This is a genomic window from Pseudomonas sp. ADAK2 TE3594 (genome assembly GCF_053628675.1).
Map to the genome: position 1 here is coordinate 550086 of NZ_JBRJGV010000001.1, position 111918 is coordinate 662003.

Consider the following 111918-nt stretch of genomic DNA (forward strand, 5'->3'; position numbering starts at 1 on the left):
TGGATAACCGCAGGGGTGTTGTCCTTGGTGTTTTTGCGAGCGCCCGCCGGGTCGGCGAGGATCGAGGCACGCAGGACGTTTTCCGGCAGGTTGTAAGCCCGGCGCACGCCTTCGTTGATCATGTCGTCCAGGCCCATGGTGGCGCCATCCCAACGCACGTCCATGCCCACGCGTACGAACACGGTAACGATACCGGTGTCCTGGCAGATCGGGCGGTGGCCGGTGGCGCACATGCGCGAGTTGATCAGGATCTGCGCCATGGAATCGCGGGCTGCCGGCGATTCTTCACGCAGATAGGCCTCGTGCATCGCCTGGATGAAGTCAACGGGGTGGTAATAGGAAATGAATTGCAGGGCGTCGGCAACGCTCTGAATCAGGTCGTCTTGCTTGATCACGGTCATGAGTCGCGCTCCTCTAAAAGACGGGAACATTCAATAAGGTGCTTGCAGCTTGGGTGCATCGGTCGGTTGCAAGCACCTTTCAAGGCACGCCGGGCATGCTGGCGCGACGCTAAAAAGGCGCGGCAGTATACCGCGCCTCGATGGCGGGCACATCCGTTGACAGTCAAACGTTGGTCGCATACCGCCCACAGATGAATATGGGGGCAGGGCTTTTGTGGCGAGGGAGCTTGCCTGTGGCGAGGGGGCTTGCCCCCGTTGGAGTGCGAAGCGCTCCCCGGCATTCTTTCAGGTACACACTTACCGCATTGGCAGATTTTACGACTGCTGCGCAGCCGAACGGGGGCAAGCCCCCTCGCCACAGGATTTCCTTGAACTTGGGTCATGGCTTTGACGCCAGTTTTCTGCCCCGAAAATTGAATGGTCATTTATCAGACTCGCCACTAAAGTGGCATCCGGCCTGTAGAGTAGGACACTCAATCAGCCCCCTTTCCCACGGTGAATCAACGATTGACCCATAACGCCATCCAGCGGCTTTTGCTCAAACGCTTTGCCCTCGCAGCTGGCACCTACGCCCTGGCTTTGCTGCTGCTGTGGCTGGCGTTTTTCACCGGTCACTACCAAGAGTCCGTCACCGGCATGGCGATCGGCAGCGCGTTGGTGGTGCTCAGCCAGGCGGCGTTGTTCGCGGTGTTCTCGAGCGGTCGCAACCTGCGCTGTCCCGACCCGAGCCTGACCGAAGTGCAAATACTGCTGGGGCTGGGTTGGCAAACCTGGCTGATCGCTCATCTGGACGAGGCTCGCGGCGCGTTTCTGGTGTTTTACCCGCTGATTCTGTTGTTCGGGCTGTTTCATCTTTCGCGCACGGCTTTCGCGCGGTGCGCGTTGCTGGTGTTTTTCAGTTTCAGCGCCATCACGTTGTGGGAGGGCTACCACTTTCAGCTGCCCGACCCGACGCTGTCCCTGTTGCAGGTGTGCGTGCTGTTTGTGGTGCTCGTGTGGCTGGTGCTTTACGCCCGTTACGTCCAGATGTCGCGCCAGCGTATGCGTCAGCGGCGGTTCGCCCTGCAGGCGCATCAAGACACCCTGCGCGGAATGATGCGCCAGCTCGAAGGCCTGGTGGCGACCGACGAACTCACCGGGCTGTTCAACCGCCGACATTTCCTGCGCCTGGCCTCCCGCGAGTTGAACGCCATGGAAGCCGATGTGGTGCATGGCCTGGCGTTGATCGACCTCGACCACTTCAAACGCATCAACGATGTTCACGGCCATGCCGCCGGCGATCAGGTGTTGCAAGCGTTCGCCGGGGTGGCCACTGCCTGCCTGCGCGATGGCGATGTTCTGGCCCGCTATGGCGGCGAAGAGTTCGTGGTGTTGTTGCCCGATTGCGATGCCGAGCGCCTGACGGCATGTTGCGAGCGGTTGCGCATTGCCTTCATGGATGTCGAGTTGGTCGGCCTGAATGTGCGCCACCTCAGCCTGTCGGCGGGCATGACCTTGTTGGCGCTTGGCGACGATCTGGATGACGCCTTGCACCGCGCCGATCAGGCGCTGTATCGCGCCAAGCGTGACGGCCGTAACCGTTGCGCGGCGGCCTGGGAGAATGTTGATGCCTGAGTTACGGGTCGGCGAACACCAATGGGCGGTGGCGGCGGGAAGCAACCTGCTCGATGCCTTGAATCAGAATGGCGTATCGGTGCCCTATAGCTGCCGCGCCGGCAGTTGCCATGCGTGCCTGGTCAAGTGTGTCGAAGGCTTGCCCAGCGACAACCGTCCCGATGCCTTGAGCCATGAGCAGCGTCAGCAGGGGTGGCGGCTGGCCTGTCAGTGCCAGGTGATCGAGGATCTGCAAGTCGAAACCTTTGACCCGCTGCGTGATGGTCTTGCTGCGCAGGTGGCCGCCAGCGATTGGCTGAGCTCCAGCGTTTTGCGTTTACGCCTGACCTGCGAGCGACCATTGCGCTATCAGGCGGGGCAGCATCTGGTGTTGTGGGCGGGTCAGGTGGCGCGGCCGTATTCCCTGGCCAGTCTGCCGCAGGAAGACCGATTTCTGGAGTTCCACCTCGATTGCCGCCAACCGGGGGCATTCAGTGATGCGGCGCGTCGCTTGAAAATCGGCGATCCAATTCGCCTCGGTGAGTTGCGCGGCGGGGCGTTGCATTACGACCCGGACTGGCACACCCGACCGCTGTGGTTATTGGCGGCCGGGACCGGTCTGGGGCCGTTGTTCGGTATCTTGCGCGAAGCATTGCGTCAGGATCACCAGGGCCCCATCCGCGTCATTCACCTGGCCCATGATGCGGGTGAGCATTATCTGGCCAAACCCCTGCAAGCCATGGCCGCCAGCCGTCCGAACCTGAGCGTCGAGCTGTGGACGGCGGCCGAGTTGCCCGCGGCTTTGGCACAACTGCGCCTTGTTTCGCGGCAAACCCTGGCCTTAGTCTGCGGGGCTCCCGACAGTGTCGACGCCTTTGCCCGGCGCCTGTACCTGGCCGGTTTGCCGCGCAATCAACTGCTGGCGGATGTCTTTCTACCCCGTGGTTGAGCGCTGATTTCTGTGGCTCGCTCGCCACAGTTGATCCTCTCAGATCAGGACTCACCATGCCCGATACCATCCGATTTGAACGCGAGCGCGGCCTGCTGACCCTGCGCATCAATCGCCCCGAGAAGAAAAACGCCCTGACTCGCGCCATGTACAGCCACCTGGCCGAGGCCTTGAAGCAAGTCGATACCGACCCCGAAATCAATGCGGTGCTGATCACCGGTGGCGTTGAGTGTTTCACCGCCGGCAACGACATCCTTGATTTCCTTCAGCAACCCCCGAGCAACCTCGACAGCCCGGTGTTCCACTTCATGCTCAATTTGCTGGAGTGTCGTAAACCGGTGATCGCCGCCGTGGCCGGTGCGGCGGTGGGGATCGGCACGACGATGCTGCTGCATTGCGATCTGGTTTACGTCAGCTCCGACGCCCGGTTACGCATGCCGTTCGTCAACCTCGGGTTATGCCCGGAGTTCGGCTCCAGCCTGATCCTGCCGCGCTTGCTCGGCCATGCCAAAGCCGCACAGTTGTTGTTGCTCGGCGAAGCGTTCAGTGGTGAACAGGCTGCAGCGTGGGGGATAGCGACTGAAGCCTTGGACAGCGGCGAAGCGGTGTTGGCCAAGGCGCGGGAGATGGCGTTGCGGTTTGAATCGCTGCCATCAGAGGCGGTGCGCATCAGCAAGCAATTGATGAAAGCGCCGGATCGGGAACAGATACGCAAGGTGATAGAAGAAGAGGGGGCGTTGTTCACCCAGCGGCTGCGTTCGCCGGAAGCGATGGCGGCGTTGTCGGGGTTTATCAACAGGCATTGAATTTGCGGTGGCCGGGCGGGCCTCTTCGCGGGCAAGCCTCGCTCCTACAGGTTTTGTGTTGAACGCCGATTTTGTGGGCGCCCGCAATCCCTGTAGGAGCGAGGCTTGCCCGCGAAGGCGTCAACCCAGACAACACATTTTTCAGGATCAAAAACCAAAAAGCCCCGCCATTCACATGGCGGGGCTTTTGTTTTTCAGCGAGCGATCACTCAGACCTGCGGGTCGCCCACGTGCAGGATCTTCATGCCGTTGGTGCCGCCGGTGGTGTGGTAGCTGTCGCCCTTGGTCAGGATGACCCAGTCGCCTTTTTCCACGACGCCACGCTTGACCAGCTCGTCGATCGCCTTCTGGCTGACTTCATGCGGTTCCAGCGAAGCCGGATCGAACGGGATGGTGTACACGCCACGGAACATTGCCGCGCGCGCCTGGGTCTCGCGGTGTGGCGAGTAGGCATAGATCGGCACCGAGGAGCGGATGCGCGACATGATCAGCGGGGTGTAGCCACTTTCGGTCAGGGCGATGATCGCCTTGACGCCCGGGAAGTGGTTGGCGGTGTACATGGTCGCCAGCGCAATACTCTCGTCGCAACGGGTGAATTCCTTGCCGATGCGGTGGCTGGAGGTCTTGCCGGTCGGGTGCTTTTCAGCGCCGATGCAGATGCGCGCCATGGCCTGTACGGCTTCCAGCGGGTACAAACCTGCAGCACTTTCGGCCGAGAGCATCACGGCGTCGGTGTAGTCGAGCACGGCGTTGGCTACGTCGGACACTTCGGCGCGGGTTGGCATCGGGTTCTGGATCATCGACTCCATCATCTGGGTCGCGACGATCACCGCTTTGTTGTGGCGGCGTGCGTGCAGAATGATTTTCTTCTGAATGCCCACCAGCTCGGCGTCGCCGATTTCCACACCCAGGTCACCACGGGCAACCATCACCGCATCGGAGGCTTTGATCAGGCCGTCGAGGGTTTCGTCGTCGGCCACGGCTTCAGCGCGTTCGATCTTCGCCACCAGCCAGGCAGTACCGCCGGCTTCGTCGCGCAGTTGACGGGCGTATTCCATGTCGGCGGCGTCACGCGGGAAGGACACCGCGAGGTAGTCGACTTGCATTTCCGCCGCGAGCTTGATGTCGGCCTTGTCTTTCTCGGTCAGGGCCGGTGCCGTCAGGCCGCCGCCGCGACGGTTGATGCCTTTGTGGTCCGACAGCGGGCCGCCGATGGTCACGGTGCAGTGCAGCTCGGTGGCGGTGGCGGTATCGACGCGCATGACCACGCGGCCGTCGTCGAGCAGCAACTCGTCGCCCACGCCGCAGTCTTTCACCAGGTCCGGGTAGTCGATGCCGACCACTTGCTGGTTGCCTTCGGTCAACGGATGGCTGGTAGAGAAGGTGAATTGATCACCGATCTTCAGCTCGATCTTCTTGTTGGCGAATTTGGCGATACGAATTTTCGGGCCTTGCAGGTCACCCAGCAGGGCGACGAAGCGGCCGTGCTTGGCAGCGAGGTCACGCACCAGTTTCGCGCGAGCCTTGTGCTCGTCGGGGGTGCCGTGGGAGAAGTTCAGACGGGCGACGTCCAGGCCAGCCAGAATCAGCTGTTCGAGAACTTCCGGCGAGTTACTGGCCGGGCCAAGGGTAGCGACGATTTTGGTACGACGGACGGACATGCAAAGACTCCTGAGTTCAAGCGCAAGCAGAGGCTACTATGGTCTTTGGGTGTAGTCATTGTTCGTTTGCACTACTTTTTCATGAAGAATCTGGTTATTGCTTTCTTTATTGAAAGCGACAACTTTGCAGCAAGCCGTCCTGAAGATTTCCGCTGATGGGTCGATACAGAGCTCAAGACAGGAGATCCCCCATGCGATTCGTGCTCATTGCCGCCCTTGCCATCAGTGCCCTCAGCGTCACGGGCTGCACCCGTTGGTCGATGAACCATCATTTGAATAATGCCTACAGCGCCTATGAGCGCGGCAACTGCGAGCAAGTGATGCTCGAGCTGTCCAAGGTCGAGCGCGCCAGCCGTGCGCGGCCTTATGTGTGGCCGGAAGTGTCGATGATGCGCGGCCAGTGCCTGGAACGGCAGAAAATGTTTGTCGACGCGGTCCAGACTTACCAGTTCATTATCGCCTCGTACCCGCAAAGCGAATACGCCTACCGCGCCCGTGCCCGCCTGGAAACCTTGCAGAGCCTGGGGCATTACCCGACCCGTAGCGCGGCGGTCGTGAGCCCGACCCGGTTCTGATTGAAGGGTATTCAAAGGCTGGCTGACCGGCGGCGGTGAGCTATAGTCGAATAAATCGGTTTAGAACCTTGTTTCTAATCGAGGTAACACCTGTGATCGGCAGTAGTAAGTGACAGCGGATGGACGGACTGTCGCACCAGGATCGGGGAGAGCGCGGCTTATGCCTATAAAGCAATAGAGCAGGTCCGTTCCGAAGCATTAGTGCGGCCCTGCTTAAGGGCCTTGCGTAGCGAAATCAGCATGTTCACTGACCGCCGGATCGAGCGGCATCAACTGCCGTATTTTCTCAAAGTGTTCAACAGCGTCACCGACAAGCCCATTGGCTTTCTGGGCAATTTGTCCGAGGACGGGCTGATGTTGATCAGTCAGTTGCCGTTGATGGTGGGCGCCGACTTTAATCTGCGCCTGAAAATCCCCATGGATGGCCATTGTCAGCAGGTCATCGACCTCAACGCCTGCTGCCTGTGGTGTCACGAGGACGCAACCCCCCACCACTACGACGCCGGCTTCAGCCTGCAACGGGCACCGCCGGAATATGGGCAATTGGTCGGGGCGTTGAAGCAGTACTTCAGTTTTCAGCCGTTGCCTGCTTCGGCCTGAAGGCTGCGGCGCTTTCACTATTGCCATCGCGGGCAAGCCCGCTCCCACATTTTCGGCGGTGTTCACCTATTGTGTGTTCACCGAAGATCCCTGTGGGAGCGGGCTTGCCCGCGATGGCGTCAGACCATTCAGCCAATATTCAAAGGCTAGGCTGTAGCAATCGCCCGTTCGATATCCAGCGACCTCTCCGCCAGCATCAACCCCATCTCACTCATCTGATAAATCGCCATCGCCAGATGCCGCTGCTTGTCGTCCAGGCTTTCTGCCAGATCGAGCAACAGAATGCTGACCGAGGAAAAGGTTTCGTAGGTCTGGATGATGAGGGCTTCGGGGTTTGCATCGGGTACGACGGTGAACATTTTCATGGATCGTTCCTCGGTGGTGCGTTCTTCGGCAAAGCACGGTTTAGTGTTTTCCCGTTTGAGATAGTGATCGAGGGCCCTGTCGGCAGCTTCGTGGAGTTTTTTCGAGTCGAGGGTGCTGTAGGGCGAACTGGAGGTGGTTTTGAGTGGGTTGGGTCGGGGCGTTATCACGGTTAACTCCTTGTTGGGGCTGCCACCGATTCGGAAATAACGAAAGGGCGGCGATAGGAGAACCTTATGTCGGGACGGACACCACCCACAATCAGACTGGTCGCTGATATTTGTAGGCAGATGCGCTTCATTCTGTAGTCATTAGCGCAGTTACTCGCGAAGCCTGATGGGAGAGGACAACAAGCAGATTACCGGCCATTAACGTCAGTTTTTACATGGCAGAGCTTATTGCCCCTCGTTACTACACGATCAGGAACATCGGGTAATGCCTAGGAGAATCTACAAATATTGAAGGTTAGCTAGTCATTAAGATCAGGCTTTTTGGGGATCTGTGAATTTTTAAAATCGGTGGAGATAGAAATAAGTGCCAAAGAGATAAAATCTTGGTTTACATCTAGCGTTTGTAAGGCGCATCGGATGTTATCCGCTGTTTCGGCAGCCCCTTGCTGCGCCACCCAATTCGATAGCTCCTCTACAGCGGCACACAATGCCAGTTGGTTCTCATTGATCTGCGTTAGCACTGAAGCGAATAGTTTTGCATCGTCCATGATTGATTCCTTGTGATAGAGCTATCAGATTGGTGGGTGGGACTGCTTCTCGTAATTACTCTGGGGTGGGAGCTAGTCATACGTGCTCGCACATCATATTCATATCGTGACATGACTATTTTGTATGGGATTGGCCATTACATCGTTCCAGCTTTTTTCCATCCCATATACCGCGTCACCATCTCGGCGCCCAGTTCTGAGGGCCGAGCATCCAGCACCGGAACACCATGAGCACTCAACTGCTCATGGAGCTCTGCCCGTACATTCATATAATCCACTATCCCGCAATAGGCCAGCGCCTCGGGCAATGTTTGTACCGGCGCGTGCCGCAGACTGTCGAGCACCTCTTCGCGCAGGCTGCCCACCAACACCCGATGCTGACGGCTCAGCCGTTTGACGGCGGTAAGCAATTCTTCGTCGTCTTCATCCCTCAGGTTGGTCACCAGCACCACCAGTGCCCGGCGTTTTTGTCTGGCCAACAACTGGTTGGCGGCGACCAGATAGTCGGCGGGGCATTGTGTGCTGTCGAGATCGTAAACGCTGTTGAGTAACACGTTGAGTTGACCAGTGCCTTTGACCGGGGCTAGGTAGCGCGGCTGATGGCTGGCGAAGGTGCTCAGGCCCACCGCATCGCCCTGACGTAGCGCGACGTAGCTGAGCAACAGGCAGGCATTGAGCGCGTGATCGAAATGCGAAAGTTCGCCGTCCTGGCTGCGCATGCGCCGCCCACAATCAAGCATGAAAATGATCTGCTGATCACGCTCGTCCTCATACTCACGGGCAATCGGTGTGCGCTGGCGTGCCGTAGCTTTCCAGTCGATCTGACGCAGGCTGTCGCCCTCGCGGAATTCGCGCAGTTGATGAAACTCCAGACCCAGACCGCGTCTCTGGCGTTGGCGCACGCCGAGCTGGCTGAGCCAGTTATCCACCGCCAGCAGTTGGCCGCCGTAGAGGCGGGCGAAGTCGGGGTAGACGCGGGTGTTGTCGACTACGTTCAGTAAACGTTTGCCTGACCATAGGCCCATTGGGCTCGGCAGGCTGATTTCGCAGTGGTCGAAGGTGAAGTGGCCGCGCTTGAGTGGGCGCAGGCGATAGCCGATCTGGCTCTGTTGGCCGGGTTGCAGTTCGACGGACAATGGAAGGTGTTCGAAGTCCAGGCCGTGCGGCACATGGTCGAAGATGTGTACGTTCAGCGGTTGAGCAAAGTCGTGCTCGACCTCCAGTCGCACTTCGCCCCATCGACCGAGCGCCAGGCTGCCGGGCATTTGCCGTTGCACGCGGGGCGAGGGCAGGCGTTTTAGGCGGATGGCGTCGAGTGTCGCCAGGGCCAGCAGCGCTAACAGCAATCCCCAGTTGATCGACAACAGGCTAGATGGAACCTCGATGTCCAGTGCCCGCAATGCGCCCAGCACGATGCCGATGGCCAGCAGGACTGCTAGCCAGATCAGCAGAAGCCGGGACGGTTTCATGGTGTGACACCGTGTGGCCTGCTGAAAAGATCGCAGCCTTCGGCAGCTCCTACAGGGGATCGCATTCGGCGTAGGAGCTGCCGCAGGCTGCGATCTTTTCTTGGGGCGACGCGGATCTCGATCACGGTGTTCACAGCCGCGGCGCCGGCACTTGATCGAGCAGTTGCTTGAGCACCTGATCGACTTCCAGCCCTTCGATGTCCAGCTCCGGGGCAATTCGCACACGGTGACGCAGAACGGCCAGCGCGCAGCCTTTGATGTCATCGGGAATCACAAACTCGCCGCCGCGCAACAAGGCCCGCGCGCGGGCGCAACGTACCAGGGCGATTGATGCGCGTGGCCCGGCGCCCAGGGTCAACCCCGGCCAGGTCCGGGTGGTGCGGGCCAGGCGCACGGCGTAATCGAGTACCTGATCGTCCATGGGCAGATCACTGGCAATGCGCTGCAAGGCCAGCACGTCCTTGGCTTGCAACACGGTGCGCAGTGGTTGCACATCAAGCATGTCGGCACGGGTCGAGCGGCTGACCTGGCGCACCATGTCCAATTCCTGATCGGCATCGGGGTAGTCCATGCGCACCTTGAGCATGAAGCGGTCGAGTTCGGCTTCCGGCAACGGGTAAGTGCCTTCCTGTTCGATCGGGTTTTGCGTGGCGAGTACCATGAACGGTTGCGCGATGGGCAGGGCGCGGCCTTCGAGGGTGACTTGGCGTTCCTGCATGGCTTCAAGCAACGCCGCCTGGGTTTTCGCCGGAGCGCGGTTGATCTCATCGGCTAGCAGCAGGTTGGTGAACAACGGCCCTTTGCGCAGTTTGAATTGCTCGGTTTGCAAGTCGTACACCGCGTGCCCGGTGACATCGCTGGGCATCAGGTCCGGGGTGAACTGGATGCGTGCGTATTCACCGCCGAAGCAGCGAGCGAGGGCGCGCACCAACAACGTCTTGCCCAACCCCGGCACGCCTTCGAGCAGTACATGGCCGCCGGCGATCAGGGCGGTGAGCACATCGTCGATCACGATGTTCTGGCCGATCACGGCTTTTTGCAATTCTGTTCTTACCGCTTGGGCCAACTGGCTGGCGCGCTGGCGCTGCTGGGCGGCGTGGGTCTGTGTGCCGGGCTCGATCTCACTCATAAGGCGTTCCTCAAGGTTTGCAGGTGGGCGACCTGACGGCTGAATTCAGCACTGGGTAGCCGCTGCTTCGGTCGCGGGCTCATGGCCTGGCTGATGGCGCGTGTGGGTTGGCCAGTCAGTCGTGCGAGCACCAGCCATTGTTCGGCAACGCCGAGTTGTTCAAAACCGGGATGACGGTGACGGACACGACGCAGGATGTCTTGTTGCAACGCTTGCAACAGGCTGTGCTGACCGTTGTGACGGAGCATGAAATCGGCACTGGCACGCAGGTGTTCCTGAAGCTGGCGGCGGGCTCTGGTGGCCGGCTCCAGCAACGGGCCGTTACGTACGCCAACATGCCAGAACCCGAAAATGATCAAGGCGATCAGGGCCACCAAGGCTTGTGGAAAGTAGCGCCACAGCAAGGTCAGCAAGCTGTCGTGATCGGTATTGAACAGCAGCGTCACGTCAGTGTCGGCCGTCAGGTACCACAGCAGCCAGGCGTTGTCGTACTGGTCGATGGCCGGGGTTTTCCAGAGGTCGGCGTCGGTGACCACTGTTATCGAACCCAGCCCGTGACTCAGCTGCATCATGTGCGTGGCCTTGCCGCTGTTGGCCCAGGCCTGAGCGAGGTTTTTCGGGTCGTCGAGGTGGAACGCGGTATCGAAGCCGGCGTAGGCCGGCGCCTCTTCATTTTCCAGATAGAGCTTGGTCAGTTTGGGGTAGGGGTCGTCGAGGAGATCGGGTGGCGGGTCCTTGAGGTCTTTGCTCAGGAACTGGTGCACCTGCACCCGGTCGAGCAGCAGGTCATTGCTCTGACCGGTCTTCTCATCCCACAGGGCTTCGGCGATGAACAAAAGACGCCCACCGGCCCGGGTCCAGTTCAACACCTGATTCACCTGTCGCGGCGACATATTCGCCCGATCGCCGAGCAACAACAAACTGCGCTGATGAGGTTCGAGGGTCGGCAAGATGTCGAGGCTGTTGGCGTGGTTGACGGTCAGGCCCTGTTTGCGCAGAAAATGCTCGGCCGCCAGATAGGGGTTGGCCTGGGCTTCGGGCGATGGGCCGTGATCGATTTCTGCTGGATAGGGTATGGCCTTGAAGTACAGGTAAACACTCAGCGCGATCACCAGCAGGGCGATGAACGCACCGACCGAAAGCCACAAACGCCGGTTCAACGGACCGCTCCCGGGCCGAACAACGTGCGCCAGCCGTCACAGAGTTCCTGTTGCAAATGCGCGGGGGGCAATCGATGCCCATACGCCATGTTTTGCCAGTGCCCGGTGAGGTTTTTACTAAAGGCCAGCAAGGCAGGTTGTTGCAGTTGTTCGACGCGCTGAAGAACTTCGCCTTCGGTGTCGGCGGGTTTGAGCGCCATGTTGAAGTCGTGCAGCAAGTGGCTGAGCAGGGCGCGATAGAGCAACCCGAGGGCTTCGCGGGGATGGGTCTGCCAGAGGCTTTCGGCGCTGGCGGCGATGTCGGCGGGCAGGGTATCGCGGTTGAGGTCCAGGCCGAACGCCTGCTGGGGTAACGGCCGCGCGACTTTGCGATTTAATGTGGGGCGGCGGCTGACAAAGGCCCGCAGCCAGTCGCGGTAACGCCAGATCAACAGCCCAATGGCGCCGATCACTGTGCTCCACAGCAACACTTCGATCAGGTTGGCCAATACGCCGAAGCGTTGGCTGTCCAGCAAGCTGAACAGCGCCTTCAGCCAAGCGAGCGTTTGACCATCGCCCGCAGTATCGGGGGCGGGTTTGTCTTCGCCAAAACGATAACGCGTGACCGTTTCCTTATTCTTGAAGGGTGGTTGATCGAGGATGGCCTTGATGCTGTCCCGGGATGCCTGGCTGGTCAGTGGCTGGTCGAGCAGGCGCGCAGAGTCCGGTGAGATAACCGGTTCGGCGGCCCAGACGCTTTGCACCGTCGGCACCAGCAGGATCGCGGCCAGCAGTAGCGTGACGACCGAGCTGGTCAAGCGTTGGCGCAATCGGCGAAAGACCAGTTCGATATCCCAGGCTTCCAGCCGCGTGCGCCGGTTCAGATAAAGGCTGAAACCGCAGGCCACATAGATCGGTTCCCAGACAATCAGCACCAGAGCGTAAAAGGTATTGGTCAGGTGTTCCAGCCAGCGCCAGTCCTGGGTGGCGGCGGTGATCAAGGTCTGCCAGCCCCAGTCGAGTTCGACCTGTTGCGGCAAGAGCATGTAGAACAGCACCATCAAGCCGATCCACAGCGCGGTTTCCAGATGTACGCCGATGATCGTCAGCCACTGGGCGGCACCCGCGTTGCGTTGCAGCAGTACACGCAAACGTTGTTGGCGTGCTTCGTCCGCCAGACCTTCGAGTTGCACCACCGGCATCAGAAAACTGCGGCTCAGGCTCAGGCGGCGCCAGGTCAGGCTGGCCAGCAATTGTGGCCTGAGCAGGCGCGGCCATTGGCGCAGGGCCTGTTTCAGCGTGGGCGTTTCGCCAAACATGGCTTTGGACAGGATGTACAGCGGCAGCCGATCGAACGCCGGTTTGAGCCACCAGAACAGGAACACGGCAAGGGAGGGGGAATCCCACAGCAGCAAGGTGAGCAGGGCGAAGATCGGCAAGGTCATGATGGCCCAACTGGTCATCAACAGGCGTCGATGACGCTGGCTCAGCAGCACTCCCAGGTCCATGGCTTCCCAGGTCGTGCGCGGGCGGATCACCACACTGGCATCACTCAGGCGCATGGCGAGTCCGTCCGGCAAACAGCAGATAAGTCACCACCAACAACCAGAGCGCCGCGCCGACCAGGTATTTGGTCAACGGCGCGAGCCCGGTCCGCGACGACCAGTAGGCTTCGATAAACGCCGCAATCAGCAGAAACAGCATGACCCCACAAATCAGCAACACGCTCTTGCGCGCCGCCAGTCGCAAGGCCTCGGCGCGGGGCAAACGTCCCGGCGCGATCAAAGCCCAGCCCAGTTGCAGGCCTGCGGCGCCGGCCAGGGCGATGGCACTCAGTTCGAAGGCGCCATGGCCGATCACGAACGACCAGAAGGTTTGCCCATAGCCGATGTGCGTCAGGTGCCCGGCCACCGCACCGATCATCAAACCGTTGAAGAACAGGAAAAACGCGCTGCCCAGGCCAAACAGCAAACCGCTGGCGAAGGTCTGAAAAGCAATGCCGATGTTGTGCATGATGTAGTAACCGAACATCACCCAGTCTTCACTGGCTGCCCGTTCGGCCGAACGTCCCAGGTGGCCGGCGACCGGGTCGTACATGCTTTGCATCTCACTGACCTGCTCGGCCGGGATCAGGTTGTAGACCAGCTCCGGGAACAGATACACCAGCAACGCGATGCCGATCAGGCTGCCAAAAAACAACAGGCTGGCGGCAAGCACGAAACGCCACTGCTCACGCACCAGTCGCGGGAAATCGGCGAGGATGAAACTCAACACGTTGGCACCCAGTCGACTGCGATGCCGATAAAGTTGTTGATGCCCGCGCAGGACCTGTTGCTGCAATGAATCGATCAGGAAACTGCTGTAGCCGCGCTCCTGAGCCAAGGCCAGGTGTTGGCAGAGCCGTCGATAGTCACTGGGGAAACTGGCGACTCCTGAGGCGCTCCGGCCTCGTTCCAGCCGTTCAAGCATGAGTGCAAACTGCTCCCATTCGGTGCTGTGGCGACTTTCGAAAAGGCTTTGCTTCATGTGGGGCCCAACAGTCCACGGGCGATGCCATTGAGTTCGGCCCTCGCCTGTGGCGTCGGTACCTGCAACGGTTGCGCGAGTATCGAGGCTAGCTCGTTGGCCCGCGCCTCGGAGAGTTCACCCTGGCGTTCGGCAAACCCGAGGATGGCGCGTTGCTCGGTCAGCGTCAGCGCGAAGGCTGCGCGCCGCGGTGGAACGTCGGGCAGTTGCGGTCGGGTGAGCGGTTGTTCGCGGTAGATCACCAGCGTACCGGCGGCCAGGTCGCCGAGGCGTTTGAAGGAGGGATGTTGCAGGCAACTGATCGCCCCGAGAAAGTAGCCGAACGGCAACATATCGACAAACCGCAGCAGGTTGCGCAGCAAGGACGCGGACCAGCCGATCGGCGTGCCATCGTCATGAACGACGCGCAACCCCATCCATTGCTTGCCCGGTGAGCGGCCCTGATTGAGCACTTCGAACAGCACCATGTACCACCAGCTCACCACGAACAGCAGAATCGAACCCAGCCCGGCGCCCAGTTTTCCCAGAAATGCCAACACAATAAACAGCAGGCCCACAATCACCCCGCGCAGGCCCAGGTCGATGGCGAACGCCAGCGCACGTACCATCAACCCGGCCGGGCGCAGCGGCAAGTCGATGCCTTCGGGCGTTTCGACGTGATACCGCGTGTCCAGTGGCGGGGCCAGCGTCGCGTTCCTTTGCAGTGCTGTGGTCTCGAGCATGGGCAACCTTGATGTGGCCTGGTCCGGATTCGATCTCCGTTCGATGCTAGCAGCCTCTTGGGTGAAAACGACATAACTATGTATTGCACGGTGCGTGGTCAGAGATGATTGAATGACAAGATTCTGGTCGGGGCGGTATATGTGCGCCTAGACTTCGCCGGTCTTCAGTTCAGGAACAACCCGTGACCTCGATCTTCTGGTACGACTATGAAACCACTGGCATCAACCCCCGTTGCGACCGCCCGCTGCAAGTGGCGGGGATTCGCACCGACTTCGATCTCAATGAAATAGACGAACCGGTCAACCTTTATTGCCAGCCCAGTGACGACATCCTGCCTCATCCGGCGGCGTGCGCGATCACCGGTATTACACCCGGGCGTCTGGCCGAGCAAGGTTTGAGCGAAGCCGATTTCATGACGCGGGTTCATGCCCAGCTCGCGGCGCCCGGCACCTGTGGGGCCGGGTACAACACGCTGCGTTTTGACGACGAGATGACCCGCTACAGCCTGTATCGAAACTTCTTCGACCCCTACGCGCGGGAATGGCAGGGCGGCAACAGCCGCTGGGACCTGATCGATGTGGTGCGCGCAGCGTATGCCTTGCGTCCCGATGGCCTCGTCTGGCCCAAGGACGACGAAGGGCGAGTCACGCTCAAACTCGAACGTCTGACCGCTGCCAATGGCATCGATCACGGGCATGCACACGAGGCGCTGTCAGATGTTCGCGCCACCATCGCCCTGGCGCGCCTGATTCGGGAAAAACAGCCGAAGTTGTATGACTGGCTGTTTCAATTGCGCAGCAAACAAAAGGTGATGGATCAAATTCGGCTGTTACAGCCGATGGTGCATATTTCCGGGCGCTTTTCGGCGGCCCGCCACTATGTGGGTGTGGTGCTGCCGTTGGCTTGGCATCCCCGTAATCGCAACGCGCTGATTGTCTGTGACCTGCACCTGGACCCTCAGGGGTTGCTCGACCTGGATGCCGAAACCTTGCGTCAGCGGCTTTATACCCGCCGCGATGACTTGGCCGAAGGTGAGCTGCCGGTGCCGCTCAAGCTCATACACATCAACAAGTGCCCGGTAGTGGCGCCGTTATCGGTACTTCGTCCTCTGGATCAGCAACGTTTGGGGCTGGATATGGCGCTTTATCAGGAGCGGGCGCTGCGGCTAAGTGACGCACAACAAGTTTGGCGAGATAAAGTGTCGGACATTTACTCCAGCGACGATTTTTCTCCGAGCCAAGACCCCGAGCAACAGTTGTACGACGGTTTTATCGGTGATCGGGACCGGCGTCTATGTGAGCAAGTCAGAGCCGCCGACCCTGCGCAATTAGCACAAGAACAGTGGCCTTTCGATGATGAGCGTTTGCCTGAATTATTGTTTCGTTATCGCGCACGCAACTTTCCCGATACGTTGAGCCTAGAAGAGCAAGAACGCTGGCGAATATTCTGTCAGAAACGTTTGTGTGCGCCTGAATGGGGCGCGCCAAATACGCTGGATAGTTTTCTGGAGGTGGCTGCTCAATTGAAGACTAGTGCTACATCGTTTCAGCGAGAGGTTCTGGATGAATGGCAGAATCATGTCCAGGCATTACGCAAACGTTTGAGTCTTTGAAGACGAGAATAAGCTGTGCTTGAATTCCAGGCATAAAAAAACGCCAGCATTTGCTGGCGTTCTTTTGGTCGCGGATCAGTCTGCGACACGCTTGCGGCTTAGCCCAGCAGGGTAGCCCAGCTTTCAACCACGTCACCGCCCCACTTGGCTTTCCACTCTTTCAGAGTCTTGTGGTTGCCACCTTTGGTTTCGATGACTTCGCCGTTGTGCGGGTTTTTGTATTGTTTAACTTTGCGAGCACGCTTGGTGCCGGTAGTTTTTACTGCGCCGCCACGTGGAGCCTTGGTTTTGGACTCTGGATCCAACAGCGCGATGATGTCACGCAGGGATTTGGAGTATTCGCCCATCAGGGTGCGCAGTTTGCCTTCGAATTCCAGCTCGGTTTGCAGTTTGTCGTCTTGGGACAGATTCTTCAAACGGGCTTGCAGCTCTTTGATAGCTTCTTCGGTGGCGCGATATTCGTTGATCAAGGACATGAGGACTACCTTATGTTGGGCGCTGGATGACAGGGTGACAGTGCGACAATAATAGTCAGGGTGTTTCATCAAGTAAACATTTAACCGGAGTTTTATTTAAATTAGTTGCGGAACAGGACACACATTGGAGGGGCAGTTAAATAGCGTCACAAATATTCACAGTTGACCTCTTGAAGATTGCCCACAAGAACACCATCGCGTGGGGCAGCCTGGTGCTTGCAGAACCTGTACCGGCCCTGCGGGCAAAGCCATACGTCATCAATACTGCAGTTTTGCTGCACAATCGCTAGAATAGCGGCCTTTGCGAAGTTCTGGAGTTTCCCCCTCATGCGCACTTTTCGGCTGGTGATTGCTTGCCCGGACCGCGTCGGCATCGTTGCTAAAGTCAGTAACTTTCTGGCGTCACATAACGGCTGGATCACTGAAGCGAGCCATCACTCGGATAATCTCAGTGGCTGGTTCTTCATGCGTCACGAAATTCGTGCCGATTCGCTGCCTTTCGGTATCGAAGCCTTTCGCGAAGCGTTTGCACCGATTGCCGAAGAGTTTTCGATGGACTGGCGCATCACCGACACCGAGCAGAAGAAACGTGTGGTGTTGATGGCCAGCCGCGAATCCCACTGCCTGGCCGACTTGCTGCACCGCTGGCACAGCGATGAACTGGACTGTGAAATCGCCTGCGTAATTTCCAACCATGATGATTTGCGCAGCATGGTCGAGTGGCACGGTATTCCTTACTACCATGTCCCGGTCAATCCACAGAACAAGGAGCCGGCCTTCGCCGAAGTCTCGCGTCTGGTTAAACAGCACGAGGCCGAAGTGGTGGTACTTGCCCGTTATATGCAGATTCTGCCGCCTGAGTTGTGCAGCGAATATGCCCATAAAGTCATCAATATTCATCACAGCTTCTTGCCGTCGTTCGTCGGTGCCAAGCCGTATCACCAGGCTTCGATGCGCGGTGTGAAGTTGATCGGCGCTACTTGCCACTATGTCACCGAAGAGCTGGACGCCGGTCCGATAATCGAGCAGGACGTGGTGCGCGTGAGTCACAGCGACAGCATTGAAGACATGGTGCGCTTCGGCCGTGATGTCGAGAAAATGGTGCTGGCCCGTGGTCTGCGTTATCACCTGGAAGACCGGTTGCTGGTGCATGGCAACAAAACCGTCGTGTTCTGATAGCTGTACGGTTGAAATTCGAAGGGCCTGGGCGTTCAATCGCTTCAGGCCCTTCGCCGTTTTTGCACTGAGAACATGACCATGGCCGATCCACTGGACAAAGCCACTTCCAAAGCACCCGCCACATTGGGTGAGGGCTGTTTGAGTCGCTATGACCCGGATGACCTGAGCCCCGAAGACGGCACGGAGTTTCCCGGTGCCGCCGAATTGTGGGAGCAGTTGCAGGACGATTCTGAGGATGAATCCGGGGACTCCTGAAAAAGATCTTTTAAGCCTGCTTGAACTTCATCAACTTCTTGAGCAACGGCCGCCCAAGCATCAGCAAAAACACCGGGCCACCGACCACCAGATAGAAGTAATAAGTCACTGTCCGCCAGATCAGAATCGCCGCCGCCGCGGTGGATTTCCCGACCATGGGCGCCAGCAGCGCCGCCGATGTCAGTTCCGCCGCCCCGGCACCGCCCGGCAACAGGCTGAACTGCCCGGCACTCAGCGACAGCATCTGGATCAGAAAACACCAGGCCCACTGCAAGTCCACGCCCAGCCCGCGCAATGCCAGATACAACACGCTATAGCGCAAGAGCCAATGCAGGCAGGTCAGTGCAAACACCGTGATCAATGTCTGAAAGGGCAACTTCAGTGTGTCAGTGAACGCCGCCAGGAAGTGCAGGAGCTTTCGCGCCCAGCGCATCCGGGTACTGCCTTTGACATTGAGACGAGCGAGCAACCGACCACTCAGACGAATCAGCGAGCGGTGGTAGCGAGCCGCTAATACGCAACTGAACAACCCGCCGAACATTGAGACGGCGCTGACGGTCAGCAGCCATTCCATGCGCTGACTGAGGTGCTGGAACAGTGCATAAATCAGAATCCCACTCAGCGCGCAGAGAAAAAACAGCAGGTCGCTCAACTGGTCCATGGCGAACACGGCGCTGCCCCTGGCCGGCCGCACGCCGTGACGTGCCAGCAACGCCATGATGGTCAACGGTCCGCCACTGCCGCCGGGGGTGGCGCAGTAGGCGAACTCGGCGGACATCACCACCCCGAGACTTTTGAAGCGACTGATCTTGTCGCGCTGATCCCCCAGCAGCAGGCGCAAGCGCTGGGTGTTGAGCATCCAGCAGAGCAGGATCATGCCGAACATGATCAACAGCCACGTCAATGGAAAGCTTTGCAACCGTGACCATGTCTCTCCGCCACCCAGCAACGACGGGATGAGCACCGCAGCGAGCAGGGCGACGACCAGCAGAATCCCGCGGCTCATGCGGCGCGACCGATGGGGTCGCGTTGCTGTGCCAGCCAGTTGGCCTTGGTCATTGGCACGCGGCCCTCATCGAGCAAGCGCTTGAGGGTTTGCAGCCAGTAGTGGCGCGAGAACTCATGGCGCATGTCCACGGGGTGCAGGCCGAGACGAATCACCGGAGCCTGGCGCCAGCGTTGTTCACGCTGATCGCTGACGATTTTCGACAGGCCTCGACGCCAGGCGCTGCGCGCGCTCCAGACCAGGCACGGGGCATCGATCGCGGTGAAATCCGGCAATCGATACAGATGCTGCGAGTCGCTGGTGTAGCGCAGCGGTACCTGACGCAAGGCTTGGCGGGTGCCTTCGCTCATTAGCCAGGCCGGAGCGACGAAACCTTCCAATGGCCAGTTGTAACGGTGGAACACCTCGATTCCGGCACGCAGGCGGGTGAGGGCGGCTTCCTGTGACAGGTCGTAGAATTCGCCTTCATGGGTGTAGATTCGGCGCATGAACCAGTCTCGGGGAGTGAGGGGGATCGGTCCTTCATCGCAATGAAAGTAACCGTGCAGTGCCAGTTCGTCGCCGCGAGCGACCCGGCGGGTCAGTAAACGTCGAAACGCCGGATAGGCATTCAGGTCGTTATGCTTGTGGAAATCCGGCACCACCAGCCAGGTGATCGGCACCTCACCCAGCGCGTCGACGGCTTCGACGAAGGCTTGGTATTCGGGCCAGGTTTGCGGCGCAACGTCGTGCAGCACCAGTAACAGGCTGGGCGCGTTCATGGGCTCAACCATTGGCGGTCAGTGGCCATTGAGTACCGAGTACGGCGTGATAGTGCCCCAGCAGGCTGTCGACCACGGTGTCCCAGGCGTAATGTTGCTCGACATGGCGGCGGGCTTGTTTGCCCTGCGCGGCGCTGCCCTGACTGAATAGTTCGCGCACAGCGTTGGCCATCGCGGCTGGATTGTTCGGCGCGCAAAGCAGGCCGCATTGATCGGTGACAATTTCCTGAAAAGACCCGGCCGCCACGGCCACCACCGGAATGCCGCAGGCCATGGCTTCGAGGACCACCAGGCCGAAGGTTTCCTGATCACCGGCATGCACCAGCGCATCGGCACTGGCCATCAAACGCGCGACTTGCGCCGCCGGGTAGAACTCATCGAGGACGGTGACATTGCGCGGTACCAGGGTCGGCATTGAGGAGCCCACCAGTAACAGGTGATAGCGACGACCCAGGCGTTTCATGCATTTGAGCAGCACCGGCAGGTTTTTTTCCTTTGATCCACGGCCGGCGAAGATCAGCAGGTGAGTGTTTTCATCGATGCCCAATTCGGCCCGCAAACCTGGATCCCGTGCACTGGGGTTGAACGTTTGCAGGTCGACGCCCAGCGGTTGTACAAAAACGTTCTTCACGCCCAACCCGATCAGTTTATCGGCCATGATTTGACTCGGCGCCAGAACCCGGTCGAAGTTGCCATAGAGTTTGCTGACATAAGCTTCGATATTGGGGGTAACCCAGTTACCCATGCGATTGCTGACCAGCAGCGGCAGGTCCGAATGATAAAAGCCGATCACCGGAACATCGAGTTGCCGCTTGGCGTCTAAAGCAGCCCAGGCAGTCAGATAGGGGTCGCCGACTTCAATCAGATCGGGTTGCAAACCCTGCAGAACATTGCGCCACGGCGCGAGACGGAGGGGGAAGCGATAACCCTTGCCAAAGGGCAAGGCAGGGGCCGGAACCGTGTAAACGCCATCCTGTTCACTCAAATGCGCCCCGGGGATCAGCAAGCTGTGACGAATGCCTGGCTTATTGCCCAGACGACGGTGCTTGGCATCCAGATAAGTGCGCACGCCACCGCTGGCAGGGGCGTAGAACATGGTTATGTCAGCGATATGCACGATGAACATCCCTCCGGGACCGTTGTTCTCCCTTTGGTTGACCTATATGAAGGATAGATGTTCGATTGGGGTTTTGCGGGTGGTGGGGCCGCAGCAAGTCGTGCGGTGTTTGGGCGGACGCTTTCGCGAGCAAGCCCCATCCCACAGGGGGCTGCGCCGAACTCGGACATTGGCAATAAAAAAAGGCGCGAACCTCACGGAACGCGCCTTTTTCAGTAGCGGAGTATCAGCTACCCAGTGCCTTCGACGCCAGCCAGAACAGGCCGGCCGACAGGGCCACGGTGGCTGGCAGGGTCAGGACCCAGGCCAGCAGGATGGTTCTGACGGTGCCGCCTTGCAGGCCGCTTTTGTTCGCGACCATCGTACCGGCCACGCCTGAAGACAGGACGTGTGTGGTGGAAACCGGCAGGCTGAAGATGTTGGCCATGCCGATCATGCACGCGGTGGTGATCTGCGCCGACATGCCTTGGGCGTAAGTCATGCCTTGCTTGCCGATTTTCTCGCCAATGGTCAGTACCACGCGTTTCCAACCGACCATGGTACCCAGGCCGAGGGCCAGGGCGACCGCCAGAATCACCCAGAACGGGGCGTATTCGGTGGTGGTGGTCAAGTCCTTGCGCAGCTTGTCCAGGTCAGCTTTTTCACGGGCAGCGAGGCCAGGCAACTTGCTGACTTTTTTCGCCGTGTCGTCCAGGCAGAGCAGGTAACGACGCACTTCGATGCGGCTTTCCGACGGCAGCGAGTGGTAGTCGGCTACACCCTTGAGGGTGTCGAGCAGGGCGGCGATGGTCGGTTCAGTCTGTTGCGGGTTGCAACGGAATTTCTCCGGCAGATCACCTTGTACGCTTTTGCCCAGGGCCAGGTATTCACCCAGCGTATCGGCATTGCGCTTGTAGAACTGGCTCAGGTGCAGGGTCGCATCGCGAGTACGTTCGATCTGGTAGGTGGTGCTGTTCAGGTCGAGAACGAACTGCGCCGGCACGATACCGATCAGTACCAACATGATCAGGCCGATACCTTTTTGGCCATCGTTCGAGCCGTGCACGAAGCTGACTGCCATCGCCGAAATCACCAGCACCAGACGGTTCCAGAACGGCGGGTGTTTCTTGTCGTCGATCTTGCGGCGCTGTTCCGGTGTCTTGTGCATCTTGGACAGCGGACGCCACCATTTAAGGCCGATCAGCACCAGGGCTGCGATCAGGAAACCAGCCATCGGCGAGAACACCAGGGACGCACCGATATCGATCGCCTTCTGCCAGTTCACGCCATCGGCCAACGGAATGTCGTTGATCAGGGCGTTGGCGAGGCCGACACCGAGGATCGAACCGATCAGCGTATGAGAGCTGGAGGCAGGGATACCGAAGTACCAGGTGCCCAGGTTCCAGGTGATGGCGGCGGCGAGCAACGAGAACACCATGGCCAGTCCGTGACCGGTGTTCACATTGATCAGCAGTTCTACCGGCAGCAAATGGACGATGGCATACGCCACGCCCACACCGCCCAGCAGCACGCCAAGGAAGTTGAACACACCGGAAAAGAACACCGCCAGATGAGGCGGCATGGCTTTGGTGTAGATAACAGTGGCCACCGCGTTTGCGGTGTCATGAAAGCCGTTGATGAACTCGAAGGCGAGGACAAAGGCCAGGGCGAGCAAGAGGCTCACAAGCACCCAAGCATCCAGTCCGCTGAATAAATCGATCATGAAGGTTTTCTGACCCGGTCGTAAGGGGGCGCGATTATGCCAGAAAAGACTGCTAATCGATGCACTAGCTGCTCATCGGTAACATTCTTCAACGAATTAATTTGTGGCAATCCCTCAGGCACCCGGGTTTTTCAGGGGTTTACAAGTCATTGAATTTACTTGGAAAGGCCGCAGCCACAAGGGTTTCTCCCGACAAGGCGAGAGGCTTGAACGCTTGTGTGAAATATCTGAGAAGAGGGCCGGACAGGAGCCATTTGCCTCATTCAATGGATGAGGGGGACCGCTGCCCGCTTGTAGCGGGCGCGAAAAGCATCATCCATACAACCCGCTTTTAACGGGTGCAGACGCAGGCTCTTGAAAGGATTCAAGCCGAGGCGGTCATGGCTCTTCGGCTTTGAGTTCCTTTTCCATCTTCTGCAATTCCTGGGAGAAGGCCTGGTCCTGAACGGTGGCGCGTTTACGCCAGGGTTTGCGTTCGGGTTCGGGCTGAGCGGCGTAGGTGGTGACTTCCCCGCCGTAAACTTCCTTGTAACGTTGTTCCTGGCGCTCAAGTTCCGCGCGCAGTTCGTCTTTCGTCACAGTGCTACCTGATTGAGTTGAGATTAATTCTGGTGAAACGCGCTGCATCGATTTATTGACCGCGCTCGTTGAAGGGACAATGCCTGACACGGCATCGTTCCCTCGGAGCAATCAATTCGTCCTTGTTGCAGGCGGCCACGGCACCAGAGAAAAACAGCTGACGTAGCATCAGTCTCCTGTTTCAGCGAGCGCGTTGGCGAAGCATATGAAATGAGCGTCAGGCGCTTGCTGCGGACAGCGGCAATGGATATTGCGCTGCCGGTTGGCGAAATCGGCACGTAAAAAACCGGTCGCCACTGAGATGTATTATAGCGGTCGATCCGAAGAACACTATCTCTTGAGAGTTAAAAGTAGTTCCTCGTGTGTGATTGTTTTGTTACTCGCAAACTTTTACCGGTAACTACGGTGCCGTGATGCCAGTTAAAGCGATGACTTTCTGGCGCCATTTAGCCGAACGAATAAGTACACCCATGCTTCTTTAAATCGTGACCGAAAATAACAATTGTATTGCATGGGGAGTAAAAGCGGTATGGCTCACCCTAAGCAACCATTGATTGCGATTATCGGCCCATGGTTCGATAATCGCCCAATCTTAGTGGCCGGTGGCTTGTGTGCCAGACCGGGAGCCGCTTGTAATAGTCGTTGATTCGTGTGGGAAACAACCTGATATGAACGATCAAATGCGCAATTCCTTCGCCTCAGTGGCTCCGCCGATCGTTGCCTCGCCCGCCAAGCGAATCCAGGCCCTGACCGGTGACCCGGATTTCATGACCTCCCTGGCCCGTGGTCTGGCGGTGGTGCAGGCGTTCCAGGAACGCAAGCGGCACCTGACCATTGCGCAGATCAGCCATCGCACGGAAATTCCCCGCGCCGCTGTGCGACGTTGCCTGCATACGCTGATCAAGCTCGGCTACGCCACCACCGACGGGCGCACCTATTCGCTGTTGCCCAAAGTACTGACCCTGGGCCATGCCTATTTGTCGTCGACGCCATTGGCGGTTTCTGCCCAGCCGTATCTGGACCGCATGAGCGAGCAACTGCATGAGGCCTGCAACATGGCCACGCTGGAAGGCGATGACATTTTGTACATTGCGCGCTCGGCGACCACCCAGCGGCTGATTTCCGTCGACCTCTCGGTGGGTGGGCGACTGCCGGCCTATTGCACCTCCATGGGCAGGATTCTTCTCGCCGCGCTGGACGACACGTCACTACGCGAATATCTCGACCATGCAGAGCTGCAAGCCAAGACCAGTCGCACCTTGCATACGCCCGAGGCATTGCTCGAATGCCTGCAAGAGGTACGGCAACAAGGCTGGTGCATCGTCGATCAGGAACTGGAGCAAGGCCTGCGCTCGATTGCCGTCCCGGTGTACGACGCTTCCGGGCAAGTGGTGGCGGCGTTAAACGTCAGCACCCATGCCGGCCGGGTCAGCCGCAGCGAGCTGGAACAGCGTTTCCTGCCCGGTCTGCTAAGCGCCAGTCGTGATCTGAGCGCGCAACTCTTTGCCTAAGCTGTTCGATAAACGCACAGAGTCGCGTTTATCGAATTGACGCTCTTTCCCTTGGATCATTAATGTCGCGGCAGCGTCATCCGGCACTGTTGGCCTTCCGTCAGGCGCCGGATCACGCCCCAATAATAATGAGAAGAGGCATTGTCATGCGCACGTTTCCCGACTGTCGCCGTTCCCACCGGTTTAGCTGCCGAAACCGGATCGCCTGATCCCGACCTCCTTTTCTTGTGACAGCGTCAGCCCCGGCTGGCACCTGTTCGACTGCGTTCTTTGCGTGGAATAAAAATAATGAACCAGCCTCAGTCTGCTGTAGGAAACTGCCTCGACGTGCAGTCCTTCATCAACGCTCAACCCATTTCGCGCTACCAATGGCGGGTGGTGATTCTATGTTTCCTGATTGTCTTCCTCGATGGCCTCGACACCGCAGCCATGGGGTTTATTGCGCCGGCACTGTCCCAGGACTGGGGCATTGATCGCGCCAGTCTCGGCCCGGTGATGAGCGCGGCGTTGATCGGCATGGTCTTCGGCGCCTTGGGTTCCGGCCCATTGGCTGACCGCTTCGGGCGAAAAGTCGTACTGGTGGGCGCGGTGTTGTTGTTCGGCGCTTTCAGCCTGGCCTCGGCCTACAGCACTAACGTTGATCAACTGCTGGTACTGCGTTTCCTCACCGGCCTGGGCCTGGGCGCCGGTATGCCGAACGCTACCACGCTGCTGTCCGAATACACCCCGGAGCGCAAGAAGTCCCTGCTGGTGACCAGCATGTTCTGCGGCTTCAACCTCGGCATGGCCGGTGGCGGGTTCATCTCGGCCAAACTGATACCGGCCTTCGGCTGGCACAGTCTGTTGCTGATCGGCGGGGTTCTGCCGCTGATCCTCGCCGTCGTCTTGCTGTTCTGGTTGCCGGAATCGGCGCGCTATCTGGTGGTGCGCAATCGCGGCACGGACAAAGTGTGCAAGGCCTTGGCGCCGATCGACCCGACGGTGGTGGCCCAGGCTTCGAGCTTCAGCGTGCCGGAACAGAAAACCGTGAAGGCGCGCAATGTGTTTGCGGTGATCTTCTCCGGCACTTACAGCACCGGCACGTTGTTGCTGTGGCTGACGTACTTCATGGGCCTGGTGATCGTTTACCTGCTGACCAGCTGGCTGCCGACGCTGATGCGTGATAGCGGAGCGAGCATGGAGCAGGCGGCATTCATTGGTGCGCTGTTCCAGTTCGGTGGGGTATTGAGCGCGGTGGGCGTGGGCTGGGCGATGGACCGGTTCAATCCGCACAAGGTCATCGGCATTTTCTACTTGTTCGCTGGGGTGTTTGCCTACGCGGTAGGGCAGAGCCTGGGCAACATCACATTGCTGGCGACCCTGGTGCTGGTGGCCGGGATGTGCGTCAACGGCGCGCAATCGGCGATGCCGTCGCTGGCGGCGCGGTTTTACCCGACTCAAGGGCGGGCGACCGGTGTGTCGTGGATGCTCGGGATTGGCCGCTTCGGCGCGATCCTCGGTGCGTGGATGGGCGCAACCTTGCTGGGCCTGGGCTGGAATTTCGAACAGGTGCTGACGGCGCTGGTGATTCCGGCTGCGTTGGCGACCACGGCGGTGGTGATCAAGGGCATGGTCAGCCATGCGGATGCGACCTGAGGACAGGTTTCAGATTCTTCAGCGAGTCTGATGGCCTCTTCGCGGGCAAGCCTCGCTCCTACAAGGATTGCGCATCAACCCGTAGGAGCGAGGCTTGCCCGCGAAGCTTTTCAGGATAGATAGCCAGACAACAATCTGTTCGATAAACGAACGCTCAGTCGATTATCGGATTGTTTGGGTTTTTCCAGGGGCTTAATCTTCAGTCATTCCGGCGCTGAACCTCGCGCCTTTTTCTACCACTGTCGGTTCATAACAAAACGGGAGCCTGCCCCATGGCTGAAATCCTTTCGCTGCATGACGCGGTAAAGCAGTTCGTCAACGACGGCGATACCGTCGCGCTCGAAGGCTTTACTCACCTGATTCCTACGGCGGCGGGTCACGAGATCATCCGTCAGGGCAAGAAAGATCTGACCCTGGTGCGGATGACGCCCGACTTGATCTACGACCAGTTGATCGGTGCCGGTTGTGCTCGCAAGCTGATTTTCTCCTGGGGCGGTAACCCAGGCGTGGGTTCGCTGCACCGTCTGCGTGACGCGGTCGAAAGGCAGTGGCCACATGCCCTGGAAATCGAAGAACACAGCCACGCCGACCTGGCCAATGCCTACGTCGCGGGCGCTTCGGGCTTACCGTTCGCGGTGCTGCGTGCCTACGCCGGTTCCGACCTGCCAAAGGTCAACCCGCTGATCAAGACCGTCACGTGCCCGTTCACCGGCGAAGTGCTGGCGGCGGTGCCATCGGTGCGCCCGGACATCACCGTGATTCACGCGCAGAAAGCCGACCGCAAAGGCAACGTGCTGCTCTGGGGCATTCTCGGCGTGCAGAAAGAAGCGGCGCTGGCCGCCAAGCGCTGCATTGTCACCGTCGAAGAAATCGTCGACGACCTCAATGCTCCGATGAACGCTTGCGTGCTGCCGACCTGGGCCTTGAGCGCGGTCTGCCATGTACCGGGTGGTGCGCATCCGTCCTACGCCCACGGTTACACCGAGCGTGACAACCGCTTCTATCAAGCCTGGGACCCGATTGCCCGCGACCGTGAAACCTTCACCGCGTGGATCAACGAGTACATCCACGGTTGCGCTGACTTCAGTGAGTTCCAGGCCAAGCTGGCCGCTGCTTCGGAGGCCAAGTAATGACTTACACCACCAATGAAATGATGACCGTCGCCGCCGCCCGCCGTCTGAAAAACGGTTCGGTATGCTTCGTCGGCATCGGCCTGCCGTCGAAAGCCGCCAACCTGGCACGTCTGACTTCCTCGCCAGACGTAGTCCTGATCTACGAATCGGGTCCGATCGGTGCCAAGCCGAGCGTATTGCCGCTGTCGATCGGTGACGGTGAGCTGGCGGAAACCGCCGACACCGTCGTCCCGACCGGTGAGATTTTTCGCTATTGGTTGCAGGGCGGGCGCATTGACGTCGGTTTTCTCGGCGCCGCGCAAGTCGACCGCTTCGGCAACATCAACACCACGGTGGTGGGCGACTACCATCAGCCGAAAGTTCGCCTGCCGGGTGCCGGTGGCGCGCCGGAGATCGCCGGTTCCGCCAAGAGCGTACTGATCATCCTCAAGCAATCGGCGCGCTCCTTTGTCGATAAACTCGACTTCATCACCTCGGTCGGCCATGGCGAGGGCGGTGATTCACGCAAGCGTCTCGGCCTGCCGGGCGCCGGTCCTGTCGGCATCATTACCGACCTGTGCATCATGGAGCCCGAAGCGAACACCCATGAATTCGTGGTGACTGCGCTGCACCCAGGCGTGACTCGCGAGCAAGTGATTGCCGCCACCGGTTGGGCGATTCGTTTTGCCGATCAGGTGGAAAACACCGCCGAGCCAACCGATGTCGAGCTGACCGCACTGCGCGATCTGGAAGCCCGCACCGCTGCGGCCCACGGCCAAGCACCCGGAGAAGCCTGATGCGTGACGTTTATATCTGTGACGCCATTCGCACCCCCATCGGCCGTTTCGGCGGCGGCCTGTCGACGGTTCGCGCCGATGACCTGGCCGCCGTGCCGATCAAGGCGCTGATGGCGCGCAACCCGTCGGTGGACTGGAGCGCGGTGGACGAAGTATTCCTCGGTTGCGCCAACCAGGCCGGCGAAGACAACCGTAACGTGGCACGCATGGCGTTGCTGCTGGCGGGGCTGCCGGAAACCATTCCCGGCGTTACCCTCAATCGTTTGTGCGCTTCGGGCATGGATGCGATCGGCACCGCGTTCCGGGCCATCGCCAGCGGCGAGATGGAGCTGGCGATTGCCGGCGGCGTCGAGTCGATGTCTCGCGCACCGTTCGTGATGGGCAAGGCTGATGCGGCGTTCTCGCGCAACATGAAGCTGGAAGACACCACCATCGGCTGGCGTTTCATCAACCCGTTGATGAAAGCCCAGTACGGTGTGGATGCGATGCCGCAGACCGCTGATAACGTGGCCGACGATTACCAGGTTTCCCGCGCCGATCAGGATGCGTTCGCCCTGCGCAGTCAGCAGCGCACGGCCGCCGCGCAGGCAGCAGGATTTTTCGCCGAAGAAATCGTCGAAGTGCGCATTGCCCACAAGAAGGGTGAAAGCGTTGTCACGCAGGACGAGCATCCTCGTGCTGATACGACACTGGAAACCCTGGCCAAACTCAAACCGGTCAACGGTCCGGACAAAACCGTTACCGCCGGCAACGCTTCTGGCGTGAACGACGGTGCGGCGGCGCTGATCCTGGCTTCGGCCGAAGCAGTGAAAAAACACGGTCTGACTGCCCGCGCGAAAGTGTTGGGCATGTCCAGCGCCGGCGTTGCACCGCGGGTGATGGGCATCGGCCCGGTGCCGGCGGTGCGTAAATTGACCGAGCGCCTGGGCCTGGCAGTCAGCGATTTCGACGTGATCGAACTCAACGAAGCCTTCGCCAGCCAGGGCTTGGCCGTGCTGCGTGAACTGGGCTTGGCGGATGACGCGGCTCAGGTCAACCCGAACGGTGGCGCCATTGCCTTGGGCCATCCGCTGGGCATGAGCGGTGCACGCTTGGTATTGACCGCGCTGCATCAGCTGGAAAAAACCGGTGGCAAGAAAGGTCTGGCGACCATGTGCGTCGGTGTCGGCCAGGGGCTGGCCTTGGCGATCGAACGGGTCTGACACGCTTGGCTGCGAATAAAGCGTCGACTAATAAGAACAGAGGAAAGCGTAATGACTGACAAGCCTGGTTACCGTCGCCCGCAGGCGGGCACTCAGCCGGAATACCTGCACCCTCCTTATCAATCCACCAACCTTCGCTCGCCGTCCAAGCCGTTGGTGTTTTTGCCTCATTCGCTGTCGGAAATCACCGGGCCGACCATCGGCGCCGAGCGCATCGAGGAGCAGGACAACGACCTGACCGCGCAGCACGAGGGCGAACCGCTGGGTGAACGGATCATCATTCATGGCCGTGTGCTGGATGAAAACGGTCTGCCAGTGCCGGGGATTCTGGTGGAGATCTGGCAGGCTAACGCCGCCGGTCGCTACAACCATGCGCGCGACCTGCACGACGCGCCGCTGGACCCGAACTTCACCGGCACCGGCCGCACCGTGACCGACGCCGATGGCTGGTATCAGTTCCAGACCATCAAGCCTGGTGCCTATCCGTGGGGTAACCATCACAACGCCTGGCGCCCGGCGCACATCCATTTCTCACTGTTCGGGCCGAGCATCCTGACGCGTCTGGTGACCCAGATGTATTTCCCGGGCGACCCGTTGCTGGCCTACGACCCGATCTACAACTGCGTGCCGGATACCAGCGCCAAAGAGCGCCTGATCGCCAGTTTCGACCTGGAAAAAACCATCCCTTCCTACGCCCTCGGTTATCGCTGGGACATCGTCTTGCGCGGCCGCGATGCCACGCCGATGGAGAAATAAGATGACGCTGAACGCGACCACGTCCCACACCGTCGGGCCGTATTACCACATCGGCCTGACCTGGCTGAACCGTGAAGACCTGACCGTTGCACAGACCCTCGGCGAGCGCGTGGCGATCACCGGGCAAGTCGTCGATGGCAACGGCGACTTCGTCAACGACGCGATGCTCGAAGTCTGGCAGGCCAACGCTGCCGGCAAGTACGACCACCCCGAAGACGATCAGGACAAACCCCTGGACCCGAACTTCGAAGGGTTTGGCCGGGTGCCGGTGGATGCAGAAGGGCGCTTCCGGTTTACCACGATCAAACCGGGCACAGTGGAAGGCCTGAAGGGCACGACCCAGGCGCCGCATTTGGTGGTGCTGGTGTTTGCTCGCGGGTTGGTGAAGCACTTGCTGACGCGGATTTACTTCGATGGCGAACCGGCGAATGTGGCGGATCCGCTGCTGGAATGCGTGCCTGCTGAACGCCGTAGTACCTTGCTGGCGAAGCAGGACGCTGCGGGTGTTTATCAGTGGAATGTGATTTTGCAGGGGACGGATGCGGAGACGGTGTTTTTTGATTATTGATTGAGCGCCGCAAGACCTGTGGGAGCGGGCTTGCTCGCGATGACTGAGTCACATCCAGCATCAATGGTGACTGACCCAACGCTATCGCGGGCAAGCCCGCTCCCACAGGGATTCGTGTCGCTAATGCATTTGCGGAACGGGATTGTTGCAAAGTGTGTCTAGACTCTCACGGTCCCCAAAAGAGTGAAGAACGATGACAACCCTCACAGCTCTCTACACCAGTGAAGAACGCAACAAAAGGATCTTTGCGATTGTCGGCGCCTCGTCCGGCAACCTGGTTGAATGGTTCGACTTTTACGTCTACGCCTTCTGCGCAATCTATTTCGCCCCGGCGTTTTTCCCGTCCGACAACCCCACGGTGCAGCTGGTAAACACGGCGGGCGTATTCGCTGCCGGGTTTCTGATGCGGCCTATCGGTGGCTGGATCTTCGGTCGGGTGGCGGACAAACACGGGCGCAAGAATTCGATGTTGATCTCGATTCTGATGATGTGCTTCGGTTCGTTGCTCATCGCCTGCCTGCCGACCTACAACAGCATCGGGGTCTGGGCGCCGATCATGCTGTTGTTCGCGCGCTTGCTGCAGGGCTTGTCGGTGGGCGGTGAGTACGGCACCACCGCGACCTACATGAGTGAAGTCGCCCTCAAGGGCCAGCGCGGTTTCTTTGCCTCATTCCAGTATGTGACGTTGATTGGCGGGCAGTTGCTGGCGGTGTCGCTGGTAGTGATCCTGCAGCAGTTTCTCAGCGAGGATGAATTGCGTGCCTATGGCTGGCGAATTCCGTTCGTGGTCGGTGCGGCTGCGGCATTGATTTCGTTGTTCCTGCGTCGTGCGCTCAAGGAAACCACCAGCAAGGAAATGCGCGAAAACAAGGACGCCGGTAGCATCCGTGCGCTGTTCCGCGATCACAAGGCTGCGTTCATCACCGTGCTGGGTTACACCGCCGGCGGTTCGCTGATTTTCTACACCTTTACCACGTATATGCAGAAGTACCTGGTGAATACCGCCGGCATGCACGCCAAGACCGCGAGCTACATCATGACCGGCGCGCTGTTCCTTTATATGTGCATGCAACCGTTCTTCGGCATGCTCGCCGACAAGATCGGCCGGCGTAATTCGATGCTGTGGTTCGGCGCCCTCGGGACGTTGTGCACCGTACCGATCCTGTTGAGCCTGAAAAGTGTCAGCAGCCCGTTCCTGGCCTTTGTCCTGATTACCCTGGCGCTGGCGATCGTGAGTTTCTACACCTCGATCAGCGGTCTGGTGAAAGCCGAAATGTTCCCGCCAGAGGTACGCGCCTTGGGCGTCGGCCTGGCGTATGCGGTGGCCAATGCAATCTTCGGCGGTTCGGCGGAGTATGTGGCGCTGAGCCTTAAAGCCGGCGGCATGGAAAACTCGTTCTACTGGTACGTGACGGTGATGATGGCGGTCGCGTTCCTGTTCAGCCTGCGTCTGCCGAAACAGGCGAAGTATTTGCAAAACGACCTTTGATCTTTACGCGGGGGCCTGACCGGCCCTCGCCTGCAAGGACTGTTTATGAATCAGCGACCGGGCAATCAATTGTTCGATGCCTATTTCACGGCACGCGACATGCGTGAGGTGTTCTGCGATCAGGGCCGGGTTCAGGCCATGCTTGATTTCGAAGCGGCCCTGGCCCGGGCCGAGGCACGGGTTGGGCTGATTCCGCAGACGCCTGTCGCGTCTATCGAAGCGGCATGTCGGGCGGAGCATTACGACTTCGCCGCGCTTGGTGAGGCCATTGCCACGGCGGGGAATTCGGCGATTCCACTGGTCAAGGCGTTGGGCAAGCAGATCGCCAAGAACGATGCCGAAGCCGAGCGTTACGTGCATCTGGGCGCGACCAGCCAGGATGTAATGGACACTGGCCTGGTGCTGCAACTGCGCCGCGCGCTGGAATTGATCGAAGCCGATCTGATGCAGCTGGGGGAAACCCTCGCGACCCAGGCCTGGCGTTACGTCGCCACGCCAATGGCCGGGCGCACCTGGTTGCAACACGCGACGCCCGTAACCCTCGGCATGAAGATCGCCGGTTGGCTGGGGGCGGTGACGCGCAGCCGTCAGCGTCTGCTGGAACTCAAACCGCGTCTGTTGGTGCTGCAATTCGGCGGCGCCTCCGGCACCCTCGCGGCCCTCGGCGAGCAGGCGATGCCGATTGCCGAAGCCTTGGCCGCGGAACTGCAACTGACCTTGCCGGATCAACCCTGGCACACCCAGCGTGATCGTCTGGTGGAGTTCGGCGCGGTGCTTGGATTGATCGCCGGTAGCCTCGGCAAACTCGGCCGCGACATCAGCCTGTTGATGCAGACCGAAGCTGGCGAAGTGTTTGAACCGTCGGCGCCGGGCAAGGGCGGTTCTTCGACCATGCCGCACAAGCGCAATCCGGTGGGCGCAGCGGTGCTGATTGGCGCGGCGACGCGGGTGCCGGGGTTGCTCTCGACCTTGTTCAGCGCGATGCCGCAGGAACATGAACGCAGCCTGGGCCTGTGGCATGCCGAATGGGAAACCCTGCCGGAGATCTGCTGTTTGGTGTCAGGCAGCTTGCAGCAAGCGCTGTTGGTGGCCGACGGACTGGAAGTGGATGCCGACCGAATGACGCGCAACCTCGACCTGACCCAGGGTCTGGTGCTGGCCGAAGCCGTGAGCATCGTGCTGGCGCAACGGGTCGGTCGCGACACCGCGCACCATCTGCTGGAGCAATGCTGCAAGCGCGCAGTGGCCGAGCAACGTCATCTGCGCGCGGTACTCGGTGACGAGCCGCAGGTGACTGCCGAGCTGTCGGACGCTGAACTCGATCGTCTGCTGGACCCCGCCCATTACCTCGGTCAGGCCCATACCTGGGTCGAGCGAGCAGTGGCTGAACATTTTGCGTTGATTGCCTGAAGGAGACTGCTGTGGCATTTGTACAACTCGCCGAGGGCGAACTGCACTACCAAATTCAAGGGCCGCAACTCAATGGACCGACGGATGCGCCGGTGCTGGTGCTGTCCAACTCACTGGGCACCGACCTGCACATGTGGGACGCGCAGATCCCGGCGTTCACCGAGCATTTTCGCGTGCTGCGTTTCGATACCCGTGGTCACGGCCAATCGTTGGTGACGCCGGGGCCATACAGCATCGAGCAACTGGGCCGCGACGTGCTGGCGCTGCTGGATGCCTTGCACATCGAACGCGCGCATTTCTGTGGTTTGTCCATGGGCGGGTTGATCGGCCAGTGGCTGGGGATCAATGCCAGTCAGCGACTGAACAAACTGATTGTGTGCAACACCGCGGCGAAAATCGGCGATCCGTCGGTGTGGAATCCACGGATCGAAACTGTACTGCGTGACGGCACGGCGGCTATGGTTGCCCTGCGCGATGCGTCGATTGCGCGCTGGTTCACCACGGATTTTGCCGAGGCCAATCCGGCGGCGGCGAAGCAGATTACCGACATGCTCGCGGCCACGTCGCCTGAAGGTTACGCGGCCAATTGCGCGGCGGTGCGCGATGCCGATTTCCGTGATCAGCTGTCGTCGATTCAGGTGCCGTTGCTGGTGATTTCCGGCAGCGAAGATGCGGTGACGCCGCCGTCCGGCGGGCATTTCATTCAGGCGCACGTGCGTGGCGCCGAGTATGCGGAGTTCTACGCCGCGCACCTGTCCAACGTCCAGGCCGGCGCTGCGTTCAGCGACCGAGTACTGGCGTTTTTGTCAGCTCATTGAGGGGATTGTTGTGGACGAGAAACAACGTTACGACGAGGGCCTGAACGTCCGTCGCGCAGTACTTGGCGACGCCCATGTCGACCGCAGCCTGAACGCGCTGACCGAGTTCAACTCGGAGTTCCAGGAGATGATCACCCGCCACGCCTGGGGCGACATCTGGACCCGCCCGGGCCTGCCGCGCCACACCCGCAGCCTGATCACCATCGCCATGCTGATCGGTATGAACCGCAACGAAGAACTCAAACTGCACCTGCGCGCCGCCGCCAACAACGGCGTGACCCGTGGCGAGATCAAGGAAGTGATCATGCAGAGTGCGATCTACTGTGGCATCCCGGCGGCCAATGCGACCTTCCACCTGGCCGAGTCGGTGTGGGATGAGTTGGGGGTTGAATCGAGGGAGTGATTCGCGAAAGTTGTATTGCCTGAGCGGACGCCTTCGCGGGCAAGCCTCGCTCCCACAGGTGTGTGGTGTGACGCTAATTTTGTGTTCACCGAGGATTCCTGTGGGAGCCGGGCTTGCCCGCGATGGCGGCAGTACATTCAATATGGATGTGTCTGAAAGATTGCCATCGCGAGCAGGCTCGCTCCCACAGGTGTGTGGTGTGACGCTAATTTTGTGTTCACCGAGGATTCCTGTGGGAGCCGGGCTTGCCCGCGATGGCGGCAGTACATTCAATATGGATGTGACTGAAAGATTGCTATCGCGGGCAAGCCCTCTCCCACAGGTGTGCGGCGTGACCGCAAGCTTTGTGTTCGCCGAAGCTCTCTGTGGGAGCCGGGCTTGCCCGCGATGGCGGCAGTACATTCAATATGGATGTGACTGAAAAATTGCTATCGCGGGCAAGCCCTCTCCCACAGGTGTGCGGCGTGACCGCAAGTTTTGTGTTCACCGAAGCTCTCTGTGGGAGCCGGGCTTGCCCGCGATGGCGGCAGTACATTCAATATGGATGTGTCTGAACGATTGCCATCGCGGGCAAGCCCGCTCCCACAGGTGTGTGGTGTGACGCTAATTTTGTGTTCACCGAGGATTCCTGTGGGAGCCGGGCTTGCCCGCGATGGCGGCAGTACATTCAATATGGATGTGACTGAAAGTTTGCCTTCGCGAGCAGGCTCGCTCCCACAGGTGTGCGGCGTGACCGCAAGTTTTGTGTTCACCGAGGATTCCTGTGGGAGCCGGGCTTGCCCGCGATGGCGGCAGTACATTCAATATGGATGTGACTGAAAGTTTGCTATCGCGGGCAAGCCCTCTCCCACAGGTGTGCGGCGTGACCGCAAGCTTTGTGTTCGCCGAAGCTCTCTGTGGGAGCCGGGCTTGCCCGCGATGGCGGCAGTACATTCATATGGATGTGACTGAAAAATTGCTATCGCGGGCAAGCCCTCTCCCACAGGTGTGCGGCGTGACCGCAAGTTTTGTGTTCGCCGAGGATTCCTGTGGGAGCGAGCCTGCTCGCGATGGCGGTAGTGGGTTTTACAACAAACTGATCGGATAGCTGACGATCAAGCGGTTCTCGTCGAACTCGTTGTTGCTGAAGTCGCGGCGGATGGTCGAGTTGCGCCATCTGACATTGAGATCCTTGAGCGTGCCGCTCTGCACGGTGTAACCCAGTTCGCTTTCGCGGCCCCATTCCTTGCCATCGCTGGTGGTGGCGGTGTGTACGTTGTCGCCGCTGATGTAGCGGTTCATCAACGTCAGGCCCGGCACGCCAAGGGCGGCGAAGTTGTAGTCGTGGCGCAATTGCCAGGATTTTTCCTTCGCGTTGTCATAGCTGGCGTTGTAGCTGTCGTTGGCCAAGGTGCCGCCGCTGGTGCCGTTGACCCGCATCCAGGCACTGTCACCGGTGAGTTTTTGCAGGCCGACGTAGAAGGTGTTGCCGCCGTATTTGGCCGAGAACAGGCCCGACCAAGTCTTGTTGTCCAGCTCGCCGGCCCGGGCACTGCCGTCATCCTTGCCGTAGAAGAACCCCAAATTGGCGCCGAATGTCCAGTCGCCCAGCGGTTGGGTGTGGATCAGGTTGACGTATTGCTGGCTGTAGATGTCCTTGAGTTCAGCGTTCCACAGGCCGATCTGAGTGCGTTTGCCGTTGAAGGCATATTCACCGCCCTGGAAGTTGAAGCGGTCTGAGGTGAACGCGGCTTTGCCGGTCATCGACATGTCATTCATGCTGCTGTCATCGCGCGGGCTGTTGGCGCGGAACTGGCCGCCGTAGAGTGTCAGGCCGTCGATTTCCTTCGAGGTGATCTGGCCGCCACGAAAGGTTTGCGGCAGCGAGCGACCATCGTCCGAACGCAGGATCGGCAGCACCGGCATCCATTCGCCGACCTTCACTTCGGTCTGGGACAGCTTGGCCTTGAACGCCACATTGGTCCGACCGAAGTTATCCGCCGGGCGACCATCGTGATCCAGCGGCAACAACTGCGTACCGCCGGTGCCTTTGCCGCCGTCGAGCTTGACCGAATACAAACCCAGCACGTCCATGCCGAACCCGACGGTGCCTTGGGTGAACCCGGACTTGGCGTCGAGGATGAAACTTTGCGTCCACTCTTCAGCCTTGCCCTGGGTTTTGGTCGGGTTGGTGAAGTTACGGTTGATGTAGAAGTTGCGCAGGTTCAGGTTGACTTTGGCGCCTTCGACAAAACCGGCTTCCTCGGCCATGGCGGGCAGGGCCGCGCCGGTCAGTGCGATGGCGATCAGGCCGGGAAAGAAATACTGCGCGGTGGAGGAGGTCATGGGCTCGGGTCTCTCTAATTATCAGGGATGAAGCAGTACGCAGCCGCAACCAGAGGTCGCAGACAAAAAATCGGAATCGGATAAACGAGCGGGGCTCAGCCAGAGCGGGTGGGGCGCGTAGTCATGGTGTCGGACCTGTTGTTATTGGTTTATGCAGGTGCGGGCAATGGTGCGAGGGATGGGCGGGGCGATTCAATTGGCTGAACGGGGTTTTGGGCGATTAACGAACACTTATCGATGCCTGTCGGGTCATGGAGGCACCAGGCATTCTTAATCAAATCCCATGGTTATCCGGGTCAATAATGGTTGTCTTGTTTTGTGTTCTATTAATGGCGTTTTGTTGATGTTAGGTGGAAGTGCTTATTGCTTTAGTTGTAAGAGGTTTCTTACAGTGTTTGCTGTGATTAATAGGTATATCGATAATCGCCAGTTAAACTTAAAAATTGGTATTGTTGCTTATCGTGAAAAGATTTAAAGAGAGGGGTGGTGTGGCTGGCAAAGAAAAGAGGCCTTGCTATATTCAAATCTCTCAGGGCGGGCAAGGGAAATTTTATGCATCGTCAGGAGTACATTTTTGTCATGCCGAAATAACAAGGAGAAACACCATGCCCTCAAGAGTTAATCAGGAGCGTCTCGCTACGGTCGTAGGTCGCGCCCTTATCGATAAAGACTTTGCCGCAAAACTGCATGCAGATGCCGAGGCTGCTGCAAAAGGAATTGGTGTGCACTTAAGTGCTACTGAACTTACTGCCGTCAAAAATATTGATACTGTAAAGCTGGGGACTGCCGGCGCGGGTATTCGCGACAAACTTGGAACTGCTGCGATATTTGACCAGCAGCAACAGATACAAGCACGAATGGATTAAAAGTCCTGATGCCGTTTGGCGTGCCACGCAAAGCCGGTCGATTTGCGCGGTACGCCAAATGGCTCGATTCAATACCAGGACGCAAAGTGGTCGAACAGGGAGTGAATGGCCCATGCCTGTCACCTTGGCTCCAATGGACAATGCGGACTACGTGACTTTCGCCGAAAGAGCCGTTACCGAATATGGCCAAGGCATGGTCGCCTCGGGTGAATGGGACCAGGAAGAGGCATCACAAAAGTCCAGGAACGTCTTCGAGCAGTTGTTGCCGCAAGGGCGACTGTCTGAAAACAATCAACTCTGGGTGATCAAGGACAAGGATCGGCGCGTCGGTGAATTATGGATCACCCAACGACACGCCGGTAACCGGCCGATCGCTTTTATTCTGGATATATACATTGAGCCCGGTGAGCGCCGTCAGGGATATGCCAGGCAATCAATGCTGGCCGTCGAGTCATGGGCGCGCCAGGCCGGGTGCGAGGAAGTGCGGTTGCATGTCTTTGGTCGCAACGATGCGGCTCGTCGTCTTTATGAACAACTCGGTTATGACATCGCCAGTCTGACGATGGCAAAGTCGTTGCCGCCTGCCTAAGGGAAGGTTGAAAAAATGGATATAGGGAACCGTGGGCAACGTGAGCTATCCGTCGAGGATTTATTCCAGGGCACGACATTTCTCCCGGATACGGAGCCTTCACGATTTGAAGTGTTGCAGCAGCGTGTCAGTCGAAATCGCTATACAACCTTTACGGTGCTGTATGCCGAACTTTTTAAACTGTTTCCCGATGCACCGCATCTGGCGGAATTTTTTGAGCAGGCGGTGAACCTTATATTGCTCCCGCCCCCGGAGCAGCATTCAATTATCAATGACCCGGTGTTTCAAGTGTGGAGTGCGTTGGTGTTTAAATATGCCAACCTGGTATTGACCAAAAAAGCTGAAGAGACGGCCGAGTTGGAAAAGTTTCTGGTCGAGTTTCCCGATGTGCTGGCGCGGGTGAAAGCAAAGGACAAATCTCGCTCGGCCTATGATTGCCCGCCAGTGTATCGATTCGATGCCGACCCGCTGATCATGCTGGCGACCCCGCCCAGTTACGAGTTTCCGGAAGATGAAGTGACCCGCAAAAAGTTGGAGCGCAGTGGCTACTCCGTGCATTTCTTTGGTGATGTCGTGAATATTGCCTTGTTGCGGATAGAACACACCTGGCCCGCCTGCCATGAGCAGTTTAAAAAACTGGTCAAGTCCATCTGTTATCTGCCGGATGCTTCATTCCGAAGTTGTTCGGCGTCCCGTTATACCGGGGTCATCCTGCTATCGAGCCGGGACGATTCGATACTCGACCTTGAAGAGTCCTTGGTGCATGAGGCCACTCATCAATTGCTCTACAACATTGTCGAGGTGTGCCCGGTCGTCAACGAAGAAGCCTCGCAGGAGGCGACGTTCACCTTGCCGTGGTCGGGGCAGAAACGTGATGTGTATGGCTATTTTCATGCGTTTTACGTATACGTCGCATTGGTCAAATACCTGGAGCGGGTCCGCTCGCGTTCGTCCCATGAACTGCAGCGGGCGCAAAAGCGGCTGGCGTTCATTCTGCAGGGCTTGGTCCGGGCCCTGCCGGATTTGGAAGCCAGTAGCGATTTCACCCCTCAGGGACGCCAGCTTCTGGAAAACCTGGCCCAGGAAGTCAGGGCGCTGGAGATCCATCATGCCGGGTTGTTGGCGAAAACGGCGACTGTGCCTGAACGCGCGCTGGGTGCGACTGCTTAAGCCCGGGAGGCGATCATGGCGATGTTCGATGCTTCGCAATTTCCCGAGGCAGGGGTAGGGCTGGAGTACCACTTGCCGCGACGCGGTTCTCAGGATGGCGGGTTAGAGGACGGGCTTGATCCGACCGTCGAACGGATTCTCGCTGAGGGCTTGCCGCATTTCGATTACGTCGAGTTTCAGCCGACGCACTGCATCCTGGAGCCACGCTTGCTCGACATCGGTGCTCAAACACCGAGCTTGCTGCATTCGTCCAGCTTGTCCCTGGGCAGCGTGGGGATCGCGATGGATCGCGAGTTCCTGCACATGACGCGGCGCCTGTGCGATAAAACCCGCTCGCCGTGGCTGGCCGAGCATATTTCCTGGTCGCGGTTCCACGGTGGCGACACTCAGCACTTCATTTTGCCGACCCTGGCCCAGGACGTGGCTGACACGGTAGTAGCCAATGCCATTGAATTGCAGGAGCTCACGGCAACGCTGCTGGTGCTTGAAAACGCGCCGCGGTTGTTTTCATTGCGCGACGCACAAGAGCAGCCCGAAGGTGAGTTCATCTCCCGTGTGGTGGAGCGCAGCGGCTCGGGCTTTCTGCTGGATCTCGACAGCGCGATCGCGACTGCCAGAACCCAGGGTTACGACCTGGACGACTATTTGCGCTCGTTGCCGCTGGACCGGCTTATAGAAATACACACCGGCCATCCGCGGCGTGATTGGGACATCTTGCGTCAGTTGTTTGCGTCATCCCCGGTGAAAGCGATCACTCTGGAGTGGGATATTTCCCGCAAAACCGATGACGCGGAACTGCTGATCTTGATCAAAGCCATCAAGGCCTTGAGACCCAAGGCTTTGTTCTGGCAAGGGCGCGACCAACAAGGCGCGCAAGAGACGCCGGCGGAGGGCGCGCAGACCCTGTTGAAACTGAGGGAAAGCACTTGGCTCAGCGTCGGCCCGGCGTCGTTTTTTATCCGGGATCGGCAACAGGACCTGAGTCTGGAGTTTGGTGTGGCGTTCTTGCCGTTACTGCGCCACTTCCTGAGCCCGCAGACGCTGGAGAGTGCCTTGTTGTTGCCGGGTGTTTTGCAGAGTCCCGCACAGGACGACAACCTGGCGTTCCTGAGGACGCTGGTCAGCCACGGTATTTTGCTGCCTGTCGCGAATCAATCGCAGACTGCCCCGTCCCTCAATCTTTGGACCCGCTGGGACGCGGCGCTGGAGTTTTACCTGAGCACCCGGACTGGCTCGCATACGCCCTACATCAGCGTTACCGAGCTGGAAACGGAGCTTGAGCAAAAGGCCTCGGCGCGACGCCAGCCCTCGGCATTCAAGGACTATTGGTCCCATCCGTTTATTGCCCTGGAAAACCCGCTACTGACTTCCTGCGCGATCGCTCAGCCGACGTTGCTGGACTCGCTGAGCAATCGCCGCACGTCACGAACCCTCAGTGACCAGCCGTTGAGTTCGGCGCAGCTGTCTCTGTTGCTCTACTACACCTGGGGCGCGACCGTCATGGAGCCGAACCACATGGGAGACTATTTTCTGAAGAAAACTTCGCCGGCCGGCGGTTCGCTGCAGAGTACTGAGGTGTATGCGGTGTTGATGAATGTGCAAGGTTTCGAGCGGGGCCTTTACCACTATTCGGTACGCCGTCACGGGCTTGAGTTGTTATCCCTGGAAGATCCGCGAGCCTGGATCAGCGAGGCCTGTGGCGGGCAACCGTGGATCAGGGACGCGGCGGCGGTGTTTGTTTCCACGGCGCGAGTCGAGCGGATGGCCTGGAAGTACGAATTCAGCCGCGCACTGCGGGTGGCGCTGATGGATGCCGGGCATCTGAGCCAGACCTTTTCACTGCTGGCCACCGCCCTGGAGCTGGGCTGTTTCACCACGGCGGCGTTACGCGACGAAATGTTCGAAAACCGCTTGGGACTCGATTATCTGGAGGAACCGGTGTTTCTGGTCAATGGTGTTGGCGGGTGAAATCTGTGGGAGCGTGGCTTGCTCGCGAAGAGCGATGACGCGTAACACCTGAAAAAACGCGGTGCATTCTTCGCGGGCAATGCATTGTCTTTTTCGTGCTCAACAAAAAGCCCACCAATCGGTGGGCTTCGTGTTTTTACCGCGCTATCAGAACAACTTCATCTTCGGCGCTTCTTCTTTCAACGGCTCGTTCTTCGCCGTCTGTTCATTCCAGCCACCACCCAACGCCTTGTACAGGTTGACCGCACTGGTCAGCTGCGCCAGGCGATCGGTGATCAGCGCTTGTTGGGCGCTGAACAACTGGCGCTGGGCGTCGAGGAAGGTCAGGTTGCTGTCGACACCAATGCGGTAGCGACGCTCGGCCAGACGGTAGTAGTCCTGGTTGGCGCTGACGAAATCACGCTGAGCCTGCAACTGCTCGGTGTAGGTCTGGCGTGCGGCCAGGCCATCGGCGACTTCCTGGAAGGCCGTTTGAATGGACTTCTCGTAGTTCGCCACGCCGATGTCTTTCTGGATCTTGGAGTAATCCAGACTGGCGCGCAGGCTGCCGGCGTTGAAGATCGGCAGGTTGATCTGCGGCTGGAACAACCAGGTGCCCGAACCGCCCTTGAACAGACCGGACAGGTCCGGGCTCAGGGAGCCGGCATTGGCGGTCAGGCTGATGCTCGGGAAGAACGCAGCCCGTGCCGCGCCGATGTTGGCGTTGGCAGCTTTGAGGTTGTACTCGGCCTGAAGGATGTCCGGACGGCGTTGCAGCAAGTCCGACGGCAGACCGGCCGGCACTTCGCTCAGCAGGTCGTCCGACAGTGGCTTGGCCGCTTGCAGATTGGCCGGGATACCGGTGCCGAGCAGTAACACCAGGCTGTTTTCATCCTGAGCGACCTGACGGGTGTATTTGGCCTGTTGTGCGCGGGCGTTTTCCACCGAGGTACGCGACTGGGCCAGATCCAGCGCCGAGGCTACGCCCACTTCGTTGCTGCGCGAGGTGAGCTTGTAGCTCTCCTCGAACGCACCGAGGGTTTCCTGGGTCAGTTTCAACAGCTCTTTGTCAGCCTGCCAGGTCAGGTAGGCATTGGCCACACTGGCCACCAGGCTGATCTGCGTGCTGCGGCGTGCTTCTTCTGTGGCGAAGTACTTCTGCAAGGCTTCTTCGCTCAGGCTGCGAACCCGACCGAACAGGTCGAGTTCATAGGCGCTGATGCCGACGGTGGCCGAGTAGGAACTGCTGATGGCCGCTTCACCGGTTTGCGAGGCCCGTGCCGGGACTCGCTGACGGCTGCCGCTGCCGGTGGCCGAAACGGCCGGGAACAGATCGGCACGCTGAATGCGGTACTGAGCCGCATAAGCATCGATGTTCAGCGCCGCGACGCGCAGGTCACGGTTGTTCTCCAGCGCGGTTTGAATCAGCTGTTGCAGCGCCGGGTCGTGGAAAAACTGCTTCCAGCCTTGTTCGGCGGCGGCCTGGTTAGGCGCCTGGGCCGGCGAATACGCCGGGCCTTGTGGGTATTGGCCCGCCACCGGTGCTTCAGGCTGCTGATAATCGGGTATCAGCGAGCAGCCGCTCAGCACGAAGGCGGCGACTGCGATGGAGAGTAGCGACTTGCTCATTAGCCAGCCTCTTTAGAAGGTTCAATAGCGTCATCATCTTGGTCTGCGATTTTGCGCTGACCCATGGACGACACGGTGACAAAGAACAATGGGACCCAGAAGATCGCCAGCACAGTGGCTGTGATCATACCGCCAATCACCCCGGTACCGATCGCATGTTGGCTACCCGAACCTGCGCCGGTGGAAATGGCCAGTGGAACCACACCGAGCACGAACGCGAGCGAGGTCATGATGATCGGTCGCAGACGCATCCGGCAGGCTTCGATCGCGGCATCGCGCAGGCTACGTCCTTGCTCATGCAGTTCCTTGGCGAACTCGACGATCAGAATGGCGTTTTTCGCCGCCAGACCAATCGTGGTCAACAGCCCCACCTGGAAGTACACGTCGTTGGACAGGCCACGCAGGCTGGTCGCCATCAGAGCACCAATGATCCCCAGCGGCACTACCAACATGACCGCGATCGGGATCGACCAGCTTTCATACAACGCCGCCAGACACAGGAACACCATCAGCAGCGACAAGGCGTACAACGCTGGCGCTTGCGAGCCGGACAGACGTTCTTCGTACGACAGGCCAGTCCAGGAAATACCGACACCGGCCGGCAGTTTCTTGGCCAGGGCTTCGACTTCGGCCATCGCTTCACCGGTGGAATACCCAGGAGCCGGGGCACCGAGAATTTCCATCGCTTCTACGCCGTTGTAACGCGACAGCTTCGGCGCACCGTAAATCCACTCACCCTTGGCGAACGCCGAGAACGGAACCATGGTGCCGGCGCTGTTGCGCACGTACCACTTCTTGACGTCTTCAGGGCTCATGCGTGCACCCGGCTGGCCTTGCACGTAAACCTTCTTCACCCGACCGCGGTCGATGAAGTCGTTCACATAGCTACTGCCCAAGGCAATCGACAGGGTGTTGTTGATGTCGGTGAGGGTCACGCCCAGGGCGCTGGCCTTCTCATCGTCGATTTCCAGTTGGTATTGCGGCTCGTCGTTCAAGCCGTTCGGACGGACTTGCGACAAGACCTTGCTTTGCGCCGCCATGCCGAGGAACTGGTTACGTGCCGCCATCAGCTTCTCGTGACCGATACCGGCGCGGTCCTGAAGGAACACGTCGAAACCGGTGGCGTTACCCAGTTCCAGTACCGCCGGTGGCGCGAAGGCAAACACCATGGCGTCGCGGAAGGTGAAGAAGTGCTGCTGGGCACGGGCCGCGAGGTTGAACACGCTGTTGTCAGCGTTACGTTCGTCCCACGGTCTGAGCATGATGAACGCCATACCCGAACTCTGGCCACGGCCGGCGAAGTTGAAGCCGGTCACGGTGAACACCGAGGCCACTGCGTCACCTTCACCACCTTCCTTGCTCGGACGCAGCAGGAATTCGCGCATTTCGTCCACGACCACTTGCGTGCGCTGGGAGCTGGAACCGGCCGGTGTCTGCACCTGAGCAAACAGTACACCCTGGTCTTCTTCCGGCAGGAACGCCGTTGGAATACGGGTGAACAGCCAGATCATGCCAACCACGATGATCAGGTACGCCAGCAGGTACGGAGCCTTGTGCGCGAGCATGTTGCCGACGCCGCGCTCGTAGCTTTTGACGCCACGGTCGAAGCTGCGGTTGAACCAGCCGAAGAAGCCGCGTTTCGGCGTGCCGTGCTCACCCTTTGGAATCGCTTTGAGCATGGTGGCGCAGAGCGCCGGAGTGAAGATCAACGCTACCAGCACCGACAGGGCCATGGCCGAAACGATGGTGATCGAGAACTGCTTGTAAATCACACCGGTGGAGCCACTGAAGAACGCCATCGGCAGCAGTACTGCCGACAGAACCAGGGCAATACCGACCAGCGCACCCTGGATCTGCCCCATGGATTTCTTGGTGGCCTCCTTGGGTGACAGGCCTTCTTCGCTCATGACCCGTTCGACGTTTTCCACCACGACGATGGCATCGTCCACCAGCAAGCCGATGGCCAACACCATACCGAACATGGTCAGGGTGTTAATGCTGAAACCGAACGCCGCGAGGATCCCGAACGTACCCAGCAATACCACCGGCACGGTCATCGTGGTGATGACGGTGGCGCGGAAGTTTTGCAGGAACAGGAACATCACCAGGAACACCAGCACGATCGCTTCGACCAGGGTTTCAACCACACCCTTGATCGACTCGGTCACCACCGGGGTGGTGTCGTACGGGAACACCACTTCCATCCCTTCCGGGAAGAACGGTTTCAGGTCGTCGATGGTTTTGCGCAAGGCTTTTGCAGTGTCGAGGGCGTTGGCACCGTTGGCCAGTTTTACCGCCAGACCGGAGGCCGGGCTGCCGTTGAACTGGGCGCTGACCGAGTAGTTTTCGCCGCCCAGACCGACGTCCGCAACGTCGCCGACACGCACTTGTGAGCCGTCCTTGTTGACCTTCAGCAAGATCGCCTTGAACTGCTCGGCCGTCTGCAGACGGGTCTTGCCGATGATCGTAGCGTTCAGTTGCTGGCCGGGCAGGGCCGGCAAACCGCCGAGTTGACCGGACGATACCTGGACGTTTTGCGCCGCGATGGCGGTTTTCACGTCCACCGGGGTCAGGTTGTAGTTGTTCAACTTGGCCGGGTCGAGCCAGATCCGCATCGCGTACTGGGCACCGAAGACCTGGAAGTCACCGACACCGGCGGTGCGCGAGATCGGGTCCTGCATGTTAGACACGATGTAGTTGGACAGGTCGTCCTTGGTCATGCTGCCGTCGCGCGACACCACGCCGATGACCATCAGGAAGTTCTTCACGGACTTGGTGACACGGATACCCTGTTGCTGCACTTCTTGCGGCAGCAGTGGGGTGGCCAGGTTCAGCTTGTTCTGGACCTGAACCTGCGCGGTATCGGAACTGGTGCCCTGCTCGAAGGTCGCGGTAATGGTCATGCTGCCGTCGGAGTTACTTTCCGACGAGACATAACGCAGGTTGTCGATACCATTGAGCTGTTGCTCGATCACTTGCACCACGGTGTCCTGCACGGTTTGTGCGGATGCGCCTGGGTAGGTCACCGAGATGGCAATGGCCGGAGGCGCAATGCTCGGGTATTGGTTGATCGGCAGTTTGAGGATCGATAGAGCCCCGACCAGCATAATCACCAGGGCAATCACCCAGGCGAAAATCGGACGGTCGATAAAAAATTTCGACATGGTTTACTCCCCTTTGCCGCCGACAGCTGTGTTAGCTGCCTGTGCGGGGGCCGGGCTCTTGGCGCCAACGTTAGTGGCTTCAGTGGCTTTGACTTCAACGCCAGGTCTGACGAATTGCAGCCCTTCGGTGATCACGCGATCGCCTGCCTTCAGACCATCTTCAATCAGCCATTGGCTGCCAACGGTACGGCTGGCCTTGAGCTGACGCAGTTCGACCTTGTTGTCCGGACCGACGACCAGTGCGGTCGGGGTGCCTTTGAGGTCGCGGGTCACGCCTTGTTGCGGAGCCAGAATCGCCGCGCTGTTCACGCCGGCCTGCAATTGGGCGTGAACGAACATGCCCGGCAGCAGGGTGTGATCGGGGTTGGGGAACACGGCGCGCAGGGTCACGGATCCGGTGGTCTGGTCAACCGAGACTTCCGAGAACTCAAGCTTGCCGTCCACCTTGTACCGGCTGCCATCTTCCAGGGTCAGCTTGACCGCGGCGGCGTTGTCGCCCGCTTTTTGCAGGCGACCGCTTTCCAGTTCACGGCGCAGCTCAAGCAGCTCCACCGAAGACTGGGTGACGTCGACGTAGATCGGGTCCAGTTGCTGAATGACGGCCATGGCGTCGGTCTGGCCGCTGCTGACCAGCGCGCCTTCGGTCACCGACGAACGGCCGATACGACCAGAGATCGGTGCGTAAACCTTGGTGTAGCGCACGTTGATCTGGGCGCTCTGCAGGGACGCTTCCGATTGCAGGCGGTTGGCCAGCGCAGTGTCGTATTCCTGACGGCTGACAGCCTGTTCGTCGACCAGTTGCTTGTAGCGGTCGGAGATCGACTTGGTCGAACGCAGGTTGGCTTCGGCGCTTTTCAGGGTCGCGTCATAAACCGATGGGTCGATCTGATAGAGCTGCTGACCGGCCTTGACGTCGCCGCCTTCCTTGAACAGTCGCTTGAGAATGATGCCGTTGACCTGTGGGCGAACTTCGGCGATGCGGAACGCACTGGTGCGCCCCGGAAGTTCGGACGTCAGGGTGAAGGCTTGAGGTTGCAGGGTTACGACGCCGACCTGAGGGGCTGGTGCGGCAGGTGCCGCCTCTTCCTTTTTACATCCGCTGAGCAGCGATGCCAGGGCGACGGCAGTAACCAGAGCGGTAACAGCTGGCTTGAATTGCATGAAGATCCTCGGGTCAGGCGCGCAAATTGCGCACAAGAAATGTGGAAGGTTAAAAAATTTCTGCCGGGTGGATAAGTAGCTTGCTAAGGAATATACTTACGTTCATGGTTGTTTGTAAAGGCCTTGGCGGTGTACCCATCCGGTTACAAAAGCCGTTCAAAGGTTTGAATTGTAGGCCTGATGAGACGCCCAAGAGCGCTCGCCCCACTTTTATTCAGCTGATATTCAGACATCGCTGAAGCACCCCTGATTGAGGTTTTACTGCCATGGTCCGTCGTACCAAAGAGGAAGCTCAAGAAACCCGAAGCCAGATACTCGAAGCGGCAGAAAAAGCCTTTTATGAGCGGGGCGTGGCCCGCACGACGCTGGCGGATATCGCTACCCTGGCCGGCGTGACCCGCGGTGCCATCTACTGGCATTTCAGTAACAAGGCGGACCTGGTGCAGGCGATGCTCGATACCTTGCATGAGCCGCTGGATGAAATGGCCAAGGCCAGTGAAAGCGAAGATGAACTCGATCCGCTGGGTTGCATGCGCAAACTGCTGATTCATTTGTTTCATCAAGTTGCCCTGGACCCGAAAACCCGACGCATCAACGAGATTCTGTTTCATAAGTGCGAATTCACCGATGAAATGTGCGATCTGCGCCAGCAGCGCCGAACAGCCAGTCTCGATTGCAATGTGCGAATCGCTCTGGCTCTGAGTAATGCGGTGAATCGCGGGCAGTTGCCGGAAAACCTCGACACTGCTCGCGCGGCCATCAGTCTGCATGCGTACGTCGATGGCATCCTGTATCAGTGGCTGTTGGCTCCCGACAGTTTTCAACTGCATACCGAAGCCGAGCGCTGTGTCGATACAGCGTTGGATATGCTGCGCTTGAGTCCCAGCCTGCGCAATTGAAACAAAATGCGTAATTGGATCCGTTTGTGTCAAGACTTGAAGCGGGGAATGTCCCTGCTTCGCTCGCCTTTCTGTAATGGGGTGCTTTTATATACGTACGTTTGCCAGGTTGATAGGTAGCGAGCTACGTATTTTGTAGGGATTTTGTGTCGAGTGTGTGAATGAATGTTAACCACCCGGGCTACAAAGGCGCCGAGCAGCCGATAAAGGGTATCGCGCTGATCTGCCTGGCGGTTTTGTTGTTCGCCAGTCACGACACTTTGTCCAAGTACTTGTCCGGGTTCTATCCGATCGTGATGGTGGTTTGGGCACGCTACGTGGTGCACACCTTGTTGATGCTGGTGATTTTCGTGCCACGCAGTGGTTTCTCGGTGGTAGTGCGCACCAAGCGTCCGGGTTTGCAGTTATTACGCGCCCTGTGCCTGATCGGCACCAGCCTGTTTTTCACCACCGGTCTGCGTTACATCCCCTTGGCTGAAGCCACAGCCGTCACTTTTCTTGCGCCTTTATTGGTGACCGCGTTGTCCGTACCGTTGCTGCATGAGCGGGTAACCCGTAATCAGTGGCTGGCGGTGCTGGGTGGATTTGTCGGCGTGTTGATCGTCGTGCGGCCCGGTGGTGCGCTGTTCACCCCGGCGATCTTGTTGCCACTGTGCTCGGCCTTGTGTTTTGGCTTCTATCAATTGCTCACCCGCCTGCTCAGCGGTATCGACAGCCCGACCACCAGCAACTTTCTCACCGGCATTCTCAACAGCCTGATCATGACTGCGCTGTTGCCGTTCTTCTGGAGCACGCCGACGCTGCTGCATGGCCTGTTCATGATCGGGCTGGGCACTTGCGGCATGCTCGGTCACATGTTGCTGACCCAGGCCTTCCGCCATGCGGCGCCGGCGATGCTGGCACCCTTCAGTTACGGGCAGATCCTGTTTGCCGGGATATACGGGTATTTGATCTTTGACCATACCCCGGACAGCTTTGGCGTGATCGGTATCACGGTAATTTGTCTCAGCGGTCTCGCGGTCGCCTGGGGGCAGCGCAAACGCTGACTGCGATCTTTTGATCGTCCATACGCAAAAGCCCCGGCTCTTTCGAGTCGGGGCCTTTGCATTTCAACGGCGGACGTTTACAACGCCGGGTAATCGATGTAACCGACCGGCCCCTTCGCATAGAACAGTTCCGGACGCGCCTCGTTCAACGGCGCATCGGTCTTCAAACGCGCCGGCAGGTCCGGGTTGGCGATAAACGGTACACCGAACGCCACCGCATCGGCCTTGCCACTGGCCAGCCATTCGTTGGCGCTGTCCTTGGTGAAGCGTTCGTTGGCGATGTACGGGCCGCCGAAGGCTTCTTTCAGTTGTGGGCCGAGGCTGTCGCCGGCTTCTTTTTCGCGCGAGCAGATGAAGGCGATGCCACGCTTGCCCAGTTCGCGAGCGACGTAGGTGAAGGTCTCGGACAGGTTGTCGTCGCCCATGTCATGGAGATCGGCACGGGGTGACAGGTGCACACCCACGCGGCCCGCGCCCCAGATTTCGATGGCGGCATCGGTCACTTCCAGCAGCAGACGCGCACGGTTTTCCAGGGAACCGCCATAGTTGTCGGTGCGCTGGTTGGTGCTGCTTTGCAGGAACTGGTCGAGCAGGTAACCGTTGGCGCCGTGGATTTCCACACCGTCAAAACCGGCAGCCTTGGCGTTCTCTGCACCCACGCGGTAAGCGTCGATGATGTCGGCGATTTCAGCGGTTTCCAGGGCGCGCGGAGTCGGGAAGTCGGCCAATGGACGCACCAGGCTGACATGACCCTTAGGCTGGATGGCACTCGGCGCGACCGGTGCTTCGCCGTTCAGATACAAGGGGTGGGAAATCCGACCCACGTGCCACAGTTGCAGGAAGATTTTGCCGCCAGCGCCGTGGATCGCTTTGGTCACGTTGCTCCAGCCGCGCACCTGGTCGTTGGACCAGATACCGGGAGTGTCCGGGTAGCCCACGCCGATTGGCGTGACCGACGTGGCTTCGCTGAGGATCAAGCCGGCAGAGGCACGTTGCACGTAGTACTCGGCCATCAACGCGTTTGGCACACGGCCTTCATCGGCGCGGCAGCGGGTCAGCGGCGCCATGATGATGCGGTTGGCCAACTCGAGGTCGCCCAGTTTGATCGGATCGAAAATAGTCGTCATTTAATACAACCCTCGTTAGAAATCAGTTAGTAACAGGGGCCAGTTCGGCATTGCCGCTCTGACGGAAAGTAATCAGGGTCACCAGCAGCGCGAGTACCGCCAGTGCGGCTGCCGCGAGCGGCACGCGGGTGAGACCGAAACCGTGGGCGATGACGCTGCCGCCGACCCAGGCACCGAGTGCGTTGCCGACGTTGAAAGCGCCGATGTTCAGGGTCGATACCAGGTTCGGTGCCGCCTTGCCGTAGGTCACAACGTTCACTTGCAGGGCGGGTACGGCGGCGAAGCACGCGGTGGCCCAGAGGAACAGGGTGATTTCGGTTGGAATCACGGCAATGCTGGTCCAGGTCAGCACGGTGGACACGACCGCCATGGTGATGAACACACCGATCAGCGTCGCAGCCAGGCTTTTGTCCGCCAGCTTGCCGCCGATGATGTTGCCGACTGTCAGGCCCAAGCCGATGAGCATCAAGGTCCAGGTCACGCCGCGTGGCGAGACTCCGGTGACCTCGCCCAACAGCGGGGCGACATAGGTGAACAAGGTGAAGACCGAGGCAGCGAATAGCGCAGTCATGCTCAGGGACAGCCAGATGCCGGCGCCCTTGAGGGCGCGCAGTTCGGCGCGCATGTCGAGTTTCTCTTCATCGCGCTTGGCCGGCAGGAAGCGGATCAGGCCAATCAGTGCAATCACACCGATCACGGTCACCGCCCAGAAGGTCGAACGCCAGCCGGCTTCCTGACCGAGCGCGGTGCCCAGCGGCACGCCGAGGACGTTGGCCAGGGTCAGGCCGGTGAACATCAGGGCTACGGCCGACGCACGTTTGTTGGCCGGCACCAGACCTGCCGCCACCACCGAACCGATGCCGAAGAAGGCGCCGTGACACAGCGCGGTGACCACACGGGCAAACATCAAGACGTTGTAGTCACTGGCCAGGGCGCAAAGCAGGTTGCCAATGATGAAGATGCCCATCAACGCTACCAATGCGGCCTTGCGCGGTAGCCTGGCGGTGGCCAGTGCCATGAACGGTGCACCGATGGCCACGCCCAAGGCGTAACCGGTCACCAGCCAGCCGGCGCCGGGGATCGACACACCAAGGTCGGCTGCTACCTCGGGCAACAGGCCCATGATGACGAACTCGGTGGTGCCGATGGCGAAGGCGCTAAGGGCCAGAATGAGTAGCGAGAGGGGCATTGTCAGTTCCTTGTCGGAGCGCGGAGCTCCTTGTCGATGGCGTCGAGGAACGCCTGAATCACGTCCTCGTTGCGTTTGAAGAAGTGCCATTGACCGGCTTTCTGGCTGCTGATCAGTCCCGCCCGTTGCAAGGTCGCCAAATGGGCGGACACGGTCGACTGCGACAGGCCGCAGCGTTGATCGATCTGTCCGGCGCAAATGCCGTACTCATGGTTGTGGAGCTGTTCCGGGAACTGGACCTTGGGGTCTTTCAGCCAGATGAGGATGTCTCGGCGTACTGGGTGTGCCAGCGCTTTTATTATTTCGTCGAGGTCGATGGTCATGATTTGGGGCTCGTGATGAGTAAAACGCTATATCGCGATGAGGCGAACTTTAAATCGGTACTTCGCGATATACCAATATGATTTTGGTCTGATGGCCGTGTAAATCGGTATATCGGGTTATAACGATATGGATGGCGCAGTGCTAAGCTGCGCGCATGAACTATCTCGCACATCTGCACCTCGGTGGCCAGCGCCCCGGTCAAATGCTCGGCAGTCTGTATGGCGATTTCGTCAAAGGACGGCTGCAAGGGCAGTTCGATCCGGAGATCGAAGCGGCCATTCAGTTGCATCGCAGCATCGACGTGTTTACCGACCGCCATCCGCTGGTGGACATCGCCTTGTCGCGGTTTTCCCTCACTCGCAGGCGTTACGCCGGGATCGTGCTCGATGTGTTTTTCGACCACTGCCTGGCGCGGGACTGGACGCTTTACGCAGATCAACCGCTTGAGCTGTTCACCGCGCACGTTTATCGGGTGCTGTCCGCCGAACCGCAGCTGCCGGAGCGCCTGGCGCGGATTGCACCGCACATGGTGGCTAATGATTGGCTGGGTTCATATCAGGAATTCGAAGTGCTAGAGCAGGTATTGCGGGGGATTTCGCGCAGGTTGACCCGGCCGGAGGAGTTGGCGGGGGCGATGCAGGAATTGCGGCGGTTGTATGAACCGTTGAGCGAGGATTTCCGGTTGTTCTATCCGCAGCTTCAGGATTTCGCCCAGAATCGGTCACACAAATCCCCGTAGGAGCGAGGCTTGCCCGCGAAGAGGCCCTTGAGGGCGCCAAAAGCTTCGCGGGCAAGCCTCGCTCCTACAAAAGCAGATTTACAAAAGCAGATTCAGGCAGCGATCAGTTCGCCGGCGTGCTGCGGCTCGGCAGGTTTTGCGACTTCACCAAACAACGCCCTCTGCACCGCCTGCTGCGCTTCGAACGCCAGCGCCGCACGTTCCCGGTCCTGGCACTCGATCGGTTTGAGCAGATGAATCTCCACCTCACCCCGATCATTGGCGAACAAGCGCATCAGGTGCGAGAGCAAATCATCATCGCCAATGAACGGTGCCAGGCTATCGAGCTTGCCATCGCGCAGATAACGAATCGCCACCGGTTGCAGCGCCACTTCGGAATCGATCGCCGCGGACAGCAAACGGCCATGAAACGTACGCAGCGAGCGGCCATCGGTGGTGGTGCCTTCGGGGAACATCAGCAGTGGATGTTCCTGCTCCAGATGACGGGTCATCTGTTTGCGGATCAACTGACTGTCGCCAGAACCACGGCGAATGAACAGGCTGCCGGCCTTGGCCGCCAACCAGCCCGCCACTGGCCAGGTGCGCACTTCGGCCTTGGACAGGAACGACAGCGGCGTGAGCATGCCCAGCAACGGAATGTCGGTCCAGGACACATGATTGCTGACCCAGAGCATCGGCGCCTTCGGCAATTCACCATGCACGGTCACGCGAAAGGGCAGGGCATTGCTCAGCCGCGCCATGAAAAACCGCGACCAGCGCTGGCGACGGACCATCGAATGGGCAATCCCCAGTCGCTCGAACAACCCGAACACACTGGCCATGCTCAAGCCCAGCGTCACCACCAAAAGCACTCGCGCAATTCGCGCGTACACCCGCAAGCGGCTCATTACACAGCCGCCTTGAAGTGCTTGGCGTAGCGCGGGCAGAGCTCGTCGCGCTTGAGCAGGATGAACACGTCGGCCACCTGGAAGTCTTCGTCCCAGCACGGCTCGCCGCAGATTTTCGCGCCCAGGCGCATGTAGGCCTTGAGCAGCGGCGGCATTTCGGCGATGACGTTGGACGGAATATCCAGCGTCGGCAATGGCTTCTTCGGCTCGGCCCGCAGGTGTTCGGTGCACAGGTAGCGTTCGCGCAGGCGCTGCATGATCGCGTGGGCCTGAATGCCGCCGTCCTGCATCGGAATGCTCGCGCAACCCATCAAATAGCTGTAGCCACCCTGGTTCAGCACTTCGGCCAGTTCACCCCAGAGCACCGCGATAGTGCCGCCGTTGCGGTAGGCCGGGTCGACGCAGGTGCGACCGATTTCCAGGATCGGGCCTTTCAGATGGACCAGACCATGCAGGCTGAATTCTTCTTCGCTGTAGAACTTGCCCAGGCTGCTGGCCGCTGTGTGGTCGAGCAAACGGGTGGTCGCCACCAGGCGCCCGGTGTTCAAGTCACGCACGCCGATGTGGGCGCAGTGAACATCATAGTCATCCATGTCCAGACCCAGCTCCGCGCCTTTCAGCTTGGCGTTGAATTCGCCGCTGAACACGTTGAAGCGCAAGGTTTGGGCTTCCTGCAACGCCTCGGCGCCCACCAGGCGTTCGGCTTGCAGGCGGCGTTCATTGCCGGTGTCGCTGATGCGGGCGATCTGAGTCATTGTGAGTCTCCGTGCGGGCTGGCCACCCGTCTTGGGTTGCAGCCGATCGACTTTCTTTATGCAGCCGTGTTGTGCAAAGTCAGGCTATGTAGCCCCGGTGTCATCGCCATGAAGCTTTGGTGATGCTTATATGACAGCCCACAAGGAGCCTCTTATGCCCTGGCAAACCCTGTTGAAACGCCGCGATCGCCTGCCCGCCGACCCTGACCTGGGTGAAGGCTTTGCCACCTTGTTGCAACAGTTGGGCGCGGTGTCGCCGTTCGAATTGGCGGTGGCCGGCGGACGGCTGATGGCGACGCCGGGGCTGGCGTTTCTGGTGGGCTATCAGGCGGCGTTGCGCATGCTCTGGCCGAGCGCGCCGCTGAGCCTCGGCGCGTTGTGCGCGACCGAACAGCGCAGTTTGCGGGTGGCGGACATGCAGACTCGGCTGCGTGATCTGCGCCTGAACGGGCGCAAGGATTTCGTCACCGCCGGCGATGCCGCCGACTGGCTATTGGTCGCAGCTCGCAGTGAAGAACCCGGCGAAGTGCCGCGTTTGAACCTTGCGGTGGTTTACCCCGGCGAACCGGGTGTGCGTCTGGAAAAGCTCGCGCCGATGCCACTGATGCCGGACATAGGCCACGGCCGGTTGTTTCTCGACAACGCACTGTGTGAATTGCTGGCGGGGGATGGCTGGGATGCTTACGTCAAACCGTTCCGAACCCTGGAAGACATCTATGTGCTGAGCGCCATGACTGCGTGGTTATTCGGCGTTGGCCAAGACAACGATTGGCCGCAAACCTTGCAACTACGCTTGCTGGCGCTGCTGGCCGGGTGCGCGGAAGTCAGCCGCCAGGCGCCGAACAATCCGGCCGGGCATGTGTTGCTGGGCGGGTTGTTTGCGCAGTTCGACGGGCTCAAGGCTGAAGTGAATCAGGCCCTGGCCGATGGCCCGCCACAATGGGCGGCGATGTGGCAGCGCGATCAGACCGTGATGGATTTGGCGGCAGGGGCGCGGGGCAAGCGGTTGGCCAAGGCGTTGGCGGGATTGTCGTAAGGTTGAAGGGACCCTTCGCGGGCAAGCCCGCTCCCACAAGGATCTCTGATGTGCAAAATATTGTGTACGACGCAGATCATGTGGGAGCGGGCTTGCCCGCGATGGCGGCCTCATTGGCGACGTAAATTCAAAAACTGTCATCTAGCTCGACTAGGCTCTGCAGGTTCATCCCTCCGAGCGCCCCTCATGTTCAAAGGCTTGTCGCTGATTTTCATGTTGCTGCTCAGCCTCGCGGCCCAGGCCGAAAACTGGCCGGCCGAGCAATGGTCGCCCGGCCCGAAAGTCACCGGCCCGGCACTTCAGGCCCTGGAAAACTACGCATTCGCGTCCCGTGACGATGCCACTCACCAAGGCATTCGCACCGATGCGTTGCTGGTGATCCGCGACGGTCAGCTGATCTACGAACGCTACGCCGGCCCGACCACAGCTGAAACGCCGCACCTGACCTGGTCAATCAGCAAAAGCCTCATGGCCACAGTCCTCGGGGTGGCCTATGGCGAAGGCCTGTTCAAACTCCAGGACCCGGCGGTGAAGTTCTATCCACCGCTGGAAAAACACCCCGCCATGACCATGGCCGATCTGTTGCATTGGGCCTCGGGCCTGGACTGGCAGGAAGAGTATGAGTACGCACCGTTGAAGTCCTCGGTGGTGGCCATGCTCTACACCCGTGGTCACCGCGACATGGCCGTGTTCACTGCCGACCACGACGAGTACGCCAAACCCGGTCAGGCTTTCCGTTACTCCAGCGGCGACAGCAACCTGCTGTCCGCCGCGCTGAAAAACATCGTCGGCCCGGCCCGTTATCCGGATTATCCATGGACCGCGCTGTTCGAACCCTTGGGGATTCGCAGTGCAGTGTGGGAAGCGGATGCCACGGGCACGTTTGTCGCATCGTCCTATGCTTACCTCACCGCCCGGGACCTAGCGCGGGTCGGCCTGTTGATGGCGCGCGACGGTCGTTGGCGTGAGCGGCAATTGCTGCCCAAGGAGTGGGTCGACTTCAGTCGTGAGCCGTTCGCCCGCTATCAAGCCAACCAGGATGAAGCCGTGCCCGGCGGTCACTGGTGGCTCAATCGCGCGGTGGAGGGTGCGACACAACCTTGGCCCGCCGCCCCCGCCGACACCTTCGCCGCGTTGGGCCATTGGGGTCAGGCGATGTACGTGATTCCCAGCGAAAAGCTGGTGATCGTGCGCTACGGCGATGATCGCGATGGAAGTTATCGGCACAACGATTTGCTCAAACTCGCGCTCAAGGCGTTTGCCATGCAGGTGCAGCCATGAGTCGCCGCAGTTTTATTCGCCGTCGGCCGTTCAGCACGTTGTTGCTGGTGCTGATGATCGTCTTGCTCGGCTGGGGCTGGCAGGAGCGGGTGGCATTGTGGGCATTCCCGGACATCATCAGCGCCTATACCGCCAAGGAATACTGCTCGTGCCGTTATGTGATGAATAATTCGGCCGGGTATTGCCAGAGTTATGTGAAGCAGTATTTACCCATCAGCGGGTTCGTCGATGACGCCGCCAACAAGCGCGTGACGGTTGGTGGTATGGGGCGCAGCAATAGCGCTGCTTGGGTTGGCGAACGCCAAGGCTGTCGCCTGCAACCCTGACAGTGGTCAGTTTTTTTGTGGCGAGGGAGTCCCCGCACCGTCTTCGACGCAGCGCTGTCGCGCAGCAAACTGGGGCATCGTAAAGTTGAAGTACGCGCGGGGACTCCCTCGCCACAAAGGTTGGGTCGGAGCAACAGAAAGTTTGCAACTTGCCTCAGGCCAGTTAAGGTTCGTGCAGGTTTATCTGCCCCCGAGTTTCTATGTTCAAGCGGTCCTTCTCTAAAACCCTCGCTTTCCTGCTGCTGGCCGGTGTCACCGTGTCGGCCCAGGCCAATTGGTATCTGGATGGCGAGTCCTCGCGGCTGTCGTTCATCAGCACTAAAAATGCCAACATCTCCGAAGTGCAGCGCTTTCTGGTGTTGCACGGCAAGGTCGATCCCAAGGGCCTGGCGCAGGTGGAGGTTGAGCTGGAGTCGGTCAACAGCGGCATTCCGCTGCGTGACGAACGCATGCGCAAGGAACTGTTCGATATCCAGACGTTCCCTGAAGCACTGATCACCACGCAAATCGATCTACGGCCGATCAACGACCTGGCGCCCGGTGCGCAACTGGAGTTGCGCTTGCCGCTGACCGTCAACCTGCATGGCAAACAACACCAATACAACGCCGAACTGCTGGCGACCCGTCTCGATGACCGGCGTTTCCAAGTGGTGACTCTCGAACCTTTGGTGATCAATGCTGAAGACTTCGACCTGGCCCCGGGCCTGGAAAGCCTGCGCAAGGTTGCCGGTTTGTCGGCCATCAGTCTGTCGGTGCCGGTGGGTGCGGTACTGATTTTCACGGCGCGCTGAGATGCGCGGCGCAATTTTCCCGTGGCGCGAAGGCAATCGCTTTGAACTGCTGATCGACGGCCCGCAGTTTTTTCCGCGAATGCTGGTGGCGATTGCCCGCGCCGAAGAACAAGTCGAACTGGAACTGTACCTGGTGGAGGCGGGAGCCTGCGCCGAGGCCATGGTTCAGGCGCTGGTCCAGGCTGCCGAACGCGGCGTGCGGGTGCGCTGCCTGTTCGATGACTATGGCAGCCTGGCCTTCACCCTGACCTTGCGTCAGCGCCTGATGGCCGCCGGTGTCGAGTTGCGTTTCTACAACCGCCTGAGCTGGCGCCGTTGGGTGGGCAATTTCTATCGCGACCACCGCAAGTTGCTGCTGGTGGATCAATGCCTGGCGGTGGTCGGCGGCACCGGGGTCACCGATGAGTTCTGGACACCGGGCGAAGACACCAGCGAATGGCACGAAGTGATGGTGGAAATCACCGGTCCCTTGGTCATCGACTGGCAGTTGCTGTTCGACCGTCAATGGATCGCCAACCGTCATCGGCGTGCCTGGAAACCCACTGCGCACTTCGGTTTGCCGCGCCTGCCGCGAGTGCCGGCCATGGGCGAGGGCATGGGCCGGGTCGCCTATGCCGACGCCCGTCAACACCGCGATATTCTGCAATCGCTGGTTCGTGCGTTGAACAGCGGCCAGCGCCGAATCTGGCTGGCCACGCCGTATTTCCTGCCGACCTGGAAAGTCCGCCGCTCACTGCGCCGGGCGGCCGCTCGTGGCGTCGATGTGCGTTTGTTGCTGACCGGGCCACGCACCGATCACCCGTCGGTGCGCTACGCCGGGCATCGCTATTACCCGCGACTGCTCAGGGCCGGGGTGAAGATCTTCGAATACCAGCCGTGTTTCCTGCACCTGAAGATGGTGTTGATCGATGACTGGGTGAGCATCGGTTCGTGCAACTTCGATCACTGGAATCTGCGTTTCAATCTGGAAGCCAACCTCGAAGCCCTGGACCCCGGACTGACCCGGGCGGTGACGGCGAGTTTCGAGAATGACTTTGCCCTGAGCCAGGAAGTCAGCCTCGAGGCATGGAAGCGCCGACCGTTGTGGCGGCGGGTCAAGCAAAGGGTATGGGGATGGGTGGATCGGCTGGTGGTGAATCTGCTGGATCGACGGGGCTGAACATTCTTTCAGCTACACCCTAAAACCACTGTGGGAGCGAGCCTGCTCGCGATGGCGGCATAACATTCAATAGAGATGCTGAATGTTATGGCCTCATCGCGAGCAGGCTCGCTCCCACAGGTTTTTGTGGCGTATGACTAATTACAGCAACTCAAAGCTCTGCTGCGTCACGTCCTGGGAGTCCAGGCCGATCTGTACGTTGAACTTGCCCGGTTCCGCGGCGTACTTGAGCTGGGCGTTGTAGAACTTCAGGTCGTCCTCGGTGATGGTGAAGTGCACGACTTTCTGTTCGCCGGCCTTGACCAATACTTTCTGGAAGTTCTTCAGCTCTTTGACCGGGCGGATCATCGAACCGGTCACGTCCTGGATGTACAGCTGCACCACGGTTTCGCCGTCACGCTTGCCGGTGTTCTTCACCACCACGCTGGCGTCGAGCTTGCCGGTCTTGTTCAGTGTGGTCGAAGACAGGGCCATGTCGGTCAGGCTGAACTGGGTATAGCTCAGGCCGAAGCCGAACGGGAACAGCGGCCCGGTGGTGTCTTCGAAATACTGCGAGGTGTAATTGCCCGGTTTGCCCGGAGTGAACGGCCGGCCAATGCTCAGGTGGTTGTAGTAGGTCGGAATCTGACCCACCGAGCGCGGGACGGTGATCGGCAGTTTGCCCGACGGGTTGTAGTCGCCGAACAGCACGTCAGCAATGGCGTTGCCGCCTTCGGTGCCGCTGAACCAGGTTTCCAGAATCGCGTCAGCCTGCTCTTTCTCTTCGAGAATCGACAGCGGACGGCCGTTCATCAATACCAACACCAGCGGTTTGCCGGTGGCTTTCAAAGCCCTGATCAACTCGCGCTGGTTGGCCGGAATGTTCAGGTCGGTACGGCTCGACGATTCGTGGGACATGCCACGGGATTCGCCCACCGCTGCCACCACTACATCGGCCTGTTGCGCGGCTTTCACCGCTTCATCGATCAACACGTTGGCCGGACGCGGGTCATCCACCACTTCTGGCGCGTCGAAGTTGAGGAAGTTCAGGTAATCGAGGATTTTCTTGTCGCTGGTGATGTTCGCGCCACGGGCGTAAATCAGCGTCGACTGCGCGCCGAGAGCGTGGGTCATGCCGTCGAACAGGGTCACCGATTGCGCCGGCCGGCCAGCAGCGGCCCAACTGCCCATCATGTCGATCGGTGCCTTGGCCAGTGGACCGACCAGCGCGATTTTTGCGGTTTTCTTCAGCGGCAGGGTGTCGCCCTGGTTCTTCAGCAACACCAGGCTGCGGCGCGCCACATCACGGGCTTCGGCTCGGTGCAGACGGCTTTCGGCGTAGGTGTCGGCCGGGTCATCCTCGACCTTGCCGATACGCAGGTACGGGTCTTTGAACAGGCCCATGTCGTACTTGGCGGCGAGCACTTCACGCACGGCATTGTCGATGTCTTTCTGTTCGATCTCACCGGCCTTCAACAGCCCAGGCAATTCCTTGCCATAGAGGGTGTCGTTCATGCTCATGTCGATGCCGGCCTTGATCGCCAGCTTCGCGGCTTCGCGACCGTCAGCGGCGACGCCGTGCTTGATCAGCTCGAAAATTGCCCCGTGATCGCTGACCGCCAGGCCCTTGAAGCCCCATTCCTTGCGCAGCAGGTCGTTCATCAGCCAGGTGTTGGCGGTGGCCGGCACGCCGTTGATCGAGTTCAGTGCAACCATCACCCCGCCGGCACCGGCGTCGATGGCGGCGCGGTACGGCGGCAGGTAGTCCTGGTACATCTTGACCGGGCTCATGTCGACGACGTTGTAGTCGCGACCGCCCTCGACCGCGCCGTACAAGGCAAAATGCTTGACGCTGGCCATGATGCTGTCGGCCGCGTTCGCACCGGTGCCCTGGAAGGCCCTGACCATTACGCCGGCGATCCGCGAAACCAGGTAGGTGTCTTCGCCGAAGCCTTCGGACGTGCGGCCCCAGCGTGGGTCGCGGGAGATGTCGACCATCGGCGCGAAAGTGATGTCGAGGCTGTCAGCCGCCGCTTCCTTGGCAGCGATGCGCCCGGAGCGACCAATGGCGTCCATGTCCCAGCTCGAGGCCAGGGCCAGCGGAATCGGGAAAATGGTGCGGTGGCCGTGGATCACGTCATAGGCGAAGAACATCGGGATCTTCAACCGGCTGCGCATGGCCGCATCCTGCATCGGACGGTTTTCGGCGCGGGTGATCGAGTTGAAGGTGCCGCCGATATTGCCGGCGGCGATCTCCTTGCGGATCATCTCCCGCGGCATTTCCGGGCCGATGCTGATCAGGCGCAACTGGCCGATCTTTTCATCGAGGGTCATTTGCTTCATCAGGTGGCTGATGAAGGCGTCCTTGTTCTCTATAGGTGCGGGCGTCGTGGCGGCCAATACGGTATGACTGGCCAGGCTGACGAACAGGCCCAGCAAACACAGCTTCTTCATGAATAGTTTTCTCGAAAGCCTAAACGGCAGTGAATACGCGCCGGTCAGCCAAAATTTAGGGAGCGACTATTGTTGTTCAGGTAAATGCAGCACACTTCTACAGTGTGTCAGCGCTGGGCCATCTTTTAGCCCATTGGCTCGTTGCAATCCAGTAGCGGCGCAGATTATGCCCCAAGAGCCAGGTTGAAAGTTCGCAGGTTGTTTCATCAACGGAATGTGCAAGGGAGCATCAACCAGATGAATGTACGACACCATTATCGGTCGAGCCTGCAGGTTGCAGCCTTGATGTTGCTGACAACACTGCTGGCCGGCTGCGGCATCAACAATATCCCGACCCTCGACGAACAAGCCAAGGGCGCCTGGGGCCAGGTGCAGAACCAGTACCAGCGTCGGGCCGACCTGATTCCCAATCTGGTGGAAACCGTCAAGGGTTATGCCCAGCACGAGCAAGAAACCCTGACCGCGGTGATCGAAGCCCGGGCCAAGGCCACCTCGATTCAGGTAGATGCCAGCACGCTGGATAATCCGGAAAAACTCAAACAGTACGAGCAGGCACAGAATCAGCTGACCGGCGCGCTGAGTCGGTTGATGGTGGTGTCCGAGCGCTACCCGGACCTCAAGGCCAACCAGAACTTCCTGGCGCTGCAATCGCAACTTGAAGGCACCGAAAACCGCATCGCCGTGGCGCGTCGTGATTTCATCCTGGCGGTGCAGAAATACAATACCGAGATCCGCACCTTTCCCGGTCGCCTGTGGCACACCGTGATGTATAGCGATCTGCCGATCCGCGAAACCTTCGAGGCTACCAGCCCCGGCGCCGAGAAAGCGCCTGAAGTGAAGTTCCAGTAAGCGCCGGAACGGGCTAGAAGCGTCACCAAGGATGAGGTTGCCAATGCGCGTGCTGAAAGTGGGCCTGGTGCTGCTGTTCTGGGTGTTTGCCCTGACGGCCCAGGCCGAGTTGAAGTTCCCGGAACTGACCGGGCGGGTGGTGGACAACGCCCAGATGATCGAGCCTGCGGTGCGCGAGCAACTGACGCAACAGCTCAACGCCCATGAAAAAACCACCGGCGAGCAGTTGGTGGTGGTTACGTTGCCGGACTTGCAGGGCACCGACATCGCGGATTTCGGTTATCAATTGGGGCGCTACTGGGGGATCGGCCAGAAGGACAAGAACAACGGCGCGCTGCTGATCGTTGCGCGTGATGAGCGCAAGCTGCGGATCGAAGTCGGTTATGGCCTGGAAGGGCGCCTGACCGATGCGCAGAGTTCGGTGATCATCCATCAGGTGATCACGCCCGCGTTCAAGGCCGGTAACTTCAGCAAAGGCATCAGCGATGGTGTTGCGGCGATGCTGGTGGTGCTGGGCGGCAATCCGCTGGACGAACCGTCGACAGTGTATGAACCGCGCGGTGATCAGGAGAGTGATTTCGTTGGGCGGCATCCGGGGTTATTCGTGTTCCTGGTGTTGCTGTTTATCCTGACGATCTTCATCGGCCAGATGTTCGGTATTCTGCCAAGCGGAGGAGGCCGCGGCGGCTCGGGAGGGGGCTTGGGCGGCGGAGGTTTTGGCGGCGGTGGCGGCGGAGGCTTCAGCGGCGGCGGGGGCAGTTTCGGGGGCGGCGGTTCGTCGGGCGGCTGGTGATAACACTGCAGGTAAAAACAACAATAGCGAGCAGGCATTCATAAACATGGCATTACTGACTGAACACGAACAACGCAAAGTCGCCGAGGCGATTGCCCGGGTCGAGCGCGACACCGACGCCGAACTGGTCACGGTGCTGGCGGCCCGCGCCGACGATTACGCGTACATCCCGCTGCTCTGGGCCAGTCTGCTGGCGTTGGTGGTGCCGGGTATCGTGCATTACCTGACGGGCTGGCTGACCATGCACAGCCTGTTGCTGGTGCAATGGCTCAGCTTCATCGTGCTGTGCCTGGTGTTCCGTATTCCGAAAGTCACCACGCGCCTGATCCCGCGCTCGGTCCGTCACTGGCGCGCGTCGAACCTGGCGCGCCGGCAGTTCCTGGAGCAAAACCTGCACCACACCGTGGGCAGCACCGGCATGCTGATTTTTGTCTCCGAGGCCGAGCGCTATGTGGAGATTCTGGTGGATGAAGGCATTTCCAAACGGCTGGACAACAAGAACTGGGACGCAATTGTGGCGGCGTTTACGCAGCAGGTGAAACAGGGGCAGACGTTGCAAGGGTTTGTGACGTGCATCGAGGCATGCGGCGAGTTGCTCAAGGTGCATGTACCGGTGACTCATGTGCGCAATGAGTTGCCGAATCGGTTGGTGGTGTTGAGCTGATTTCACGCTCCGGATTTGACACACATCATTGTGGCGAGGGGACTTGTCCCCGTTGGGTCGCGAAGCGGCCCCATTCGATTCATCGGTTAGACCGAGTTCTCAGGTTTTACGACTGCTGCGCAGCCGAACGGGGGCAAGCCCCCTCGCCACAAAGAACTCACTGGCCTCAGGATTCGCGCCGTTCGGCAAATAACTGCGTGTCCCGAACGGCCATCCCCCCTAAAATACCCACCATTCCCCGATTCGCACCGCCCGAGGCCGTTTTTTCCATGTCTGTCACCGCCACTCCCGCCAGCCTCGTGCCGGATCATCACGCCCAGTTTATCGATCTGCTGCAAGCCAGCCTCGATCAGAACGCCTTCATCAAACTGGTGCTGGCCAAGTACGTTGGTACAGAGGCGGATTTGCAGCGGCTGATCATCAAGCAACTGACGGTCAAGGATCAGCCGTGCCTGTCCTTCGTCTACCGCTACAAGACCCGCGACATCACCAAGAACCTGCCGCTTGCCGAAGGCGTGGCGACCATTGCTGCGCTGTTGCCCGCATCGTTCAAAAATGCGCATTTACTGTCATTGACCGACGAAGCCCAGCTCGAATACAGCAAAAAGGGCAAATCTTCGCTGTTCAAGAGTAAACCCCAGCAATTGCGCGAAGTGCCGTCCGCCGAGCACAACCGCGAGAAGAACCGTTTCCTCGACCTGAGCCGGCCGTTTCTCAAAGACCTCGGCGTGACCAACGCGCAGCATGAGCTGATCCCGGCGATGTCGCGCAAGTGGAAGCAGATCAACAAGTTCATTGAAGTCTTCAGCCATGCGCTGACCTCGTCACCGCTGGCGCTGGACAAACCCGTGCGGGTGGCGGATTTCGGCTCGGGCAAGGGCTACCTGACGTTCGCGATCCACGACTACTTGCGCAACACCCTGAAGGCCGAGGGCGAGGTGACCGGCGTCGAGCTGCGCGAAGACATGGTCAACCTGTGCAACACCGCCGCCGCGAAGCTGGATCATCCGGGGCTGGTGTTCAAATGCGGTGACGTGCGCAGCGTCGCGCCGAGCGAGCTGGACGTGATGATCGCGTTGCATGCCTGCGACATCGCCACCGACTATGCGATTCACACCGGCATTCGTTCTGGCGCTTCGATCATCATGTGCTCGCCGTGCTGCCACAAACAGATCCGCCTGCAGATCCAGAGCCCGGCGCTGCTCAAACCGATGTTGCAATACGGCCTGCACCTGGGCCAGCAGGCGGAAATGGTCACTGACAGTTTGCGTGCACTGTTTCTGGAAGCCTGCGGTTATGAGACCAAGGTTTTTGAGTTCATCTCGCTGGACCACACCAACAAGAACAAGATGATCCTGGCGGTCAAACGCGCCGAGCCGGTGGACCCGGCTCAGCTGTTGGTGAAGATTCAGGAACTGAAGGACTTCTACCACATCAGCGAACATTGCCTGGAAACCCTGCTGCGGGCTGACGGCTACCTCTGATCGCTGCTGTGGGACGACGGTCGCCGCTAATTCTGTAGGAGCCAGCGGTGCGGCGATCCGACTTGCCGGCGAAGGCGATTGTGAGGACGCCTTCGCCGGCAAGTCGGATCGCCGCACCGCTGGCTCCTACAGGATTAGGTCGTGGCAACACGCGCGGGTTGCACCGCCGTCTTGCGCCCCAACATCACCGTCACGATCACCCCGGCGGCAAACAGCCAGGTAATCGGCTCGACGTGCTCACCGAAGAACAACGCCGAAAACGCGATCGTGAAGAAGATTTGCAGCAACTGGATCTGGCTGACCCGGGCAATGCCGCCCATGGCCAGCCCCGCGTACCAGGCAAAGAACCCGATGAACTGTGAAAACAGCGAGACGTAACCGAAGGCCCACCAGGTCTTGGCCGAAATCTCGCCCTGGTGTTGCAGCGCCAGATACACCACCGGACCGATCAGCAGCGGCGTCGACAGCACCAGCGCCCAGCAGATCACCTGCCAGCCACCCATATCCCTGGCCAACCGGCCGCCTTCGGCATAACCCAACCCACCTACGGCAATTGCGCCGAGCATCAGCAAATCACCGGCCTGAATACTGCCGGCGCCGCTGATCAGCGCATAACCGAGCACCAGCGCACTGCCCAACGCGGCGCAGGCCCAGAAGGCTTTCGACGGACGCTCATGGGACAGCCACGCGGCATACAGCGCCACACACAGCGGTTGCAAGCCGTTGACCAGTGCGCCGTGGGAGGCGGGCAACGTCTGCATGGCCCAGGCCGACAGCACCGGGAAACCAAGGATGACCCCCGCGATCACCAGTGTCAGACCTTTGACCTGTTTCCACGTGGGCCACTTTTCACGGTGCCACAGCAACAGCAGCGCTGCCGGAATGGCCGCAAACAGCGCACGGCCGAGGCCGTTGAGCAGCGGATGGAGTTCCTGCACGACGATCCGTGTGAAGGGCAGGGTCAGGCTGAAGATAACAACGCCGAGCAGGCCGAGGGCCATGCCGGTGTTTTCGCGCGAGGACATGATGGGTGACCAGAATTCAGGATGGCGGGAAGTTTCTTTATCTAGCCATAAACCGCAGGCGCTGCTCTGTTACAGATAGGCGCAGAGTTATCCGTACAGTTTGAGGGCCTCTTCGCGGGCAAGCCTCGCTCCTACAGGTTTTGCATCGGCCGCAAGAACGGCACAAAACCTGTAGGAGCGAGGCTTGCTCGCGAAGAACGATAACGCGGTCCATCAGGTAGTAACTGGCTATTACCCACCCCGCCGGATAAGGACTACTTTGAATACTCCTGCATGCCCACGCATTTTCCAGAGGAGTCCTCCCCATGGCGGCTAAAAAAATTCTGATGCTGGTCGGCGATTATGTCGAAGACTATGAAGTGATGGTGCCGTTCCAGGCGCTGCTGATGGTCGGCCACACGGTGCATGCCGTTTGCCCGGACAAAACCGCCGGCCAGACCGTGCGCACGGCAATCCATGACTTCGAAGGCGACCAGACCTACAGCGAAAAACCCGGTCACCTGTTTGCCCTGAACTTCGATTTCGCCAAAGTCGACGCCGCGGACTACGACGCGCTGCTGGTGCCAGGCGGTCGTGCGCCGGAGTACCTGCGCCTGAACGAAAAAGTCCTGGACCTGGTGCGAGCGTTCGACAAGGCCGGCAAACCGATCGCCGCCGTGTGCCACGGTGCGCAACTGTTGGCCGCCGCAGGGATTCTCGAAGGTCGCGAGTGCAGCGCCTACCCGGCGTGCGCTCCGGAAGTGCGCCTGGCTGGCGGCACGTTCATCGATATCCCGGTGACGCAAGGTCATGTTCAAGGCAATCTGGCCACTGCTCCAGCCTGGCCGGCGCACCCGAGCTGGCTCGCCGGTTTCCTCGGGTTGCTGGGCACCAAAATCACGCTGTAACGAGGGACCTGTCCATGTGCGAGCTCTACGTCAAGGCCGATCCGATTCTCTACGAGTCGCGCTCCCGCTCGCTGCGCATCTGCGGGGTGGTCACCACCCTGCGGTTGGAGAATCAGTTCTGGGACATCCTCAGCGAAATCGCCGAGGTCGACGGTATGACCACCAATCAGTTGATCGCCAAGCTGTATGAAGAGGTGATGGACTACCGCGGCGAAGTGGTGAATTTCGCCTCGTTCTTGCGAGTGAGTTGTATGCGGTATCTGAGCCAGCGCCGGGTGCAGACACCTGAGTTGTCGGTGGTGCGGGTTGCGGTGAAATAGGTCGGTTTGTATCAGTTTTGAGGACACCTTCGCGGGCAAGCCTCGCTCCTACAGTGGATTTGTGTACATCAATCCCTTGTAGGAGCGAGGCTTGCCCGCGAAGGGGTCGGTACAGGCGACAGAAATCCTGACTTGGTCTTTACTCTGAAGCGCAAACCTCTCAATCGCCAAGGAGAAAAAGCATGTCTGGATGGTACGAAGTGAGCAAATCCAGCAACGGTCAGTTCAAGTTTGTATTGAAAGCGGCCAATGCCGAAACCATTCTGACCAGCGAGCTGTACACCACGCGCGGCGCGGCCGACAGCGGTATCGCCTCGGTACAGGCCAACAGTCCGCTGGACGAACGCTACGAGAAAAAAACCACCAAGGATGGTCATCCTTACTTCAACCTCAAGGCTGCCAACCATCAGATCATCGGCAGCAGCGAATCCTACTCATCGGATGCCGCGCGGGATAAAGGCATCGCCAGCGTCAAGGCCAACGGCCCGACCACGGTGATCAAGGACAAAACCTTGCCGGTGCTCTAAACACACCGTTGATCAACTGTGGGAGCGGGCTTGCCCGCGATGACGGCCTAACATTCAACGAAGAGGTTGGATGTACGATCGCTATCGCGGGCAAGCCCGCTCCCACAGGGTATGCATGTACCTGAAGATCAGCGCAATGCGTTCAGCAACCCCTGCAACTGACCGCGCCCGGCCTCGCCCAACGGAAACACCGGCAGTCGCGGGTCACCCGCTTCCAGCCCGGTCATGCGCAAACCCGCCTTGATAGTCGCTGGCAAACCACCCTTGAGGATGAAATCCAGCAGCGGCAACTGACGATAGAACAGTGCCCGCGCCTTGCTCAGATCGTTGGCCAACACGGCTTCGTACAAGTCGAGATTGAGCTGTGGAATCAGATTCGGCGCCGCCGTGCACCAGCCTTTCGCGCCGGCCGCGAACGCTTCCAGCGCCAATGGATTGCAGCCGTTATAGAACGGCACCTGACCTTCGCCCAGCAGTTGCAGTTTGTGCATGCGTTGAATGTCGCCGGTGCTTTCCTTGACCATGGTGACGTTGTCGACGGCATGGAAAATCCGCAGGATCAGTTCCACCGACATGTCGGTGCCGCTAGTGGCCGGGTTGTTGTAGAGCATGATCGGCACGCCGATGCTCTCGCCGATGGCGCGGTAATGGGCGAGGATTTCCGCCTCGCTGAGTTTCCAGTAGGACGCCGGCAGCACCATCACCACGTCGGCGCCGTGAGCTTCGGCGAAGCGCGCGCGGCGCACGGCTTTGGCGGTGGTCAGGTCGGACACGCTGACGATGGTCGGTACGCGTTTGGCCACCCGCCTGATGCTGAATTCGCTGACCTGATCCCATTCCGCGTCGCTCAGATAAGCGCCTTCGCCGGTGCTGCCCAATGGAGCGATGGCGTGGACGCCGCTGTCGATCAGGCGGTCGATGGAACGCCCGAGCGCGTCGAGATCAACGCCTTCGCCATTGGCGGTGAAGGGGGTGATGGTGTAGCCGATGATGCCGTGAATGTTTGGGGTCGACATGGCGTCGCTCCTTTAAGAATGAGTGGGGTCAGTTCAGGCAATCGGCGTGTTGACGCAGGTTCTGCCGAACGTAGTAGTTGAACGCGGCGGCGTGGCGCTTGGGCCTGGAAATCCAGTCATGGGCTTCACGGCCCAGTTCGGGAAGAATCGGTTTGATCGCCCCCGCGGCCATGGCCAGCAACTGCAACGTCGCTGCGCGTTCAATCAGTTGCGCAATGACACAGGCTTCTTCAATGCTCGCGCCGGTGGACAGTTGGCCATGGTGGGAAAGCAGGATCGCCCGTTTGTCGCCCAAGGCCCCGGCAATCAGTTCACCTTCTTCATTGCCCACCGGCACACCCGGCCAGCCTTCGAGAAACGCGCAGTCGTCGTAGAGCGGGCAGAGGTCCATGTGGGAAATCTGCAACGGCACTTCGAGCATCGACAGCGCTGCGATGTGGGTCGGGTGCGTGTGGATGATGCAGTTCACGTCCGGCCGGGCGCGGTACACCCAGCTGTGGAAACGGTTGGCCGGGTTGGGCATGCCGTGGCCTTCAAGCACTTCCAGGTCTTCGTTGACCAGCAACAGATTGCCGGCGGTGATCTCGTCGAATCCCAAGCCCAGTTGCTGAGTGTAATAGGTACCCGGCTGCGGGCCGCGGGCGGTGATTTGCCCGGCCAGACCGGAGTCGTGGCCGTTTTCGAACAGAATGCGGCAGGTCAGGGCCAGCTTTTGCCGGTCGGTCCACGTATTATCCGCCAGGGTATTTTGCATCTGTGTCAGCGCTTGCTTGACCAGTTGCTCTTTGGGTAGTGCTAATGTCTTGGCCATGTCTGTGTCCTTCGGTGGATCATGCAAATGACACTAAAGAGGCTATATGACACTTTGTGTCATTGGCAAGGACAAATCGTTGCCTCCTTGATGGATTAATCGCTCCGCATGTCTATCCGTTTGAAATTATTGAGAAAAAAACTTGGCGTGACGCTGGAGGCCCTGGCCGAAAAATCCGGCATGACCAAGAGCTATCTGTCGAAAGTCGAGCGTGGGTTGAATACCCCGTCGATCGCTGCCGCCCTGAAACTGGCCAAGGCGCTGAACGTGAAGGTCGAGGAATTGTTTTCCGAAGACAACGTGAGCCTCGACAGCTACAGCCTGGTGCGCAGCGACGAACGCCAATCGCTGGCCGCCAATGACCAGAGCCCGGGTTATGCGGTGCTGGCCCATCAGGTCAGTGAGCGCAGTTTGCTGCCGTTCATCATCTACCCGCCGACCGAGTTCACCGACAAAACCTTCAAGGAACACGTGGGGGAAGAGTTTTTGTTCGTCCACGAAGGGCAGGTGGAAGTGGACTTCATGAACGAGCGCGTGCTGCTCAACCGTGGGGATGCGTTGCACTTCAATGCGCAGAAGCCGCATCGCATCAGGTCAGTGGGCGAGGTTCAGGCGCAGTTGTTGGTGGTGGTGCATAGCAGCGAGGAATAAGTCGATTGGACAGACGCCATCGCGGGCAAGCCCGCTCCCACATGGGTTGTGCGTTGATCACAAAATAGGTGGGCAACACCAATCCTGTGGGAGCGGGCTTGCCCGCGATGGCGTCAGCCGCGTCGCCGCTAAACCTCGACTGGAACGGTCAGCTTCGGACTGCCCAATGCATGCGTCTTCGAGTCAAAAAACCGCAGCTCCACTCCCGTCCCATCAAACACCTTCGTGTAATGCCGCTTCTGATGCTGGATGAACGCCTTGCTGCGTGGGTAAATCGAGATCGCCGCTGTCTTCGGTTTCGCCTGGCGCAATGCATGAATGATGTGGCTGTCCTGCTCGCCAAGGGCATGCCCGAAGATGCACAGCCCATCGCCATGGCCCAGTAGCTGGTCGTAGCAGAACGACAGGTAATCGGAGCTGCGAATGGTCTTGAGCTTGTCCTGGGTCGGACCTTCGTTGACGAACAGCGGCACGTCGTCGAGGGTCTTGATTGTATTGTTGATCGCGAAACTGCCCAGCAACGTTCCCTCGGTCGACATCAATTTACGCGCCGTGCCGTCCTGGTTGCGCACCAGATGCAGGCCACCGTGCAGGTACAGCAGCCGGGTTTTGTCTGTCGCGGTCAGGCTCAAATCAAAGCGCGGCTCGGTGCCCTGGAACAGATCGGTAATGACGTCAGGCCGGTGCTGGATCGCCCAGTAGTTGAGCAAGTCGTAATTGGTGGTGAACACCGTTCGATAGCTGCCCAGTTCCTGGTTGATCGTCGCGAGCGTCGAGGGCACCACCAACCGCCAAGGGATGTGCACCGCATGCACGGTGTTGATCAGCGCTTCCTTGATCGCGTAATAGCGGTTGCGCGGAGCGGCAGAGCTGACGGCCAACGCCTTGTTGACCCGGCTGGTGATTTTCAGCGCCCCAAGCACTTGCTCGAAACTACGCGTCTGCATCGCGTCGAACACGCTCAGCTCGGATTGGCTCAGAGGCTTTTCTTCGACGGTGCGGGCGTTTTCGAACAGCGAGTCATAGCCGAAGTCGTCCCATACCGCACGACTGGCGCCGTTCCCCACCAGCAGGCCGCCGAAAGAGGCAGTGGTGCGCAAGGCGTTCCAGTCTTCAAGTTGGGCATCGACATCCTGGAAATCGGTCATTGCGTTCGTTGTCTCAAAGCTAAAGGTCTGATGGACGGCGACTTTATCACGACCCGGACTTGAGCCAGATCAAGTTAGCGCATGACTAATGGGTCGATCCTGTGTGTATCCGCCAAATCGGCGTTGCCGATTTCGGTTTCAGCCAGGAGACTCGCGCATGAGCAGTACGTTTTTCATCCCCTCCGTGAACATCATGGGCACCGGTTGCCTTGACGAAGCCATGGACGCCATTCGCAAGTATGGGTTTCGCAAGGCGCTGATCGTCACCGACACCGGGCTGGCCAAGGCTGGCGTGGCGACGATGATTGCCGAGAAACTGGCGAGCCAGGACATCGACTCGGTGATCTTCGACGGCGCCAAGCCGAATCCGAGCATCGCCAACGTCGAACTTGGCCTGGGCCTGCTCAAGGAAAGTCGCTGTGATTTCGTGGTGTCTCTGGGCGGCGGTTCGCCTCACGACTGCGCCAAGGGCATCGCCTTGTGCGCCACAAACGGTGGGACGATTCGTGACTACGAAGGTGTCGACCAGTCGACCAAACCGCAACTGCCGCTGATCGCGATCAACACCACCGCCGGCACTGCCAGTGAGATGACCCGTTTTTGCATCATCACCGACGAATCCCGTCACGTGAAAATGGCCATTGTCGATCGCAACGTCACGCCGCTGCTGTCAGTCAACGATCCGGCGCTGATGGTCGCCATGCCCAAGGGCCTGACTGCCGCTACCGGCATGGACGCGCTGACCCACGCCATCGAAGCCTACGTCTCCACGGCAGCCAACCCGATTACCGATGCCTGTGCGCTGAAAGCCATCACCTTGATCAGCAATAACCTGCGCCTGGTCGTACGCGACGGCAGTGACATGATTGCGCGGGAAAACATGGCTTACGCGCAGTTCCTCGCCGGTATGGCGTTCAATAACGCGTCGCTTGGCTATGTTCACGCGATGGCTCACCAGCTAGGCGGGTTCTACGACTTGCCCCATGGTGTGTGCAATGCGGTGCTGCTGCCTCATGTGCAAAGTTTCAACGCGCTGGTCTGCGCCGACCGCCTGACCGATGTTGCTCGTGCGATGGGCGCCGACATTCGCGGGTTCAGCCCAGAGGAGGGCGCTCAGGCAGCCATCGCGGCCATTCGCACCTTGGCCAAGGACGTGGAAATCCCCGCCGGCTTACGTGAGCTCGGTGCCAGGCTCAACGACATCCCGGTGCTTGCCAGCAATGCCATGAAAGACGCCTGTGGACTGACCAATCCACGGAAGGCGGATCAGCGGCAGATCGAGGAGATTTTCCGCAGCGCGTTCTAAGTGGTTCGACGGCCGGGCGCGAGCACTACGCAAAGCAGCGCGCCCACGGCCAGCAAAGTGCATAGCAGCGACAATGGCCATGCTTGCTGGCTCGCTATCAGGCTGGCGATACCGCCGATAATGGCGGCCATCAGTTGGTGAATGAAACCGCTCAATGCCATCGCATAAGCACCGCCGATCGGCGACCCTTCGTTGGCCAGGGACAGGCTGATCGGGTAATTCAGCGACTGGCCAAACACCGCAAAACAATAGGGCAACCAGAACAGCAGCGCTATTGACGTACCGGCGATGCTACCCAGCAACATGACCGCGCTGCCGGCCAGTACCAGCCCAACGCCCGCCGTCATCAGCTGGCGCTGACCGGTACGCAGCACAAAGCGATTGACCGCCACAGCCCCAAGAAAATAGGCCGCGCTGATTGGCCAACCCAACAATCCGTATTCCACTGCCGACCAGTTGAAGGGGCCTTGAAGAATCAACGGCGCGGCGGTGTTGAATGCGACGATCACCCCGTACCCCAAGCCGCCGACAAGGGCCGGCAACAGGAAGGCCCGATGCCCCAGAATGTGCCAGTAGCTCGTCCAGGCGGATGACAGTGTGTTCTCTGCTGCCAGCACCGGGAACGTGAGTCGGGCCACCACCACCGCCATCAACAGGCTTACGCCACCCAACAAGTAGAAGATCATCGGCCAACCCAGCGCCACCTGGATAATCGACCCCAGGTATTGGCCGATACCCAGCGCCACCACAAAGGAAATCGATATCCAGGACAACGCCTTGGCCAGCAGGTCGCCACGAAAACTGTCGCGGATCAGCACCCGGGCCATGACCGAAATTCCGCTGGCGCCTACCCCTTGAATCAGTCGAAAAAACAGGAACGACTCCAGCGTCTGGCCCAAGGGCAGGGCCAGGTTACCCACCCCATAGATACCGAGCGCCGCGAGCAGCACCGGTTTGCGGCCAATGCGTTGACCGAGGCTGCCCCAGAACAGCATCGGCAGCGCCATGCCGATCAGATACACCGCCAGCCCCCATGAAACCTGCGAGGCATCGGCGGATAGATCCCGGGCAATTTCTGGTAGCGCCGACAGATAAATGCTCATGCCCAATTGAGCGAGAAAAACCGTGCAGCAAGTGATGAGGAGGGTGGTGCTGCTCTTCATTGGATCTTCCTTGGAGTTGCGCTGCCGATATCCCGGCCGTGAGTGCGTAAAAGCTCGCTGATAAGTTCACAGAAATGGCGTATCAGCGTCGTCTCCATGTCGGCGCGCAACGTGATTCTGATGGCGGCCTTGCCTTGTGGGACCACCGGGAAAAACACTGCCGAAGTGAAGAAACCTTGATTGGCCAGTTCGATGGCGATGCTATTGGCCAGCTCCGCTTTACCGCAGTTGACCAGTCGAATCGCCATGTTGCTGTTGTGTTGCTCGGTGCGTACGAGGCTGTCAAAGAGGCGGATATTAACCTGAAGCTTTTCCTGCAACGCGGCGAACTCCAGCGTGCGGTGTAACTGGATGGAGGCTCTACCCGCGCCGATGGCCGCACTGTTCAGGCTTTGCGACCAATTGCTGGGGCCACCGTAACGCTGAATGAGCTTCTTCTGCCGTTCACTGCCCAGCATCACCAGACCGCCGCTGGCGCCAAACGACTTGGCCAGTGAGGCAACGATCAGGCAGTCATCATCCAGTGCATGCAACCTGGGACGCACGAGCCCGGCGCCGAATGTTCCTACAGCGGAAAGCGCGTGGGAATCGTCCAGATAGAGAAACAGCCCATAGCGGTCTTTCAGATACAAGAGGCTGTCCAAGTCCGCAACCCCGCCCATGCTGTAGGCACCGTCGGCGACATACGCGACTCTTGTGTGCCGCTGACACAGCGTCTCGAGGAAGTCCATGTCGTTATGCGGGCATGTCACGACGGTGGTTTCATCTGCACAGGCGGCTTTGAGGTGATTCATTGAGTAATGGGCCAACCGGTCGAAAACCATCACCGGAGGGCGATTTTCCGTGAACACGCCGCTGGCCAGCAACGGCAGGATCCCAGCGCTCGCGGCACTGCACGACAAGGTGCTGAGGCAACTGGCGCCGAACAACTCGGACAATTCGGTTTCGAATTGATCCAGAATCGCCAGCTTGCAGCGGTTCTTTGAATTGGCGACGCGAAGGGTGCCGGTTTCCCACAGTGTGGCCATGGCGCCGTCGAGAATATCGGGATGGTGATCCAGGCCCAGGTAAGACGTCGTACAGAAATGATGAAATGCTCGCCCATACTGATCGAGCATGCGGTTGGCACTTTTTATTTCAACGTTGAGCCCCGAGATTTTTCCGGCTTCGGCTGTCTCCCAATCGTGATCCGCCAACGAAATGAGTTTGCGGTAGTTGGTGAAGGTATGCTCCGTGTGCGGTGTGTTGTTCATGTGTGAATGACATTCCTTGAGTGAATCTATCCGTGGGTTTGTTGCAATTTGTATGTGTTGCCGGACTTTACAGAGAGTTCCGGTCGGCTTTGAATCGGATGTTTCTGGTAGTGCTGAGAGTTGTAAGAGAATTAGTTGTAGGGCGATGCCCCGCAGTACTGTGGGGCAATTGGATGGCGGGGACGAAACGAAACCGGGCTATCCTGCCGACTCAGTCGAACCGAAATCATCGAGCCCTCCCATGTTGCAAAAAAGCCTGATTCGCCGCCTCGACCTGATCACTCTCCAACTGTTTGTGGCCGTCCACGAAGAGGGCACCTTGACCCGTGCCGCTGCCCGTGAAGCGATCGCGGTGTCGGCGGCCAGCAAGCGCTTGATGGAATTGGAGGAGGCGCTAGGCATCAGCCTGTTCGTGCGCCAGGCCAAGGGCATGACCCTGACGCCGGCCGGCGAAACCCTGCTGCACCATGCACGGCAGATGCTGTTTAACGTCGAGAAAATGGGCCTCGAACTGGGCGAACATAGCCACGGTGTACGGGGTTATGTGCGGATGCTTGCCAATTTGTCGGCGATCATTCAGTTCCTGCCTGAAGACTTGCGAGACTTTTCCGAACGCCATCCGCAGGTCAAGACCGACCTCGAAGAACGCCCCAGCAGTGGGGTGATTCAGGGCGTGCTCGATGGCGTGGCAGACCTCGGGATCTGTTCCAGCGACAGTGACGTCAAAGGTCTGCACAGTGTTCTTTATCGCCGGGACAAACTGATGGTGTTGATGCCGGCCGATCATCCGCTGGCGAGTCGCTCGACCCTGGCTTTTGCCGACACGCTGGACAGCGATTACGTCGGTTTGCACGCCGCCAGTTCCATCAACATGCGCACCCATGCGGCCGCCCGCAAGGCCGGCAAGGTGCTGAGGCTGCGGATTCATGTGCCGGGTTTCGACGCCATGTGCCGGATGGTCCAGGCCAACATGGGCATCGGCATCCTGCCGCAAAAAGCCTACGAACTGTTTGGCCGGGCGTTGGGTTTGCACGCGGTGCCGCTGACGGATGACTGGTCGGATCGTGCGTTGATACTGGTGGTGCGCGATGAAGCGAGGCTGTCGCCGGTGAGCCGGATGTTGTTTGAGCAGTTGCGTGGTCAGGCCTGACTGTTCTCTATTGGATGGGCCGGCCTCTTCGCGGGCAAGCCTCGCTCCTACAGGGTTTTGTGTGCCCGCCGCCAATCCTGTAGGAGCGAGGCTTGCCCGCGAAGACTGACTTGAGATCGCCGCAATTCTTCTGCCGAGCATTCGCATTTCGCGAACGGTCGTTGCCAACTGAAGGTTGGATTCCTTGCCCCTCGGTCCTCTAGCCTTGGCTCATATTCCAAGAACAAGAGGTACCCCGCGATGACTGCCCCCTTGAGTGCAATCAAAGTGATCGAGATTGGCACACTGATCGCCGCGCCTTTCGCCGCGCGCATGCTCGCCGAGTTCGGCGCCGAAGTGATCAAGATCGAAGCCATGGGCCAGGGCGATCCCCTGCGCAAATGGCGCAAGCTGCACGAAGGCACTTCGCTGTGGTGGTACCTGCAATCGCGAAACAAGAAGTCCCTGGCGCTGAATCTGAAATCCCCTGAAGGCATCGAACTGGTTAAGCAACTGGCGACCGACGCTGATGTGCTGATCGAAAACCTGCGCCCCGGTGCCCTGGAGAAACTCGGCCTGGGCTGGGACGTGTTGCATGCCCTCAATCCCAATCTGACGCTGGTGCGCATTTCCGGTTATGGCCAGACCGGCCCGTACCGTGATCGTCCGGGTTTCGGTGCCATCGGCGAGGCCATGGGCGGGATTCGCTACACCACCGGCACCCCCGGTTCACCGCCGGCCCGAGTGGGCGTGAGTCTCGGTGATTCCCTGGCTTCGTTGCACGCGGTGATCGGTGCGCTGATGTCGCTGCTGCGGGTCAAGACCGGGCAGGGCGGCGGGCAGGTGGTGGATGTGTCGTTGGCCGAAAGCGTGTTCAACGTGATGGAAAGTCTGGTGCCGGAATACGACATGCTGGGCCATGTTCGTGAGCGCAGCGGCGGGGCGTTGCCGGGCATCGCGCCCTCCAATACCTACCTGACTGCCGACGGCGCCTATGTGGTGATCGCCGGCAACAGCGACCCGATCTATAAGCGACTGATGACGGTGATTGGCCGGGTCGACCTGGCCGAAGCACCGGAGTTTGCGCATAACGATGGCCGCGCCGCCAAAAGTAATGTGCTCGACGCTGCCATCACTCACTGGACCAGCAGCCTGCCTATCGACGAAGTGTTGTCGGCGTTGGAAGCTGCCGAAGTTCCGGCCGGGCGCATCTACTCGGTAGCCGACATCGTTGCCGATCCGCATTACCAGGCGCGGGGCATGCTGCTCAACGCCGAATTGCCCGGCGGCGCCACGGTGAAGATGCCGGGCATCGTACCGAAAATGTCCGAGACCCCAGGTGGCGTGAACTGGTCGGGGCCGAGTCTGGGTCAGCACACCAACGGCATTCTCGCGGGGCTGGGCCTGACTGACCAGGACATCGAACGGCTGAAAGCTGAAGGGGTGGTGCAATGATCACTGATTATTCCCAGAGGCTGATCGTTCAGGAAGTCTCCCCGCGTGACGGCTTGCAGATCGAGCCGACCTGGGTCGAAACCGTCGACAAGATTGCACTGATCGATCAGTTGTCGCTGGCGGGGTTCAGCCGCATCGAAGCAGGCTCGTTCGTTTCGCCCAAGGCCATTCCAGCGTTGCGCGATGGCGAGCAAGTGTTCAAGGGCATCGCCCGACGGCCGGGCGTGATCTATGTCGCATTGATCCCCAACCTCAAAGGCGCACAACGAGCACTGGATTCGGGGGCCGATGAGCTGAACCTGGTGATGTCCGCCAGCCAGACCCATAACCTGGCGAATATGCGGATGCGCTGCGAGGCGTCATTGGCGGCGTTTGGCGAGATCGTCGAATTCATTCGCGGCACCCAGGTGCGGCTCAACGGCAGCATCGCCACGACTTTCGGTTGCCCGTTTGAAGGCGGGATCGATGAGGACCGGGTGCTGCAGATCGTCGACGCTTATCAGGAACTCGGGATCCAGGGCATTACCCTGGCCGACACCACTGGCATGGCTAATCCGCGTCAGGTCGATCGCTTGGTGCGCAGAGTCTTGCAGCGGGTTTCGCCAGCGGATCTGACCCTGCATTTCCATAACACTCGCGGCCTCGGTTTGTGCAACGTCCTGGCCGCCTACGAGGCCGGAGCCCGTCGTTTCGATGCGGCCCTCGGCGGCCTTGGCGGTTGCCCGTTTGCGCCGGGTGCCTCGGGCAATATCTGCACGGAGGATCTGGTCAACCTGTGCGATGAAATCGGTATTCACACCGGCATCGATCTGCCGTTGTTGCTGAAGTTGTCCCGAGGATTGCCCACATTGCTGGGGCACGAAGTCCCCGGGCAACTCGCCAAGGCCGGGCGTAATTGCGACCTGCACCCCACGCCTTCCTGAACCCACCACGAACCCTGTAGGAGCGAGGCTTGCCCGCGAAAGCGGTTTGTCAGCCTCCATCAATGCTGAATGGCAGACCGCTTTCGCGGGCAAGCCTCGCTCCTACAAAAAAGCGCGATCACTGAACACCTCAGCCAGACAACAAAAACAATCGGGACTCCCACGTGAAGTCCATCTGGAGAAACACTATGAGCCTCAATGTACTGGAGGCGGGCGCGAGCCCGTACGTTAGCCACGACGCCGAAAAAGCCCTGGTGCGCAAAGTCGCCTGGCGACTGATGCCGCTGATCATGGTCTGCTACCTGTTTGCGTTTTTCGACCGCATCAACATCAGCTTCGCCAAGTTCCAGTTGCAGGCTGACCTGAGCCTGAGCGACACCGCTTACGGCCTCGGCGCCGGGCTATTTGTAGTGGGTTACGTGATTTTCGAAGTACCGAGCAACATGATGCTCTACAAGGTCGGCGCCCGGCGCTGGATCGCCCGGATCATGATGTCCTGGGGTATCGCCACGGCGGCCATGGTCTTCGTCAACAGCGAATGGCAGTTCTACGCCTTGCGCTTCGTGATCGGTGCGATGGAAGCGGGTTTCGCCCCCGGTGTGCTGTATTACCTGACGCTGTGGTTCCCGCAGCACTATCGCGGGCGCATCACTTCGATGCTGTTTCTCGCGTCGGCGTTTGCCGGGTTGGTTGGCGCACCGTTCTCCGGGCTGGTGCTGCAACACCTTGATGGCTTCCTTGAAATGCGCGGCTGGCATTGGCTGTTTCTACTCGGTGGCGTGCCTTGCATCGGTCTCGGTTTGTTGGTGCTGACCTTGCTCAAGGACCGCATCGAAGACGCCCATTGGCTGACGCCGTCAGAGAAGACGCTGCTGGCCAGCCGTATCGCTCACCATGAACCGCACAAGAGCGGTGGCTCCTTGCTGGCGGCGTTGCGGATTCCGGGTTTCCTGACGTTGGGGCTGATCTACTTTCTGATTCAGGTGGCGTCCTACGGCTTGAACTTCTGGGCGCCGCAACTGATCCGCAGCGCCGGCACCGAGAGCCCGGTGATGATCGGCTTGCTGACCGCCATCCCTTACATCTGCGGTGCCATCAGCATGGTGGTGATCGGGCGGTTGTCCGATGCCACCGGCGAACGGCGCAAGTTTGTCGCAGGTTTAGTGGTGGTAGGCGCGGTGGGGTTCTTCTGCGCAGGGATCTTCGCTGACCACACGACCTTTCTGATTGTCGCCCTGGGCTTGCTCGGTGCCGGGATCATCGCTTCCATCCCCAGCTTCTGGACCCTGCCGCCGAAACTGCTGGCCGGGGCTGGTGCAGGTGCCGCAGGCGGGATCGCGGTGATCAATACTCTTGGCCAGTTCGGTGGGATCGTCAGCCCGGTCATGGTCGGGCGGATCAAGGATTTGACCGGCAGTACTACCCCGGCGCTGTACGTCATCGGCGTTGCCGCACTGATTGCTGCTGCATTGCTGTTGTGGGGATTGCCGCAGAAGCTGCGCACGCTCGATAAGTTCTGAGATTTGCGGTTTTGGACCGGACGCCATCGCGGGCAAGCCCGCTCCCACATTGACCGCGTCAGGCACAGGATCTATGTCCGACGCCAATCCCTGTGGGAGCGGGCTTGCCCGCGATGGCTGACTCACAGCCAACAAACCCCCAGCGGCTATACGCCCAAGACCGTTTAAGTTGTACGCTCCGGTCGAAACCAGCCTCAAGGTTACGAAACCCATGCTAACCGGCCTCAACCACCTGACCCTCGCCGTCACCGACCTGAACCGCAGCGTGGCGTTCTATCGCGATCTGCTGCAACTTCAGCTTGAAGCCACGTGGGACACCGGTGCCTATCTCTCATTACCCGGTCTGTGGTTGTGCCTTTCTCTCGATCCGCTGCGCGAATCCGCGTCCGCTGCTGACTACACTCATTACGCCTTCAGTATCGGCGCTACGGACTTCCCGTTGTTCGTCGAACGCCTGCGATCCGCCAACGTGCGGGAATGGCGGGACAACCGCAGTGAAGGCGCATCGTTCTATTTTCTCGACCCGGACGGGCACAAGCTTGAAGTGCATGTCGGGGATTTGGCGTCGCGGCTGGCGGCGTGTCGGCAACGGCCGTATGCGGGGATGAAGTTCTTCGACGATCTGTGAGTCGATGTTCTGGGTCCTGGGATAGACTTGCGTCCATTCATCCGGCGTTTCAACAGGAATTCCCATGACTCCATCGCTGCTAATGGCCGTTCTCGCCTCGGGCTTCATTTATGGCATCACGCCGGGGCCGGGTGTGCTGGCGGTGTTCGGCATCGGCGCGGCGCGCGGGCGGCGGGCCGGAGCGGGGTTTCTGTGCGGGCATTTGCTGGGCGACGTGGTCTGGTGCAGCACGGCGCTGGTCGCGATTGTCGGTGCGCGGGAAATCGGCAGCACCGCGTTCGATGTGTTGGGCGTACTCAGCGGGCTCTACCTGTTCTGGCTGGGCCTGCGCGCGGTGCGGGCTCGTCGCGGCAGTGCCGAAGCACCTCAAGGCCCGGCGCGGCAGCCGTTCTGGCACGGCATCCTGTTCGGTCTGACCAACCCCAAGGCTTATCCGGTGGCGGTGGCGACCTTTACTGCGCTGCTGTCCAGCCGTGCAGAATTGTTGCATTGGTCGATGCTGCCATGGTTGATCATCCTGAGCTTCGTTGGTGGCCTTTTGGCCTACGCTATTCTCATAGGCATCGTCGGCGCGCGTCAGGTACGCACGTTGTATCAGCGTCATGAACTGGCGATCACTCGGTTGTGCGGGGTAATGTTCATCGGTTTTGCCATCAACGCCCTGGTGCATGCGCTGCCGGGACTGGTGACGAACAAGGCTTGAGGCTGATCGCAGGGAAGCGTCGGCTGCACAGTCATCGCTCGGGCGTATGACCGGTCAGGGAAGGTTGTTCAATGTTGGATTGTCCGGACACGCTCTCTGCACCATGGCAACCAGAAATTCAGCGCCACTGGCGAGTTACATCGACCTCTTGCTGGACGCCGTCTGTGCGGTGGACAAACAAGGTCGCTTCGTATTTGTCAGCGCGGCCTGCGAGCGCATTTTCGGTTACACCCCCGACGAGCTGATCGGCCAACCGATGATCGATCTGGTGCACCCCGCCGACCGACAGCGCACCCTCGACGCCGCGCGGGAAATCATGGGGGGCGAGCCCAAGCTCAACTTTGAAAATCGTTACCTGCGCAAGGACGGCCGGGTGGCGCACATTCTCTGGTCTGCGCGCTGGTCGGAAGTCGACCAATTGCGCATTGCCGTTGCCCACGACATCACTGAGCGCAAACAGGCCGAGTCCCGACAAGCGGCGCTGTACGCAATCTCCGAGGCGGCCCACGCGGCGGAAGATCTGCTGGCGCTGTTCAAACGCATCCATTCGATCATCGGCGAATGGCTCCCGGCGTTGAATTTCTCCGTGGCGCTGTATGACGAACACTGCGCGCAGCTGAATTTTCCCTATCACGTCGACGACCGTGAACCGCAACCCGAGGAGCCCGGGACTGTGACCGGGCGTCTTTGCAGTGAAGTCATTCGCAGCGGCTTGCCGATTTTGTTGACTCCGGATCAGGACAATCCGCCGGCGGGGTTTGCGGCACTGGTCGCGGGCCAGGATTCGCCCTGCTGGCTGGGCGTGCCATTGAGTTCGCAGAACGGCACCATTGGTGCGTTGATCGTTAAAAGCGTACCGGGCGGCGAGCGTTATACCGAGCAAGACAAAGAGCTGCTGCAGTATGTTTGCGCCCAGGTTGCGACCGCTATCGAGCGCAAGCAATTGCATACCCGGCTTCAACGCATGGCCCAGTACGACCAATTGACCCAGTTACCCAATCGCGAATTGCTGCGCGAACGCCTCAAAGCCTCGCTGGCGCTGGCCCGAACAGACTCCGGTCGAATGGCGTTGCTCTACGTCGACCTCGACCGCTTCAAGCAAGTCAACGACACCCTCGGTCATGCGGTCGGCGACATGCTGTTGCAAGCGGTCGCCAATCGGCTCAAGGGCTGCGTGCGCGAAACCGACACCGTAGCGCGTATCGGTGGTGATGAATTTGTCGTGTTATTGCACAGCATCCACGCCGCGGAAGATGCCGAGAATGTGGCGGGAAAAATCCGCCAGGTGCTGGTTCAGCCCCTGCGACTGGACGGGCACAACCTGAACATCCAACCGAGCATCGGCGTCGCGCGATACCCCGAGCATGGCACTGAAGAAAACCAGCTGTTCAGGCATGCCGATGAGGCGATGTACGCCGCAAAGCGCCAGCATCACCTGCGTCTCGGGGTCTGAAAGTCCGTCACCGTTCGTCGCAGCGTTGCCAGGTTTTTTAAACCTTTTTGATGATGGAAATTCTTATTCTATGCGGGCGGCTGCTCGCTGCTCTCATCATCAAGAGGATGAAAACCATGCCTACTTCAAAAAATCCGAGTCCGGGTAGTGCCCACGATCGAACGAAGGCGTCTGAAGCCGGTCGCAAAGGTGGGAAAACCACCACGACGACCGTTGATAAAGACTCCGCGAAAGGCGGCATGGGCCGCAAAGGTGGTCAGAAATCCCGGTAGTAGTGAAGGTGGTTTTATTAAAAGACGGGGGCGTAAGCTCCCGTTTGAATTTTCAAAGAAGGAGGGCGCGACCATGAGCCGGATGGCCACCCGTTTACGCAATGCCAGTTTTGTCACTTTATTGGGTCTGTTTACCAGCAGTGCCTTTGCCCAGTCCGCCGCGGAATTCATCAACGAAGCGTCGGCCAAAGGCATGGCCGACATCGAAGCCAGTCGCCTGGCGCACCAGAAAACCGAATCCAAAGAGGTCAAGGATTACACCATCGTGGTGATCAACGACCTCACCACCGCGAACCAGCATCTGGCGAAAATTGCCAAGCAACTTGATTTACCGGTCGCACCACGCGAAGAGGTAATGGACAAGGCCAAAGCCTTGATACCGGAGGTGAAGGACGATGCGTCCTTCGATCAGGCGTACGCCGCCAGTCAGGTGAAAACCACCCAAGAGACCATCGAGCAGCTTCAACAACAAGCGCAGACCACGGACGTGCCGCAAATCAAAGCGTTCGCCGAAGAAACCCTGCCCAAACTGCAAAACCACCTGCAAATGGCCAGGGCCCTGCAAGCCAGTCGCTAGCACCAATGGCGCGGGTGACGTCGCCGGTCACCCGCGGGGCATGGATCAAAACTCATTCAATCCTGATTCTTTGTTTCCGGGACGACAGTGCCGTCCAGGGAAATCGTTTCGCCCTCGCCAAGGTGGCGATATTTCTTTCTCAACTCTTCCAACTGTTTGAGATCCAGCGATTCGAGCCCCAGCATCGCGTTCTGCGCTTCTTTGGTTACTCGCAATAACTCATCGATCTTCAAGTGCAAAATGTCCGTGTCGCGGTTCTGGGTGTTCTGGATCAGGAACACCATCAGGAAGGTGATGATGGTGGTCGAGGTGTTGATGATCAGCTGCCAGGTATCGTTGAAATGAAAAATCGGCCCGCTCAAACCCCACAGGAAAATCAGAGCGATCGCCCCCAGAAATGTCCGGGGCAGGCCGGCCCACAGGGATAGTTTCTGTGCAATATTTGCGAATTTCATTGCCGTGTTCCTCGTAGGGATGCGCCTGATTTTCAGACAGCACGGGCATAACGAAAATTCTGCTGAATATTGGCTGCGGGATGAAAGACCGGTGTGCTGAACCCTCTGTCAGGGCTCGTCACTCGGGGCTGAGAAGGTCGCAACCATTTCTACTGCCTAGGGAGTTGATCGATCGCGTTCTTCATCGGAATGGGGCCTATGGCGACTAGCTGTGTTGGGTAAACGGCATAAAAAGAACCGGCCTATTGAGTCATGCCAGTCAGTTAAGGACAAATCGGACCTGTAGGAGCCAGGCTTGCCGGCGAAAGCGCACTTAAGGACGCCTTCGCCGGCAAGCCTGGCTCCTACGAAAAGCGGTTTGCTCGCTCAACTGGCCGGCATCAGGCCCTTGATGCCGGTTTTTTTGTGCATATCCATTCACGCCGACAGCGTCACCTCAGTCTTCCAGCTGAAGTACCCCACCGCTTCACAGCGCTGGTTGATCAGCATGAAGTTCAGTTCGCAGGCTGTCACGCCCGTGCTCAGTTGCGAACACTCCCAATAATGATCATCGGCGCTATGGCTGCCAGGCTGGGTCGGGTTGGCGGGGTCGGGCGCGGGGACTGTCTGGTCGCTGTGAACGATCAGTTTGGGCGGCGAAAGAACCCCGGCGCCGTCCACCGTCAGGTCGTGAAATACAACCGTATGTTCGGTTAGCAGGCTGACGGTTCTGCCGCGAATATGGAAGACCTTTCCGTTGCTGGCGGTCAGCGTTATTTTACTGTCATTTTCAGCACTTTGTGTCGTCGTGCTACTAGTCACGGGGAAGATGAAACCATCTTCAATCACCGTCGGGTTCTGCGATTCAAGACTGGGTTGCGGATAGCGTGAAAGCAACGATTCGGCATCGACAATCAGAAGCACACTACTGGCTATCACGGCGCCCGCCGAAGGGGAGCTAATCGGTTCGGAAGTCATCATGGATCCTTTCATGATGTTGACGCAAAACGGTAACCGCTTCGGTTCAAGCGAGACATCCTGTTCCAGCCGAGGCGGCAACGAGCCCGGTAGGCCCCTCGTTGCCAAGGGGCCCGGCCCAGCATCAGTTACGGATGGTAATGAACGGATCCCATGTGCAGCAGCCGATGATCTGGCAGTCGCGATTCACGATCAGAAACTGGAAGTGATAGGTCACGCTGCCGCAAGCAAGGGTTTCCGAAGACCAGTAATGGTTATCGACTTTCTGGCAGCTGGGCACCGATGGATTGCTGGTGTTAGGGACTGCAAAGGAGGCGGTAGCCTTGCGTGGCGTGGGTGTAGAGATCAACTCGTTGCCTGCGTTACCGACGAACTTGTAGAAAATCACTGCTTGCTCGAAGCCCAGCGACAGGCTGGCTTCACGCCAGCGAATCAAATCGCCTACCTGAGCTTTCAAGTTGAGTTCGCCACCGGCCTGGCCACTCACCACGTTGTTCTGATTGGTCACCATGTATACATGATTGACGTCGATCATCGTCGGTGCAGCAGGGTTTTTGCTGATGTTCGGGTAGTTTTTCAGAATGGTTTCGGTGTCGATCGAAACAAGTACATCCGTGACTCGAGACATAGTAAAGCTCCTTTGAACATAGTGATTACCTGGCTACCTACCAGGCACGACAACGCTTGTTTGCCTTGCGGCCGTTGCGAACACACTACTGGGGAACCCACTCGATCACGGGGTACGAGCTGGCCTTGCTCCTTGCCTTGAAATGACGGGTTGGGTTCCTTCCAACAGGCCGCGACTAGGACTATAGATGCCATTTCTATGCTGTCAAAATCGCTTTGCTCTTCGGTCGACGAACGGTCCTTTTGGTTATGGCTTTCAATGATTTTGCGATAAGAAAAGGCTCATTGAGATCCCCTGTGTTTTTCAATCGTCAAGTGATCCGGGTTCAGGCAATAGACAGACAAGGCCTGTTAAAAGAGTCATGAGCCAGGCAGGAGCATGGTTAGAAAAGGGGGCTGTTTTTTTGCTGATTCACTCGATTTGGCTTTCAAGCCTGAGGAGGCGGCATGTTGTTACGTTACATGGTGTTGCTGGCGGTGGTGGTTGCCGCTGCGGGTTGTGTGCAGGAACGGGTTGTTCATGACCGGCGTCCGGTGCAGCGTGAATATGTTGAAATCATCGCACCGCAGCCGCCACCGGAACGCGTTGTTGAGGTAGAGCCTGCGGGGCGGCCGGGTTATCTCTGGTCGAGGGGGTACTGGCGTTGGGAGGGTGGGCGTTATGTCGCGGTTCATGGCCATTGGGTCCCGGAACGGCCGGGGTATCGTTATGTGCATCCGCACTGGGAGCAACGTAACGATGGCTGGCATTGGCGGGTGGGGGCGTGGGTTAACTGACGCGGTCAATGTATCGTAGCGAACCGGTTGTCTGCCTCTGGCTACAACCTCCGACAGGAGAGCGATATGAGTTGGTCCGCCAAACAATACGTAGCGTTTGAAGATGAGCGAACGCGCCCGGCGCGTGACTTGCTGGCTGCCATCCCCCCCGTGGACGTCCAATCGGCAATCGACATCGGTTGCGGCCCGGGTAATTCCACCGAGTTGCTGGTGCAGCGCTTCCCCAATGCCGCGGTGCGAGGGGTGGACAGTTCACCGGATATGATCGAGGCCGCTCGCAAGCGTTTGCCTCACCTGCGTTTCGACACTGCAGACATTGATGCCTGGAACGAGACCGGCCCGTTCGACGTGATTTTCGCCAACGCCGTGTTGCAGTGGCTGCCCGATCACGCCCGGTTGCTGCCGTCATTGGTGGCCAGGCTCGCGCTCGGCGGCAGTCTGGCGATTCAGATGCCCGACAACCTCAATGAACCGTCGCACAGGTTGATGCGCGAGGTCGCAGCGAACGGCCCTTGGGCTGACAAACTGGCAAGGGCCGCAGGCCTGCGAACGGAAATGGAGGATGCGGGTGGTTACTACTCGATGCTGCGTGCCCACTGCACCCGCGTCGATGTATGGCGCACCACTTACTACCATCCACTCGCGGCCGGCGCATCGGGCGTGGTCGAGTGGTTCAAGGGCAGCGGTTTACGGCCTTTCCTTGAGCCGCTGGATGAAGCGGAGCGGGAGCAGTATCTCAAGCAGTATCTGACGGCGATCGAGCAGGCCTATCCGGCGCTGAGCGATGGTTCGGTGCTGTTGCCGTTTCCACGGTTGTTCATGGTGGCGACGCGCTGACGAACAAAGGGACATGCCTGGTCGTTTGTCCCTTTGGTTTACCAATCTTCGAACCATCAGCCCTGCTGCAAAACCTTGAGTGCCGCCGAGGCCAGAAACCCGGAGCGACTTTTCTCTTCCGGATGATGCAGTACGTATTCGTCGATACGGTTGAGCAAGTAGCCGGGCAAGGTGATGTTGAGCTTCTGGGCCTTGCCCAGGTATTTGGTGACATCGATGTCCACCACGGCCCACGTACACCCTGCGTAGTGCGGATTGGCCGCATGCAGGGTCACTTTGTTGGCGGGCGGAATCGGTGATCCGTCTTCGGCCAGTATTTCGAAATGGCCTTCGATGGCTTCGCGCGCCATGGCCATGGCGTCATCCAGATCCTCCCCAGCGGAGAAACAACCCGGAATATCCGGTACTTCAACACCCCAGGCGTGTTCATCATCGCCCATGGAGATTGCAATTGGGTAAAGCATGTTCGTCATTCTCCTAAGGCGCTGCTTGTGGTTACTATGCCTGCTGAAATTCACTAGTCAACACTATAACCACCAATGCATCCTGAGCACTGACGTGCTAGCGGCATGAAATGAGTCGGGAGGGCAATTGGCGATGGCTTGGGGAAGGCCGGGCTTTCTGTATTGCAGGGTTTTGCCGAGGCGCTGGGGAGCGAGGGAGATCAAATCTCATGCATAAAAAAACCGGCGGAAATCGGGGACCTGTAGGAGCCAGGCTTGCCGGCGAAGGCGTCCTTAAGAGCGCCTTCGCCGGCAAGCCTGGCTCCTACAAAACCATCATGACGCGAGACTGAAATTGAGTGGAGCGGGCAAAGGGAATCGAACCTGAAGAAAAACCAATGCCGAGCATCACGCAGTAGCTTCTAAATCAGCTGATCAATCAAAACCGCGTTGGTATAGATCAAGCTTCCATCGCTCGCTCGATGCCCGACCAAATGGAACTGACCGCGCCCGTGCTGCAAGTAGACGCGCATTTGGCAGTCGGACAAGGGGTCGTATCCCTCTGGCAAGACCAAATCCATTGAGCTCATGTCGACATCAACCATGGCTTCAGGCTCATGGGTCTTCTGTAGGCGTTCTTCAGCTTCCTCCAGACGCAGATGGAGGGGGCCATCGACATCAAAACTGATCTCACCCACCGGGGTGGACTTTGGGGCGCCGCCGGGTTTGCACCAGCCTTCGATCGTCAGGTTACTCATGACGAAACCTCCGTCGTGGACTACTGGAGTCTGTAGCTCTTGTCTCTTCTCAAGCCATCCGTTTCTGGCCAGTTCTGCCATCCGTCATCAGAATTGAGTATAGCTGGCAACCCGGCCTCGCTTGCTGTACCCGCGTCAAATCGCTACGCCCATTTAGTCTTGAGAGACGTAATGCTGAATATCCATAGTTATATGTAGCGAATAGCTTTAAACGATTAACTTAATGTTCGAATTGGAATATCTGGCCAACAGGTTTTTCAGAAAAAGCGCGTGTTCCGTCCGTGCACTATACTTCCTGCTGACTTTACCGTCGGAATGGATGGTATTTGTCTGCCCTGCTTGGACGTCAGTGGCGATGCGTTTGCATAACCAGTGAACAACAGGAATAGGATGAAGAGAAAATGGCAATAGCAATTATCTTGATACTAATCGTTATTGCATCAGTGTTGTTCCATATACTAGCGCCTTGGCATGCGACACCGGCAGCCTCCAACTGGGGGTCTATAGACACCACCCTGTTCATCACCCTGATCATTAGCGGAATATTTTTCATCGCGATTACGGTATTTATGGCGGTAGCCGTGATGCGTTATCGTCACAAGGAGGGTGCCAGGGCGCACTACCAGCCAGAAAGTAAAAAACTGGAAACATGGTTGATTATCGTGACCTCGATAGGGATTGCCGCGATGTTGGCGCCAGGCCTGGTGGTTTACAGTGATTTCATCAATGTGCCGAAAAATGCCTATGAACTTGAAGTGGTCGCCCAGCAGTGGCAGTGGGCCTTTCGTTTTGCCGGCCAGGACGGGAAGCTGGGTAAATCGGATATCAAGTTTGTTGATTTCACCAATCCCCTCGGCCTTGATCCCAAGGATCCTGTCGGGCAGGACGATGTGCTTATAAAAAGCAATGAAGTTCGCCTTCCGCTCGATCAGCCAGTGAAAGTTTTACTGCGCTCTAAAGATGTGCTGCACAATTTTTATATCCCGCAAATTCGCAGCAAGATGGACATGGTGCCGGGGATGGTGTCGTACTTTTGGTTTACGCCGACTAAAACCGGGAAATATGAAATCCTTTGTGCTGAATATTGTGGTGTAGGTCATTACAACATGCGCGGCCAGATGATCGTGGAAGAGCAGGGCGCCTTCGATCAATGGCTGAACAGCCAACCGACTTTTGCGCAGACATTAACGACAGCTGCCAAACCCAGTCAGGACAGCGTGTTGGAAAAAGGTCGCTTGTTGGTCGAAAAATACGGCTGTGGTGCCTGCCATAGCCAGGATGGCAGTACCAGTCTCGGCCCGGGATGGAAGGGGCTTTACGGCCGCACTGAACAGTTTGCCGATGGCACCCGTGCACTGGTCGATGAGGCCTACCTGAAAGAGTCGATCCTCGATCCGAAGGCCCGCCTGGTACAGGGCTACCCGCCAGTCATGGTGGCCTATACTCTCACTGGAGATGAACTGGGTGCTGTCGTCGCCCTGATCAAATCACTGGGTGCCGCGCAGCAAGAACCTTCTGCCAGCGAAAAGTTGGACAGAGGTGACGACTTGGCGACGCAGGGGCAGCGGCTGGCCGAGTCGCTCGGCTGTCTGGCCTGCCACAGTGTCGATGGCAGCAAGGGCGTCGGCCCCAGCTGGCAGGGCCTGTATAGCGAGGCCGTAACCCTTGCCGACGGTACGAGTATCAAGGCCGATGAGGGCTATATAAAGGATTCGATTCTTAATCCCGGCGCCAAAATCGTCAAAGGCTACGCAGCTGTCATGCCGGCCTTTACCCCGAGTGATCAGGAGTTGAACGCACTGATCGCCTTTATCAAATCCAAAGCGAATGCCGACGCTGATGCGAGCAAGGCGGAGCCAGGGAAGTAGCCGTAAAGCAGCCAGGAATGCACCGAAACTTCGAACAGGAGGATGACGTGATGGCCTATGCGGAGCAAGCCGAAACAGAAGCACTACACGAGCCCAAAAGCTTCCTGACCAAATATATCTGGAGTCAGGACCACAAGGTCATAGCCATTCAATATTCCGTGACGGCTATATTCGTGGGCGTTATCGCCGTGGTGTTGTCCGGCTTGATGCGCATACAGATCGGCTTCCCCGGCGCTTTGGAGTTCATGGACGCCAGTGCTTACTATCAGGCGATGACCATGCACGGCATGATCATGGTCATTTACTTGCTGACGGCCTTGTTTCTGGGTGGCTTCGGTAACTATCTGATCCCGCTGATGGTGGGCGCCCGCGACATGGTCTTCCCCTACGTCAACATGCTGAGTTACTGGTTCTACCTGGTAGCGGTAGTGGTGTTGCTCTCCAGTTTCTTTGTTCCTGGCGGTCCCACCGGTTCGGGCTGGACGCTCTATCCGCCACAGTCCATTTCTCAGGGGACACCGGGGGTCGAGTGGGGCATCGTCCTGATGCTCGTTTCACTGGCGATTTTTATTGTCGCGGCCACCATGGGCGGGTTGAATTACGTCACCACGGTGTTGCAGGCGCGCACCCACGGCATGACATTGTTTCGCATGCCGCTCTCCGTATGGGGAATCTTCATGGCCTCGATCATGGCCTTGCTGGCTTTCCCTGCGTTGTTTGTCAGTGCGGTCATGATGCTGTTTGACAAGCTATTGGGCACCAGCTTCTTTATGCCGGCGATGGTCTCGCTGGGGCAGCAGCTCGATCACCAGGGTGGCAGCCCGATATTGTTTCAGCACCTGTTCTGGTTCTTCGGCCACCCGGAGGTCTACATCGTTGCTCTCCCTGCGTTTGGTCTGGTCTCCGACTTGATCAGCACACATGCGCGTAAAAATATCTTCGGCTACCGAATGATGGTGTGGGCCATTATTGCGATTGGCGTACTCAGCTTTGTGGTCTGGGCGCACCATATGTATGTCAGCGGAATGAACCCGTACTTTGGCTTTTTCTTCGCCGTCACCACCTTGATCATCGCGGTGCCGACCGCACTGAAAGTCTACAACTGGGTGCTGACCCTGTGGCGCGGCGACATCCACCTGACCGTGCCGATGCTGTTTGCCCTGGCCTTTATCGTCACCTTCCTGGTTGGCGGTCTGACCGGGTTGTTTCTCGGCAATGTGATCGTGGATATTCCGCTTTCGGACACCTATTTTGTCGTCGCCCATTTCCATATGGTCATGGGGGTCGCACCGGTACTGGTGGTGTTCGGTGGCATCTATCATTGGTTCCCGAAAGTCACCGGGCGCATGTTGAACGACACCCTGGGCAAGCTGCATTTCTGGATTACCTTTCTGGGCACCTACGCCATCTTCTTCCCCATGCACTACCTGGGTTTTCAGGGCATGCCACGCCGCTACTACGCCTATGAAAACTACGCGTTCATCCCGCAGTCGGCGCAAGAGTTGAATGCCTTCATTACAGTGGTCGCATTGACCGTCGGCGTTTCCCAGTTGCTGTTCCTGTTCAACCTGGCCTGGAGTGCATTCAAGGGCAAGCCTGCAGGCAGCAATCCCTGGGGCGCGGCCAGTCTGGAATGGCAAACGCCGAATACCCCGCCGATACACGGTAACTGGGGGGCGAAGCTGCCGGTCGTGCATCGCTGGGCCTATGACTACAGTGTGCCGGGGATAGAGCAGGATTTCGTTCCGCAAACGGTCTCCGCCGAGGAGCTTGAGCAGATGCGGCAACTCAGTGCCGGAACCAAGATAGCGGACGTTAAAACATGAAAAGGCTGCTATTGAGAAACGCCGACGGTGCTGACCCTGGCGGCAGTTGGAGTCGCGACCCTGACGGTATCCAGGCCCCCGAGGGTGCCGATAGAGGCCAAATCGCAAGAGTGGGCTTGCGCTTGTTCCTGGGTGTGGTGAGTTCGTTATTCTTTCTCTTCCTGATCGCCTTTATTGCCCGTTCACAAATGGCCGACTGGCTACCCCTGACAGACCCCTTGGCGCCGTTAGCCAATCTCTGGCAGCTATGGCTGAATTCGGCTTTTCTGGTATTCAGTTGCATCGCACTGCAGTGGTCGCGTATGGCCGCCCGGCAGGCTCGACTGGACGCAACAGTCATTGGTTTCGCATTGGGGGGCGTGTTTGCCATCGCCTTTCTGGTGGGGCAACTCTGGGTCTGGCAGCAGTTTGTGGCCTGGGGCTACTTTGTCGCCAGCAATCCGGCCAACAGTTTCTTCTACCTGTTAACTGGCCTGCACGGGCTCCACCTGCTGGGCGGGCTGATAGCCTGGGGCATAATCGTCGCTAAATTCCTGCGTCGCGTGCCGTTGCCGCAACTGCGCGTCAGCGTAGAACTCTGTACCACCTATTGGCACTACTTACTGGGTCTTTGGTTCGTGCTATTCGCTTTGCTGGCCAGCACGCCGCAAACCTATGAAGCGATCGCCAGATTCTGCGGCCTGAGGTGAAAAGCCATGGCATCGCACCCACTTGCCCCAGTCGAATCCAGTTCATCCAATCCACCAGACTCACCGCCTGCACCGGGATGGCAGGGCATCGCCAGCGATTGGTCCTCGGATAGAGAGGCCTTCAAGCAGGTCCCTTGGGGCAAGGCGATGATGTGGATATTCCTGCTCAGCGATACGTTTATATTCACCTGTTTTTTAACCGGCTACATGTCGGTACGCATGACCATCACCACCGCCTGGCCAAACCCCAGTGAAGTGTTCGCGTTGACGATCGGCGGTAGAGAGATCCCGCTTATTCTGATCGCGATTATGACCTTTGTGCTGATCAGTAGCAGCGGCACCATGGCCATGGCCGTTAATTTCGCCTATCGCCGTGATCGCGCGAAAACCACTGCGCTGATGCTGGCGACCGCTGCCTTGGGTGTGACCTTCGTCGGCATGCAGGCATTTGAATGGAGCAAACTTATCGCAGAAGGGGTGCGTCCCTGGGGGAACCCCATGGGGGCGGCGCAATTTGGTGCCAGCTTTTTCATGATTACCGGTTTCCACGGACTGCATGTGTCAATCGGCGCCATCTACCTCAGCATTGTGGCGATGAAAGTATTGCGGGGAGATTATGAGCGCTCCGGAAACTATCAAAACGTCGAGATAGCCGGGCTTTACTGGCACTTCGTGGATTTGGTGTGGGTGTTTATTTTTGCATTCTTCTATTTATGGTAGAGGAGCACGGGTGATGGCACATGCTCAGGGTCAGCAACATCCAATCAGCTTGTACCTTAAAATCTGGGGGCTGTTATTCGTCCTCAGTACGCTGTCGTACCTTGTCGACTACTTCCACTTCCATGGCTACCTTCGGTGGTCCCTGATTATCACTTTCATGTTGTTGAAGGCAGGTTTGATTGTCTCCATCTTCATGCATATGGCCTGGGAACGGTTGGCCATGGTCTACGCCATATTGGTGCCACCGTTGTGTTTACTGGTGCTCGTCGGCTTGATGGCCACCGAGGCGGACTATGTTTTCCTCAGCCGGGTCATTTCCTTCGGCCAATAAGCAACTTTCGGATGGCCATGAGCCTCCAGGGACTAACCCGATATCACTCGCTTGAACTGATGCCATTTGTGCTGCCAGGCCACTGTCCAGTGGGGGGCTGCAGTTCCCGTGCCGGCGATGGTCAGCGTTGGATGATGTTCGATTACCCGGTCCAATACCGATTCCTGATTCGGTTCAACATCCACGAAGAAGATATGTTTTCCCTCTTCTACCATCTGTTTAAAACTGCGGAAGTGAGCGTTCGGCACCTGGATGCCAAAAAAACCGCCTTCCCAGATGCAGAAGCCAAATACAACGATGGCCAGGAAGATAAAAGGCACCCAGCCTGCGGCGGATTCGGTCCAGCCCATCCAATAGGCGCCGCCAAGGACCAGCGCCGCGAGGGGCACGCCGACCAACGCACCAATCTCGCCAGAGTGAACAACATCCTGTTTCATCAACGAGTTAACCTCGTGGAGGTGATGTTCTTCAACATCAGCCACTTGTTCACTGAGCACATGAATTTGTTCGGTATTGATGCCGTTGGCTTCCAGTTCATTTTCAACGGCCTCGAGATCGTCGAGATTGTCACTGATGTAATAGTGCCGATTCATGCCACACCTCCCATCTCGTGCTGGCTGTAGACCTCCTTTGTCCTGCAGCCGTTAACTGAGATTTGCAGTCGATGTCTGTGCACGTGGGGAACGCTGCACACTTGATGCAATTCGTAGGAAGTATAGCATTCGCTAGCATGCTGGGCAGGAAGCGTCAAGGTCTGGAAGGCGGCATTGGGGCTTGGCGTGCGCCGACGAGTTCTGCATTGCAGCGCCACATCCAGACGTTCCCCTGTCAGCCATTCGTAGAGGAATCCCAAACGCTATGAAAATGTTAACGCTTGATGAAATTTGATAATAAATCCGTACTTTTCGAAAAAAACGCTAACAGACTTGGGTAGTCGCGCTCATCGATCAGCGGATAATGGACGAAAATTGGGGGATGTCTCAGAGCCCATTCCACCAAATCCCAGGCACAAAAAAACCGGCCATCGAGGCCGGTTTTTTTGTGTTCCTGCATCCCCCGCCAAAAAAACCGACGTGAGACAAAAATTCGATTGGAGCGGGTGAAGGGAATCGAACCCTCGTTATCAGCTTGGGAAGCTGGAGTAATGCCATTATACGACACCCGCTCAGAGCGGCTGACTTTGTACCAGATGTCGGCGTGAAAATGAAGTTTTTCTTTGCGCGCGATGGCTTTAGCACGGGGGAAACGAAAGCAGAGACCGCATTGCGGTCATTCGCGGGCAAGCCTCGCTCCTACAGGGCTGAGCTTGCTCGCGATGACTCTGTTTCAGATTGCCAATGCATGCTGGTCCTGGACGTAGTGGTAACGCGGTCGGCTTTCGTGTTGCGCCGGTTTCAGGAAGCCCAGCAGTGCGTTGCGGCTGTCTCGGCAGGCGGCTTTGTGCTCCATGTCGAGAAAGTGGCCGGTGGCCTGAAGGGTGCTGAAGGTGCTGTGCTGCACGTGGCCGGCGAACAGCCTGGCATCGGCGGCGGCGGTGTACTCGTCCCATTCGCCGTTCATAAACAGCACCGGCACGTTGATTTTCTTTGCCGCATTCAGATAGCAGTTGCGATCACTGTTGAGCACGTCGCTGATGTGAAAGTGCATCTGCCCGTATTCATGTTCGGCCAACGAACTGACGTGACGGTAGTTGAAACGCTTGAACAGCGAGGGCAGGTGTTTGCCGATGGTGCTGTTCACCAAGTCACCGACCCGGTTACCGTCCCGGCTGCCGAGATAATCGACACCGCGCTCAAGGTAGTCGAGCATGTGCTCGTTGACCACCGGCGAGAACGAGCTGATCACGGCCTTTTCGATGCGCCGTGGCCGTTGGGCCAGGGCGACGAGCGTGGCGGCGCCACCAAAGGAAAACGACAGCACGTGTTCGGCGGCGAAGTGGTCGATCAGCTCCAGGAGGATCTGCCCTTCGATTTCCTTGGTCAGCATCTTCTCATGCAGGTTGTGGGCCTTCGACTTGCCCGCGTAGGGCTGGTCGTAGCACACCACATTGAACTGCGGATAAAGGTTTTTCACGGTTTGGGCAAACGACGCAGTCGTGGACATCGAGCCGTTGACCAGAATGATGGTCTTCTCTGCGGCGTCTGCGCGATAGAACTCCGTGTAAACCCGATACTGACCCTGTATATCCAGCACAGCGATTTCTGGCCTCATGTCATAAGACTCCTGGCAAGCGGGTATGCGCGCAAATCAGATTGCACGAGCTTTGTGACAGGTAGGCATACGCCTGGAATTTTGAAGGCCCATGTCGATCCATTGCTGGCTGGTCGACGGGTATTGTTATAAGCGGGCAGTTTGCCGGGGGAAGGCGGAACCTGAGGGTTCTCTGCCGGCAAAAAGTTTCTTAGAGTAGTTTTGTGACTCGTCGGTCACGTTTCGCGCCGACGTCCTGATTCAAGCAGGGGTCACGTCATCGCGCAAGTATCTTTCGTAAAATTTTCAGCGGCTTCTGCTGAGCGGTCGCCTGCTTAGATCATTCGGATCTCATCGCTGCTCAACGGACGGTATTCGCCGGGCTTCAACACAGCGTCGAGCGCCAGTGGCCCCATGCGTTCGCGGTGCAGGCGTATCACCTTGTTATCGAAGTGGCCGAACATCCGTTTAACCTGATGATAGCGGCCCTCGACGATGCTCAGGCGCGCAGATTTTGGCCCGAGTACGACCAGTTCGGCCGGTTGTGTGGTGAGGTCTTCGAAGGCGAAATACAGCCCTTTGGCGAAGGTGATCGCGTATTCGGCAGTGATGTCCTGCTCGGTCTCGACGTAGTAGACCTTGGGCAGTTTGGTCTGCGGTTGGGTCAAGCGTCGCGACCAGCTGCCATCGTTGGTGATCAGCATCAGGCCGGTGGTGTTGAAGTCCAGGCGACCGGCGATGTGCAGGTCTTCCTTGTCCGGTTCGTCGATCAGGTCGAGCACCGTCGGGTGTTGCGGGTCGCGGGTCGCACTGACGCAACCGGGTGGTTTGTGCAGCATGAAGTAGCGGGCCGGCTTGCCAGCTTGTAGCACCTCGTCGTCGACTTCCACGCGGCTGAATTCGAGTACCTCGGCGTGAGGGTCGCTGACGACTTCTCCGTCGACCCTGACGCGCTTTTCCACCAGCAACAGGCGTACCTGCTTACGGTTGAAGCGGGGCAGGTTGCTGAGGAAGCGGTCAACGCGCATGGCTAAGGTTCGGTGGGAGGATTCGGTGAGAGAGCGCCGCGCATCTTACGTGATCGGCTCAGCGGCTGCTTGTAACTGCATCTCGACCTGGGCGCAGGCCGGGCACAGGCAGGACTTGTCGCGCAACTCACTGGGCAACGCCTGAAGCACCGCCGGATCGATGCTGACGCCGTAGCACCAGCAGGCACGATCGACGGTTCGCGGGTCAGCCAGGCTGCAGTCGTTGGAGGCGCCGCAAGCCGGGCAGAGGTCAGGTTTATTCATGAAGGACATTCGATTACAGCCAGTTTGCTTGGTCCGAGACCGCGCATGATCGGCCGGCAAGCACTCCTGCGCAAGCCGGCGATCCTGGAAATCAACGCCGATCGTTCAGATACGCACGCCACCCGCCCAAATGACTGATATCCACCGCCCCCTCCAAGCCATAGGGCTCACAGATAAACCCACTCTCCCAACGCCCATCCGCCAGTTGTACCTTGCCCAACCCCAGCGGTGCCGGAATAGCGGTCAGGAACGAGCCCAACTCACTGCTCGGCAACTCCCACACTTCCACCGCAATCGCCGCGCCACCTTCCTTCACTCGGACCATGCCCGGGCGATAGGGTGGGCCGCCAGCCAGGGCATACAGCTGATAGTCGGGGGAACTGTGAGTGGCTTCGAGCAAACGGGCTCCACGCAGCTGGAGTTGCCAGTTCAGCGCCAGCCCATCCAGGTGCGCGCCGCAGACCACCAGCCTTGCGCGATCATTGCGCGCAATGTTCGTCGGCACAGGCGCGGCCAAGCCTTGCTGGCGTTGCAAGGCATCCGCCACGCTCAACAGGTACTGATCGGTAAACGCCCGTCCGAACAACGTCACGCCCCATGGCAAACCATTGCCCATGAATCCGCTGGGCACGGCGACGGCGGCGTAATCGAGCAGGTTCATGAAGTTGGTGTAGTAGCCCAGTTCCGAGTTGCGCAGCACCGGTTCGGCCGCAAGCTCCGCCCTTGTCACCGGGCGGCCGATGGTTGGCGTGACCACGCAATCAAGGCCCTCCAGGGCTTTGTCGCACAGCGCTTTCAAGGCCTGCAGACGGTATTGGGCACGGAAGGTTTGCACGCCGGTCACCGCTGGCGCCTTGGCCAATACGGCGCGAATCACCGGCAGCACGGCTTGAGGATGTTGCTCCATCAACTCGCCGGCCACGCTGTAACGCTCCGCCACCCACGGCCCTTCGTAGAGCAACCGCGCCGCTTCGAGAAACGGCGACAAATCCAGTTCGACCGCTTCACCGCCCATGGCTTTGAGCTGGTCGATGGCGTCACCGAAGAGCAACGGGCCTTCAGGACAGCCGAAGAACGCCAGATCCTGCGCACGGGGCACGCCAAAACGGAAGGGTGACAGAGTCCCGAAGGCCGAGCCGTCATTCCACAGTGGATTACTGCGGCTGTATTCGTCCCGTGGATCGAGATGAGCGGTGAGCGCCAGCAACTGACTGGCTTCCCAGGCCGTGGCTGTGAAGGTCGTGACGCAATCGAGCGTTCGACAGGCCGGAACCACACCGGCGGTGGAGATCAGCCCTTTGCTGGCTTTTAAACCGACCAGATTATTCAATGCCGCCGGCACGCGACCGGAGCCTGCCGTGTCCGTGCCCAGGGAAAAGCTCGCCACGCCGAGTGCCACCGCCAGTGAAGACCCGGCGCTGGAGCCGCCCGACGGATACTCCGGCAACACGCTGTTCGGGCAAGCGCCATACGGCGAGCGGCTGCCATTGAGGCCGGTAGCGAACTGATCGAGATTGGTCTTGCCCAACGGAATCGCACCCAGCGCCAGCAGTTGCTCGACAATGGTTGCCGAGCGTTCCGGCACATAGGCAAACGCCGGACACGCTGCGGTGGTGGGAATGCCCGCCAAGTCGATATTGTCCTTGATCGCGAACGGCACGCCGTACAGCGGCAGGCTGCCTGGGTCACGACCGTCGAGTGCGGCGAGGTACGGCTCCAGTTCCAGGGCGCTGAGCAAATGGATGAACAGGTGATAGTCCGGGTTCAGTGCCGCGGCTTTTTCCCGCAGGTTCAACAGCAGTTGCCGAGGCGTGATTTGGCCTTGGTGGTAAGCGTTGCGCAGGGCGTCGAGTTGCAGATTGATGTTCATGGCGTTAATCCTTTTTCAATGGCTTGAGTCGAGTTCCAGCACCACCACACGCTGCCCGGCGCGCACCGCCGAACCCGGTTGCACACGAATCTCGCGCACCACGCCCGCCATGGGCGCGAGCAGCGGGATTTCCATCTTCATCGACTCCAGAATCACCAGCACATCCCCCGCCGCGACCCGGCTGCCAGCCTGCACCTGAACCTGCCAGAGGTTGCCGGCGATGTGGCTGTCGATGCTCTGTTGACCGTCGGCTAACGGCGCATCTTCGGTAATTTCCGGGGCCAGCTCTTCGCTGTCGAAATGCGCCTGGCCGCTGGCGATCCAGCGTTCGCGCTCGGCGTTGAACGCGCTCTTTTGCTGATCCCGAAATGCCGCGATGCCCAGGGCTTCTTTCGCCAAAAACGCCTGGTAATCCGCCAGATTCAGCTGACTGTGTTCGATGTTCAGATCAAAACGCCCAAGCGGGAAATCCCGACGAATGCGCAGCAGTTCATCGGCGCTCACGGGGTAGAAGCGGATCTGATCGAAGAAGCGCAGCAGCCACGGCTTGCCGTCGAACGCTGCAACCTCACGGTAGCGGTTCCACATCTGTAAGGTGCGGCCGACGAACTGATAACCACCGGGGCCTTCCATGCCGTACACGCACAGGTAGGCGCCGCCGATGCCTACCGAGTTTTCCGCGGTCCAGGTGCGGGCCGGGTTGTACTTGGTCGTCACCAGGCGATGCCGCGGATCGAGCGGGGTGGCGACCGGTGCGCCGAGGTAGACGTCGCCCAGGCCCATTACCAGATAGCTGGCGTCGAACACCGTGCATTGCACTTCGTCGAGGTTCGGCAGGTCGTTGATGCGTCGGATGAACTCCAGATTGCTCGGGCACCAGGGTGCGTCCTTGCGTACGGTGGTCATGTATTTCTCGATCGCCAACTGGCAGGCCGGGTCATCCCAGGACAGTGGCAGATGGACGATGCGCGAGGGCACTTGCAGGTCTTTGGCGGCGCACACGGCGTCCCATTCTCCAGCGACAATCCCCAGCAGATCGGCCAGCGGCAGTTGCTCCGGTTGGTAGTGCACTTGCAGCGAGCGGATGCCCGGTGTCAGGTCGATCACGCCATGCAGGTGTTTGCTTTCCAATGCCTGCATCAGCGCGTGGGCTCGGAAGCGCAGGACCAGGTCCAGCTCGGGGGCACCGATCTCAAGTAGCAGATGCGTGTCGCCCGACAGACGTGCAACCAGCCGCGTATCCCCCTGACCAATATCCAACACCACAGGCGATACAGCCCCCTGTGGGAGCTGGCTTGCCTGCGATGAAGTTGATGCGGTGTCTGGTCGGGCCTCATCGCAGGCAAGCCAGCTCCCACAGGAATCCCATTTCAAGGCGAGATTGCACGCGGTCTTGAGATCGACCGGGATGAACTGCACCTTGTCCCCAGCCTTGAGCTGCCCCAGCTGCCAAAGGTCCGCCTCGATCACCGTCACCGGGCAGACAAAACCGCCCAGACTCGGACCATCCGGTCCCAGAATCACGGGCATGTCACCGGTGAAATCCACCGCGCCAATCGCGTACGGATTGTCGTGAATGTTTGACGGATGCAGCCCGGCCTCGCCACCGTCGGCCCGCACCCATTCAGGCTTCGGCCCGATCAGCCGCACGCCGGTGCGGCTGGAGTTGAAGTGCACTTCCCACTGCGTGGCGAAGAAGGTGCCGATGTAGTTTTCGGTGAAATACTCCGGGGCTCCGTGAGGGCCGTAGATCACCCGAATCTGCCGCACGGCGGGCAACTCGGTAATGTGCGGGATCGCCAGGTTTTGCCCGGTGCTGTGGTCGCTCAAGGCCGGAATATGCAATACGTCCCCAGTGCGCAATGCACGACCGGCATGGCCACCAAACTGGCCGAGGGTGAAGGTACTTTTGCTACCCAGATAATCCGGCACTTGCACGCCGCCGCGCAGGCACAGATAGCTGCGCGCGCCTGCACCGCCAATGGTGCCGAGGCTCAAAGTGGCACCGGAGGGAATCAACAGAGCGGTATTCATCGGCACCGCTTCACCGTTCAGCATCAACGGAATCACCGCCCCCGTAACGGCCACCACCGCCTCACAATTGAAGCGCAGCAGCGGCCCGCTCATGGTGATTTCCAGCGCTGCTGCACCTTGATCGTTACCCAGCAAGCGATTGCCCAGACGCAGTGCCCGGCTGTCCATCGGCCCCGACGGCGGCACGCCCACCGCCCAGTAACCGAGGCGTCCCGGATAGTCCTGAACGCTGGTTTGCGTACCGGCGCTGAGCACTTCAAAAGTGTTGGCTTGATAGACCAGGCCTTCCAGGCAACGGGTCCACGGCTGGCCGCTGGCAAAAGGCGTATCGAGCAGAATCTGCCGCAAGTAATCGCGGTTGGTTTCCACGCCGTACAGCAGGCTGTCGCCCAGAGCCTGATGCAGATCGGCGCGTGCTGCTTCGCGAGTCGGTGCCCAGCTGATGACCTTGGCGATCATCGGATCGAAGTACGGCGGGATCTCGCAACCGGCCTCGACCCAAGTGTCGATGCGCAGGTGTTGGCCATCGGTAACCGGGAAATTGACGGCAGTGAGCAGACCGGGACTCGGTTGGAAATCCCGACCCGGATCTTCGGCATAGAGTCGTGCCTGAATCGCATGACCGTCGGCTTTCAATCCCTGACTCAACTCGCGCAGCGGCGGTAAATCACCGGCCGCCAGTTCCACCATCCAGCGCACCAGATCGACGCCCCACACCTGTTCGGTGACGCCGTGCTCCACCTGCAAACGGGTATTCACTTCAAGAAAGTAGAAACGCTGGGCATCGCTGTCGAAGACGAACTCAACAGTGCCCGCGCTGCGGTAATTCACCGCTTTGGCCAGTTTGATGGCCGCTGCACAGAGTTCCTCGGCCATGCCCTCGGGCAGATTCGGCGCCGGGGTTTCTTCGAGGACTTTCTGGTTGCGTCGCTGCACCGAACAGTCACGCACGCCGAGGGCAAGCACCTCGCCCTGGCCGTCGCCGAAGACCTGCACTTCCAGATGCCGGGCGCGCTGAATGTACTTCTCGATGAACACGCCGGCGTCGCTGAAATTGTTCTGACCAAGGCGTTTGACGGCTTCGAAGGACTCGCTCAGTTCAGCAGCGCTGCGGCACACGCGCATACCGATCCCGCCACCGCCGGCGGTGCTTTTGAGCATCACCGGGTAGCCGACCTGTTCGCCGGCGATCAGAGCTGCGTCGAGGCTGTCGAGCAGCTCGGTACCTTCGAGCATTGGCACGCCGTGTTGCTTGGCCAGCGCACGGGCGGTGTGCTTGAGGCCGAACACCCGCAGGTGCTCCGGTGTGGGGCCGATGAAGGCGATGTCGGCCGCTTCGCAGGCTTGGGCGAATGCGGCGTTTTCCGAGAGAAAACCGTAGCCGGGATGAATCGCCGTGGCGCCGGCGGCTTTGGCGATGGCGAGGATTTTGTCCACGGCCAGATAAGTGCCAGCCGCCGCGCCTTCGCCCAGGCTATGGGCTTCATCGGCTTGCAGGATATGCAGGCTGGCGGCATCGGCTTCGGAGTAAACCGCGATGCCTTTGACCTGCAACTCTTGCAGGGTACGCAGGATGCGACAAGCAATGGCGCCGCGGTTGGCAATGAGGACTTTTTCGAACATGGCATAACCCCCGGAGGCGATAACGCATCAGCCTCGACCTGGGATGCGGGCCGTCCCGCAGTTTTTCGATAGGCGCCGAGGTCGTCCCCGACGGCAGAATCAACTTTCTTCAAAACACCACTGACCCCCTGTGGGAGCGGGCTTGCCCGCGATGGCGGACTGTCAGTCGACATCGATGTTGAATGTCCTGGCCTCATCGCGGGCAAGCCCGCTCCCACAGGTTTCAGTGGTGTTTAGGAGGTTTGAGGCACTGGCCTGAACGGGCCTGGCACAGGGCAAACAACCATCTGCGCAACCGCGAAAATTTCAGTTCCATACCAATAGCTCTGCGGGAGTCGGGTTGTAGGCGTTGCATGGGTTGTTCAGTTGCGGGCAGTTGGAGATCAGCACGATCACGTCCATCTCGGCCCGCAGGTCGACGTATTTGCCCGGCGCCGAAATCCCGTCTTCGAACGTCAGCCCGCCGTCGGCCGTCACCGGCACGTTCATGAAGAAGTTGATGTTCGGCCCGATGTCTCCCTTGCCCAGCCGACCATCGTGGACACAAGCGCGCAGGTAGTTGTCGCGGCAGCTGTGCATGTAGCGTTTCTCCAGCGCATAACGCACGGTGTTGCTCTCTTGGGCGCAAGCACCGCCGAGGGTGTCGTGACGCCCGCAGGTGTCGGCGACGATGGTCAGCATCGGTTTGCCGAGGTTGGAATAGAGCACGCTACCGGTGCTCAGGTAGACGCTGTTCTGCCGACGCAACGTGCGCTGCACGTCATAGCGCTCCTTGGGATTGGCGAGGCTGTAGAACAGAGTGTCGACGGCCTGATTGCCTTCCAGGTCGAGGATGCGCAAGGTCTGGCCTGCCTTGACCTCCATCAGCCAGGGTTCGCCGGCGGGGATGGTGGCGCGGTACACCGCGGTTTCGGGCAACTGTTGAGCAGTGGCGATAGCGAGTGACATGGCAGCGATCCTCAGGCGAACAGACGGTCGGTGTTGATGAAGCCGCGCTCGTTTTCCGGGCGCGAGGTGCGGCAGTGTTCGGCGACACTCGCATCGGCGTTCATCCAGCTGAGCTTCAGCGGTTTGGGGGCGTACTCAGGCGCCGGATCCATCGGATGTTGCAGCGCGGTGAGCACCACCAGCGTGTCCATCGGCGCATACAACTCGATGTAGTCACCGGCCCTGGAATTGCCTTCGACGAAATGAAAACGCCCGGCCTCATCGACATTCACGCGACTGAACAGGTTGAGCGTCATCAGCAAATCGGACAGGCCCAAACCCCACTTGCCCAATTCCACCAACAGGTTGTCGGTGCCGTTGCGGAAAAAGCCGTTGCGCAGTTCCTGATAGCGCCCCGCGCCGTATTTTTCCGCGACTTCTTCAGCGCAGAGAACACCACCGAGACTGTCGCTCCAGCCGCAGGTGTCGGCGGTAATGGCGGCCAGCACGCGCCCCATGTCCGAATACAGGCAATGGCCGGTGGTGAGCTTGGCGGTGTGTTGGCATTTGAGGCTGTCGGGCAGGTTCAGGCGTTCGGTATTTTCGTTGGCGTTGAGCAGCGTCAGGCTGACATTGGCACCGCCGCGCAGGTCGGTCAGGCGCAGCAATTGGCCGCGTTTCAGAACGAAGGAACGATGGCCGCCGCCGGGGAGCATTTCTTCGGCGAAGGGCGGGAACAGCTGGGTCGAATCAGTCATGTGCAAATCCTCTCAAGCGGTGCGAAGCGTGCCTGCCAACTGAGCCGGCAAGGCATCGACGGCGGCACGATGGGTGCGGCGGTCGCTGTTCAAAGGGATGTCGTAGGTGATGCGTGCGCCATAGGCGCCGGGGGCGTGCGGGTCGAGGCGGACCTTGTCGAACACCAGCAAACGGGTGCCGAGGCTGAAACCTTCGGACAGGTCATGGGTGACCATGAACACTGTCAGCTGGGTCTCGCGCCACAGTTCCAGCAGTAAGCCGTGCATGTCCTTGCGGATGCCCGGATCGAGCGCGCCGAAGGGTTCGTCGAGCAGCAACACGCGCGGCTTCATGATCAGCGCCTGGGCAATCGCCAGGCGTTGTTGCATACCGCCGGAGAGCTGCGCCGGGTACTTGTCCAGCGAGTGACCGAGGCCGACTTTGTGCAGCAACACTGAGGCTTGTTCGCGTGCGTCTTTTTTAGCGCTGCCGAACAAGCGCCCAAGTAGCGGTGAACGCGGCAGTTCGAGGCCGAGGGAGACGTTGTCCAGCACCGTTAAATGTGGGAACACCGAGTAGCGCTGGAACACCACGCCGCGGCTGGCATCCGGTTCGCTGGCCAGGGCCTGGCCGTCCAACAGAATCTCGCCGCGACTGGCGCGCTCCTGGCCCAGCAACAGGCGCAGGAAGGTCGATTTGCCACACCCTGAAGCGCCGACCAAGGTGCAGAACTCACCCTCGTTGACGTTCAGGTTCAATCCCTCGAGTACCACCTGATCGGAGTATTGCTGCCAGACGTTTTTCACCGTGATAAAGCTCATGCGCGCGCTCCTTCATACCAAGGAAAAGCACGCTGAGTCAGGCGCTTCAGGCCCCAGTCCATCATCCAGGCGAGCAGGGTGATCCACACCACGTAGGGCAAAATCACGTCCATCGCCAGGTAGCGGCGCACCAGGAAAATCCGATAGCCGAGACCATCGGTGGAGGCGATGGCTTCGGCAGCGATCAGGAACAACCACGCCGAACCCAGCATCAGTCGCAGCGAGATCAACAGGCGCGGCAACAATTGCGGCAGCACCACGCGCAGTATCAGCGTCCAGGTCGACGCGCCGAGGGTCTGGGCCTTGATCAGCAGTTCGACCGGAATCTCCCGGGCGCGCTGTTCCAGATCGCGGGCCAGGCACGGGGTGATACCGATCACGATCAGCATCACTTTCGACAACTCCCCCAGCCCGAACACGATGAACAGAATCGGCAGGATCGCCAGCGGCGGCACCATCGACAGCACGGTGAGTACCGGCGACAACGGTGCGCCAAACAGCGGCAGGGTCCCGGCGGCGATGCCCAGGCACAGCCCGGCCAATGCACTGATGCCGAGGCCGATGGCCAGCCGTCGCAGGCTGGCGGCGCTGTCTTGCCAGAGAAGGTATTCACCGGTGCGGGTGTCGGCGGTGAAGGCCAGGCGTTTCACCGCGTCGGTCATCTGCACGGCACTGGGCAGCAGTTTGTCGTTGGGGTTGTCCATCAGCCGATCGGCCGAGCCCATGAAGTAGGCGAACAACACCAGGGCGAATGGCAGGATCACCAACAGCAGGCGACTCGGGCGATCCGGGTGGCGATTGATCAGGCGCATGGCCTAGTCCTCCGTTGTTACAACGTGGCGTCGGCAGCCATCTGCACGTAGCTCGGGTCGAAGCGCAGCTTGAGGTTGGTCTTGTCGCCGCTGGTCACGCCATTGGCGAAGGCCATGCCGATGGCACTGGTGTCCTTGGCGCCTTCACCCAGCAAGCCGTGCTGAAAGGAGAACTCGGCGACCTTGCGCATGGTGTCGGGCAGTTGCTTGCTGGTGGAAAACGCCAAGGCTTCCTGGGGGGTGGCGAACAGCTTGGTGGTGTCGAGTTGCGCCTGGAAACCGGCCAGGTCGGTGCCCGAGGCTTTGGCCATGTGTTCGAGGGCGGCTTTGCTGGCGGCGTTTTTGGCGTTCATCAATTCCACCACTTCAAACCAGGCGCCGGTCAAGGCTTTGCCCAGGGCCGGGTTGTCTTTGAGGGTGGCGCTGTTGACCACCATCATGTCCATGATTTCACCGGGAACCTGGCTGGAGTTGAAGACTTCGGTCACGCCGGGCTTGGCCTTGATGTCCGAGAGCATCGGGTTCCAGGTGGTGACGGCGTTGACCTGATCGGTGTTGAAGGCGGCCGAAATGTCGGCGTCGGAAGTGTTGACCACTTTCAGGTCTTTCTCGGTGAGATCCACCGAATCGAGTGCCCGGGCCAATAGATAGTGGGACACCGAGAGCTCAACCAGATTGACGTCCATGCCCTTGAGGTCGGCGACTTTCTTGCCTTCGCCCTTGAGCACGATGCCGTCGTTGCCGTTGGAGAAGTCGCTGACGATCAGCGCCGTGCTGTCGACGCCACCGGCAGCCGGAATGGTCAGCGCGTCCATGTTGGTCATGGTGCAGCCGTCGAACTGGCCGGCGGTGTATTGGTTGATGGATTCGACGTAATCGTTGAGCTGCACCACATCGATTTTGATGCCGTACTTTTTCGCCCATTTGTCGACGATGCCTTGGCTGCCGGCGTATTCCCAAGGCATCCAGCCGGCATAAATAGTCCAGCAGACGCTGAAATGGTCTTTTTGTGCGGCCTGGGACGAGACGCTCACGAGGGCTGCAAAAGCAGCGGCGAGCAGGGCGGGTAAACGAAGTCGGGACATGGTGTGGTTCTCCAGTTGATCAAGGGCGGACAGGAAGGCAGCGGCACCGCGAACGGTGGCTTGTCTCCCGGGCTTTTGTCCCGCCGTGTAACCTCAACTGGAGGTCGCCAACTCTCGGACCAGCCACTCGCGATAGCGAGCCGGAACCCTAGTCAGCCATTGCAAATTGTGGTGCCGCGAACCTGTGATGACTCCTGCACGCCTTTGGTTAAGCGAGAGCCGTGCCAACTCGGCTTGAACCCTCTGGGTGGGGGCATGCAGGGAAGGGGGCGGATAAAGGGGGCGCGCGCCTTGCCTTGTCATGGTGCGCTGGCGCGCAACCGTGCACCGTAGATGGACGGGGTGGCCGCTGATCTGAAGGCCGATACCGTCTGGCACTCGGTGCAGGTTTGAAAGTCCAAACAGGTGTGAGTCGACTGCTGTTGCAGGTCTTTCAGGAGGCCTCCATGTTCTGTCAAAAAAAGCTCCGCCAAATGTTGCTCAGCGTGTTTTTTGGTTTGGGCCTGTCCGGCTGTTACTACTATGCAGGTGGCGGTGATATTTATCCGACACCCTATTACTATCCCGGCTATTACTACTCACCTTACTACTACGGCGGCCCGCGTTTTTACGGCGGCTATCGTTACTATTATTTCAGTGGTCCCCGTCATTACCATGGCGGCGGACACTATCGCGGGCACCGCTGATCAGCTCATGAATGCAACGGCGCGTCCGGCTTCCCGGACGCGCCGTTTTTCTTGTGTGAAAGATGAAGAACCTTTCATCGGCTACTTGTTTCAACGTGTTACAGGAACGCACCAGATTCCGAATTCACTGTCTGATCTTTCGACAGTTGTGAACAATTGACTGTCGCCTGCCAGCGTCGCTGGTGTGGCTCACTCGCGGTCCAGGAGGCCGCCATGCTCTGTCAAAAAAAGCTCCACCAAATTCTGCTGATTGCTCTATCGGGATTGTTTCTTGGTGCGTGCGTACCCTATTCCGACGGAGGAGACAGCTACTACCGTTCCGAGGTCTACACGTCCCCAGCGCCGTATTACTCCGGTGGCGGGTCTTATTACTCTGATGGGGGTTACTACTCGGCCCCGCGCAGGTATTACTCACCGCCTGCTCGGTATTACCAGCCATCGCCGCGTTATTACTCCCAGCCGCGGGTTTATCAACCGGCACCGCGCTATTACGACAACCGCAGCTACCAGAATCGCGGATGGGACCGTCATGACCGCGGTGGTTGGGACGGTCGTAACCGGGGCGATTGGGACGGCCGGAATCGAGGCGGCCGGGGCGATGACTATCGCGGCCACAGGGATCACCGTGATGGAAGAGGCGATCGCCACGATCGCGGCGATAACGATGGCCGAGGCGGCCGCCGGTAAACCACTCAATAAAAAACGGCGCATGAAGCGCCGTTTTTTTGTGCCTGGATTTCAGTACTCAGACAGATCGGCCAGAGGATGCCGACCTTCCCATACCTTGCGAAAATGCGCGTCCACCGCCGCTTCCGGCACATTGTTGATGTCCGGCCAGTGCCAGCGAGGTTTCTGGTCCTTGTCGATCAACCGCGCTCGTACGCCTTCGCTGAACTCTGGATGACGGCAGCAGTTGAGGCTTATGGTGTATTCCATCTGAAAGACTTGGGCCAACGATAGATGCCGGGCGCGAACGATCTGTTCCCACACCAGATGAGCGGTCAGGGGCGAGCCTTCAGTCATGGTTTTGGCGGCACGACCGAGCAGCGGGTCGCAATGATCGCGCAGTGCACTGATGGCCTTCCAGGCGCAACGAACGTCGCTGACATCCAGCAGTTCGTCGATCAGCTCGCGTCGAGGCAACCACTGCGCTTCCGGCATCTGCGCGAGCGCTTCCTGCTGCAAGGCCTTGAGCAGGCTGTTGAGCTGCATGGCTGTCTGTTCCTGCCAGTTCAATTGCAGCAAACCTTCGATCAACTCATGCTGTTGATCATCGCGCAGGAAGCGGTCGGCGAGGTCCAGATCGATCGCATCGCGACCGTTCATCTGGGCGCCGGTCAGGCCCAGAAACAATCCGAGCTTGCCGGGCAACCGCGACAGAAACCAGCTGGCGCCGACGTCCGGGTACAAGCCGATGCCGATCTCCGGCATCGCCAGCCGGCTGCTTGACGTGACGATCCGAATGCTCGCCCCTTGCAGCAGCCCCATGCCACCGCCCAGCACGTAACCATGCCCCCAACAGATCAGCGGTTTCGGGTAGGTGTGCAGGTTGAAGTCGAGGCGATATTCTGCCGCAAAGAAGTGTGCAGCCAAGGGCGGCACTTCGCCGGGAAGGGCGCGACACGCCTCCACCAGGCTGCGTACTTCACCGCCGGCGCAAAAAGCCTTGGCGCCATTGCCGCGCAGCAGCACGCAAACGATCTGTGGCTCCTTGGCCCAGGCGTCCAGTTGATCGCGCAGGGCATTGATCATCGGCAAGGAGAGGGCGTTGAGGGACTTTTCGGCATCCAGGCTGGCGATGCCGATGCGTGCGCCGTCGGTGCCGGTGAGTTCTTCGAAGTGCAGATTCATCGTGACCTCGATCGGGAATTTGAGCGTTCAGTATGATCGCTCTATAGGAAAGTGCCGGATCTGCGTCAGATCAATTGACAAGCGTGATGGGCTTTCCTAGGGTTCGCCCCATTGTTTTTACCGGATGTAATCATGACTGCTGACGACCGTATCAAACTCGAACCGAGCTGGAAGGAGGCACTGCGTGCCGAATTCGACCAGCCTTACATGGCAGAGTTGCGCACATTCCTGCAACAGGAACGCGCGGCGGGCAAAGAGATCTACCCACCCGGACCGATGATTTTCAACGCGCTCAATTCCACGCCGCTGGACAAGGTCAAAGTGGTCATCCTCGGTCAAGACCCTTACCACGGCCCGGGTCAGGCCCATGGGCTGTGCTTCTCGGTGCAACCGGGTGTACCGGCACCGCCATCGCTGGTGAACATCTATAAAGAGTTGAAGCGCGACCTGAACATCGACATTCCCAATCACGGCTACCTGCAGAGTTGGGCAGAGCAGGGCGTGTTGATGCTCAACACCACCATGACCGTGGAACGCGCGAATGCCAACGCCCATGCGGGCAAGGGCTGGCAGTATTTTACCGATCGGATTATCGAAGTGGTCAGCGAGCACCAGCCACATCTGGTGTTCCTGTTATGGGGCGCGCATGCCCAGAGCAAACAGAAACTCATCGACGCCACCAAACACCTGGTGCTGACCTCAGTCCATCCATCGCCGCTGTCCGCCTATCGCGGCTTCCTCGGCTGCGGGCACTTCAGCCGGGCGAACAAGTTTCTGGAACAGAATGGCGAGACGCCGATCGAGTGGCGGTTGCCGCCGGTTATGTAACGATCACCGCCAGCCAGAGAGCCGCTCGTCAGATATCACCGGATACCTGTTATTTCTGATAGTAGACGTGACAGGACACCCTCTGTTCAATTGACCTCCGAGAGGCTTGCACTATCGAAGCTCTATCGGTTTTTTTAATTGAACAGGAGTTCGTTATGAATAAGCTGGAACGCGAAGAAATAAAGGCCTTAAAAAAGGCCACAGGAAGCTTATTTGCGAAAACAACGCGCTGGGAGACTTCCAATCCTCGAAATACTATCAACACGCAAGAAGTGTTTTTTCGCGACATCATGCCAGACTATTATGATGTGGGCGGCCGAGTTAACGAGGATAATTACTTTACCTCGGTGATCTTCGAGATTCCGAAGAATATTCAAAGTGGAGAACACAATGTCGGACAGGGCGGGATTGGTGCCCGGTACAATGTTGTCGT

General features: G+C 59.2%; 109 protein-coding genes, 1 tRNA gene and 1 riboswitch (2 of these 111 running past the window's edge). Of the genes, 60 read left to right on the forward strand and 50 right to left on the reverse strand.

The genetic code is table 11. The features are described from left to right. Positions 1-401, reverse strand: the 5' end (the start) of a protein-coding gene (locus AB7M22_RS02395; protein WP_123719314.1) for a fumarate hydratase. It extends 1123 nt beyond the left edge of the window; 401 of the gene's 1524 nt are visible here — the first part of the coding sequence; the start codon lies at positions 399-401; its stop codon lies beyond the left edge, outside the window. A gap of 507 nt (positions 402-908) precedes the next feature. On the opposite strand from AB7M22_RS02395, the gene AB7M22_RS02400 reads away from it, so the two are divergent. The 3 genes from AB7M22_RS02400 to AB7M22_RS02410 are packed head-to-tail and all read left to right on the forward strand — an operon-like array spanning position 909 to position 3749. Next, positions 909-2015: a GGDEF domain-containing protein gene (locus AB7M22_RS02400; protein WP_454185113.1), complete on the forward strand. Its 1107-nt coding sequence runs from the start codon at positions 909-911 to the stop codon at positions 2013-2015. Continuing rightward, positions 2008-2943 carry an iron-sulfur-binding ferredoxin reductase gene (locus tag AB7M22_RS02405; RefSeq protein ID WP_454185114.1) on the forward strand — a complete coding sequence of 312 codons (936 nt, stop codon included), beginning with the start codon at positions 2008-2010 and terminating at the stop codon, positions 2941-2943. Before AB7M22_RS02400 ends, AB7M22_RS02405 begins: the two co-directional genes overlap by 8 nt. A 56-nt stretch (positions 2944-2999) precedes the next feature. Continuing rightward, positions 3000-3749 (forward strand): enoyl-CoA hydratase-related protein, encoded by a 750-nt coding sequence (locus AB7M22_RS02410; protein WP_454185115.1) that lies wholly within the window; start codon positions 3000-3002, stop codon positions 3747-3749. A 209-nt stretch (positions 3750-3958) separates the two neighbouring features. On the opposite strand, the gene pyk is transcribed toward AB7M22_RS02410, so the two are convergent. Beyond that, positions 3959-5410, reverse strand: a complete 1452-nt coding sequence (gene pyk / locus AB7M22_RS02415; protein ID WP_008010060.1) for a pyruvate kinase — start codon at positions 5408-5410, stop codon at positions 3959-3961. Positions 5411-5601: 191 nt separating this feature from the next. Between pyk and AB7M22_RS02420 the strand changes: the two genes are divergently transcribed. Beyond that, a complete protein-coding gene (locus tag AB7M22_RS02420; RefSeq protein ID WP_007898326.1) occupies positions 5602-5985 on the forward strand; it encodes a tetratricopeptide repeat protein in 384 nt (127 codons plus the stop codon). A gap of 240 nt (positions 5986-6225) precedes the next feature. After that, the gene (locus AB7M22_RS02425; protein ID WP_454185116.1) at positions 6226-6585 is read left to right on the forward strand and encodes a PilZ domain-containing protein; all 360 of its coding nucleotides are present in this window, start codon (positions 6226-6228) and stop codon (positions 6583-6585) included. Between the two features lie 146 nt (positions 6586-6731). On the opposite strand, the gene AB7M22_RS02430 is transcribed toward AB7M22_RS02425, so the two are convergent. The 8 genes from AB7M22_RS02430 to AB7M22_RS02465 all read right to left on the reverse strand — a co-directional run bounded on the left by AB7M22_RS02430 (position 6732) and on the right by AB7M22_RS02465 (position 14651). Beyond that, a complete protein-coding gene (locus AB7M22_RS02430; protein WP_454185117.1) occupies positions 6732-7118 on the reverse strand; it encodes a DUF6124 family protein in 387 nt (128 codons plus the stop codon). A gap of 299 nt (positions 7119-7417) precedes the next feature. After that, positions 7418-7666, reverse strand: coding sequence for a hypothetical protein (locus AB7M22_RS02435; RefSeq protein ID WP_454185118.1), 249 nt, complete (start codon positions 7664-7666; stop codon positions 7418-7420). Between the two features lie 137 nt (positions 7667-7803). Continuing rightward, the gene (locus AB7M22_RS02440; protein WP_007903872.1) at positions 7804-9135 is read right to left on the reverse strand and encodes a DUF58 domain-containing protein; all 1332 of its coding nucleotides are present in this window, start codon (positions 9133-9135) and stop codon (positions 7804-7806) included. A 130-nt stretch (positions 9136-9265) separates the two neighbouring features. Further along, positions 9266-10264 (reverse strand): AAA family ATPase, encoded by a 999-nt coding sequence (locus AB7M22_RS02445; protein ID WP_454185119.1) that lies wholly within the window; start codon positions 10262-10264, stop codon positions 9266-9268. Then, the gene (locus AB7M22_RS02450) at positions 10261-11424 is read right to left on the reverse strand and encodes a DUF4350 domain-containing protein (protein WP_454185120.1); all 1164 of its coding nucleotides are present in this window, start codon (positions 11422-11424) and stop codon (positions 10261-10263) included. Before AB7M22_RS02450 ends, AB7M22_RS02445 begins: the two co-directional genes overlap by 4 nt. After that, positions 11421-12965 (reverse strand): DUF4129 domain-containing protein, encoded by a 1545-nt coding sequence (locus AB7M22_RS02455; RefSeq protein ID WP_454185121.1) that lies wholly within the window; start codon positions 12963-12965, stop codon positions 11421-11423. The genes AB7M22_RS02450 and AB7M22_RS02455 overlap by 4 nt, the downstream gene beginning before the upstream one ends. Continuing rightward, on the reverse strand, positions 12952-13929 hold the full coding sequence (locus AB7M22_RS02460; RefSeq protein ID WP_454185122.1) for a stage II sporulation protein M: 978 nt from the start codon (positions 13927-13929) through the stop codon (positions 12952-12954). The genes AB7M22_RS02455 and AB7M22_RS02460 overlap by 14 nt, the downstream gene beginning before the upstream one ends. Next, entirely contained in the window at positions 13926-14651 is a 726-nt protein-coding gene (locus AB7M22_RS02465) for an RDD family protein (RefSeq protein ID WP_454185123.1), read from the reverse strand. The genes AB7M22_RS02460 and AB7M22_RS02465 overlap by 4 nt, the downstream gene beginning before the upstream one ends. Positions 14652-14833: 182 nt before the next feature. On the opposite strand from AB7M22_RS02465, the gene sbcB reads away from it, so the two are divergent. Continuing rightward, on the forward strand, positions 14834-16264 hold the full coding sequence (sbcB, locus tag AB7M22_RS02470; RefSeq protein WP_454185124.1) for an exodeoxyribonuclease I: 1431 nt from the start codon (positions 14834-14836) through the stop codon (positions 16262-16264). Between the two features lie 98 nt (positions 16265-16362). Here the strand turns inward: sbcB and mvaT are convergent, their stop codons facing one another. Continuing rightward, complete coding sequence (mvaT, locus tag AB7M22_RS02475) at positions 16363-16740, reverse strand: histone-like nucleoid-structuring protein MvaT (protein WP_007903853.1); 378 nt, start codon at positions 16738-16740, stop codon at positions 16363-16365. A 327-nt stretch (positions 16741-17067) separates the two neighbouring features. On the opposite strand from mvaT, the gene purU reads away from it, so the two are divergent. Further along, positions 17068-17916, forward strand: coding sequence for a formyltetrahydrofolate deformylase (gene purU, locus AB7M22_RS02480; RefSeq protein WP_454185125.1), 849 nt, complete (start codon positions 17068-17070; stop codon positions 17914-17916). An 81-nt stretch (positions 17917-17997) separates the two neighbouring features. Beyond that, positions 17998-18174, forward strand: coding sequence for a hypothetical protein (locus tag AB7M22_RS02485; RefSeq protein WP_454185126.1), 177 nt, complete (start codon positions 17998-18000; stop codon positions 18172-18174). Positions 18175-18184: 10 nt separating this feature from the next. Here the strand turns inward: AB7M22_RS02485 and AB7M22_RS02490 are convergent, their stop codons facing one another. The 5 genes from AB7M22_RS02490 to AB7M22_RS02510 all read right to left on the reverse strand — a co-directional run bounded on the left by AB7M22_RS02490 (position 18185) and on the right by AB7M22_RS02510 (position 23339). Next, positions 18185-19180 carry a lysylphosphatidylglycerol synthase transmembrane domain-containing protein gene (locus AB7M22_RS02490; RefSeq protein WP_454185127.1) on the reverse strand — a complete coding sequence of 332 codons (996 nt, stop codon included), beginning with the start codon at positions 19178-19180 and terminating at the stop codon, positions 18185-18187. Further along, positions 19177-19953, reverse strand: a complete 777-nt coding sequence (locus AB7M22_RS02495; protein WP_454185128.1) for a DUF2334 domain-containing protein — start codon at positions 19951-19953, stop codon at positions 19177-19179. Before AB7M22_RS02495 ends, AB7M22_RS02490 begins: the two co-directional genes overlap by 4 nt. Next, positions 19946-21067, reverse strand: coding sequence for a glycosyltransferase family 4 protein (locus tag AB7M22_RS02500; RefSeq protein ID WP_454185129.1), 1122 nt, complete (start codon positions 21065-21067; stop codon positions 19946-19948). The genes AB7M22_RS02495 and AB7M22_RS02500 overlap by 8 nt, the downstream gene beginning before the upstream one ends. A gap of 217 nt (positions 21068-21284) precedes the next feature. Further along, positions 21285-22760 carry an inorganic phosphate transporter gene (locus AB7M22_RS02505; protein ID WP_454185130.1) on the reverse strand — a complete coding sequence of 492 codons (1476 nt, stop codon included), beginning with the start codon at positions 22758-22760 and terminating at the stop codon, positions 21285-21287. A 378-nt stretch (positions 22761-23138) separates the two neighbouring features. Further along, positions 23139-23339, reverse strand: a complete 201-nt coding sequence (locus AB7M22_RS02510) for a hypothetical protein (protein WP_007903846.1) — start codon at positions 23337-23339, stop codon at positions 23139-23141. A 668-nt stretch (positions 23340-24007) separates the two neighbouring features. Between AB7M22_RS02510 and pcaR the strand changes: the two genes are divergently transcribed. The 11 genes from pcaR to pcaC all read left to right on the forward strand — a co-directional run bounded on the left by pcaR (position 24008) and on the right by pcaC (position 35040). Further along, positions 24008-24850, forward strand: a complete 843-nt coding sequence (pcaR, locus tag AB7M22_RS02515; RefSeq protein WP_007903845.1) for a pca regulon transcriptional regulator PcaR — start codon at positions 24008-24010, stop codon at positions 24848-24850. Between the two features lie 288 nt (positions 24851-25138). Beyond that, the gene (locus AB7M22_RS02520; RefSeq protein WP_454185131.1) at positions 25139-26485 is read left to right on the forward strand and encodes an aromatic acid/H+ symport family MFS transporter; all 1347 of its coding nucleotides are present in this window, start codon (positions 25139-25141) and stop codon (positions 26483-26485) included. Between the two features lie 272 nt (positions 26486-26757). Next, positions 26758-27615, forward strand: a complete 858-nt coding sequence (locus tag AB7M22_RS02525) for a CoA transferase subunit A (RefSeq protein WP_007903838.1) — start codon at positions 26758-26760, stop codon at positions 27613-27615. Next, a complete protein-coding gene (locus tag AB7M22_RS02530) occupies positions 27615-28394 on the forward strand; it encodes a CoA-transferase subunit beta (protein ID WP_454185132.1) in 780 nt (259 codons plus the stop codon). The genes AB7M22_RS02525 and AB7M22_RS02530 overlap by 1 nt, the downstream gene beginning before the upstream one ends. Next, positions 28391-29596 carry a 3-oxoadipyl-CoA thiolase gene (gene pcaF / locus AB7M22_RS02535; RefSeq protein WP_454188751.1) on the forward strand — a complete coding sequence of 402 codons (1206 nt, stop codon included), beginning with the start codon at positions 28391-28393 and terminating at the stop codon, positions 29594-29596. Before AB7M22_RS02530 ends, pcaF begins: the two co-directional genes overlap by 4 nt. 51 nt (positions 29597-29647) lie before the next feature. Beyond that, entirely contained in the window at positions 29648-30352 is a 705-nt protein-coding gene (gene pcaH / locus AB7M22_RS02540; RefSeq protein WP_008005881.1) for a protocatechuate 3,4-dioxygenase subunit beta, read from the forward strand. Between the two features lies 1 nt (position 30353). Continuing rightward, the gene (pcaG, locus tag AB7M22_RS02545; RefSeq protein ID WP_030132723.1) at positions 30354-30920 is read left to right on the forward strand and encodes a protocatechuate 3,4-dioxygenase subunit alpha; all 567 of its coding nucleotides are present in this window, start codon (positions 30354-30356) and stop codon (positions 30918-30920) included. Positions 30921-31113: 193 nt separating this feature from the next. Then, complete coding sequence (locus tag AB7M22_RS02550; protein ID WP_454185133.1) at positions 31114-32409, forward strand: MFS family transporter; 1296 nt, start codon at positions 31114-31116, stop codon at positions 32407-32409. 45 nt (positions 32410-32454) lie between these two features. Next, entirely contained in the window at positions 32455-33819 is a 1365-nt protein-coding gene (locus tag AB7M22_RS02555) for a 3-carboxy-cis,cis-muconate cycloisomerase (protein WP_454185134.1), read from the forward strand. Positions 33820-33830: 11 nt separating this feature from the next. Beyond that, positions 33831-34637, forward strand: coding sequence for a 3-oxoadipate enol-lactonase (pcaD, locus tag AB7M22_RS02560; RefSeq protein ID WP_454185135.1), 807 nt, complete (start codon positions 33831-33833; stop codon positions 34635-34637). A gap of 10 nt (positions 34638-34647) precedes the next feature. Beyond that, positions 34648-35040, forward strand: a complete 393-nt coding sequence (pcaC, locus tag AB7M22_RS02565; RefSeq protein ID WP_008005892.1) for a 4-carboxymuconolactone decarboxylase — start codon at positions 34648-34650, stop codon at positions 35038-35040. A gap of 1065 nt (positions 35041-36105) precedes the next feature. Here the strand turns inward: pcaC and AB7M22_RS02570 are convergent. Beyond that, positions 36106-37365, reverse strand: a complete 1260-nt coding sequence (locus tag AB7M22_RS02570) for an OprD family porin (protein ID WP_454185136.1) — start codon at positions 37363-37365, stop codon at positions 36106-36108. Positions 37366-37970: 605 nt separating this feature from the next. On the opposite strand from AB7M22_RS02570, the gene AB7M22_RS02575 reads away from it, so the two are divergent. The 4 genes from AB7M22_RS02575 (at position 37971) to AB7M22_RS02590 (ending at position 41958) form a co-directional block, all read left to right on the forward strand. Next, positions 37971-38231, forward strand: a complete 261-nt coding sequence (locus tag AB7M22_RS02575) for an Os1348 family RiPP precursor (protein WP_007903813.1) — start codon at positions 37971-37973, stop codon at positions 38229-38231. A 112-nt stretch (positions 38232-38343) separates the two neighbouring features. Then, positions 38344-38820 (forward strand): GNAT family N-acetyltransferase, encoded by a 477-nt coding sequence (locus AB7M22_RS02580; protein ID WP_454185137.1) that lies wholly within the window; start codon positions 38344-38346, stop codon positions 38818-38820. Between the two features lie 15 nt (positions 38821-38835). Then, positions 38836-39990: an aKG-HExxH-type peptide beta-hydroxylase gene (locus tag AB7M22_RS02585; protein WP_454185138.1), complete on the forward strand. Its 1155-nt coding sequence runs from the start codon at positions 38836-38838 to the stop codon at positions 39988-39990. A 15-nt stretch (positions 39991-40005) separates the two neighbouring features. Then, positions 40006-41958 (forward strand): multinuclear nonheme iron-dependent oxidase, encoded by a 1953-nt coding sequence (locus tag AB7M22_RS02590; protein ID WP_454185139.1) that lies wholly within the window; start codon positions 40006-40008, stop codon positions 41956-41958. Positions 41959-42105: 147 nt separating this feature from the next. On the opposite strand, the gene emhC is transcribed toward AB7M22_RS02590, so the two are convergent. From emhC to emhA, 3 genes are read right to left on the reverse strand one after another with little or no spacing between them, the layout of a single operon-like run. Beyond that, positions 42106-43566 carry an efflux RND transporter outer membrane subunit EmhC gene (gene emhC, locus AB7M22_RS02595; protein ID WP_454185140.1) on the reverse strand — a complete coding sequence of 487 codons (1461 nt, stop codon included), beginning with the start codon at positions 43564-43566 and terminating at the stop codon, positions 42106-42108. Next, on the reverse strand, positions 43566-46730 hold the full coding sequence (emhB, locus tag AB7M22_RS02600; protein ID WP_454185141.1) for an efflux RND transporter permease subunit EmhB: 3165 nt from the start codon (positions 46728-46730) through the stop codon (positions 43566-43568). The genes emhC and emhB overlap by 1 nt, the downstream gene beginning before the upstream one ends. 3 nt (positions 46731-46733) lie before the next feature. Next, positions 46734-47891 (reverse strand): efflux RND transporter periplasmic adaptor subunit EmhA, encoded by a 1158-nt coding sequence (gene emhA, locus AB7M22_RS02605; RefSeq protein ID WP_454185142.1) that lies wholly within the window; start codon positions 47889-47891, stop codon positions 46734-46736. Between the two features lie 266 nt (positions 47892-48157). Between emhA and emhR the strand changes: the two genes are divergently transcribed. Together emhR and AB7M22_RS02615 are read left to right on the forward strand one after the other, a co-directional pair. Continuing rightward, positions 48158-48790: an efflux system transcriptional repressor EmhR gene (gene emhR, locus AB7M22_RS02610; RefSeq protein WP_454185143.1), complete on the forward strand. Its 633-nt coding sequence runs from the start codon at positions 48158-48160 to the stop codon at positions 48788-48790. Between the two features lie 161 nt (positions 48791-48951). Next, positions 48952-49836, forward strand: a complete 885-nt coding sequence (locus AB7M22_RS02615; RefSeq protein WP_427625727.1) for a DMT family transporter — start codon at positions 48952-48954, stop codon at positions 49834-49836. Between the two features lie 77 nt (positions 49837-49913). On the opposite strand, the gene AB7M22_RS02620 is transcribed toward AB7M22_RS02615, so the two are convergent. Genes AB7M22_RS02620 through AB7M22_RS02630 form a run of 3 tightly spaced genes read right to left on the reverse strand, consistent with a single transcriptional unit; the run spans position 49914 to position 52475 of the window. Next, complete coding sequence (locus tag AB7M22_RS02620) at positions 49914-50963, reverse strand: alkene reductase (protein ID WP_454185144.1); 1050 nt, start codon at positions 50961-50963, stop codon at positions 49914-49916. 22 nt (positions 50964-50985) lie between these two features. Continuing rightward, positions 50986-52152: an MFS transporter gene (locus tag AB7M22_RS02625; protein ID WP_008010859.1), complete on the reverse strand. Its 1167-nt coding sequence runs from the start codon at positions 52150-52152 to the stop codon at positions 50986-50988. A gap of 2 nt (positions 52153-52154) precedes the next feature. Next, positions 52155-52475 carry an ArsR/SmtB family transcription factor gene (locus tag AB7M22_RS02630; RefSeq protein WP_007903797.1) on the reverse strand — a complete coding sequence of 107 codons (321 nt, stop codon included), beginning with the start codon at positions 52473-52475 and terminating at the stop codon, positions 52155-52157. A 155-nt stretch (positions 52476-52630) separates the two neighbouring features. Between AB7M22_RS02630 and AB7M22_RS02635 the strand changes: the two genes are divergently transcribed. Then, entirely contained in the window at positions 52631-53215 is a 585-nt protein-coding gene (locus AB7M22_RS02635) for an acyl carrier protein phosphodiesterase (RefSeq protein ID WP_454185145.1), read from the forward strand. Between the two features lie 92 nt (positions 53216-53307). Here the strand turns inward: AB7M22_RS02635 and AB7M22_RS02640 are convergent, their stop codons facing one another. Both AB7M22_RS02640 and olsB read right to left on the reverse strand, forming a co-directional pair. Further along, positions 53308-54102 carry a lysophospholipid acyltransferase family protein gene (locus tag AB7M22_RS02640; RefSeq protein ID WP_454185146.1) on the reverse strand — a complete coding sequence of 265 codons (795 nt, stop codon included), beginning with the start codon at positions 54100-54102 and terminating at the stop codon, positions 53308-53310. Then, positions 54102-54857 carry an L-ornithine N(alpha)-acyltransferase gene (gene olsB, locus AB7M22_RS02645; protein WP_454185147.1) on the reverse strand — a complete coding sequence of 252 codons (756 nt, stop codon included), beginning with the start codon at positions 54855-54857 and terminating at the stop codon, positions 54102-54104. The genes AB7M22_RS02640 and olsB overlap by 1 nt, the downstream gene beginning before the upstream one ends. A gap of 154 nt (positions 54858-55011) precedes the next feature. Between olsB and AB7M22_RS02650 the strand changes: the two genes are divergently transcribed. The 5 genes from AB7M22_RS02650 to AB7M22_RS02670 all read left to right on the forward strand — a co-directional run bounded on the left by AB7M22_RS02650 (position 55012) and on the right by AB7M22_RS02670 (position 59450). Further along, positions 55012-55893: an acyl-CoA dehydrogenase gene (locus AB7M22_RS02650; RefSeq protein ID WP_454185148.1), complete on the forward strand. Its 882-nt coding sequence runs from the start codon at positions 55012-55014 to the stop codon at positions 55891-55893. 186 nt (positions 55894-56079) lie between these two features. After that, positions 56080-57174, forward strand: coding sequence for a serine hydrolase domain-containing protein (locus AB7M22_RS02655; RefSeq protein ID WP_454185149.1), 1095 nt, complete (start codon positions 56080-56082; stop codon positions 57172-57174). Further along, positions 57171-57500 (forward strand): amidase, encoded by a 330-nt coding sequence (locus AB7M22_RS02660; protein WP_454185150.1) that lies wholly within the window; start codon positions 57171-57173, stop codon positions 57498-57500. Before AB7M22_RS02655 ends, AB7M22_RS02660 begins: the two co-directional genes overlap by 4 nt. 200 nt (positions 57501-57700) lie before the next feature. Next, entirely contained in the window at positions 57701-58291 is a 591-nt protein-coding gene (locus tag AB7M22_RS02665) for a YceI family protein (RefSeq protein ID WP_008010852.1), read from the forward strand. 1 nt (position 58292) lies between these two features. Then, a complete protein-coding gene (locus AB7M22_RS02670; protein WP_454185151.1) occupies positions 58293-59450 on the forward strand; it encodes a phospholipase D-like domain-containing protein in 1158 nt (385 codons plus the stop codon). Between the two features lie 141 nt (positions 59451-59591). On the opposite strand, the gene bglX is transcribed toward AB7M22_RS02670, so the two are convergent. After that, the gene (bglX, locus tag AB7M22_RS02675) at positions 59592-61883 is read right to left on the reverse strand and encodes a beta-glucosidase BglX (protein WP_454185152.1); all 2292 of its coding nucleotides are present in this window, start codon (positions 61881-61883) and stop codon (positions 59592-59594) included. A gap of 237 nt (positions 61884-62120) precedes the next feature. Here bglX and AB7M22_RS02680 point away from each other — a divergent pair, with 237 nt between their 5' ends. From AB7M22_RS02680 to AB7M22_RS02695, 4 genes are all read left to right on the forward strand, one after another. Further along, on the forward strand, positions 62121-62732 hold the full coding sequence (locus tag AB7M22_RS02680) for a LemA family protein (protein WP_008010846.1): 612 nt from the start codon (positions 62121-62123) through the stop codon (positions 62730-62732). Positions 62733-62775: 43 nt separating this feature from the next. Continuing rightward, the gene (locus tag AB7M22_RS02685) at positions 62776-63525 is read left to right on the forward strand and encodes a TPM domain-containing protein (RefSeq protein WP_008010844.1); all 750 of its coding nucleotides are present in this window, start codon (positions 62776-62778) and stop codon (positions 63523-63525) included. Positions 63526-63571: 46 nt separating this feature from the next. Continuing rightward, positions 63572-64189, forward strand: coding sequence for a TPM domain-containing protein (locus AB7M22_RS02690; protein WP_007903764.1), 618 nt, complete (start codon positions 63572-63574; stop codon positions 64187-64189). A gap of 269 nt (positions 64190-64458) precedes the next feature. Beyond that, complete coding sequence (locus AB7M22_RS02695) at positions 64459-65673, forward strand: class I SAM-dependent methyltransferase (RefSeq protein ID WP_454185153.1); 1215 nt, start codon at positions 64459-64461, stop codon at positions 65671-65673. 134 nt (positions 65674-65807) lie between these two features. On the opposite strand, the gene AB7M22_RS02700 is transcribed toward AB7M22_RS02695, so the two are convergent. Continuing rightward, positions 65808-66698, reverse strand: coding sequence for a DMT family transporter (locus tag AB7M22_RS02700; RefSeq protein ID WP_454185154.1), 891 nt, complete (start codon positions 66696-66698; stop codon positions 65808-65810). Positions 66699-67003: 305 nt separating this feature from the next. Here AB7M22_RS02700 and AB7M22_RS02705 point away from each other — a divergent pair, with 305 nt between their 5' ends. The 3 genes from AB7M22_RS02705 to AB7M22_RS02715 all read left to right on the forward strand — a co-directional run bounded on the left by AB7M22_RS02705 (position 67004) and on the right by AB7M22_RS02715 (position 68432). Next, the gene (locus tag AB7M22_RS02705) at positions 67004-67585 is read left to right on the forward strand and encodes a DJ-1/PfpI family protein (RefSeq protein ID WP_008010833.1); all 582 of its coding nucleotides are present in this window, start codon (positions 67004-67006) and stop codon (positions 67583-67585) included. Positions 67586-67599: 14 nt separating this feature from the next. Beyond that, positions 67600-67905, forward strand: coding sequence for a ribbon-helix-helix domain-containing protein (locus AB7M22_RS02710; RefSeq protein ID WP_454185155.1), 306 nt, complete (start codon positions 67600-67602; stop codon positions 67903-67905). Between the two features lie 182 nt (positions 67906-68087). Further along, the gene (locus AB7M22_RS02715; protein WP_454185156.1) at positions 68088-68432 is read left to right on the forward strand and encodes a YegP family protein; all 345 of its coding nucleotides are present in this window, start codon (positions 68088-68090) and stop codon (positions 68430-68432) included. Positions 68433-68560: 128 nt separating this feature from the next. Here AB7M22_RS02715 and AB7M22_RS02720 read toward each other — a convergent pair whose 3' ends face one another. Together AB7M22_RS02720 and AB7M22_RS02725 are read right to left on the reverse strand one after the other, a co-directional pair. Continuing rightward, on the reverse strand, positions 68561-69448 hold the full coding sequence (locus AB7M22_RS02720) for a dihydrodipicolinate synthase family protein (protein ID WP_454185157.1): 888 nt from the start codon (positions 69446-69448) through the stop codon (positions 68561-68563). A 28-nt stretch (positions 69449-69476) separates the two neighbouring features. Beyond that, positions 69477-70259 carry an aldolase gene (locus AB7M22_RS02725; RefSeq protein ID WP_454185158.1) on the reverse strand — a complete coding sequence of 261 codons (783 nt, stop codon included), beginning with the start codon at positions 70257-70259 and terminating at the stop codon, positions 69477-69479. Positions 70260-70367: 108 nt separating this feature from the next. On the opposite strand from AB7M22_RS02725, the gene AB7M22_RS02730 reads away from it, so the two are divergent. Continuing rightward, on the forward strand, positions 70368-70910 hold the full coding sequence (locus AB7M22_RS02730; protein WP_454185159.1) for a helix-turn-helix domain-containing protein: 543 nt from the start codon (positions 70368-70370) through the stop codon (positions 70908-70910). Between the two features lie 128 nt (positions 70911-71038). On the opposite strand, the gene AB7M22_RS02735 is transcribed toward AB7M22_RS02730, so the two are convergent. After that, the gene (locus AB7M22_RS02735) at positions 71039-72058 is read right to left on the reverse strand and encodes a DUF4917 family protein (protein WP_454185160.1); all 1020 of its coding nucleotides are present in this window, start codon (positions 72056-72058) and stop codon (positions 71039-71041) included. Between the two features lie 157 nt (positions 72059-72215). On the opposite strand from AB7M22_RS02735, the gene yiaY reads away from it, so the two are divergent. Further along, positions 72216-73364, forward strand: a complete 1149-nt coding sequence (gene yiaY / locus AB7M22_RS02740) for an L-threonine dehydrogenase (RefSeq protein WP_454185161.1) — start codon at positions 72216-72218, stop codon at positions 73362-73364. Here the strand turns inward: yiaY and AB7M22_RS02745 are convergent. Continuing rightward, on the reverse strand, positions 73361-74527 hold the full coding sequence (locus AB7M22_RS02745) for a multidrug effflux MFS transporter (protein WP_454185162.1): 1167 nt from the start codon (positions 74525-74527) through the stop codon (positions 73361-73363). The genes yiaY and AB7M22_RS02745 overlap by 4 nt on opposite strands. Then, the gene (locus tag AB7M22_RS02750) at positions 74524-75780 is read right to left on the reverse strand and encodes an 8-amino-7-oxononanoate synthase family protein (protein WP_454185163.1); all 1257 of its coding nucleotides are present in this window, start codon (positions 75778-75780) and stop codon (positions 74524-74526) included. The genes AB7M22_RS02745 and AB7M22_RS02750 overlap by 4 nt, the downstream gene beginning before the upstream one ends. 241 nt (positions 75781-76021) lie before the next feature. Between AB7M22_RS02750 and AB7M22_RS02755 the strand changes: the two genes are divergently transcribed. The 9 genes from AB7M22_RS02755 to AB7M22_RS02795 all read left to right on the forward strand — a co-directional run bounded on the left by AB7M22_RS02755 (position 76022) and on the right by AB7M22_RS02795 (position 84440). After that, complete coding sequence (locus AB7M22_RS02755; protein WP_454185164.1) at positions 76022-76930, forward strand: LysR family transcriptional regulator; 909 nt, start codon at positions 76022-76024, stop codon at positions 76928-76930. 240 nt (positions 76931-77170) lie between these two features. After that, positions 77171-78364, forward strand: a complete 1194-nt coding sequence (locus AB7M22_RS02760) for a CaiB/BaiF CoA transferase family protein (RefSeq protein WP_454185165.1) — start codon at positions 77171-77173, stop codon at positions 78362-78364. Next, positions 78361-79287, forward strand: coding sequence for a hydroxymethylglutaryl-CoA lyase (locus AB7M22_RS02765; RefSeq protein WP_454185166.1), 927 nt, complete (start codon positions 78361-78363; stop codon positions 79285-79287). The genes AB7M22_RS02760 and AB7M22_RS02765 overlap by 4 nt, the downstream gene beginning before the upstream one ends. 188 nt (positions 79288-79475) lie before the next feature. Beyond that, positions 79476-80807: an MFS transporter gene (locus AB7M22_RS02770; protein ID WP_454185167.1), complete on the forward strand. Its 1332-nt coding sequence runs from the start codon at positions 79476-79478 to the stop codon at positions 80805-80807. A gap of 211 nt (positions 80808-81018) precedes the next feature. After that, complete coding sequence (gene fos / locus AB7M22_RS02775) at positions 81019-81435, forward strand: fosfomycin resistance glutathione transferase (RefSeq protein WP_454185168.1); 417 nt, start codon at positions 81019-81021, stop codon at positions 81433-81435. Positions 81436-81499: 64 nt separating this feature from the next. Beyond that, positions 81500-82138, forward strand: a complete 639-nt coding sequence (locus tag AB7M22_RS02780; protein WP_454185169.1) for a LysE family translocator — start codon at positions 81500-81502, stop codon at positions 82136-82138. A gap of 103 nt (positions 82139-82241) precedes the next feature. Continuing rightward, a complete protein-coding gene (locus tag AB7M22_RS02785) occupies positions 82242-83591 on the forward strand; it encodes a diguanylate cyclase domain-containing protein (RefSeq protein WP_454185170.1) in 1350 nt (449 codons plus the stop codon). A 116-nt stretch (positions 83592-83707) separates the two neighbouring features. After that, positions 83708-83863: a KGG domain-containing protein gene (locus AB7M22_RS02790; RefSeq protein WP_008014777.1), complete on the forward strand. Its 156-nt coding sequence runs from the start codon at positions 83708-83710 to the stop codon at positions 83861-83863. 73 nt (positions 83864-83936) lie between these two features. Further along, complete coding sequence (locus AB7M22_RS02795; RefSeq protein ID WP_454185171.1) at positions 83937-84440, forward strand: DUF4142 domain-containing protein; 504 nt, start codon at positions 83937-83939, stop codon at positions 84438-84440. Between the two features lie 56 nt (positions 84441-84496). Here AB7M22_RS02795 and AB7M22_RS02800 read toward each other — a convergent pair whose 3' ends face one another. The 3 genes from AB7M22_RS02800 to AB7M22_RS02810 form a co-directional block, all read right to left on the reverse strand. Beyond that, positions 84497-84895: a low affinity iron permease family protein gene (locus tag AB7M22_RS02800; RefSeq protein ID WP_454185172.1), complete on the reverse strand. Its 399-nt coding sequence runs from the start codon at positions 84893-84895 to the stop codon at positions 84497-84499. Positions 84896-85312: 417 nt separating this feature from the next. Next, positions 85313-85852: an AidA/PixA family protein gene (locus AB7M22_RS02805; protein ID WP_454188752.1), complete on the reverse strand. Its 540-nt coding sequence runs from the start codon at positions 85850-85852 to the stop codon at positions 85313-85315. Between the two features lie 124 nt (positions 85853-85976). Next, entirely contained in the window at positions 85977-86480 is a 504-nt protein-coding gene (locus AB7M22_RS02810; RefSeq protein ID WP_007903283.1) for an inclusion body family protein, read from the reverse strand. Positions 86481-86926: 446 nt separating this feature from the next. Here AB7M22_RS02810 and AB7M22_RS02815 point away from each other — a divergent pair, with 446 nt between their 5' ends. Both AB7M22_RS02815 and tam read left to right on the forward strand, forming a co-directional pair. Then, positions 86927-87256, forward strand: coding sequence for a YXWGXW repeat-containing protein (locus tag AB7M22_RS02815; RefSeq protein WP_007903282.1), 330 nt, complete (start codon positions 86927-86929; stop codon positions 87254-87256). 66 nt (positions 87257-87322) lie between these two features. After that, positions 87323-88093, forward strand: a complete 771-nt coding sequence (gene tam / locus AB7M22_RS02820; protein WP_454185173.1) for a trans-aconitate 2-methyltransferase — start codon at positions 87323-87325, stop codon at positions 88091-88093. A gap of 56 nt (positions 88094-88149) precedes the next feature. Here the strand turns inward: tam and AB7M22_RS02825 are convergent, their stop codons facing one another. Both AB7M22_RS02825 and AB7M22_RS02830 read right to left on the reverse strand, forming a co-directional pair. Continuing rightward, entirely contained in the window at positions 88150-88557 is a 408-nt protein-coding gene (locus AB7M22_RS02825) for a type II toxin-antitoxin system HicB family antitoxin (protein ID WP_454185174.1), read from the reverse strand. Between the two features lie 401 nt (positions 88558-88958). Further along, positions 88959-89294, reverse strand: coding sequence for a hypothetical protein (locus tag AB7M22_RS02830; protein WP_454185175.1), 336 nt, complete (start codon positions 89292-89294; stop codon positions 88959-88961). Positions 89295-89695: 401 nt separating this feature from the next. Between AB7M22_RS02830 and AB7M22_RS02835 the strand changes: the two genes are divergently transcribed. From AB7M22_RS02835 to AB7M22_RS02855, 5 genes are read left to right on the forward strand one after another with little or no spacing between them, the layout of a single operon-like run. Further along, positions 89696-91162 carry a c-type cytochrome gene (locus AB7M22_RS02835; protein ID WP_454185176.1) on the forward strand — a complete coding sequence of 489 codons (1467 nt, stop codon included), beginning with the start codon at positions 89696-89698 and terminating at the stop codon, positions 91160-91162. A 50-nt stretch (positions 91163-91212) separates the two neighbouring features. Continuing rightward, positions 91213-92988 carry a cytochrome c oxidase subunit I gene (gene ctaD, locus AB7M22_RS02840; RefSeq protein WP_454188753.1) on the forward strand — a complete coding sequence of 592 codons (1776 nt, stop codon included), beginning with the start codon at positions 91213-91215 and terminating at the stop codon, positions 92986-92988. Continuing rightward, positions 92985-93677, forward strand: coding sequence for a cytochrome c oxidase subunit 3 (locus AB7M22_RS02845; protein ID WP_454185177.1), 693 nt, complete (start codon positions 92985-92987; stop codon positions 93675-93677). Before ctaD ends, AB7M22_RS02845 begins: the two co-directional genes overlap by 4 nt. A 6-nt stretch (positions 93678-93683) precedes the next feature. Then, positions 93684-94397: a heme-copper oxidase subunit III family protein gene (locus AB7M22_RS02850; RefSeq protein ID WP_454185178.1), complete on the forward strand. Its 714-nt coding sequence runs from the start codon at positions 93684-93686 to the stop codon at positions 94395-94397. Between the two features lie 13 nt (positions 94398-94410). Beyond that, a complete protein-coding gene (locus tag AB7M22_RS02855; RefSeq protein WP_008074510.1) occupies positions 94411-94728 on the forward strand; it encodes a cytochrome C oxidase subunit IV family protein in 318 nt (105 codons plus the stop codon). A 32-nt stretch (positions 94729-94760) separates the two neighbouring features. Here AB7M22_RS02855 and AB7M22_RS02860 read toward each other — a convergent pair whose 3' ends face one another. The 12 genes from AB7M22_RS02860 to AB7M22_RS02915 all read right to left on the reverse strand — a co-directional run bounded on the left by AB7M22_RS02860 (position 94761) and on the right by AB7M22_RS02915 (position 108120). Then, a complete protein-coding gene (locus AB7M22_RS02860; protein ID WP_454185179.1) occupies positions 94761-95321 on the reverse strand; it encodes a magnesium transporter in 561 nt (186 codons plus the stop codon). Positions 95322-95819: 498 nt separating this feature from the next. Further along, positions 95820-95893 (reverse strand) — tRNA-Gly (locus tag AB7M22_RS02865). 161 nt (positions 95894-96054) lie between these two features. Further along, on the reverse strand, positions 96055-96939 hold the full coding sequence (locus AB7M22_RS02870) for an alpha/beta fold hydrolase (RefSeq protein ID WP_007898567.1): 885 nt from the start codon (positions 96937-96939) through the stop codon (positions 96055-96057). Positions 96940-97253: 314 nt separating this feature from the next. Then, positions 97254-97946, reverse strand: a complete 693-nt coding sequence (locus tag AB7M22_RS02875; RefSeq protein WP_454185180.1) for a pseudouridine synthase — start codon at positions 97944-97946, stop codon at positions 97254-97256. A gap of 45 nt (positions 97947-97991) precedes the next feature. Beyond that, on the reverse strand, positions 97992-98210 hold the full coding sequence (locus AB7M22_RS02880) for a cysteine-rich CWC family protein (protein WP_454185181.1): 219 nt from the start codon (positions 98208-98210) through the stop codon (positions 97992-97994). Positions 98211-98301: 91 nt separating this feature from the next. Then, complete coding sequence (gene atzF, locus AB7M22_RS02885; protein ID WP_454185182.1) at positions 98302-100080, reverse strand: allophanate hydrolase; 1779 nt, start codon at positions 100078-100080, stop codon at positions 98302-98304. Positions 100081-100095: 15 nt separating this feature from the next. Beyond that, a complete protein-coding gene (uca, locus tag AB7M22_RS02890; protein WP_454185183.1) occupies positions 100096-103737 on the reverse strand; it encodes an urea carboxylase in 3642 nt (1213 codons plus the stop codon). 306 nt (positions 103738-104043) lie between these two features. Continuing rightward, complete coding sequence (locus AB7M22_RS02895) at positions 104044-104685, reverse strand: urea amidolyase associated protein UAAP2 (protein ID WP_454185184.1); 642 nt, start codon at positions 104683-104685, stop codon at positions 104044-104046. An 11-nt stretch (positions 104686-104696) separates the two neighbouring features. Next, positions 104697-105422, reverse strand: coding sequence for an urea amidolyase associated protein UAAP1 (locus AB7M22_RS02900; protein ID WP_454185185.1), 726 nt, complete (start codon positions 105420-105422; stop codon positions 104697-104699). 12 nt (positions 105423-105434) lie between these two features. Beyond that, entirely contained in the window at positions 105435-106223 is a 789-nt protein-coding gene (locus AB7M22_RS02905) for an ABC transporter ATP-binding protein (protein ID WP_454185186.1), read from the reverse strand. After that, the gene (locus AB7M22_RS02910; protein ID WP_454185187.1) at positions 106220-107035 is read right to left on the reverse strand and encodes an ABC transporter permease; all 816 of its coding nucleotides are present in this window, start codon (positions 107033-107035) and stop codon (positions 106220-106222) included. The genes AB7M22_RS02905 and AB7M22_RS02910 overlap by 4 nt, the downstream gene beginning before the upstream one ends. Before the next feature lie 17 nt (positions 107036-107052). Further along, complete coding sequence (locus tag AB7M22_RS02915) at positions 107053-108120, reverse strand: putative urea ABC transporter substrate-binding protein (protein WP_454185188.1); 1068 nt, start codon at positions 108118-108120, stop codon at positions 107053-107055. Between the two features lie 62 nt (positions 108121-108182). Then, a riboswitch (guanidine-I (ykkC/yxkD leader) is annotated at positions 108183-108283 on the reverse strand. Between the two features lie 283 nt (positions 108284-108566). On the opposite strand from AB7M22_RS02915, the gene AB7M22_RS02920 reads away from it, so the two are divergent. Together AB7M22_RS02920 and AB7M22_RS02925 are read left to right on the forward strand one after the other, a co-directional pair. Continuing rightward, positions 108567-108806: a hypothetical protein gene (locus AB7M22_RS02920; protein ID WP_454185189.1), complete on the forward strand. Its 240-nt coding sequence runs from the start codon at positions 108567-108569 to the stop codon at positions 108804-108806. A gap of 213 nt (positions 108807-109019) precedes the next feature. After that, entirely contained in the window at positions 109020-109493 is a 474-nt protein-coding gene (locus AB7M22_RS02925; protein WP_454185190.1) for a hypothetical protein, read from the forward strand. A gap of 51 nt (positions 109494-109544) precedes the next feature. Here AB7M22_RS02925 and AB7M22_RS02930 read toward each other — a convergent pair whose 3' ends face one another. Beyond that, positions 109545-110657, reverse strand: coding sequence for an enoyl-CoA hydratase/isomerase family protein (locus tag AB7M22_RS02930; RefSeq protein ID WP_454185191.1), 1113 nt, complete (start codon positions 110655-110657; stop codon positions 109545-109547). Positions 110658-110786: 129 nt separating this feature from the next. Between AB7M22_RS02930 and ung the strand changes: the two genes are divergently transcribed. Together ung and AB7M22_RS02940 are read left to right on the forward strand one after the other, a co-directional pair. Continuing rightward, the gene (gene ung / locus AB7M22_RS02935; RefSeq protein ID WP_454188754.1) at positions 110787-111485 is read left to right on the forward strand and encodes a uracil-DNA glycosylase; all 699 of its coding nucleotides are present in this window, start codon (positions 110787-110789) and stop codon (positions 111483-111485) included. A 155-nt stretch (positions 111486-111640) separates the two neighbouring features. Next, on the forward strand, positions 111641-111918 hold the 5' portion of the coding sequence (locus AB7M22_RS02940) for a hypothetical protein (RefSeq protein WP_454185192.1). Its footprint extends 166 nt past the window's final position; 278 of the gene's 444 nt are visible here — the first part of the coding sequence; the start codon lies at positions 111641-111643; the stop codon falls past the right edge of the window.

Bases quoted from the DNA above. Each gene is read 5' to 3' on its own strand.
- AB7M22_RS02435 (WP_454185118.1), bottom strand. From the start codon at position 7,666: ATGGACGATGCAAAACTATTCGCTTCAGTGCTAACGCAGATCAATGAG.
- AB7M22_RS02525 (WP_007903838.1), top strand. From the start codon at position 26,758: ATGGCTGAAATCCTTTCGCTGCATGACGCGGTAAAGCAGTTCGTCAAC.
- AB7M22_RS02570 (WP_454185136.1), bottom strand. From the start codon at position 37,365: ATGACCTCCTCCACCGCGCAGTATTTCTTTCCCGGCCTGATCGCCATC.
- AB7M22_RS02425 (WP_454185116.1), top strand. From the start codon at position 6,226: ATGTTCACTGACCGCCGGATCGAGCGGCATCAACTGCCGTATTTTCTC.
- AB7M22_RS02625 (WP_008010859.1), bottom strand. From the start codon at position 52,152: ATGCCCCTCTCGCTACTCATTCTGGCCCTTAGCGCCTTCGCCATCGGC.
- AB7M22_RS02590 (WP_454185139.1), top strand. From the start codon at position 40,006: ATGGCGATGTTCGATGCTTCGCAATTTCCCGAGGCAGGGGTAGGGCTG.
- pcaG (WP_030132723.1), top strand. From the start codon at position 30,354: ATGACGCTGAACGCGACCACGTCCCACACCGTCGGGCCGTATTACCAC.
- emhA (WP_454185142.1), bottom strand. From the start codon at position 47,891: ATGCAATTCAAGCCAGCTGTTACCGCTCTGGTTACTGCCGTCGCCCTG.
- AB7M22_RS02825 (WP_454185174.1), bottom strand. From the start codon at position 88,557: ATGCTTTACCCAATTGCAATCTCCATGGGCGATGATGAACACGCCTGG.
- AB7M22_RS02755 (WP_454185164.1), top strand. From the start codon at position 76,022: ATGTTGCAAAAAAGCCTGATTCGCCGCCTCGACCTGATCACTCTCCAA.
- AB7M22_RS02405 (WP_454185114.1), top strand. From the start codon at position 2,008: ATGCCTGAGTTACGGGTCGGCGAACACCAATGGGCGGTGGCGGCGGGA.
- emhB (WP_454185141.1), bottom strand. From the start codon at position 46,730: ATGTCGAAATTTTTTATCGACCGTCCGATTTTCGCCTGGGTGATTGCC.
- AB7M22_RS02615 (WP_427625727.1), top strand. From the start codon at position 48,952: ATGAATGTTAACCACCCGGGCTACAAAGGCGCCGAGCAGCCGATAAAG.
- AB7M22_RS02750 (WP_454185163.1), bottom strand. From the start codon at position 75,780: ATGAACAACACACCGCACACGGAGCATACCTTCACCAACTACCGCAAA.
- AB7M22_RS02495 (WP_454185128.1), bottom strand. From the start codon at position 19,953: ATGGTTGAGCCCATGAACGCGCCCAGCCTGTTACTGGTGCTGCACGAC.
- AB7M22_RS02790 (WP_008014777.1), top strand. From the start codon at position 83,708: ATGCCTACTTCAAAAAATCCGAGTCCGGGTAGTGCCCACGATCGAACG.
- emhR (WP_454185143.1), top strand. From the start codon at position 48,158: ATGGTCCGTCGTACCAAAGAGGAAGCTCAAGAAACCCGAAGCCAGATA.
- AB7M22_RS02670 (WP_454185151.1), top strand. From the start codon at position 58,293: ATGCGCGGCGCAATTTTCCCGTGGCGCGAAGGCAATCGCTTTGAACTG.
- AB7M22_RS02845 (WP_454185177.1), top strand. From the start codon at position 92,985: ATGAAAAGGCTGCTATTGAGAAACGCCGACGGTGCTGACCCTGGCGGC.
- purU (WP_454185125.1), top strand. From the start codon at position 17,068: ATGCGCACTTTTCGGCTGGTGATTGCTTGCCCGGACCGCGTCGGCATC.
- AB7M22_RS02735 (WP_454185160.1), bottom strand. From the start codon at position 72,058: ATGACCGATTTCCAGGATGTCGATGCCCAACTTGAAGACTGGAACGCC.
- AB7M22_RS02685 (WP_008010844.1), top strand. From the start codon at position 62,776: ATGCGCGTGCTGAAAGTGGGCCTGGTGCTGCTGTTCTGGGTGTTTGCC.
- AB7M22_RS02895 (WP_454185184.1), bottom strand. From the start codon at position 104,685: ATGTCACTCGCTATCGCCACTGCTCAACAGTTGCCCGAAACCGCGGTG.
- AB7M22_RS02665 (WP_008010852.1), top strand. From the start codon at position 57,701: ATGTTCAAGCGGTCCTTCTCTAAAACCCTCGCTTTCCTGCTGCTGGCC.
- AB7M22_RS02660 (WP_454185150.1), top strand. From the start codon at position 57,171: ATGAGTCGCCGCAGTTTTATTCGCCGTCGGCCGTTCAGCACGTTGTTG.
- tam (WP_454185173.1), top strand. From the start codon at position 87,323: ATGAGTTGGTCCGCCAAACAATACGTAGCGTTTGAAGATGAGCGAACG.
- AB7M22_RS02695 (WP_454185153.1), top strand. From the start codon at position 64,459: ATGTCTGTCACCGCCACTCCCGCCAGCCTCGTGCCGGATCATCACGCC.
- AB7M22_RS02460 (WP_454185122.1), bottom strand. From the start codon at position 13,929: ATGAAGCAAAGCCTTTTCGAAAGTCGCCACAGCACCGAATGGGAGCAG.
- AB7M22_RS02810 (WP_007903283.1), bottom strand. From the start codon at position 86,480: ATGTCTCGAGTCACGGATGTACTTGTTTCGATCGACACCGAAACCATT.
- pyk (WP_008010060.1), bottom strand. From the start codon at position 5,410: ATGTCCGTCCGTCGTACCAAAATCGTCGCTACCCTTGGCCCGGCCAGT.
- AB7M22_RS02655 (WP_454185149.1), top strand. From the start codon at position 56,080: ATGTTCAAAGGCTTGTCGCTGATTTTCATGTTGCTGCTCAGCCTCGCG.
- bglX (WP_454185152.1), bottom strand. From the start codon at position 61,883: ATGAAGAAGCTGTGTTTGCTGGGCCTGTTCGTCAGCCTGGCCAGTCAT.
- AB7M22_RS02860 (WP_454185179.1), bottom strand. From the start codon at position 95,321: ATGAATCGGCACTATTACATCAGTGACAATCTCGACGATCTCGAGGCC.
- AB7M22_RS02650 (WP_454185148.1), top strand. From the start codon at position 55,012: ATGCCCTGGCAAACCCTGTTGAAACGCCGCGATCGCCTGCCCGCCGAC.
- AB7M22_RS02915 (WP_454185188.1), bottom strand. From the start codon at position 108,120: ATGTCCCGACTTCGTTTACCCGCCCTGCTCGCCGCTGCTTTTGCAGCC.
- AB7M22_RS02765 (WP_454185166.1), top strand. From the start codon at position 78,361: ATGATCACTGATTATTCCCAGAGGCTGATCGTTCAGGAAGTCTCCCCG.
- AB7M22_RS02440 (WP_007903872.1), bottom strand. From the start codon at position 9,135: ATGAAACCGTCCCGGCTTCTGCTGATCTGGCTAGCAGTCCTGCTGGCC.
- AB7M22_RS02910 (WP_454185187.1), bottom strand. From the start codon at position 107,035: ATGCGCCTGATCAATCGCCACCCGGATCGCCCGAGTCGCCTGCTGTTG.
- AB7M22_RS02785 (WP_454185170.1), top strand. From the start codon at position 82,242: ATGGCAACCAGAAATTCAGCGCCACTGGCGAGTTACATCGACCTCTTG.
- AB7M22_RS02930 (WP_454185191.1), bottom strand. From the start codon at position 110,657: ATGAATCTGCACTTCGAAGAACTCACCGGCACCGACGGCGCACGCATC.
- AB7M22_RS02780 (WP_454185169.1), top strand. From the start codon at position 81,500: ATGACTCCATCGCTGCTAATGGCCGTTCTCGCCTCGGGCTTCATTTAT.
- AB7M22_RS02485 (WP_454185126.1), top strand. From the start codon at position 17,998: ATGGCCGATCCACTGGACAAAGCCACTTCCAAAGCACCCGCCACATTG.
- AB7M22_RS02490 (WP_454185127.1), bottom strand. From the start codon at position 19,180: ATGAGCCGCGGGATTCTGCTGGTCGTCGCCCTGCTCGCTGCGGTGCTC.
- atzF (WP_454185182.1), bottom strand. From the start codon at position 100,080: ATGAACATCAATCTGCAACTCGACGCCCTGCGCAACGCTTACCACCAA.
- AB7M22_RS02800 (WP_454185172.1), bottom strand. From the start codon at position 84,895: ATGAAATTCGCAAATATTGCACAGAAACTATCCCTGTGGGCCGGCCTG.
- AB7M22_RS02715 (WP_454185156.1), top strand. From the start codon at position 68,088: ATGTCTGGATGGTACGAAGTGAGCAAATCCAGCAACGGTCAGTTCAAG.
- AB7M22_RS02520 (WP_454185131.1), top strand. From the start codon at position 25,139: ATGAACCAGCCTCAGTCTGCTGTAGGAAACTGCCTCGACGTGCAGTCC.
- AB7M22_RS02630 (WP_007903797.1), bottom strand. From the start codon at position 52,475: ATGACCATCGACCTCGACGAAATAATAAAAGCGCTGGCACACCCAGTA.
- yiaY (WP_454185161.1), top strand. From the start codon at position 72,216: ATGAGCAGTACGTTTTTCATCCCCTCCGTGAACATCATGGGCACCGGT.
- AB7M22_RS02855 (WP_008074510.1), top strand. From the start codon at position 94,411: ATGGCACATGCTCAGGGTCAGCAACATCCAATCAGCTTGTACCTTAAA.
- AB7M22_RS02680 (WP_008010846.1), top strand. From the start codon at position 62,121: ATGAATGTACGACACCATTATCGGTCGAGCCTGCAGGTTGCAGCCTTG.
- AB7M22_RS02585 (WP_454185138.1), top strand. From the start codon at position 38,836: ATGGATATAGGGAACCGTGGGCAACGTGAGCTATCCGTCGAGGATTTA.
- ctaD (WP_454188753.1), top strand. From the start codon at position 91,213: ATGGCCTATGCGGAGCAAGCCGAAACAGAAGCACTACACGAGCCCAAA.
- mvaT (WP_007903853.1), bottom strand. From the start codon at position 16,740: ATGTCCTTGATCAACGAATATCGCGCCACCGAAGAAGCTATCAAAGAG.
- AB7M22_RS02505 (WP_454185130.1), bottom strand. From the start codon at position 22,760: ATGATCGATTTATTCAGCGGACTGGATGCTTGGGTGCTTGTGAGCCTC.
- AB7M22_RS02795 (WP_454185171.1), top strand. From the start codon at position 83,937: ATGAGCCGGATGGCCACCCGTTTACGCAATGCCAGTTTTGTCACTTTA.
- AB7M22_RS02445 (WP_454185119.1), bottom strand. From the start codon at position 10,264: ATGAGTGAGATCGAGCCCGGCACACAGACCCACGCCGCCCAGCAGCGC.
- AB7M22_RS02830 (WP_454185175.1), bottom strand. From the start codon at position 89,294: ATGAGTAACCTGACGATCGAAGGCTGGTGCAAACCCGGCGGCGCCCCA.
- emhC (WP_454185140.1), bottom strand. From the start codon at position 43,566: ATGAGCAAGTCGCTACTCTCCATCGCAGTCGCCGCCTTCGTGCTGAGC.
- fos (WP_454185168.1), top strand. From the start codon at position 81,019: ATGCTAACCGGCCTCAACCACCTGACCCTCGCCGTCACCGACCTGAAC.
- AB7M22_RS02730 (WP_454185159.1), top strand. From the start codon at position 70,368: ATGTCTATCCGTTTGAAATTATTGAGAAAAAAACTTGGCGTGACGCTG.
- AB7M22_RS02500 (WP_454185129.1), bottom strand. From the start codon at position 21,067: ATGTTCATCGTGCATATCGCTGACATAACCATGTTCTACGCCCCTGCC.
- AB7M22_RS02705 (WP_008010833.1), top strand. From the start codon at position 67,004: ATGGCGGCTAAAAAAATTCTGATGCTGGTCGGCGATTATGTCGAAGAC.
- AB7M22_RS02620 (WP_454185144.1), bottom strand. From the start codon at position 50,963: ATGACGACTATTTTCGATCCGATCAAACTGGGCGACCTCGAGTTGGCC.
- AB7M22_RS02530 (WP_454185132.1), top strand. From the start codon at position 27,615: ATGACTTACACCACCAATGAAATGATGACCGTCGCCGCCGCCCGCCGT.
- uca (WP_454185183.1), bottom strand. From the start codon at position 103,737: ATGTTCGAAAAAGTCCTCATTGCCAACCGCGGCGCCATTGCTTGTCGC.
- AB7M22_RS02835 (WP_454185176.1), top strand. From the start codon at position 89,696: ATGGCAATAGCAATTATCTTGATACTAATCGTTATTGCATCAGTGTTG.
- AB7M22_RS02805 (WP_454188752.1), bottom strand. From the start codon at position 85,852: ATGACTTCCGAACCGATTAGCTCCCCTTCGGCGGGCGCCGTGATAGCC.
- AB7M22_RS02920 (WP_454185189.1), top strand. From the start codon at position 108,567: ATGTTCTGTCAAAAAAAGCTCCGCCAAATGTTGCTCAGCGTGTTTTTT.
- AB7M22_RS02710 (WP_454185155.1), top strand. From the start codon at position 67,600: ATGTGCGAGCTCTACGTCAAGGCCGATCCGATTCTCTACGAGTCGCGC.
- pcaR (WP_007903845.1), top strand. From the start codon at position 24,008: ATGAACGATCAAATGCGCAATTCCTTCGCCTCAGTGGCTCCGCCGATC.
- AB7M22_RS02580 (WP_454185137.1), top strand. From the start codon at position 38,344: ATGCCTGTCACCTTGGCTCCAATGGACAATGCGGACTACGTGACTTTC.
- pcaH (WP_008005881.1), top strand. From the start codon at position 29,648: ATGACTGACAAGCCTGGTTACCGTCGCCCGCAGGCGGGCACTCAGCCG.
- AB7M22_RS02720 (WP_454185157.1), bottom strand. From the start codon at position 69,448: ATGTCGACCCCAAACATTCACGGCATCATCGGCTACACCATCACCCCC.
- AB7M22_RS02465 (WP_454185123.1), bottom strand. From the start codon at position 14,651: ATGCTCGAGACCACAGCACTGCAAAGGAACGCGACGCTGGCCCCGCCA.
- AB7M22_RS02850 (WP_454185178.1), top strand. From the start codon at position 93,684: ATGGCATCGCACCCACTTGCCCCAGTCGAATCCAGTTCATCCAATCCA.
- AB7M22_RS02900 (WP_454185185.1), bottom strand. From the start codon at position 105,422: ATGACTGATTCGACCCAGCTGTTCCCGCCCTTCGCCGAAGAAATGCTC.
- AB7M22_RS02550 (WP_454185133.1), top strand. From the start codon at position 31,114: ATGACAACCCTCACAGCTCTCTACACCAGTGAAGAACGCAACAAAAGG.
- AB7M22_RS02760 (WP_454185165.1), top strand. From the start codon at position 77,171: ATGACTGCCCCCTTGAGTGCAATCAAAGTGATCGAGATTGGCACACTG.
- AB7M22_RS02410 (WP_454185115.1), top strand. From the start codon at position 3,000: ATGCCCGATACCATCCGATTTGAACGCGAGCGCGGCCTGCTGACCCTG.
- AB7M22_RS02575 (WP_007903813.1), top strand. From the start codon at position 37,971: ATGCCCTCAAGAGTTAATCAGGAGCGTCTCGCTACGGTCGTAGGTCGC.
- AB7M22_RS02700 (WP_454185154.1), bottom strand. From the start codon at position 66,698: ATGTCCTCGCGCGAAAACACCGGCATGGCCCTCGGCCTGCTCGGCGTT.
- AB7M22_RS02725 (WP_454185158.1), bottom strand. From the start codon at position 70,259: ATGGCCAAGACATTAGCACTACCCAAAGAGCAACTGGTCAAGCAAGCG.
- AB7M22_RS02455 (WP_454185121.1), bottom strand. From the start codon at position 12,965: ATGCGCCTGAGTGATGCCAGTGTGGTGATCCGCCCGCGCACGACCTGG.
- AB7M22_RS02880 (WP_454185181.1), bottom strand. From the start codon at position 98,210: ATGAATAAACCTGACCTCTGCCCGGCTTGCGGCGCCTCCAACGACTGC.
- AB7M22_RS02925 (WP_454185190.1), top strand. From the start codon at position 109,020: ATGCTCTGTCAAAAAAAGCTCCACCAAATTCTGCTGATTGCTCTATCG.
- AB7M22_RS02635 (WP_454185145.1), top strand. From the start codon at position 52,631: ATGAACTATCTCGCACATCTGCACCTCGGTGGCCAGCGCCCCGGTCAA.
- AB7M22_RS02770 (WP_454185167.1), top strand. From the start codon at position 79,476: ATGAGCCTCAATGTACTGGAGGCGGGCGCGAGCCCGTACGTTAGCCAC.
- AB7M22_RS02690 (WP_007903764.1), top strand. From the start codon at position 63,572: ATGGCATTACTGACTGAACACGAACAACGCAAAGTCGCCGAGGCGATT.
- AB7M22_RS02420 (WP_007898326.1), top strand. From the start codon at position 5,602: ATGCGATTCGTGCTCATTGCCGCCCTTGCCATCAGTGCCCTCAGCGTC.
- AB7M22_RS02555 (WP_454185134.1), top strand. From the start codon at position 32,455: ATGAATCAGCGACCGGGCAATCAATTGTTCGATGCCTATTTCACGGCA.
- AB7M22_RS02905 (WP_454185186.1), bottom strand. From the start codon at position 106,223: ATGAGCTTTATCACGGTGAAAAACGTCTGGCAGCAATACTCCGATCAG.
- olsB (WP_454185147.1), bottom strand. From the start codon at position 54,857: ATGACTCAGATCGCCCGCATCAGCGACACCGGCAATGAACGCCGCCTG.
- AB7M22_RS02875 (WP_454185180.1), bottom strand. From the start codon at position 97,946: ATGCGCGTTGACCGCTTCCTCAGCAACCTGCCCCGCTTCAACCGTAAG.
- AB7M22_RS02870 (WP_007898567.1), bottom strand. From the start codon at position 96,939: ATGAGGCCAGAAATCGCTGTGCTGGATATACAGGGTCAGTATCGGGTT.
- AB7M22_RS02640 (WP_454185146.1), bottom strand. From the start codon at position 54,102: ATGAGCCGCTTGCGGGTGTACGCGCGAATTGCGCGAGTGCTTTTGGTG.
- AB7M22_RS02815 (WP_007903282.1), top strand. From the start codon at position 86,927: ATGTTGTTACGTTACATGGTGTTGCTGGCGGTGGTGGTTGCCGCTGCG.
- AB7M22_RS02745 (WP_454185162.1), bottom strand. From the start codon at position 74,527: ATGAAGAGCAGCACCACCCTCCTCATCACTTGCTGCACGGTTTTTCTC.